The following is a 115,343-nucleotide window of genomic DNA, read 5'->3' as shown; positions in this document are numbered from 1 at the left end:
CCCTATAGAAAATCCCGTATTCTTAATACCATCTCCAAAAAATTTGAGTCTTGCAGACACATCCAAAAACGATTTAAAGCATTTAAAAAAGCTAATTTTAGATGAATTTCCAAATACAAAAATATACAAAGAAAGTAACAATATTTCATCAGAAGATACAGTAGTGTACTTTGTATTGGATAAAGTAGAAAGGCTAAACGCAAAAAGGGTAATATACGTATTTTTGAGAAATAAAATAAAAAACATCAATGAATACATCTCTTTAAACTCTTCAAAATTAATCTCTATATACCATGCTCTTAAACTTTTAAAAGGGGAGGGATTGTTATGAAAAAGCTTTTTGTCATCTTTTTTGCTTTGATTGTTGTATTTAGTTTTGCAAAAACCAAGCTTACATTTTGGGGATTTATGATGAACGATGAACATGCAAAGATGATTTTGAACAAATTCATGGAGGAAAACCCAGATATTGAAGTAGAATACGTACAACTTTCTTGGGCAAATGGTTTTGACAAAATAGTTACAGCAATTGCAGGAGGAGAATCACTAGATGTAGTAGAATTGGGAAACACTTGGGTTGCAAACTTTGCAGAAAGAAATGCACTTGAAAACATGGATTTATTCTTCAATCAATATGGAAAAAACTACGTAGGTTGGGATACGGTAAAATACCACGGAAAATACTGGGCAGTTCCTTGGCTTCTTGGAACAAGGGCACTCTTTTACAACATGGAACTTTTCGAAAAAGCAGGTTTAAATCCAGATATTCCACCTGAAACTTGGGAAGACCTATACAGAGCAGCCAAAAAAATTGACGCGCTAGGTGATGAAATATACGGATTTGGTATGCCAGCAGGTGAAAGCTACAGTCCATGGCAACAATGGTTCTTACCTGCAGTATGGGGAACTGGAGGAGATATAATCTCCGAAGATGGAAAAAGGGCACTTTTAACATCGTGTAAAGTAGAAGAAACAGCACAATTTTACAAAGCACTTTCCAAATATTCTCTTAAGACGAAACAAGCAGATCTTGCCAAAGCATTCGGAGAAGGAAAGATTGGTATGTACGTAAGTGGCGCATGGGATATTGACTACCTTGAAACAAATTATCCTGAAACACCTTTTAACGTTGTATTTATACCAAAGCCCGCCTCATGGTACGGTACACATGCATCCTTTGCAGGAGCAGAAGTTCTTGCAATAATGAAACATTCAAAGAATAAAGAAGCCGCACAAAAATTGGTAAAATTTTTAATTAGACCTGATATTGCCATGGAAGTTGCCATGATTTGGCCAGCAATATTCCCATCACATGTTGAAGCGGGAAAAGATCCATGGTTTAACGATCATCCCATGCATAAGGTTTTCTACGAGCAAAACACATACGCAAAACCTGTACCTTCTATTCCAGCATGGCCAAAAGTTCAAGCGGTATTAACAGAGGCAATTGAAAAAATAATACTAGAAAATGCTGATATTGATTCTACACTCTTTGAGTATAACCTAAAGATTCAAAAAATATTAGATGGTGAATAAAAAATTCCCCTGCCTCAATGGCAGGGGATTCTGGGGTGATTGGATTGAAGAAAAAAGCAAAATACAAAATTGAAACGTTCTTTTTATTATCTCCTTTTTTAATATTATTTGCAATATTTGGGTTATTTCCCATATTACACTCTTTCTTCATGAGTTTTACAAATTATTCCGCTTTAAGTCCGGATTTTGATTTTGTTGGTCTAAAAAATTACATTCGCGCTTTTCACGATGAAATATTCTTAAAAGCCCTTAAGAATACCGTTATATTTGTAGTTGGTACAATTCCATTTACAACAATATTTTCATTACTGCTTGCAGTTTTAATAAACAGTAAATTTCTACCTTTAAAAGATTTATTTAAAGCAGGATTTTTCCTTCCATCTGTAATTTCCATGGTAGTTATATCAACTACATGGATGTACCTTTACAGTGCTGATGGCTTTTTCAATAAAATGCTTGAATTATTTGGAAGTTCTCCCATTCCCACAAGCTGGCTTGCACACACCAAAACAGCACTTTTATCTATAATGATCATGGATATTTGGGCGGCTATTGGATATTATACCATACTATTTCTTGCAGGTCTTCAAAGTATTCCCGAGCAGTTATACGAAGCAGCAGAAATAGACGGCGCAAGTAAAAGCAAAATGTTTTTTAAAATAACGCTCCCACTTTTAAAGCCCACTTTATACTTTGTCATAGCGTTAAATACTATACGTTCCTTTCAAATCTTCTCGGAAATATTCACAATGACTGGGGGAGGCCCGATGAATGCCACACAAACAATAGTACATTATCTCTACATAGTGGGATTTAGAAACTTTGAAATGGGGTATGCATCTGCAATAGCATATATCTTAGTGCTTATAATACTTACTATTACTCTAATACAAGGTAGATTACTCAGGAGTGAAAACATATGAAAAAAGTTATACTTCTTACAACAATGTTTGTACTTTTGTTTATTTCTTTATTTCCCATGCTATCAATGTTCTACACTGCAGTTATACCTAGTGGCAACCTTACAAAGATAATAAAAGAAAGGTATATAAACGATTTTGAGATAAAATACAAAAGTTATTTAAGGAGAAAATTAAACGGTCAATTCACATTAGTTAATGACTCACCTCAAAGTACAAAATCAATATTAGCAAATGGAACAATAGTTCTATTAACAAATAAACTCGACATGCGCGTTGCAAAACAACTAGAATTCTGGGCAAAAGGAAAGGAAAATTTTTCCCTAGAAATATTCGATGCTTTTGGAAAAAGTATAAAAAAAGAATTTTCTGGAAGTAAAGATTGGAAAAAATATACTTTAACTAACTTTGGTGAAATTAACTTAAAATACGTATCTAAAATAGTTTTTCATTTTTCGGACAAACATTACCTTGATGATGTAAAACTCATTTACAAATTTCCCACATTACTGAATTTTGTAAATGTATTAAAAGAAGATATGTTTACAAGATACATATTAAATAGTCTTATTGTCTCAACAGTTGTAGTAATAGGAAATATTATATTTTCAACAATGGTTGCATACGCTTTTGCAAGGAGAAACTTTTTTGGAAAAAATTTACTTTTTTCAATAATTTTAATGACAATGATGATACCACCACAAATTACAATAATCCCCATATTCATACTCATGAAAAATATTGGATGGATAGATACATATTTTGCACTCACTGTACCTATGCTTGTTACACCATTTAGCGTGTTTTTATTAAAACAATACATAGAACAACTACCAATTGAACTTGAACAAGCTGCATACGTAGATGGAGCAAATACATTTCAAATACTCTTCAAAATAGTATTTCCCCTATCAAAACCTGCAATTGCAGTAATGGCTATTAACACATTTATTTCAAGTTGGAACGCACTTTTCTATCCACTAGTTATGACAAACTCTCGCGAAATGAGAACCGTTCAAGTAGGTCTTGCGCTGTATCAAAAACTAAACCAAATAGATTGGCCAAGACTTATGGCTGCTTCTTCCATAATCGGAATACCAGTTATAATCATCTTTTTAGCTTTTCAAAAACATATAATCTCTGGTATCACAAAGGGGGCTCTAAAGGGATGAATTACACATATAATGAAATAATGCGCACACCTGAACTTTTGAAAAAAATAGAAAATTATTCTATCGAATTTTCAAGCAACAAAAAATACGTATTTGTAGGCTGTGGTTCGTCGTATAATCTTGCCTTTACCGCCTCAAAAATACTCAAAGTTAATTCGGAAACTCTAACTGGCGGTAAAATTCTCGCGTTGGATTACACACCAAAATGCGATATTGGAATATTTATCTCTCGAACAGGAGAGTCAACAGAAACAGTACTTTCTGCAGAAAAGTTTAAGAAAAACGGCATACTTACAATAGGTATAACTTGCGAAAAAAATTCCTCACTTGAAAAAGTATGTGATCAAACTTTTACTTTTGATTTTCTTCACGAGGAAAGTATAGTAATGACTGGCGCATTTACAGCAATTTTACACTTTTTGATAAAAAATGGAGAAATCTCAAACGTGGCAAAGAAAATAATCAAGAAAAGTAACGATTATCTTGAAAAAATAGATTTAAAAAAATACAATCACTTTGTATTTCTAGGATTTGACGAAGAATACGGTATTTCAAAAGAGGGAGCATTAAAAATACAAGAAATGGCAAAACAATTTGTAGAATTTCACGAACCTTTAGAATATAGACATGGACCTATATCCAAATTAACCGACAAAACATTAGTGATCATTAATTCAAAAGACACAAAATACGAACACACATTAAAGAAAGATTTGGAAAAATACACCAAAGTTATATACTTAGGAAAAGATGGAGATATAGATATTAAATACAATAGCGGATTTGAAACTCCGTTGAGAGTTATTTTCTTACAAATACTAGCCTACAAAAAGGCTATATCAGAAGGGCTAAATCCAGATAGACCTGAAAATTTATCGAAAAGTGTGAAAATATAGGAGGTATTATATGATAATAGAAAAAGCACTCATAGTTGATCCAATTGAAGGAGAATTTACAGGAGATATAGAATTTGATAAAAAGATAATAAATGTAAAAAAATACGATTGTACCCCCAAACTTTTATTAATGCCAGGATTTGTGGATACACACACCCACGGATATATGGGAATAGATTGTATGACTGCAACAGATAAAGATTTTAACATTTGGGGGAATAAGGTCCTATCTAACGGTGTTACATATCTTTTTCCCACTACCGTTTCTCATTCTTTTGAAGTACTAAATAATGTAACACAAAATTTTTCAAATGCCACGCACCCTTCCCTTATGGGATTGCACTTTGAAGGCCCTTTTTTAAATAAAAAGAAAGCGGGAGCTCAAAACAAAGCATATATACAATCTTTTAACGATGCACTTCCACAACTTAAAAATGTAAAAATTTTAAGTTTTGCACCAGAACTTCCCAATTCAAAGGATCTACTGGAAAAATTAAGAAAAAACAATATTGTTCCTTCAATTGGACATTCAAATGCAAATTACAAGATTTTTAAAGAGTTCTTTGACCTTGATGTTAAAAGAATTACACACTTTCCCAATGCCCTATCTACGTTACATCACAGAGAAGTTGGCATTGTAGGTGGTGTTTTTTTACACAAACCGTACGTTGAGATAATTGCAGATTTTGTACATTCATCTCCTGAATTTTTAAAATTAGTATACCAAACACTAGGTGCAAAAAAAATTATCCTTATTACAGATAGTATATCAGCCACAGGACTTGGCGATGGCATTTACACACTGGGAAATCTTCTTGTAAAGGTAAAAGATAATATAGCAAGGCTTGAAGATGGAACCCTTGCAGGAAGCACACTAAAATTCATAGATGGGCTCAAAAATTTCAAAAAGGCCACCAATTGCTCTCTAAAAGAACTCTCATGGGTATCTTCTTTTAACACACTTAAAAATTTAAAAATAGACACAGGACGGATCAAAATAGGATATGATGCTAAGTTTGTGTTACTAAATCAAGACCTAAATATTATAGATACTGTGGTATAATTTTAGAGAAAATTTATACTAAAAACATCCAAGAAAAGGGAACACCGGTGAAAATCCGGGGCTGCCCAGCAACCGTAACCGGGGACGAAATCTGCAAATACCACTGGGGGAAACCTGGGAAGGTGTAGAAAGTAGGATGATCCGGGAGCCGGGAAACCTATCTTGGATGTATAAATTCCACAAAAGCTCAGGGCTTTTTGTGGAAGTTTTTGTTTGTAGGAGGGGATAAAATGACACTTAGGGAGAAAGTCATCAACAGACTAAACAACCTCACAAAGCCTGTAGGAAGTCTTGGATACTTGGAAGAAATAGCATTAAAAATTTCTCTTATCCAAGAAAAAGAACTTCCAGAACTTTTTAACGACAAAAGGGTTTATGTATTTGCAGGAGATCATGGGGTGGTAGAAGAGAAAGTTTCGGCATATCCAAAAGAAGTAACATTTCAAATGGTCCTTAACTTCTTAAACCAAGGAGCGGCAATTAACGTTTTTTCAAAACACGTGGGGGCAAAAGTCTATGTTGTTGATGCAGGAGTTGACTATGATTTTGATCAACATCCATCTTTAATAGTAAAGAAAGTGGGATATGGTACAAAAAATTTCACAAAAGGTCCTGCTATGTCAAAAGATGATGCGTTAAAATCCGTAGAGTATGGACAAAAAATTGCAAAAGATGCAATTAATGAAGGTGCAGACTTACTGGCTATAGGTGATATGGGAATAGGAAACACTACCACTGCAACTGCAATTGCAGCTGCTTTTGGATTTAATCTAGATGAAATACTAGATATAGGTACTCCTATAGACAACGAAAAACTAAAAAGAAAAAAACAAGTTGTGGAAAAGGCGATAAAAGTAAACAATCCCAATCCATCAGATTCCATAGACGTCCTTTCAAAAGTGGGGAGCTATTGCATAGGAGAAATGGCAGGATTTATACTCCAAGCAGTTGAAGAAAAAATACCAGTAGTTATAGATGGTTTTCCCACTACAGCGGGATTTCTCATAGCATATCATATAGATAAAAAGGTAAAAGATTACGTCCTCTTTGGTCATAAGTCCAAAGTAAAAGGACATAAAGTAATACTAGATTCAATAAACGAAAGACCTATTTTGGATTTAGATATGCGTCTTGGAGAAGGTACAGGTGCGGTACTTTCTATGTACCTGATCGAAGCTGCGATAAAAATGATAAGGGAAATGGCTACATTCGAATCTGCAAATGTTTCAAAAGGAAGCGATCAATAAAATGGGAAAAGTATTTTGTTCATGGAGTGGAGGAAAAGATTCCACACTTGCCTTGTACTACGGTCTTAAAAAATTTACAACGATTGATTATCTATTTACAATGTTATCAGAAGATAAGATTCATTCAAGGGCCCACGGCCTACCAAAACACATATTGGAACAACAAGCAAAAAGCTTGGGGCTACCACTTATAACTAAAAGTAGTAGCTGGGAAAACTATGAAAAAAACTTTCTTAAATTCCTAGAAGAATACGCATACAGTGGTATTGGAATATTTGGAGATATTGATTTACAAGCACACTTAGATTGGGTAAAAAACGTATGTTCAAAGAAAAACGTAAAAGTATTTGAACCCCTTTGGCAACGTAAAAGAAAAGACATAGTTAAAGAGTTTCTCTTGCTTGGATTCAAAGCAAAAATAATATCCATCAAAAAAGAACTCAAAAATTTTCTAGGTAGAGACTTGTCATTAGATTTAATAGAAGAATTTGAAAAAATGGGAATAGATGTATGTGGTGAAAATGGAGAATACCACACCTTTGTATATGATGGACCTATCTTTAAATTTCCAATTAAATTTAAAGTAAAGTCCACTATTGAAAAATCTGGTAAATTCATACTTGAAATAGTATAACACCCAAGCGGGGTGTTATACTACTCCCATTCTATAGTTGCAGGTGGTTTTGAGGTAATATCGTAAACTACTCTATTTACTCCTTCAACCTCATTTATTATTCTTTTTGCAACTTTATTTAAAAATTCATGTGGTAGTTTTGACCAATCTGCAGTCATACCATCAAAACTATTTACCGCCCTTAATGCTATTACATTTTCATACGTTCTATAATCTCCCATAACCCCTACAGATTTTATGGGAAGAAATACGGCAAATGCCTGCCAAACTTTCTCATACAAACCATTTTTCTTCAATTCTTCTATAAATATGTAATCTGCTTGTTGTAGTATTTCAACAGCTCTTTTTGTGATTTTTCCTACTATTCTTACGGCAAGTCCTGGTCCAGGGAATGGATGTCTATTAATCATATCATCTGGTAAACCCAATATCTTTCCCAATTTTCTTACTTCGTCTTTGAAAAGATACCTCAAAGGTTCTATTATTTTAAAAGGTAATTTCTCAGGGAGCCCCCCTACATTGTGATGTGTCTTTATCTTTGCCGCAGATTTTCTTTCGCTTACTTTACTTTCAATAATATCGGGGTATAACGTCCCTTGTGCCAAATATTTAATATTTCCATGCTCTTTAAGTAAATTCATAGAAGTTTCATAAAAAATATCTATGAAAGTATGACCAATTATCTTTCTTTTTTCTTCAGGATCTTCCATTCCTTCCAAAGCACTCAAAAACCTTTCTTTTGCATCTACAACGAATATCTCTATTCCTAAATTTTTAAATTTTTCTTCCACCTCTTCTCTTTCATTTAACCTCAAAAGTCCCGTATCAACAAAAATTGGAATGGAATTTTTCCCAATTGCTTTATGCAAAAGCATTGCAACTACAGACGAATCTACTCCACCAGACAAACCAAGTATAACTTTATCATTTCCCACAATTTGTCTTATTTCTCTTATCTTATCTTTTACAAAGTCACTCATCTGCCAATTTTTAGGCATCTTTGCTATTTTTGAGACAAAATTTTCCAAAATCTTACTTCCAAATTGCGTATGTGTCACTTCCGGGTGAAATTGCACCCCATAAATAGTTCCCTCTTTGTTTCTCACAGCGGCAAAAGGTGAATTTTCACTTTCACCAATGACGTAGAAACCTTCTGGAAGTTTTTCAACTCTATCTGAGTGACTCATCCAAACATCAAACTTTTCGGGTAATTCTTCAAATAAAGGATCTTTTTTCACCTTTAAAACTGCATGCCCAAATTCCCTTTTTTCTGATTTTTCCACCTTTCCTCCAAACTTGTAAACTAATGCCTGAAGGCCATAACAAATCCCCAATATGGGCACTTTCAAATTTAAAATGAAATCTGGAACATAAGGTGCATCTTTTTCATATACACTCGATGGTCCACCGGAAAGTATAACAGAAAAAGGATTCAAAGATTTTATTTCTTCTTCTGTTGCATCCCAAGGCAAAAGTTCTGCATAATAACCTTTTTCCCTGATTCTTCTGACAATAAGTTGTGTGTACTGTGAACCATAATCTAAAACAACCACCGTTTTCAAAAGGACACCCCCCACACTCTTTTTTTAAATATCTACATTTGGAACTTCCCTTTCCACTTCTTCAATCTTAAAAAATGATGCCTCTTTAAAATTAAACATCTTTGCAACTATATTTGTTGGAAAGACTGAGATTCTTGTGTTGTATTTCATAACTATATCGTTGTAAAATTGCCTTGCATATGCTATTTTATCCTCTGTTTTTTTTAGTTCCTCCATTAATTGCTTTACATTTTCATTTGCCTTTAACTCGGGATAATTTTCCACAAGTGCAAAAAGTCTTGATAGAAGACCTGTAATTTCATTCTCACTTTTTATCTTTTCATTCATATCTTTGCTAGAAATAGCAGCGGCTCTAGCTTTCATAACTTTTTCCAACGTCTCCTGTTCAAATTTCATATACCCCTTTACAGAATTGACAAGATTTGGTATCAAATCGTGTCTCCTTTTTAATTGTACATCGATTTGACTCCAGGCATTTTCCACTAACTTTTTCAATTTAACTAAATCGTTGTATAACACAACAATAAATGCAACAATCAAAATTACCCAAATCAAAATCTCCACCTCCATTTTTTAAAATGCTCCGCCGCCTCCGCCACCGGAGCCACCACCTACACCTCCTGCTCCACCACTAAACGTATTAGACGAAGATGCTGAAACGGCACTCGTTGCAACTGTAGACATAACCACAAATTGTCTACCAAAGCCCATATACGGATAATAGTATAACCGACTTTCTTCAAATTCCTTTGGTGCTACTTTTTTCAAATGTTTTTCTACTTTGTCTGCTATACCAAGTGCTGTTGCATAAACTAAATAATCTTCCCACAAAATAACTGATTCTGGCGGATACATGGAAAGTGCTGAATAATCTTCCAAAAATTTCATAAAATTGATCCACTTTAGATAATATTCCCTACCTTCTTTAGACCAACTTCCAAAAACATCTCTAGGCAATATAAAGGTAATACCACCTGCTAAAAACAACAACCCTGAAAAAATAAATTGATAGAGAAAGTTTTGCTTAAAAAACACAAGAAAGTAAAGAAAAGAAGCTATAACGGAAGTGATCCCTATTACGTATGAAATATATGTTCCCTTCACCGAAAGGTAATTTCTCGACCTTGCTTCATCCAAAACAAGTGTTTTATATACCTTAAAATCGTCCAAAAATTCTTTTGCAAGTTTTTTGTCTCTTGATAGAGCTTTTTTTAAATCAGAAAATGAAAATATTCCATCTCTGGAATATTTTTTCAAAAATTGATAAAAATACCCCTCTGTTGAGTTTAAATTACCTTCTTTTTCCAAAACTTCAATATATCCTTTCTTATCAAGATTTAAAAATCCTTTTCTGTATAAATCCATGATAACTGCGTTAATTCCATTTTCATCTATTTTTCCTAGTTGATTGATAACTATTGCATTTACTATATCGGGTGTATCTGGATACGGTATTTCCCTTTCATATACACCTTGATACGACACTTTCTTTTCTTTTCCAAAAAAATTAAATACCAAAAATAACAAAACAACCACCACTGCAAAAGTTATAGGCGGTAAAAATATCGAAAATACATATTTTTTTGTAAAATCATTTTCAATTTCTTCCGCCGACTTTAAAGTTAACATAGGATTTTCATACTGGTATTTAACGGGAATTTTCTCCATCAAAAATCGGGCTTCTAAAAACGTATTAGGAGGGATATTTTTGGCACTAAATATATATTCATTTCCTTTTTTTTGTACATTTAATTTGGGATGTGAATAAACTTTTAAGAGTCTTACATTTTTCGGAAAGATAAATCGTGCTACTAAATTTTCTACAGGTGAATTCCAATCTTCTCCCCAAAATTTCCTAAATACTTGAGAAACATCTTTTCCTTTTTCGTACACATATTTTGCATCGTATTTGACATGCAAAACTACACGTTTCATTTTCTCAGGTGAAATAGGTGCTTTTGAAATCCAAACCCTTGCTTTAAATCCTTTTGAATTTTTTTCTAAAAATTCTACCCATTCACCTTCAAAATTTTCAATCCAAAGCTTTACATTTTCTATATTTACCGCCCTACTCTGAGGTACTTCTCTATACACTCCCCTAAATGGTTCTTTCATCTCAAAGGTTATTATTTCATGTACGTGAAATACCCCATCTTTATCCATTTTTTGCTCTATATTTGCAAATTCTATTTTATACATTCCACTAAAAAACCATTTAGCATATCCACTTACCAAAAAAACAAAAACAAAATACCCAAAGATTAATGCAACCACACCAAAAATTATCCTCTTCATGTAATCCCCCCCTTTTTGTCAATTATACATTAAAAAAATACAATGGGAAAGTCTTTTAATTACATTAGAAATGATTCTCATTACATGTTATAATATTATTTAGGAGGATGGCAAATGAGATTTACGTTAAAAAACTTTATTCTTCTTTTTAAAGAAATAGGTTATAACGAATATAGAGATTTTGTTTTACACTCAATACATGTTGCAAAGTTTTCTTATCTTCTTGCAAAGGAACTTGGAATACCAAATTATGATGATGTTTTCATCGTTGGTCTTTTTCATGACATAGGATTTATCACACTAAACGAATTATTAAAATTAATAAATTCGTTAAATTATGGAGATCTCACAAAAATAGAACATTTAGAAAACATAGATACACATCCAAAAATTTCATATTACCTAATTAAAAACATTACATTTCTTGAAAAAGACGCAGTTGAAGCAGTAAAATATCATCACAGCGAATTTTCTGATAAAACTAAAGAAAGATTTATAGGTAGTATTATTAAATTATCTGATATTATTTCTTGGTACTTTTTCAAAATTAAAAACTTTGAAGATTACGCTGAAGTTATTCCTAGTCTATGGCAAAAAATTGAAAAGATAAAAATGCCTGAAAACATCAAGAAAGTTTCCATAAATATACTTAAAAATTACAAGATAATTGACAAATTAATAGATAATAAACTGCATTTTGAAACATTTAAAGATTTTTCAGTAAATCTATCGTTAAGAGAAAGCATAAATTTTACCAAAATAATAGCATTACTCCAAGAAATAAGAAGCCCAACAACAAAAGATCATGTCTTCTTTGTTTCAAAAGTTTCTCAAAAATTAGGTGAATACATTTTGGGAAAAGCAGACGGTATGATTTTAAAAATGGGTGGTTATTTACATGATCTTGGTAAATTAAAAACCCCCCTTAAAATCTTGCACAAGCCTGGTCCTTTGTCAGAAATAGAGCAACTAATCATGAAAAAACACATCATTGATACCATTAATATGCTAAATAATTCCAATTTTGAAAATTTAGCCATATTATGTGGGGCTCACCATGAAAGATTGGACGGCTCAGGCTATCCTTTTGGATTAACCGATGAATATTTAAATGTCTACAACCGGATAATAGCTATAGCAGATTATTATTCTGCATTGGTTGAACCTAGACCATATAGAGAGGCTTTACCATACAAAAAAGCACTTTTGATTTTAAAAAAGGAAGTTGATAATGGTAAACTTGATAACAAAATCTTCTATAACCTTAAAAACCTTGCTGAATCCGATAAAAGTTTGCAAAAAATTTCTTACATAGATGTCTTGGAAGATATTTTTGGGGATAATTTAAAAAATATTTTTAGTATAACTAAAAAGTTTTTCGATTAATCTGGATAAAAATTATATTGTTACTACTGCTTGTGATTTTTTTAACAACAATTCAATATATATATTTATTAACTGCAACAAAAAAATTACTATTCATTCATTTCTTCACTATAGATAAGTATTATAATCAATACAGGAGGTGATAATATGGCATTTGTAAAATTTGGAGTTTCAGCAGAAAGTGAAAATTTTACCAAAACACTAGTAACTGCAAGGAATTTTAAAATGACAATTGATGAACCTGAAAACCTTGGGGGAAAAGATGAAGGTCCAAATCCCGTTGAGTATCTTCTAGCAGCTTTTGCAGGCTGTTTAAATGTTGTAGGTCATTTGGTTGCAAAAGAAATGGGCTTTGAATTAAAAAAAATAAAAATAGATATCGAAGGAGATTTAAATCCAAATAAATTTTTAGGAAAACCTTCAGAAGATAGAACGGGATTTACCCAAATTAATGTTTCTCTTTCCCTTGAAACAAACGCTTCAGAAGAAACATTAAATGAATGGTTAAAAAAAGTCGAGCAAAGATGCCCTGTTTCAGACAACTTAGCAAATCCTACACCCATAAAGTTTTCATTAAGTAAATTTTAAGTGCATAACGTAAGAAATAACCTGGGTAATATAACATACGCCCAGGTTTTTTGTTATTCGTTATATGTTATATACATGTTATACTTCTAATTCCCTTAAAATTCAAACACTTTAACTATTTTAGATGAAAAGCTATTTATCACTCCAAAAAGAAAAATAGCAAATTTATATTTCTTTAGAAAACTTCCGATAATGAAATAAACGTTTACTTAATTAAAAGTGTATTTTCTTATCAAAAAAGCACTTACAACGTTATGTTTGTATCCTATCTATAGGAATTCGATTTTTTTGATGTTTAGTTTTTTCAATTTTAGTTTCTCCACCACATATGTGTAAATGGTAAAATAAAAATGGTAGCCTTCCAATAGAAGAAAAAATCAAATAACAATAAGGAGATAGTGAAAAATAATGGAAAATTACTTTGTGCTTGGATTAGTGTTAGGCTTAATTTTTGGAATATTTCTAGCAAATCACATACCACAAAATTTCCATCAAGTTCCAATTACAAATGCCGACAAAGAAAAATGGTTTAAAACTTTACCTTCATTAGAAGGAATACCATATCATTGGGGTGGGCAAAATCCTAAAAATGGATTTGATTGTTCTGGATTAATTGTTTATCTTTATAATCAACTTGGTGTCAAACACTTTGTCTATCAGGGAAAACTTGTATATGACGTTAGCGCAGATGCCTTGTTTAAATACAACGTCATATTAGAAGATGCAAGCAGCGCCAAACAGGGAGATTTAATCTTTTTCGATGTAAATGGTGATAGCATCATGGATCACGTTGCAATACTTGATAAAATTGACAAAAACGGAAAAGTATGGATTTGGGATGCTACAGACATTGTTGACGGAATTAACATAAATAAAGTTTCTCATAGAGTTCTTTCCAATATATGGAATAAAAATCCTATTTTTGGAAAACCTTTAAAAGTGATTTTTAAATAAAAAATAATAAAACATGTTTACGTGTATAAATTCACGTCAAATTTGTTTGAATCATACGTTAAATTCACGCAAAAAATATGTTAAAATATATTCAGAATAATTAAAAGGAGGGATTATATGAGGCAACATATAATACTAAAGCTAATAGTTCCAATGATTATTTTGGCATTTCTAATCGTTACAATCTTTATAAGTACTCATGTAATAACAAATTCTCAAAAATTTGACTCTTTAATTGTTAATTTGGCAGGAAGGCAAAGAATGTTAACACAAAAAATATCCAAAGAATCTTTAATAATCTCGCACGGTGACATGAGTTACAAAGAAAAACTCTCAAAGACTATGAAACTTTTCGAAACAACTTTATACGCATTAAAAGATGGAGGAAAAACATATACAGATCTTGCCATGAAAAATCCCGTAGAAATCCCACCTGCAGGAACCAACGAAATCAAAAACCAATTAATTGTTGTAGAAAAACTTTTCTTACCATTCAAAAACGCAATTCAAAAAGTTATAAACAGTAACGGAAAAGATAAAGATGCAATTAAATACATAATAGACAACAACGAAAAACTTCTTTCTGAAATGAACACCGCAGTTTCTCTGTTTCAAAAATTTGCCGAACGAAAAGTTTCTTGGATGAAACAGATACAAATTTGGTTAACTATATTAGGCTTTTCCATTGTTGCACTCTTCATTTTCATCTATTTAAACACCATTTACAAACCTCTAAAACATCTCCTTAAAACGCTTAAACAACTTGAATCAGGAGAAGCTGATCTTACAAAACAGATACCAGTTGTTACAAATGATGAATTGGGAAAAATTGCCAAAAGCTTCAATGCTTTTATTGAAATTGTTAAGAACATAGCAACATCAATTATTAAAAATACAAAAGAAGTATCCTCTTCCGTAAATAATCTAAAAGAATTTCTCAATAATGTAGGAGTTAAATCAGAAAATATCATGAAAGTAACAGATATATTCACAAACAACCTTCAAGAAATTGAAGAAAGTGTAGGTCAAATAGACTCTGATGTTCAGGAAGTTGCAAATTCCGCTGTATCTGTTGCTGAAACTGCAACAGAATTATCCTACAACATGAACGAAATCCTAGATGAAGCAAAAAATGGAATGGAAATCATTGACGAAATAAACAAAGATATAGAAGTAGTTAGCTTTGAATCAAATGAAATGCTAGAAAAATCTGAAATTCTCGAAAAATCTGCAAATGCGGTAAGTGATATATTGGGAGTTATAAGCGGAATAGCAGAACAAACAAACCTTTTAGCACTTAATGCGGCAATTGAAGCGGCAAGAGCAGGTGAAGCTGGAAAGGGATTTGCAGTAGTTGCCGATGAAATTAGAAATCTTGCCGAAGAAGCTAAAAAATCCACACAGGAAATTTCCATAAAACTTGGAAATATTAAGGAAGAATCAAAAGAAACAGCTGATTCAAGCCGCAAAATGGTAGCATCTATAAATGAAATAATTGAAAAGATGAAAAAGATGAACGAAAAATTTATCGTTATAAGAAAAAACGTAGAAAATACTTCAAGAAAGTCAGAAGACCTCGCTGCGGTATCTCAAGAACAAAGTGCATCCGCTGAAGAAATGGCAAGTAATATTAAAGAGATATCAAAGCTAATAGATGAAATAACACAAAATATGATAGAAATTAATCAAACAATCAATGAACAAGGTGAAGAAATCATTTCTGCAAAAGATAAAGCCAATGATATTTCAGAAATTGTACAAAAACTTAAAAAAAGTGTGGAAGGTTTTAAAGTTTAAAATCAAAAATGAGGGGAATTTCCCCTCATTTTTAATATTTTTCTTTTTTAAAACTCATATTCGCATTCTAATATAGGTATAGGCCTACTAACCTTACTTGCCGCACTTATTGGCAATGAAATATTTTCAGATAACAAAAAATTAATTTTTCCATTATTAAAAGGTATCCCATAGCCTATCCCAGCACCAAAGAGATATAACTGCTTTTGTTGATACGGAAACACAACTATCGTTCGAAAATTAGCTTGTATAAAAAATTGTTTAAAAGGAAAGTATGATATACTAACTTTCGGTGATAATAAAAAATCGTAAAATTCATTCTTTTTATCTTCTACAAACGTCATTCCTATCGAACAACCAATAGATATTTCTTCCAAATTATACTTTACTTCAAAATAAGGAAAAACAGTACCAGTAATCACAACTCCGAGTATATAACTAAATCCATTTGCCAAAATCACTCCACTAAAAAACAACAGCAATAATATATATCTTTTCATATTTTCTCCTCCTTTCTCACAGACTGAACACTCAAAAATAACAAAACAGTTCCAAGTAAAGAATATACAAGTACTTTCCCTACATTTAAAGTACCTCTAAAGATATAAAAACTAAATACTAAAAAATATCCAAAGAACATTACACCGCCAACCCATCTGTAGTATATTGAAACCCATGTAGAAATTAATATTAACAAAGGCACAACACACTCAAACAAACTCTCTTTTGTAAAACCATGAGATAACAGTATAAAAATTGATAACATTATAAACAGTGTATATCCGGTAACTTTTATCACTCTTTTTCTTCTATAAAAATATCCTATATACAATAGGCTTCTCAAAAGTAAAGGAAACAATATGTAAAAATAATAAATATCCCTTGTTGGAAATAATCCCAACAACAAAAATGTCACAGACATACAAATAACAATATATAACACAATATTAGACGTTTTATACCTTACCAACCTTTCGAATTCATCAACCTCTTTAGAAAACATATCTTTATATAACTCAAAAAATATAGGTAAAAGATAAAAAATAGAAAACCATCTGTTAATTGAAATCATAAATGTGATTATAAAGAGCAATACTATTTCAAAAAAAGACAAAATTTTTCTAATTTTAATCACCTTCTTCTAAAATAAATACCTCTTCAACTTGACAATTAAACACTCTAGCTATTTTCAACGCAAGTAATACCGATGGCACATATTTTCCTCTTTCTATATAATTTATAGTTTGCCTTGAAACTCCTACTTTTTTTGCAAGTTCTTCTTGGGTTATATTATTTAAAGCCCTAAAAAACTTTATCTTATTTTTCATTACACTTTACCTCCAATAATTATTGTAAAATATATTTTACATTTTGTCAAGTATAATTGACAAAAACAACTTGTTGGTACAATGCTTTTTAAAGTTTTTCATTTATTATATCCTTTATTTTATTTAAGGCATCTATTGCATTTTTTCCATAAATAACTCCAAACTCTTTTGCTATCTCCTCGTTCATAGAAGCTCCTCCTGCAATTATTGGGATATTAATTTTCTCTTTTTCAAGTAATTCTTTTACTTCTTTTATCTTTTTAATTGTAGTAGTCATCATAGTGGAAAGCCCCAATATATCAGGTGTGTATTCTTTAACCTTTTTCAAAATAACATCTGACGGTACATTTTCGCCTAAATCTATTACATGAAACCCCACACTCTTTAAAACAACTTTAACTATCTTTTTTCCTATATCATGTACATCTCCCTCAACAGTTGCAAGTAATACCGTCTTTCCTTTCTCCTCATTTGGAATCAAACTATTTAAATAATCAAAAATAGGAACAATCGTTTCCATAGATATCATAAATTGCGGTAAAAAAATTTTTCCATTTGAATATAAATCACCTATACGTGTTATTGCTTTTGATAATATATCTTGCATTATTTGAAAAGGTGTATATGTTTTAAGAAGTTTATCTATTTCTTTCCTTAAACCTTCTTCATCATTTTTTAAAATCATCTCTACTATGGGATCCTCTTTTATTTCTAATTTTTCAAGTTTTATTCCTCTTAAAAAAAGATTGCCATACACCACGTTCATAGTACATGATTCAGATGTGTTTAATATCGCCGCATTTAACCCTTTTTCCATTGCAAGTGAAAGAAACGCAGAATTAACCGCTTCTCTCTTTAAAATCCCAAAACTCAAATTAGAAAGTCCTATACTTGTCAATATTCCTCTTTTAGCTAAAAGTTTTATTGTCTTTAACGTAATATTTGGGTTATTTCCTGTACTTAGTGGCAACACTAATGGATCTACAAAAATTCTTTCTTTTGGAATACCATTTTTTTCCAAATAAGATATAGCTTCCAAAGAAATATTAAACCTTTCTTCTGCACTTTGTGGTATTTTATCCTTCATTGCAAGAAGAATTAACATCCCACCATATCTTTTTAAAAGATATATTGCCTTATCTAAACTTTCTAAATCCGCTTTAGCCGAATTTACAATAGGTCTTCCCACATATTCTTTTAGTGCAACTTTCATAAACTCAAATTCTTGTATATCCAAAGACAACGGTAGAGCCCCTATTTTATCAAGAACAAGTACCACCTTTTTAAAGTGGTCTCTACTTAAGAGTTTTTCAATTCCCAAGTTAACATCTAAAACATGTGCGCCATCTTGCTCTTGAAGTCTAGCAAGTTTTACAACCCTTTCAAAATTTTTCACTTTTATATTTTCTTGAAATTTTTTCCTTCCAAAAGCATTAATTTTTTCACCTATAACTAAAAAGGGGGATACTTTCCTTAACCTTGTTCTATTTGAAATATACTGTGACAACACCATTCTTCTTTTCTTTGGACTTTTCCTTCCAACAAAATTTATCATGTACCTTATATGCTCAGGCGATGTTCCACAACACCCACCTACAATATTTGCACCAAACTCAACAAATTCCACCATATAACGTGCAAATTCTCCAGGGGTCACTTGGTAAATCAACTCTTTATTTTTTAATTTTGGCTTTCCTGCATTTGGCTCAACACTTAAAGGTTTCTGCGAAAAACTTGCAAGTTTTTTAAAAACAAAAAGCAATTTTACCGGATCTAATGTACAATTTACTCCAATCACATCTACATCTAAATCGTTTAAAAGTGTTGCAAATATCTCAACACTCGTCCCCGTAATTGAAACACCATTTTCCTCAAAACTCATCTGTGCAATTATTGGCACATCATTAGAAAGGTCTCTTAGGGCAAACACAGCTGCTTTCAATTCCTTTAAATCGGTCATAGTTTCAATTATAAATCCATCTACACCGGAGTTTAAAAGTATTTCTCCCTGCTCTTTAAAAACACTGTAGACTTCATCAAAGGTTGTTTTTCCAAAAGGCTCTATTAACACCCCAGTAGATGAAATATCACCTAAGACATATACATTGTCTCCTGCAGCTTTTTTTGCTATTTTCACTGCACTGTGATTTATATCTCTTAAATCATATCTGACACCTAAAGATTTTAATTTAAACCTATTTGCACTAAATGTATTTGTAAGAAGAAAATCAACACCTGCTTCTACATATGACTTTTGAAGGTCATATATCTTTTCTTGAGAAACTATATTCAAAATTTCCACAGGCCCTTTAAAGCCCTTTTTAAAAAATTCCGTGCCATATGCTCCATCAAGAAATAAAACTCTTTGATTCAAAAGTTCTAAAAAACTATTTCTATTCAAAATGGCTACCATCCCCCTTATTTAAAACTATTCTACCACCAAAAAAACAGGGAAGGTAAAACCTTCCCTGTATTACAATTTAAAGTATTCAATTTTTCTTTGAAGATGTTGCGCAATCGATGCTAATGACTGTATCGACGCACTCATTTCTTCTACTGCACCATTTGATTCTTGCAACGCGGCATTTGCATCTTCAGTTACTTCTGCGGTAGTACTTAACAGTGTATTTAATCTAGTAACTGCAGCTGACATCTCTTCTATACCTGTACTTTGTTCTTGTGTATTAGATGCAACAATATCAACTTTTTCACGTACTTCTTTCAACATCTCTTTTATACTTTCAAATATATGCATTATTTTTTCTGAAGATACGGCAACATCATTTATAGAATGTGTTGTTTTTTCAACAAAATCAGAAGAATTTACTATTCCCGTACTTATACTCTCTAATATCTGAACAATCTGTTGTGTTGCATTTTTGCTCTCTTCCGCAAGTTTTCTTATCTCATCTGCAACTATTGCAAAGCCTTTACCCGCTTCACCGGCACGTGCAGCCTCTATTGCAGCATTTAATGCAAGTAAATTTGTCTGCTCTGATATAGCATTTATTGTGTTTACTATAGTATTTATATTGCCCGCCATTTGTAGTAGTTTTTCTAAACTTCTTTTTGTTATATCGCTAAGCTCCTTTGTATTTTTTATTTTATCTACAATTTCGCTTACTTTTTTTGTACTTTTATCTGATAAATTATGCAATTCATTTGTTTTTTCAAGCATATCCTGTGCTGCTTTTGCGTTGACATCTGCAGATGCTGCAAATTCCTCAATACTTGCAGTTATTTCCTGAAGAGCTGCAGAATTATCTTGAGCTTCCTTACTTAACTTATCAATACCCTCAGAAACACTATTTAAGTTCGTAGATATTTCTTCTGACACAGCTGATAACTCTTCACTATTTGCACTCAACTCACTAGATGAATTATTTATTCCCTCTATAACATCAAATAACTTTTCCCTTAGCTTTTCAACAGATTGAGCCATACGTCCTATTTCATCTTTACTCTTTATTTTTTCTATTTCAACATTTAAAACACCATTACTTAAATTTTCAACAAGCACAGATGCTTTTTTTAAAGGAGTTATCAACCCCCTTGTTATTAACAAAACAATTATTATAACTATACTACCTACAACCACTAAAACAAAAATTGTACTTAGAATTAAATTCTTCATCGCATTTGATGTATTCTCTTTTAGTAAATCCACTAGCTCAAGTAGTAATTTTCGAACTTGAAACTGAATGTGCACAAAGTTTTGAAAAGTTTTTTGATCAATATTTTGGATATCTATATTTTTAACACTTTCTATCAATTTTTTTAATGATATAATACTACTTTCAAAAAGCTCTCTTTGCCTATTATTAAAATTTCCTCTCACTTTTTCCATTTCTTCTAATTTTCTTTCAAAATGTTCTATAGTATCTTTTAATAAGTTAAAATCTTTAGTTTGCACCGCTACAAGAAAATCATTTTCGTAAATTCCAAGCTCAACTATTTGACTATTAACAGTAAAGGTAACTTTTTCTCTCATGTAAATCTTATCCACGTTAAACCAAAATATAAATCCAAATATAACCATACCAGCAAAAACAACGCCCACAATGAAAAACATCTTGGATGATATACTTCTAATAAAAATCCCTCCTTTAAATTTTAAGACATTCAAACAAACTCTGTAAATTATTATAAACATCTAATTTATATCATTTCAACTCATATTTACGTTAATATCCTTTTAAACGATTTATACAAAATCAAAATTTAAATCAAAAAAACGAAACTTTAATATAAAAATGTTATAATTTAGAAGGTGTCTAAAGTCAAAGGAGGTGGTACATATGAAAAAATTTCTAGTTATAATATCTTTATTATTCATATTATTTGGATGTGTTAACTTCAACGAAATTCCAACAAATTCAGAAATTTCAAATTTATCGAGTGATGAAACATCCTACATTGCTTCCGTGGTCATTGACGATGAAACCCAAAACTTTATTGCAGAGCTTTCAGAAATCATTGCCCCAAAATCAACAACAGAAATGCATACCTTTTCAACTGAAGAAGAGCAAATGGAAGACATAATAGAGAACATATTAGAACTTATTGAAGAACATCCGAATTTGATCGAAAAATTTAAGAAGATATTAGAAACAACAAATAAAATTAGAGAAAAAGAGGACAGATTAGATTTCAAAGTCGTGTTTAAAAAAGAGGCAAGGGAAAAGATTTTGAATGCATTTAACATTGAAACAGACAAAGAAATAGCTATGGATTACAGAGATGTCGTTATACTACACACCTTTACAACATACATTGTAAAAACATATGAAAAAAGAGAAAGGATAAGAAATTATGTAAAAAGTGTAAAAAATGCAAAAATGGGAAAAATTGATACATTTTTGACATCCCAAGCAAGTAACCTTATCTCAAATACTTCATTTGCAGAACCAAACACACAGGAATTTTGGACAACGCTAAAAGATTTGGGATATCAACTTTCCGAAATATCGGAAGATAAAGACATTCTTGATATGAAAGATTTATTTACAGAAACACTGTTTAAAATTCCTGGAATAAAAGAGGAAATAAAAATTGCCAAAACCATATTAGACAGTGCTATTGAGCTGTACAATTTTGAAAAAACAAAGACAAACGAAAAGGGATGGACAAATTGGTACAGTTTTTTTGAACTCTTTGCATTAAAATTTGGTGCAACGGAAGACTCTGATATACGCATTGGAAAAGAACTAGATGAAAAAATAGATACGGAAAACACAGACATAAAAATAAATGGAACACAGATTAATAATAAGGCATATATTGACATATTAAAAGAACTAAATCATTCGCTAGATTCAAAACTTGTAATAGAAGCAAGTCAAACCACATTTTCTGCAACACTTACAATAGATTTCAAAAATCTACCTGATCCAATTGATTTAAGGGATAACAACCTTGGAATCAAAAAAAGCTTCTTTGACAGTCTTTTGGAACAAAAAATATGGAACTACTGGGGAACAGAAGAATCTTTATATATATTACTAAATTCACTATTAAATAATACAACATTTACAACTTTCAGCGACGAAAGTATACAAATAACAATCAAAGGGTTAAATAACGCTTTGAAAATAGATGCAATATTAAAGCTATACTAACAAATTCCAAACTCCCCTTCAATTCGAAGGGGAGTTTTGTTATAATTATTTGGAACCGATACCACAAAGGAGGGTTTATATGAAAAAAGTTATCTTTTCTGTTTTGATAGTACTACTTCTTCTTTTTTCGTGTACCACTCCCTTAAAAATGTCTTTGAGTATATCATTAAAAGGGGCAATAGAAAGTGCTCCGAAGATCTCCGCGCAAAGTTTTGAAAAAGACGTAAAAATAGAAAAATACACACTAAAGATATTCCAAGGCTCAAAATTAGTGTTAAAAAGGGATCTAAAGGACTCTCTTTTTACAAACCTAGAAGGACTTACCCCGGGTAAATACAAAATAAGGGTAGAAGGATACAACAAAGCACTTGTAGCTTACGGTGAAAAAGAAACCACCCTTTCATACGGTGAAAACAAAATAACTATACAAACTATTTTCACAAACGGCACTTTGGTTATTACTTTAAAGGCAAAAGGTACAGAAATCAAAGAATCGACAATTAAAGGTACATTAACTGCATCGCCTGTACATAACTTTATAGAAAACAACATATCTTTTGAAAAAGAGGTTTATCCGGGGGTCTGGGAAATAAGTATTAATGCAACTACAACTCAAGAAAAAAACGTAAAAATTAACACCATAGCTCAAGTATTTCCCGCATCAAAAACCACATTAAATTTTGAAATAAAAGAAGAAAATATAGTTCTAGAACCTATTCTTCCATACCTTGAAGAAATAAAAGATGCAACAGCAGAAATAACAAATAACGGTATTAAGCTTTCTTGGAAATACACCCTTCCAGCAACCTTTTACATATACAAAGGTTCAAATGAACTTGACATAGACTTTCTTGGGAAAACAACAAACACAGAATTTGTCGATACAAATCCAACAAAAGAAAAATACATCTATTACATAAATGCCATCTATGATGGAAAGGAAAGTGGTCTAACAAAAATAGACGCAAAAGAATTACTTAATGAAATATTCTCTTCAAATATTATGTACCTTTTGTTTGTAAGATCATTCTTTGATGGAAATAACGATGGAATAGGTGACCTACAGGGAATAACACGAAAAATAGATTACCTAAAAAAACTTGGAATAAGCACCATATGGCTTATGCCTATATTTAAATCTACATCATACCACGGATATGATGTGGTAGATTACTACAAAATAAACCCAGAATATGGTAATATTAATGATTTTATCGAACTTTTAAAGAAAGCACATGAAAATAATATAAAAATAATACTTGATATTCCACTAAATCACTCTTCAGACAAAAACCCATGGTTTTTAGATGCCATAGAAAATACGACAAACTCAAAATATTGGAACTATTATATTATGAGTCTTGAAGAAAAGAATCTTCCCCACTGGCATTACAAAGTAAATTCAAAGGGTAAAAAAATTTATTACTTTGGAATATTTGGGCCGTCCATGCCAGATTTTAACCTTGATAATCCAGAAGTCAAAGAATTACACAGGGATATTTTAAATTACTGGATTTTACAAGGTGTAGATGGGTTTAGATTTGACGCCGTAAAACATTTCTATGGAAATGATTGGGATGATGGAATAGAAAAATCCACCGAGTACTCCAAAGAACTTGCAAGGTATGTAAAATCGATAAAAGAAGATATAATTGTTGTAGGTGAAGCATACGATGGAAATATAGATATCTTAAAAAAATTTGCACCTATGCCCGTCTTTGATTTTAATTTTATGTTTAACACAAGGGAAAATTACGAAGGCAAAGACAACTTAATTTCCACCTGGTACAAAGACGTAGACTACGAAGGGATCTTTCCAAATTATTTTCCGTTTTTAGATAACCATGACCTTAATAGATTTATCTCGGTTCTATGCGATGAAAAATATCATAATAATTCATATGGAACTTCACAATATGCAGTTCTAAATACTTTATTGGTATTTTTAGAAGGTCTTCCAACTATATATTACGGTAATGAAATAGGACTTAAAGGATTTAAATGGAATGGACCTGTGTATGATGAACCTGTTAGAGAACCCATGCAGTGGTATGCTTCACAATCTGGCGAAGGACAAACAAATTGGACTAAAAAAATATATCAATTAAAAAACATAACATTTGGAAATGCAAATCTAGATGGAGCTATATACGATGATCCATACGATGGCGTTTCGGTGGAAGAAGAAGAAGAAAATGAAAAATCATTACTAAATTATTTCAAAACTATATTCAATCTAAAAAAAGACTACTATGCACTTTCGCATGGAAATGTAAATATCGAAAAAAATTGGAAAAACCTTATTGTACTGAAAAAGTCGTATTTCAACCAAGAAGCCTTAGTACTTATCAACCCCGATCCCATTTATCAAAACAAATTTACAATTCCAAAGGGATATACCCGCATACTATACGCCGATTTAAATAATTTTACATGGGATACACAAAAGACATACATTGACACAGACGTTGAATATACAATTAATCCAAGACAAGTTTACATCTTCATACTCAACCATTGACAATTAAAAAAGTGCGCAAATGCGCACTTTTTTTATCTTTCAATTAATTCTCTTAACTTTTCAAGTACCTCTTTTGCATGTCCTTTTGCCTTTACTTTCTCCCACACATATTCTATTTTTCCATCTGGATCAACTAATACAGTAGTTCTTACAACCCCGTAATACTCTCTTCCGTACATCTTTTTCAACTGCCAAACTCCCAACTTTTCCAGTACAGCTTTATTTTCATCACTTAAAAACTTTACTTTTAAGTTATGTTTTGCTATGAATTTTTTATGACTTTCAACTTTATCTGGACTTACACCTATTACTTCTGCATTTAATTTTTTGAATTCGTCTATAAGCCCTGAAAATTCCAATGCTTCTGTTGTGCAACCTTTGGTATTATCCTTTGGATAAAAATACAAAACAACCCATTTTCCCTTTGGAAGTTTTACTTTCTTACCTTCAAGATTTGTAAACTCTACATCTAAGATGTCACCTATGTCAAATTTAAAATACTTCATATCTATCACCTCACAATTTTTGATAGATAAGCTTTTTTAATCTTTTAATATACACAAATGAAAGTAATACACTAAACACAATTGAAGATATAAATATCAAATATAACCACCACGGTGCACTTTCACTTCTAATTATAACAAAATATGGCATAATAATTCCAAAAGCCAGGCCCATAGTTATTGTTTCTATTATAAAAGTTGCGGAAACTGTAAATATCCTATTCATATTATTTGACTTAACGTTAGGTGATTTTATAGCATAATATGCTCCCAAAACTCCGCTCATAAAGAATAAAATTAAAGAAAATATAAGTATTAAAAAGATAAAAATACTAAAAGGTGCAAAAAATAAGGAAATAAAAAACACCAATAAAAGTATGAGAAAATTCAATCCTAAAGGAAGTACAATTTTTGGCATCATAAGTGTTGAAAAACGTATGGGATACATTGAACTAACCTCTATTTTTGATACCTCAGAAAACGTTAATATGCCTGTTTCAAGCGCAATATAAAATGTAAAAATTGGAATAGTATAAAATATTGAATGTAAAAAATCGCTTCTGTTTATAAACATCATAAATATCCCAAAACCCAATGGATAAAGTATAAAATACAAAAACTGTTCATATCTTAAAGCAGCCTTCATATCTTTTTTGAAAACCGCTTTTATTGGAGAACCTGCACTAGATATTTTATACCCCCTCTTTCTCTTTGACTGAACAGGTTCAAACCCAACTTTCCTAGATATACCAACAAATGAAAATGTAAGCAAAACGGTAGAAACAAGTGAATAAAAAAATGTTTTTTCAGAAATAAAACTCCACGCAAGGAAATTGTATTCTTTTGAGGAAAAAATAAACAATTTTGCCATATTTTGAAGTTTTGAAACATCTACATCCATCATTGCAATTATAAAAAAGTAGAAAAACATAGATAAAAGTAACACTATCATGTAAAACCTTCTTGTGAAAGATTTTGAAGTTTTTCCACCTATCAATACAGCAACTACAGAAGAAAAAACAATCAAAAAGAAAATATGTAAAATTATCTGCAAAATTCCCAATAATATATTCTGCTTTACGGATATAATGTAAGATAGGGAAACAAACACAAAAAATGAAAGAGTATATAACTGCGACAATGTTGCAGAAAATATTTGAAAAGCAGTTAACACAGTCCTTGAAATAGGCATAGTTAGTAATAATTCCATTTCATCGTTTCTTGAAAGTGAATACATGGCAAGCCCGATAAATCCCACCACAAAAAACAAAGAAAGTATGGAATTCCACATTAAAAACATATACTTTGCAGCCATTTGATCTACTTTGTACAATTCCACAAAGATTTTTTTTGAAAAGAAAAATACCATTACTCCTAATGGAATAGCACCCATCATATATGCCAACAATTGCCTGAGAAAATTACCTTTAACCGATGATTTTTTCTTCCCGTATAAATGGGGATTACTCAGATATTTGAGTAATATAACAAATTCTCTCATATAACCACCCCCTTAAAGTGAATCCACAATATTTTTTATATCTTCTTCTTGTGCAGTTAACTCCAAAAAGAGGTCTTCAAGCGATTTGTTTTCTCCTTGTTTTAAAGTTTCAATATCCCCCTGTGCTATTATCTCTCCTTTATTTATAATAGCTATTTCATCACACATCTTCTCTGCTATCTCTAATATATGAGTTGTTAGAAAAATTGTAACTCCTTGATTTGCATATTTTCTCAAAAGCTCTTTTAAAATCTTTGCACTCTTTGCATCTAATCCTACAGTTGGTTCATCTAAAAATATAACTTCTGGCTTTCTCATCAAAACGCTTATTACCATCAATTTTTGTTTCATACCATGCGACATATCGGAAATTTGCTTGTCAAGATAATCAACCCCAAATGCCTCGGATAGTTCTTCTATCCTCTTTTTAACTTCCTTAGTATTTTGCCTGTAAATGTCCATTATAAACTCTAGATATTCATATCCCCTCAAATGATCGTAAATTCTAGGTTCATCTGGTACAACTCCTATTCTTCTTTTTATCTCTAATTCATGTGTTTTCATATCAAGCCCAAAAATTTCCACTTTACCACTTGTAGGTCTTAAAGACCCAGTTAACATGCGAATTGTTGTTGTTTTTCCCGCACCATTTGGACCCAAAAATCCAAAAATTTTTCCCTTTTCAATATACAAATCAATACCATTTACCGCAACAAAATTCCCAAATTTTCTAGTTAACTTTTCCGCTTTTATCATCCAACCACCCCCTAATGACTTTCGACATTTTTTCACAAAATTCGTATAGATTTGGCTCACCTAACGCTCTATGAGTATTTCTCGTTATTCTAAACACCATTTTATCATTCAAAACATTAACTATTATTCCCCTTCCATTTATTATTACTCTTTTCCCAAAATCACCAAAAATCACCACGGGCTTTCTAGAATAACCACCTTTTTTACATTTATTTGCTATATTTTCAGCCTCACTTGAAACGTAAATCCAATTGTACATTGGTATTAACTTCATACGAATAAATTGAATTAAAACAAAAAAGGATGAAACCCAAATGTATTTAGGAAACAGAAAACAGATAATAATTGCCAAATTTAGAATAAAACTAACAAATGTTATTCTATACGTAAAAAAGTAAAATATGTTAAATACTAATCCAAATACAATTACAAAGTAAAAAACATAAGAAGAAAAATTAACACTTAAAAAAAGGATTAAAATTAAAATAAAGAAATTCCAATAATCATATCTTAATAATTTGCTTTTCTCTCCACCAAAATATTTGAACAGCACATACCTTAAAATAAAATAAAAAATCACAAAAAACAATATTATATTCACTTTACCACCTCTACAATATCCATTAAAACAAGGTTATTAATTGCAAATAAAATATCAAATTCCGGAAAGTTTAACTTTTCAACAATTTTAGAAATTAAAATTCCCGTACTATCTATTGGAGGTACTAAAAATAACACCCTTCCTTCTACATCAGAAAGCTTTATAATTTTCCCATTTTTAACAACACCGTTTATAGTCTCTTTCTTTAAGTCATAGTTATACCTTGCCTTACTTTCTCTTTCACGTATCTTTTTTGATTTTAATTCAAAGACTTTTAAAATCTCGTCAAAATCTATTGTTACCTTACCGCCACAATATCTATATTTTTTTGAAGGTCTTCCTATTTTTCTTTCAACTTTTGAGGATACGATTCCAAATTTTTCCAATATCTCTAAATATCTTTGAACCGTAAACGTATGGAATCCCAATTCCTTTGCAATAGAACTTGGGTTTTTGTTGGAATGATCTTTCAAAAAATTTAAAACTTCAAAAAGCTGTGGTGAAGACAAAATTTTTAAAAGTTCATTCATTTTCTCACCTTTTTTTCATTTCTATTGAAATTATAAATCATATGAAATTAAAAGTCAAGATTTTCAAAATAAAATACCTTCACTTTTATGTTATTTTCCATATCAAATTCGACAAATTTGATTTCATTTTCAATTTTCACCCCATTTTCTGATACATAAACATAAGATAATTGAGGATGTAGACTAGGTAGGGAAATTAGAAATAAATCCTCGGCATGAAGTTTGGAAAGTTCTATTTGCAAGATTTTATTGTACATTGCCCTTTGGCTTTCTATGGTAAAAAAAATAGCAGTTACAGCTATAAGTGTAACAACTATAGCTATAACTGCTTCGATATAACTCACTACTTTTCAATCCACTCTTTTGTGGTTCCAACTATGTAGTCTCTTTCTATCTCTATTTGCTCACCTGTTTCCATATTCCTTAAAATAACAATATTTCTCTCCAATTCATTCTCACCAACAATTATACAAAGTTTACACTTTAATCTTGCAGCATGTTTTAATTGCGCGCTCAATCCCCTTTCCATGGTGTTAAATACAACCGAAATATCACTATCTCTTAGTTCCTCAGATATCTTTATTGCTTCAACTCTTGCTCTTTCCCCAAGGTGAGCTACATACACTTCGTTATTTTTTACATCATCTACTGGTATATTTTCTTCCTTTATCGCTATTATTAATCTTTCAATCCCCATTGCAAATCCCAAAGATGGGGTTTTTGGACCACCTAATTCCTTTATCAGATTATCGTATCTACCCCCACCACCTACTGCACTTTGAGCTCCAAGTTTTCCGTGATGTATTTCAAATACCACTCTATTGTAGTAATCAAGACCTCTTACAAGTAATGGATCTTCTTCATATTTTATTTCCAAATCATCTAAAATCTCTTTAGTTTCAAGATAGTGACTTTTACAATCATCACATAAATAATCCGTTATCTTTGGTGCCCCTTTTACATATTCAACGTCTACTTTACAATCAAGAAGCCTTAATACATTTGTTTCATACCGTCTTTTGCAATCATCACAAACTTTATCCAACTTATTCTCATAATATTTCTTAAGTGCTTTTTTATATTCACCCCTACATTTCTCACAACCAATTGAATTTATCTTTATAGTATAATCTACTAATCCCAAATTTTTTAGAAATCGGTCTGCAAGCACAATAGCTTCTGCATCTGCAAGGGATGAAGGAGAACCTATAAGTTCTACCCCAAATTGATGAAATTGCCTCTGTCTTCCAGATTGTGGCCTTTCGTATCTAAACATAGGACCAATGTAGAATAACCTTTTTGGAAGACCTGTTGCCAACATCGAATTTTCAACAAATGCCCTTATAGTAGGTGCTGTTCCTTCCGGTCTAAGGGTAATACTCCTATTTCCCTTATCTTCAAATGTGTACATCTCCTTTTGTACAATATCTGTATCTTCCCCTACACCCCTTACAAAAAGTTCCGTCCTCTCAAATATAGGTGTTCTAATTTCGGAATATCCATACAACCTTGCCGTTTCCCTTGCAACGTCTTCTACAAAGTACCAATATTTCATATCCTCTCCATAAATATCGTCTGTTCCTTTTACCCGCTTGTACACTTTCTTTCCACCTCCAACAACCTTTCACTTGCCTCTCTTTTTGCCTCTTCATTTATATAACTCCAAATTTCAAGCCCATTTAACTTCAATGCTTTCTCATACATCTCTTTTGCGCGTTTACAATCATGTACCTTTTCGTAATATTTTCCCAATTCAACATACGTATATATATGATTTTTATTCAGTTGCAGCGCTTTTAAGAGGTGATCTTTTGCAACATTTAAATCACCAAATGGTGTTTCAAGGTGAAGTATTCCATATAAAAGATGGGCAAGATATTGATCTTGCCCGTATTCCACGGCTTTTTTTGCAAAATCAAACACTTTTTTATAGTAAATCAACGCTAAAAAATAATTTTTTTGAACGTAGTGTCCATATACTAAAGCCGCTGCATAGTATACTTTCCAGTAGTTTGTCTCTAAAAGTGCATCTACGTATTTTTTTGCTAAATCTTGGTATCTTTTTACATCTCCATGTCCCCAAAAATACAAGTCGGTACATGCTAGTATTACCTCACACTTAAAATCAATTTGGAGAGCATCATAATCTATTGAATTTAAAATCTTTAAAACCTCTTGTTGTTCTCGCTTTCCAACTGCAAGCTGTAAATCATATATAGTATACGAAAAAACATTCACAAGAAAAAAAACACTAAAGAACAAACTTTTCCACCGCAAAACCTACTCCTCCATCGTTATTAGAAAGCGTAATAAACTTTGCTACCTTCTTAACTTCTTCAACTGCATTTTCCATTGCAACTGGAAAACCCACTAATTTCATAATACCAATATCGTTATAATTATCACCTAAGAACATTGTTTCATTTTCCGAGACTTTAAAATAATTAAGCAAAAATCTTAACGCATTCTCTTTAGATGCCCCTTTGCCGAAAAATTCAAAAAACGCCCAACCATCCACCACGTTATTCTTTATAGCACTAAATTGACCTGTATATTTTTTACCAACAAATTCTATTATCCTTCTAATTTTTGCTTCATTTCCCATAAGTACTACTTCTGCAACTTTGTCTTTTGTTATAAATTTAATTACATCATCAACTTTGTTAATCCGCCAACTATTTTGTTCTAAATATTTTACATATCCACCTTTATGTTCTTTGTCCATATACATATCTTTTTCATCTAGAAAATCTGAAAAGAGAATGTAATCTACTTTCTCTTTTCTGGCATAATCTATTAATTCTTTTGCAATTTTAGATGGCAAGGGAGATTCATACAATACTTTATTTTCAAATGGCATATAAATGAACGCCCCATTTTGAAATACAACTGGCACATCCAATCCCAACTCTTCCACATATCTTTTTGCAGAATAATAATTTCTTCCAGTTGCAATACTAATGTGAATTCCCTTCTCCATAGCCCTTTTTAACGCAATTATATTCCGCTCTGGTACGTGTTTTTCATCATTTAAAAGTGTTCCATCTAAATCCGTTAAGATAAGCTTAATCAAAAATATCACCTCACTATTTCCACTTTTCCCATGTCTCCAATTACAAACTTCATTGCCTTTGGTTTTCTTTCATTGTTAACAATTTGTACGTTTTTACCTATTAAAGAAGAATCTATGGGATATGGCAAGTTGAGCAATTTTACATGATCCATTAAAATACTATTTTCAAGTTCACAATTTTCAACTAAAACGTTATCCCCAATAGAGGTATAAGGACCAATATAGGAATCCTTAATAACACAATTTGCCCCTATAACAACAGGTCCCCTTATAGTAGAATTAATTATTTCACTATTTTCCCCAATATACACCCTACCTTGTATATCCGACAAAGTATCCACAATTCCTTTGTTTTCCAACTTAAAATGGTTATCATCCAATATCTTTCTATTTGCTTCTATCAAATCTTCGGGTTTTCCCGTATCTTTCCACCAACCATAGACAACATGTCCTTTTACATTGTATCCCTTCTCTATCAAATATCCTATTGCATCTGTAATTTCAAGTTCTCCTCTCCATGAAGGTTTTATGTTATCTATTCCTTCAAATATTGTACTCCTAAACAAATACATTCCAATAATTGCAAGATTTGAAATAGGGTCTTTTGGTTTTTCCACGACCTTTACTATCTTTTCTCCTTTTACAACTGCAACACCAAACCTTGAAGGATCTTTTACAGGAGAAAGTAATATAGAAGCTTTCAGTTCCTCTTCTTTTCTAAATTCATTTACAAATTTTGAGATATCATCTAATATAAGGTTATCACCCAAATACATTAAAAAATCGTCATTTCCAATAAAATCCCTTGCAATAGAGACGGCATGCGCTAGACCTTTTGGTTCATTTTGCAATATGTATTCTATACTTAACCCAAATTTTTCTCCATCTCCCAAAAAATTTTTAAAATCGTTTATGTTTTCATTGTTTACAATAAGACCAACTTGATCAATCCCAATACTCTTTATTTTTTCCAAGCTATAGTAAATAACCGGTTTATTTGCAATGGGAATAAGATGTTTGGCTATTGTAAAAGTTAAAGGTCTTAGTCTTGTACCCTTTCCAGCACAAAGTATAATCGCTTTCATTTTATCCCTCCTCAAATCAGATTATATCATAGCTTTTACTTTTTCTATTATCCTTTCTGGGGCAATTTTACTCACCTTTGCCATATTAAAATTCGTATATTCTTCAAAATCTTCTACAGAGTGTTTTAAACCAAACATTTCTTCGTATTTTTCAAAATCCTCATTTGTTTCTATTTCTGCAAGATACTTTATTTTTAGTGGAAAATCAAGGAAAATAAATTCATCAATCGAAACTTCTGCAGGAGAAAACATCAGAAAATACCTAATTTTTGCAATTACTGGGTATTTCTTTAAAAAATCTATACTCTTTAAATCTACATCGTACTCATCTTCCAACCTTTGAAAGTCTCCAAAAACCTTTGACTTAAACGCAACAACCCATTTTTCGCTAAAATCACCATCAACTGTATACCTCAATCTACATCTTTGTGCCTTTACAAAAACACACCTTTCCAGATACCACTGGATAACACCCACTTTATATTTTGCCTTTCGAATAAGTTTTTTAAACAAATATTCATCCAAAAGATACTTTTTTTCACGTTCTATTTTCATATTTCATATTATATCATCAAAGTTTTCATTTTCAAAAAAATCAAAAAACAAACATCATCAATAAAATATGTATATAAAAATAATATATTTTCAGCTCATAATTTTGATTATAATTTTGATTAACTCTACAAAACAGACATTTATATTATTAATATAATTAACTCAAATAATTATAAGTTACAATGTAAATTATGTAAATGTAATACTATAGTTCGCATAAACAAAATAATTAAAAATCAAAATACAAAAGTTAACAATAACATTATCATTAATCAACATAAATATTATATAATTACTTATGGCCTAAAATAAAATAACCATATTTTTAACATAGGAGGTGTAAAGTATGAAGAGCATAAAAACAAAAATGGTTGTATTTATATCCTTGCCCATAGCTATATTGCTTCTCATAGCAGGAATAATAATATTAAAAATTTCTACTAACGAAATCACTCAAATTTCATTTGATTTTTCGCAAAGCATTCTCAAAGAAACAAATAACGCTTTTGTTGAATATTTCAACAGATTTGTAGATTTTGTAAAATACACATCAAAAATGGATAAAATCAAGTCCTTAGATGAAAATGCTACAATTTTTTTAAAAAAGCAAATAAAAGATTTTCCAGAAGTTGATGATTTTTTCATTTCAGATATAAAAGGAAATTTTCATGCAACAAGTGGCGCCAGGGGCACTATAAAAGATAGAACATATTTTAACGAAATAATAAAAGGAAAAGATATATCAATCAGCGATGTGGTTTTTTCCAAAGCTTCTGGAAAACCTGTTTTTGTAATAGCAAGTGCTATAAAAAAAGATGGAAAAACAATAGGACTTTTGGGATCCGCAATATACGTTGATGTCCTTACCAAGCAAATAAAGACCATAAAAATTGGGAAAACAGGATATGCAACCTTAATAAATTCTTCAGGACTTACCATTGCACATCCAAATAAAGATTATATTTTGAAACTCAACATTCTCAAAGCAGAAGGATTTAAAGGTCTAAAAGAAGCTGGTGAAAAAATGATAAAAGGTGAAACAGGATTTTCAAAAATTATTGATCCAAATAATGAAGAAAAATATATCTTTTACTCTCCGCTTAAAGGAACTCCTGGATGGTCACTTGCAGTTATAGTACCAAAAAAAGAAATTCTCTCAGGTGTGTTCTTCATTTCCAATACCATACTTATTTCGTTTTTCATCATAATTTTAATATCAATCATTCCAATCCTTATAGTATCCAAATACATTTCAAAAAGTGTCCAAAAACTATCGAAAAAGCCTTAGATTTTGGAGGAGGAAATTTGAAAGTAAGTTTCGAAGTAAAAGGAAACGATGAAATAGCGCAAATTGGAAATACACTAAATAAAATGGCACAAAACCTAAAAGATGTTTTATTTAAAATCAAAAATACTGCAGATACACTTGCCGATACTTCAAAAACATTTTTCAACAAATCTATTGATTTAGAGAAGATAGGAAATAATGTATTTGAAAGTATATCACACCTTAATTCTTCTGCACAAAACATTTCCGCCACTATGGAGGAACTTACAAGCAGTGTAGAAGAAATAGCATCAGCTGCACAAAATGTATCAAATGCCGCACAAAATCTTTCAGAAAGCGCACAAAAGGTTAACAACAATGCAAAAGAAGGGGAAATTGCCATTAATACAATTGTAGATGTTATCGAAAAAACAAAAGAAAAGGCAACTTCTACCAATGAAATAGTCGAAACTCTATCACAAAATGCACAAAATATAGGGGAAATAGTTAAAACAATAAATTCTATTGCAGAACAAACGAATCTACTTGCACTAAATGCTGCGATCGAGGCTGCACGTGCAGGTGAAGCAGGTAAAGGTTTTGCAGTAGTTGCAGATGAGATAAGAAAACTTGCAGAAGAAAGTAAAAATGCAACACAAAAAATCAACGAAATACTTGTATCCATTAAAAATGCTTCAGAAGACGCTTCAAATGCTACAAAAGAAACCGTTGATGAAATATTAAACACCAAAGAAAAGGCATTATATGCAAAAGATGCAGTAATAGATATACTAAGTCAAATTGAAAACATATCACAAATGATAGAATCTCTTGCATCAAGTGCACAAGAGCAAAGTGCATCGACACAAGAAATTAGCAGTGCAATTGAAGCGGCAACACAGGAAATAACCGATGTTTCAAATACATTGGATAACACAAGTAAAATAACAAAAGAGCAATTTGAATTAATTAAAATCATAAAAAATGAAAGTGAGACTCTATCATCACTTTCCATAAATTTGGACAACGAAGTTAATAAATTTAAATTTTAAGTTACAAAGCCCCTTAAGGGGCTTTTATTTTCCTTAATTAGATGTATAATTTTAATACAACGAAACTTTGTGGAGGGATTAAATGATCTTAGCTGTGTTAACAATAAACATTGTTTTTGTTATATATCTACTTGAAAGGAGACTATACAGACTATCTAAAGTTTTTATTCACGTAGTTTCTATATTATTCATTCTAACATTTTTAGAAGCTTTGAATTTCAAAACAAATAACCTTTACATACAATATTTAGAAGATATCATAGGCCTCACGCTAATTCCCGCTTTTTATGTCTTTTCAAAAGATATAAACGGAGAAAAAACAAATATAAAAGAAAGAATTCTTATTTCTATTCCAATCTTCTTGCTAAACATTCCAAATTTATTTCTATTCGGTAAATCAGATATTTTACTTGAAAATAGAATATTTTCTATGTTATTAGTAATCTACGGCGCAATTATTCTTTTTCTCTCTTTTTCAAATATTTTAAAAGCAAATATAAAGAAAAGTATAAAACATAGTATTATTCTCATATCTTCAACACTGTTATTTTATATCTCCCTTGAAATATTGTTTTTTTCTAAAAATACGCTAAGAATCTTGTTTTCTGTCTCTTTATCTTTTTTCATTACTATGTTTATATTGATAAGAAGATCTTGGCTTAATATCTTAGATGAATTAAAAGACGAACTCTTAATGTCCTTTTCCGATGGAATAATAGTACTAGATAACCAAGGATACGTCTTAGACTTAAATAAAACAGCAAGCAAGATTTTAAATCTTAATTTCAACAATATAATAAATAAAAAACTAGAAGAAAATTTTAACAACGATGAAGTAATATTCAAAAACAACACATACTATATCGTCAAAAAACTATCGTTTAAAAATGGAATTGTATACCTATTTAGAAATATTACCAAAGAAATGGAATACTCAAAGAAACACACTATAGCGGACAAACTTTTTTCTACGCTCTTTAAAAACATACCTGATGCTGTTGCAATAATCACTCCAAAAGGAAAGATAATAGAATGCAACAGACAATTTACCAACCTTTTCAAACTTAAAAGACTTGAAAATATAGAAAGTATCGTACCATCATATTTAAAATCAGAATCAAAACTCATTATACTTGAAGTCTTAAAAAATGGATATGCAACATATGAAACTATAAGAAAGTCAAAAGATGGAAAAAGCGTTTTCGTAAAAATTCGTGCGGTAAAATTTGAAATTGACGATAAAGTATTTCTTTATACGATATATACTGATATTTCCAAAGAAAAGATGCTTTCATCAAAACTTTCAAATCTACTGGAAAAAGACCCTTTAACGGACACATTTAACAAAACATACATTGTAAAACAAATGGGAAATTTATCCTCTCTTCTCTATCATTCGCTAATATTAATAGATATAAAAGGCTTTAAATGGATAAATTCCATAAAAGGACATAAGTTTGGTGATCAACTTCTAAGAGAAGTTTCAAACACGTTAAAAGAATTCACAAAAAAAGAAGGTCTTGATGTGATAATCTCAAGAGCACAAAATGACGAATTTTGGTTTTTAATAAAGGATTTGGATATAGATCCAATAAATGCGCTTGAGAAAACCAAAGAAATTATCGCAAAGCTAAAAAAAGACCTTTCAACACTAGAACAAAATTTCTTTATAGGATCTTACGTATTTAAAAATTCCGAAGATCTAGAAGAAATAATCAGAAAAGCAACCCTTTCACTTTCAAAGGCAAAAGAAAGTAATAAAGAAGTCATATATTCTAAAGAAATTGAAGACCAAATCCAAAAAGAAATAAAAAAGGAAAATCTCATAAAAATAGCAATTAGAAACCAAGAATTTATTCCTTTCCTGCAACCTATATCCACCGAAGATAGAAAGATAATTGGTGCCGAAGTATTAATAAGATGGAAAAAAGATGGAAAAATCATTCCACCTAGTGAATTTCTTAATTTTCTGGAAAAATCCAGAAAGATAACAGATGTTTCTCTACAGATTTTTGAAAAAGTTATGGATTTTTTGAAAAAAAATCCAAAACTCAAGTTTATAGATATAAATATAAGTCCCGTTCAAATTAAAGAACCAGACTTTCCAATTAATTACTTAAAGATAATGGAAAAATACAATATTCCATCCCAAAAAATCGTCTTTGAAATAACAGAAAACTTATTCTTAAGCTACGATAACACAGTAAAAGAAAATATTTCTAGATTAAAAGCAGAAGGTATAAAACTGTGTCTTGATGATTTTGGAACAGGGTATTCCTCTCTAAGTTACCTTAGAAATTTACCTTTCGACATACTAAAAATTGACAGAGAATTTGTTAAAAACATTGATGATGAAAAAAACATCAACCTTCTAAAAGCAATCTACAGTATTTGCGAAACTTTTAATCTAATAGCAATTCCTGAAGGTGTGGAAAACGCTCGACAACTTGAAATTCTTTCTATGATAGGGTTTAAACTTTTTCAAGGATATTATTTTGGCAAGCCACAATCTTTAAGCGAGTTTTCAAAATTGATAAATTAACTTTACTATAAACAGTTATCGTTACTCTATATAAAATTCCGATTTTTCCGTTTCTATACATAATCTAAAGCTTACATCCCCTATATTTGTACCAATTGCTTTTATTTCATACCCTTTTGCTCCTATATTCTTTACAAAAATCTTGCCTCCACGTAATTTCAACGCTGCTTTAAAAAGATAATTCTCCAAATTTCCTTTTAGACTATCTGACAAAAATAACATATTATTTAAAATTCCTACAGTCATGAAAAACAACTTTTTTTGGGTGGTACTTATATTATTTCCAAGGGAAAAATCTGGCGCATTCCACCACCATCTACCGTTCATAAAATATCTTGTTATAACATCCCTTAGTGCACCATATAGACCTTTTTCTGACATATTCGTTATCTTCATTCCATCCACATAGCCTATAGAAGGTAAAAGAGGAGCCCTTACTCCAACTATAAATTCACCAAGTAAGTCTCTAATTAATTTTAACCCTTTTCTGTATGATTGTATTGGTGTTACACTTTCCTTTCTCTTTCCTTTGACAATACCAGCAAAAAGAAAATCTAACTTAAAGTATTCAAATCCCGCATTTTTAATTCTTAAAAAAATATTCCTTATATGCTCTTCCACTTCATTATTTGTTAAATCGAGCGCGTATAATCCTTTTCCATTTATATTGTATATCTTCTTTGGATTCCCTTTTTCATTTTTTACAAACCAATTCTTTTTTTCTTTAAAAATATCTGATCCTTCCAAAACTACAAAAGGGGCTATCCAGATCCCAGGTTTCATCCCATAACTTTTGATTTCTTCTGCTATTTCTTCAAACGATGAAAACTTAGGTTCCCAATCTCCTATATTTTTATACCAAAAATCTATTTGAAAAACTTCAAATGGATATTTTTTTGCATAGTCTAAGCTCTCTTTGAAATTAGTAAGACAATTCCATTTACATGACCACCCCACTGGATTCCAATTGGAAAATGAAGTTTCTAAATTTTTTTTAACCATATCAGAATATACGTTCACCAACATATCCACGTTTCCATGCAAAATAACCAATGGTTCTATTTCTACATAATCGTCAAATTCCGTGTCGTAATAATCTATATAGCATTCCACTATATCATCTTTTACCACGAAAAATGGATGCCCAATTTTCGAAGATAAATAACCAAAAAAACTTTTTTCCGTTGCAAAAAAATAATCAATTTTTTTGTTATCATCCCATCCCTTTAAAACAATATCCCCTTGAAGTCTAGCTTCATATATCTTAACTTTTCCCAATTTTCCTTTAACTTTTCCCGTAATTATTTCTCCGTTTTTTATTTCTTCTTTTTCTATCAACAACTCCATATAAACAGCTCCCATGTTGTTATTCAACTATATTATATACAAAATTCATCCCTTTAGTCCACTACTTACCAAACTCTTAACAAATAAGTTTTGTATTAAAAAGAAAATCAACAATGTAGGAGCAAGTGCTATCATAGTACCTGCCATAATAGTTCCCCAATTGTTTGCCGCTTCCGCATCAATAAGCATTTTAACACCTATTTGTACTGTTTTCATTTTATCATCCATTGTTATAACAAGTGGCCAAAGATACATATTCCAGGCATATACAAAGTTTATAAGTGCTGCACCTCCAATCATAGACTTTGACAGTGGTAATAATACCTTCAAAAGATATTGCATGGGAGTTGCTCCATCTATTCTTGCAGCATCACTTAATTCCAAAGGTATAGTTCTAAAATGTTGCCTCATAAGGAATGTATTTGTTGCACTTGCGGTAAACGGAATTATCAACGCATAGTATGTATTTACCCAACCAAGAGATTTCATCAGCAAAAACATTGGAACTATCATTACAGTTTCAGCTGGTAAAAATAACGTTACAAATAACGTAGAAAAGGCGATTTTTTTACCTTTGAAATTAAAATTGGAAAATGCATACCCAGCTAAAACACCCGTTATCAACTTTCCGACAGTTATAAATACCGAAACAATTAAAGAATTAACCAACATTCTTCCCAAAGGAACCAATTTTAATGCCTCTTTATAATTTTGCCAATAAAAACTACTTGGAATAACCTTCGGTGGAAACCTAAAAACTTCTGAAGGTTTCATAAAACTCATGAAAAAGGCGAGTAAAATAGGTGCAAACATTACCAATCCCACAAATATTAAAAGTATTTCAAAGATAATAAAGGTCCATCTATTCTTTATCTTCATATTTTCACCTCACTGATAGTGAACTTTTCCTTCGACAAATTTAAAGTAAAGATAAGTAATTATCGACATTATACCAAACATGACCACCGATTGAGCTGATGCAAGCCCGTTATCCTGAAACGCAAAACCATCTAAATAAAGTCTGTATATCATGTTAGTTGTACTATTTAAAGGTCCTCCGCGAGTCATAATATCGATAATTCCAAATGATGAAAACATCGTAGTTGTAAAATTCATAATAAACAAATAAAACGTTATAGGTGTAACTAGTGGGAATTTTATCCTCCACATTCTAATCCACCCATTTGCTCCATCCATTAAAGAAGATTCCAAAATGGAATCTGGTATATTTTGAAGAGCTGCTATGTAGAAAATTAAATCAAACGGCAACATCTTCCAAACCGTTGCAGCTATAATTGCAATCATTGCATATGGCTTGGTTGTTAACCACTTAACATCTAAGTTGAATGTAATCTGAAATAAATAACTAAACAACCCTGCAGTTGGTGTAAACAACATAGCCCACAAAGTTGCAGAAATAGCAGGCGAAACTGCATATGGTGAAAAAATCAAAGTTCTAACAACTTTTGTACCTGGTAAATCCAATATTAGTAGCTGTGAAATCAAAAAAGATAAAAATATAGTAAGTCCTACACTTACAAATGAATAAATAAAAGTATTTTTCAAAACGTCATAATACTCATTGTCACTAAACAAATCTATGTAGTTGTCAAACCCCACAAATACTTTTTTATCTCCAAAATAAGTTTCTTGAAAAAAACTCATTTTAAATGAGTTAAAAGCAGGCGTATATATAAATAGTATTATAATAACAAAAGTGGGAATTAAAAGAAAATAAGGCGTTAATTTTCTCAATATTACACCTCCCAAGAAAGTGCCCCAAACGGGGCACAATTTTACTTGTACAACCTGTTATATTTTTTCAGTGCCTTTGTTACTTCTCCAGCAGCCCAATTAAGTGCTTGTTCTACAGTCATTTGACCATTTATCACTTTTTCATATGCTGTTTCAATAATTTCCCTTGTTTCCGGGAATACACCTATTATTGCACCATTTGTATTTGGTGTTTGTTTTGACAACAACAATTGGAAAATAGCGGTCAAATAATTCGGTTTTTCTGCATAGAATCCTTCCATTAACAGTTGTTCTACGGCATCTTTTCTTACTGGGAAATAACCTGTTTCATTGTGCCATCTTATCTGTTGTTTTGGTTCTGTCATCCATTTTACAAATTCCCATGCTGCATCTATCTCTTTCTTTGGATGATTCTTCAAGATCCAGAGAGAGCCTCCACCAATTACAACTCCACCTTGTATAGAAAGAGATGGCTTTGGAAGGAATGCTGTTCCTACTTCCCAACCATTTTTCTTTGCAGTTTCCGTTATAAACTTTACATCAGACGTAGAATACAGTAACATTGCAGCTTTTCCAGATAAAAAGATTTGCCTTGCTCCACTCCAATCTTCTCTCTTTGTATTTATTAACAATCCTTCTTTTGTCATCTGTGCAAGAAGTTCAAAAATTCTCTTTCCAGCTTCGCTGTTAAAAACTGCTTTATCTGGTCTTTTACTCCCCCTACCATTGTCGTTATTAACAAGTGGTGCATCTTGAACAGCCATTAATTGTTCAAAGAACCAAGAGTGTGTAGGCCAAGTAAGTCCATACCTTATTATATTTCCCTTTTCATCTTTCTTTACTAATTTTCTACTGTATTCTATTAATTCATCAAATGTCCTTGGTGGTCTTTTTGGGTCAAGACCTGCTTCTTTAAATGCAGTTTTATTGTAAAATAAAATGGCATTTGAAGAGTTAAATGGCATAGAATATAACTTTCCATCCACTGTATAGTAATTTAAAACTTGTGGCAAAAATGCTCCCAAATCAATTGTAGGATCCTCTTCAATTAAATTTCCTATTGGAACGGTAATATTTCCATCTATCATAGCCCTTGTACCTATATCGTAAATCTGAACAACATGTGGAGGATTTCCAGCCTTTACAGCCGCTATCGTTTTGTTAAATGTATCTCTATATGATCCCGTATACTGAACCTTAATTTCTATGTTTGGATGAGTTGCCATAAATTCCTTTGCCATGTTTTCTAATAGTTCTATCCTCCATCCACTCATAGCATGCCAAAATTCTATAGTAACCTTTGAAAAACTCAAAACACTTAAAATAACAAGAGCAAAAATTAACACTTTTTTCATAGCTCTCCACCTCCTGTTTTTTGGTTTAATTTATTATAAAAAAAAATAATTAAGATAAAAAAGGGCGAAATATAAAAAAAATGCAAAATATTCAAATATATATACATCAAATACATGTATATAGCCATTTTTTACACTTTTTATTTTATATTTACATTTTTAAGTAAATATGAAGAATTTTTAAGGAAGGAAAAAATCCCCATCCGATTGGATGGGGATTTTCTTTATGCGAGTAATGTTTTTAAATCTTCTTCAACTGTTGTGATAGGGGCAATATTGAATTTCTCAACTAACACTTTTAACACATTTTCAGAAACAAATGCCGGTAAAACTGGCCCCAATCTTATTCCTTTTATTCCCAAGTACAATAGCGCCAATAACACTGCAACTGCTTTTTGTTCGTACCACGCTATATTATACGCAATTGGTAATTCGTTTATATCGTTTAACCCTAGGGCTTCTTTTAATTTTAAAGCAATCACGGCAAGCGAATAAGAATCGTTACATTGACCTGCATCCAAAATTCTTGGAATACCGTCTATATCACCCAAATCAAGGTGGTTATACCTATACTTTGCACAACCTGCAGTTAAAATAACCGTATCTTTTGGGAGTTTCTTTGCAAACTCCGTGTAATATTCTCTTCCAGGATGTCTTCCGTCACAACCACCCATAACTACAAACTTTTTAATTGCTCCTGATTTTACCGCGTCAATTACTTTATCTGCAAGTTTTAAGACCTGGTTATGTGCAAAACCAATCACAAGCTTTTTACCTTTTCTCTCAGGAATTGGTCCTAACTCGAGAGCCTTCTTAATCACAGGTGAAAAATCCTTTGGTTTTCCATCTGTTCTATTTGGAATATGTGTTAGCTTATCAAATCCTACAAGTCCAGTTGTAAAGACCCTGTCTTTGTAAGAACCTTTTGGTGGGACTAAACAATTTGTAGTCATCAATATTGCTCCACCAAATTCTTCAAATTCCTGTGTTTGTTTCCACCATGCACTTCCAAAGTTTCCCGCAAGGTGTTTGTATTTTTTTAACTTTGGATAGGCATGTGCCGGAAGCATTTCTCCGTGCGTATAAACCATTATTCCCGTTCCTTCTGTCTGTTTTAACAATTCTTCAAGATCCAACAAGTCGTGCCCACTAACCAATATCGCAGGTGTATTGTAAGTCCCCGTATACACTTCTGTAATCTCTGGATTTCCAAATTCTGTGGTATTTGCCTTATCAAGTAATGCCATTGCATCTACCGCAAATTTTCCAGCTTCTAGTACCAAGGATACTAATTCATCTGCTGTTATATCATCTCTCAATGTTTCAACAAGTCCTCTTTGAATAAAGTATAAAATATCATCATTTGTGTGCTTCAAAATATACGCATGATCTGTATATGCAGCTATACCCTTTAACCCGTAAATCAACAGTTGTTTTAGAGATCTAATATCCTCATCTTTATCCGAAAGCACTCCTACTTCCATTCCCTTTAATTCGTATAGATCAGCCCCGCCTTTTTTATACCATTCTGCAGCTTCTGGAACCTTTTCGTCAAATGGTTTTCCCTCTTTTTGTGCATATACGTCTAAAAATTTATGCTTTATTCTATCCCTTAATTCAAATGCCCTCTCAATAAATTCAACCATTCTTTCAACCGAAAAATTCACATTTGTAATAGTCGCAAACAACATTTCCGCAACAAACAAATTAACTTCTTCATCCTTTACACCGTACTCTTTTGCTTTTAAAGACCAATAAGATATTCCCTTTACAAGCCAAATAATTAAATCTTGAAGATGTGCTACTTCTGGCGTTTTACCACACACTCCAACGGTTGTACAACCTACACCTTTTGATGCCTCTGAACATTGATAACAAAACATTCCAACACCTCCTCATTTATCATCGTAAATTCTCTTTTCTCCCGAAATCTCCTGAATAGGCTTTATATCCTGTGTAACCTCAAGGGTTCCCAAGTATTCTCCTTTTTCATTGCGTACTGCAAAATATCTAATGTATACATACCTTTCTCCAAGTTTTAACCAAAAATCCGCATGATCTCTTTTTCCAGACTTAAAATCTTCCAATATTTTATTAACAATATCTATACTCTTTTCCGGATGACAGTTCTGCACCTTTCTTCCAATAATTGCCCTACTTCTTACAAATATTCTATCTTTCGTCTCGCTAAAATATTTAACTTCATCATTTTTATCAACAAATGTTATATCTACCGGTAATGTATTTAAAACATATTTTAATTCCTCTAATGTAAACTCTCCACTTGGAAGTTTTATATTTTCATCGTAAACTCTTTCCTCAATCTTTACTCTTTTTTCCACACTCACAGGGGTTATCCCTATATATCCTATTTCATCAAATTGTTCCCTTATATCTAACCACTCCTCATCACTTATCAACTTCAATGCAGTTGGAAACAAAACAGAATGTTCTTTGTGCACATGGTTTAAAAATAATTCAAGTAATCCCATTGAAATTTCATACAATTTATTCTTTGCTAACTCCAAATCCCTTTTTTCTTTAATACCTATAAGTTCTTTTCTTAAAAGTCTTACCTGATCATGCTCTTTCCACATCACCGCAGGGGGTTTTGTAATACCATGTTTTTCTATATACGGGAATAAAACGTTTTCTTCCTTTTGAAAATATTTTTCCGCTTCGTTTAAATCATCTATATACCTTTGAAGATTTAAAAGTATGGGCAAAGCAGATGGAACATCACTCTTTTTAAGTAATTTATCAGATAATTCCTTTAGCCCTTCTAGACTTTTGATTATATATTCATGTTCTTTCATTAATATATAAATGGGATGCCACTCTTCCACATCTATCTTTTCAGAATCAATGTACTCTTTAAAAAGTTCCAGGTGTACATCGCAGACTGATTGAATCTTCTCAATTGACAATCCTTCTTCTTCCATTAATTCTTGTTCAACTTTTGCAATCTCTTCTGCGGATAATTCCTTTATAGTTTCTTTTAGTTCTCTTTTTAATTTTTCATCATCTCTTTGAGATACTCTCAAAATTAAATTTTTTAAATACTCTTTTTTATTGAATAACTCACTCATATTTTCAACTCCTCTCAACTTGATTATACAAATCCTATACCATTTTGTCTGTAACATATGTTACACGTAAAAATCTATTACATCTTTATCCAATATGTATATTTTATTTCCCTCTTTTCTAATTATTCCTTCACTTTCAAGCGACGAAAATGCCCTAGAAAGTGCAGGTCTTGTTGAACCAAAAAGCTGTGAAAGCTGTTCTATTGACTTATCCAAAACCACAATCTCACCACCACTGTACTTTGATGCAAGATATATCAATATTTTTTCCTTTAGACTATTTAAAGTTATAAACCAAAGTTTTTGAGATATAAAATAAAACTTTGATCCCAAAAATTCCACCAAAGCTTTTAAAAAATCTATATTTTCACTTGCAAGCTCAAATATTTTTTCCTTTTTCAAATACGCAACTTCACACCTTTCCTCGGAAATTATATCCACAGGTAATATTGCTTCTCTGGAAAAAGAAATATTAACAGCCAAAAAATTGGGGGCTTTTATTTCTTCAACCACGAGATTTTTCCCGTTAAAATCGTTCATCTCACCACGTACCTTACCACTCATTAAAACCATTACTTCATTTATTTTTTCTCCTCTTCCCTTTATTAATTCACCTCTTTCATATCTTCTAAAAATGATCTCCCTATTTTTTACTAATCTTTCTATCTGTGATATTTTCAATTTTTTAAACACTTCTATCTTTGAAAACGTTTCAATTAGCGGATGCATACCTATCACCTCGAAAATAAAAGCCTGGGAATCCCCAGGCTTCATATTTTTTCAATTATTTTCCTAAATTCAGATTCAATCAATTCTAACTTTTTTTCAGATTCATCACGTGTCCTTGCAAATGAGTAAATATACACTTTAAGTTTGGGCTCCGTACCAGAAGGCCTAATTGCATACCAACTACCATCATCAAAGAAAAATCTCAACACATTTGAAGATGGTATTCTCTCTACCTTTCCAATTACATTTCCATCTATATCGTAAATATTCCCATCTAAATAATCTATATAACTTTTGACTTTTAAATTTCCAATTTCTTTTGGAAAACTCTTTCTGTAAAATTCCATAATTTTTGAAATTTTTTCCATACCTTCTATACCTTCGTATATAAGCGAAAAATTATTTTCCAGGTAATAACCGTACTTTTCGTATAACTCATTTAAGACATCTACCAATGTTCTTCCAAATTTTTTGTAATATCCCGCTGCTTCTGAAAGCATCATTGCAGATATTACACCATCTTTATCCCTTACAAAATTTCCCGTGACAAAACCTATACTTTCTTCATACCCAAATTCAAATTGATACCCCTCTTTTTCCAATTCATTTTCAAGTCCACATATATTTTTAAATCCTGTAAGTGTTTCAAATGTTTCTACGTTGTACTCTTTTGCAATTAACTTTCCCAAATTACCGGTAACAATGGATTTTATTATAACGCTTTTATCTGAAAGAAGTTGCTTTTCTTTTCTTTGAGATAAAAGATATTGAATCAAAATAGCACCCGTTTGGTTTCCATTTAATGCCACGTATTGATCATTGTACTTTACCATAACGGCAAGTCTATCACAATCTGGATCAGTTGCAATTATTAAATCTGCATCCTTTTCCCTTGCAAGCTTAAGTGCCAACTCAAACGCCTTTATATCTTCTGGATTTGGATACCCAACTGTCGTAAAATCTGGATCAGGCAATTCTTGTTCTTTCACCACAAAAACATTTTTGAAACCTCTTTCTTTTAATACATGACGCACCGGTATATTACCTGTACCGTTTAGTGGTGTGTAAACTATTTTTATATCTTTATCTATATCTTCGTTTAGAGCAAGTGATAACACTTTTTTGTAGTACTCTTCATCCACTTCTTTTCCGATTATATGGATCAATTTGTTTAATCCTTCTTCAAAAGGTATTCTCTTTATCATTCCAAAATTTTTTAATGCCTTTATATTGTTTTGAACTGGTATTGCAACATCATCTAAAATTTGTGAACCTTTATCCCAATACACTTTGTAACCATTATATTCTGGAGGATTGTGACTTGCGGTGATAACTATACCCGCAGTTGCATTTAAATATCTAACTGCAAAAGAAAGTTCTGGTGTAGGTCTTATATCATCAAAAATGTACACTTTAATTCCGTTTCCAGCAAGTACACTTGCTGCTTCCCTTGCAAATTCTTTCGAGTAATGTCTTACATCGTAGGCAATGACAACTCCCCTTTTTGCCCTATCTTCACCTTTAGAGTTTATAAAGTTTGCAAGACCTTGTGTGGCTCTTGCAATAACGTACTTATTCATTCTATTAGTTCCTGCTCCTATTTTTCCCCTTAAACCTGCTGTTCCAAATTCTAAATCCTTGAAAAACCTCTCTTTTATCTCCTCCTCGTTGTCTTTTATCTCATAAAGTTCTTTTTTTGTTTCCTCATCAATATACGGACTTTCAAGCCACCTTTTGTATTCTTCCATGTAATGCACAATCTCACCTCCTAGTCTCAACCATTATACATCTTTCACGTACTACCTCTACACCACTTTGCTTTAAAATTTCTTCAATTTCACTAGAATACGCTCCCGGTTGGTACCAAAGATTTTTAAACCCACGTTCTAAAACCTCTCTAGTAACAACAGCTCCTACCTTAGGGGGCACAACAAAAACTATTAAATCCACATCTTCTTCCAATTCTTTAATTGTTTTTGCAACTTTTATTCCTTCTATTTCTTCATATTTTGGTGTTACAGGTATAACTTCAAACCCTTTACTTATTAGATCTTTTAAAATAATATAACCAAACTTTTCTTTATTTGTAGTTGCACCAACTAGAGCTATTTTTTTCACCTTGTTTAAATCTACCATATCTACCCCTCCTGGATATATTATACCACTTTTGCTTTTTAATTAAATTTGTAGTATAATAGTTATGTACTAAGTCTAAACTAACTCAAGAGGTGATTTTTATGTTAAAAAAAGGTGATATGTATGTTGATTTTGAACTTGTAGATACAAATTTAAATAGGGTAAAGCTTTCAAATGAAATAGGAGAAAAAATAGTGCTTGTATTTTATCCAGGTGCTTTCACAAGTGTTTGTGAAAAAGAGCTTTGCTCATTTAGAGACATAATAGCAAAGTTTAATAATTTAAATGCAAAAGTATTTGGAATAAGTGTAGATACCCCATTTTCAAACAAGGCATTTGCGGAAAAAAATAGGTTAAACTTCACACTTCTTTCGGATTTTGGTGGAAAAGTATCTGAAAAATATGGAGGCGTACACAAAAACTTTATAGATATCGAAAATTACACAGTTTCTAAAAGAGCTGTATATATCATCGACGAAAGTGGTAAAATTATTTACGATTGGGTTTCTGATGATCCCGGAAAAGAACCCCCATACGAGGAAATCGAAAAGATATTGACGAGGTGATACTTTGAATTTTTTCATAGTTGATGCATTTACAAATGAACCTTTTAAGGGTAATCCCGCAGGTGTGGTCCTACTAGATAAAGAAATTCCAAAAAAACTCAAACAAAATATAGCAAAAGAAATAGGTTTTTCTGAAACTTCGTTTGTTTTGAAAAAAGGAAAAGAATTTTTTATTGAATATTTTACACCTGTAAGTGAAATTGATCTCTGTGGACATGCCACAATTGCAACTTTTTACGTTTTACATCACTTAAAACTTTTAGAATCAAAGAAAGTTTTACTGCATACAAAGGCAGGAAAATTAAATATCTACATTTCTGAGGAAAAAATATTCATGGAACAAGCTCAGCCAAAATTAGGAGAAACTATTGAAAAAGAAAAGATTTCCAAAGTTTTAAACATATCTGTTGATGATTTTGATACGCTTCCAGTACAAAAAGCATTCACAGGTCTTTGGGATCTTATAGTACCTGTAAAATCAAAGAAAATTTTGTTAAATATTAACCCAGATTTGGAATATATGAAACGATTTAATGATGTTGCAAGCTTTCACGTCTTTACATTAGATGAAAGTAATGGACTTTGCAATACGAGGAATTTTGCTCCACTTTATGGAATAAACGAAGAGGCCGCCACAGGCACTGCAAATGGCGCCCTTTTTTATTATCTTTATAAACACAATATAGTTAAGAAAGATAAGGTGTATAAAATAATCCAAGGTGAATCTTTAAACAGAAAATCAGAAATATTTGTAACTTTCGATGGAAAAATTAAAGTTGGTGGAACAGCCAAGATAATCTTTAAAGGACAACTTTTAGACTTTTAATAGCACAGTACAAGGCCTTTGCAATATCATCAATGGACATACTTGGCACGTTTTTCTTTTCTATTACTTGTTCGTGTGCATATGGTACATGTATAAATCCACCTTTTATATGTGGATATTTTTTATTTATAAGGTACAATAATCCATATAAAATGTGGTTGCATACATAAGTTCCAGCGGAATTACTTATATCTGCGGGAATATTGCATTTTTTTATACTCTCTATCATGTGCTTAATAGGTAAATTTGAAAAATAGGCATTTTCTCCATCTTCAAAAATTTTTTCATCTTCTGGTTTATTTCCCATATTGTCTGGAATATTTGCATCATCAATGTTGATTGCAACACGTTCTATTGTAATTTTGCTTCTTCCACCCGCCTGCCCAACACAAATTACAATATCTGGCTTTTCTCTAATAATTAATCGCTCAATTTCTTCTATACTCTTTCTAAAAACCGTTGGAACTTGTGCCTTTACAACCTTTATACCTTCTATTTCTTCGGGTAATTTCTTTAACGCCTCATATGAAGGATTTATCTTTTCTTTGTTGAATGGTTCAAATCCTGTGATTAGTACTTTCACAACCTTTCCCTCCTAACTCTCACATACAAATTATTATTAATTGGAATTTCTCGATTTTCACCAACAATTGCAAGTGTATTAGATATACCATTTTTTACATTGTAGTTTTAGCATTTTCATATGATACTACAAGAAAAGAATTAAATCCCACAAATTCCAATACTTCTATATCATGTATTTTCACAGATTATCCAACTACATCCATATCAATACTTTTTTACAAAGTTACTTAACAAAAACAACAGCAAGCTTTTCCATGCAAGGTACAGTCAAAGAATATATTACCATTTCACCTTTTTAAACATATTATAACATCAAATTAGTTAGTAAAACAAATTATTTTCGCTTTTTGATCCTCCAAAATTTAATCAGTCCATTTCAAAAATCTCAAATTTATGATAAAACAAAATAAATAGATAAAACGCAAAAAAATTCATCTCAAAACAAAAATAAACTCTATCTGACTTGGATCTTTTTTTATCATTTTTTCCTCTTTATCACTTCCTTCATTCCTTTTGATCATGTGTATTTATCTAACCATATAACATCGTATTTGTATGTTATAAATTTCCTACCTTTCATTTTTGTCTTTCAACAATAATTTTTTCATTATTTTTAATTATATTAAGTTTCATTTTCTATGATTAATTATGTGTTTTATTTACGTGAAGAATGTTTAGTTAAATTATTATAATATCATAATTATATTATTTTATATTAAACACTGTATTTTCTTTTATTGAATAGAAAATATCATTCGTTATGAACAAAACATAAAATTACGTAATATAAAATAAAATAATATTTAATATAATTTGTTAATTATAAACAAATTAAAATAAATTAACTAATAGGTTTTCCGTTTACATAAATTCATACAAAATACATTGTTTAATAAAATATCAATTGTAACCAATTGTAACGTTTGGGTTAACACAAAAAATATAAGGAATATTCGATGACCTTTTCCGTTAACAAAAAAGCTTGTATATGGCTTAAAATAATGTGTTTACTTTCAGGTAACTTCTAGTTAATCAAAACGAAAATAATGTGGTTTATAATAATTTATGAGATTTTTAATTGGTTTAGAACATACCTATGAGGAATGGAAACTTATTTCTAAAAACAGACTTAATTTTTAAGTTCGTTTAGAACATACCTATGAGGAATGGAAACATGAAAACATCTGATAAATTTTCATCCAACCATTTCCAGTTTAGAACATACCTATGAGGAATGGAAACCAATTCTTCCTGTCGCGCATATAATCGACTTAATAGTTTAGAACATACCTATGAGGAATGGAAACTAAAATCTTCAAATGTTTCTAAAAATTCTCTTTTTCGTTTAGAACATACCTATGAGGAATGGAAACTCTGTAAATTTTAAATCAGCTGCTATATACAATGTTTAGAACATACCTATGAGGAATGGAAACGTGTGTGGTGTTAAATTAATAAATTTTGCCATAATATCATGTTTAGAACATACCTATGAGGAATGGAAACTTCATTGTGTGTGTGTACAAAAATCAAAGAAAATTATTAAAAAATCAAGTACAGAATAGAACAGATAATAGGAATAGTGAAAAACATATTCGGAGATAGAACTTTTTTATTTAAAATACCAAAACTGCGTGTATATGTAAGAATTATATTGTACAACTTGATAGAGTTATTCTAAATAATTTTTTATTTAATTTTGTGCAAGATACTTTATTATTCGAATGTATTTAGTTCATAGCTCTATATGCCTATTTGTTTTATATCTCTTTGTTTTTTGAACAGAATCTGAAATTAATTGACAATATCGCTTCTTTATATTAAAATAATAGAAAGAAAAAATTAACAGTTGGTGATATTATGAAAAAATTATCGACAAAAGAATATTTTACCTATTTTAAAAGTGAAAACTTTGTTTGGTGGTGGAACAGTGGCGATTGTCCACCACCTTTGTTGTGGTAAAAATATACTTGAGAGGACAATTGCCGGGCATTATCTGCCCGGCATTTTTTATATTAAGGAGGGATAGAAATGAGAGAATATGTACATCTTCAGAAAGTTCCAAAAAGTTGGTACAACGTACTTGCAGATTTACCGTTTAAGCTTGATCCACCTCTTGATCCAGAGACAAACAAACCAATGACTCCAGAAAAACTATTAAAAACATTCCCACAACCGTTATTGGAACAAGAAGTTTCAGATAAGAGATTTATTGAAATCCCAGAAGAAGTATTAAATGAATACTATGTTTTTAGACCAACTCCATTAATCAGAGCAACTTTTCTCGAAAGATATTTAGAGACTCCTGCAAAGATTTACTACAAATACGAAGGAGCAAGTCCTACAGGTAGTCACAAGACAAATACCGCACTTGCACAAGCATATTACAACAAGATTTCTGGCACTAAAACCCTTTATACAGAAACGGGTGCCGGTCAATGGGGGAGCGCACTTTCATATGCAGGATTAAAATTTGGATTAAAAATAAAAGTTTTCATGGTAAGAGTAAGCTATATGCAAAAACCTGCCAGAAAACAGTTAATGAATCTCTTTAATGGAGAAGTTGTTCCATCCCCAAGTAATCTAACGGCATCTGGAAAAAAATACGGAGAAGATCATCCTGGAACTCTTGGAATTGCAATTAGTGAAGCTATGGAAAAAGTTTTAGAACAAAAAAACTCAAAATATGCGCTAGGCAGCGTATTAAACCACGTGCTTTTGCATCAAACGATAATTGGACTTGAAATAAAAAAACAACTTGAAAAATTAGGTTTAATTCCCAATGTTTTAATAGGTTGTCATGGTGGAGGTTCAAATTTTGGAGGTACAATATTACCGTTTATACCGGAAAAACTCTCCGGAAAAAACATAAAATTTTTGGCTTGCGAGCCAAAAAGTTGTCCAACTTTGACCAAGGGAGAATACAAATACGATTTTGGAGACAGTGTAGGATTTACACCTCTTTTAAAAATGTTCACACTTGGAAAAGACTTTGTTCCACCTAAAATACACGCAGGTGGATTAAGATACCATGGAGCTGCTCCTATCGTTTCAGCTCTTTTGAAAAACAAATTAATCGAGGCAGAAGCATTTGATCAAAACGAAACCTTTCAAGCTGCAAAAATTTTTGCTAAAGTTGAAGGAATAATACCAGCACCTGAATCTGCTCACGCAATAGCAGGAGCTATAAAAGAAGCACTGAAAGCAAAAGAAGAAAAAATAGAAAAAACAATTGTATTTACACTTTCAGGTCACGGATTATTTGATTTAGCAGCATACGTGTAAAAAGGCCACCTCCAGGTGGCCTTTTTTATTTTTTTATAATGTAAACGGTTACATATAGATACTTAAAGAAAAAACTAGATAAATTAAAGAAAAATCTATATTTTTACACATAATTTTCAAATGAAATGCATATCTAGATTTTGAAAATATCTTTTAAAGTGTTAAGCTATTTAATACACTATAAAACCGCTTACAAAAAAGGAGGATTTTTTGTGGTAACAATAGATGATGTTGCAAGAAAAGCTGGGGTTTCTATTGCAACCGTATCACGTGTGTTAAATAATTTAGAAAATGTCTCAGAAAAAACCAAGATGAAAGTTTTAAAAGCAATCGAAGAATTAAATTACAAACCAAAGATTCTTGCTTCTGCACTTGCAAGGCACAAAAAAAAGTTTAAAGTGGGAATTTGTGAAAGTGACAGATTGAAAAAAATGGAAAGTGAAAATACATCTCCAGAATTTTATTCTGTTATATTAACATTTTTGGAAAAAATTGGTGGGGAATACGGTATTGAATTTTGTAAAACAAACTTACTTACCCCTATAGAATGTGATGGGTACATACTTGTGGGTGGTGACACTACAAAAGAAGTAATAGAGCAATATAAAGTTACTAAAAAACCTTTTTTACTTTTGGATCATTACATTCCAGGAGAAAAGATTAACTGTATTGTCACAAATGGATACGATGGAGCATATTATGCAACTAATTATCTAATAAAGAAGGGATTTAGAAAAATATTTCACATACACGGTCCATTGAATTCATACGGTTTTAAGGGAAGATTTGAAGGGTATACCACAGCTATGCATCAAGCAAATCTACTTCCAAAGTATTATGAATACGATGATGTAAAAGATAACATGGAAGATGTAATAGAATTTATGCTAAAAAAAGACGGTATTCCAGAAGCTATCTTTGCTTCAAATGATATCACCGCAATGAGAGTGATTAGAGAATTAAAAAAAAGGAATTTTAAAATACCAGAAGATGTATCAATAATAGGTTTTGACGATATACTCAGTGCAAAAGAGTTTGAACCACCTTTAACTACTTTAAAGGTTTTCAAAGATGAGATGGGATCTTTAACCGCAAAGAGAATGTATGAACTTCTTATTGGGCATGATACTCATCCTGTTATGATATCTTTATTTACTAAATTTATCAAGAGAAAAAGTTCTATATAGAAAGGAGCGAAATACATGGAACTAAAACTCGAAAGACATTTCAAAAATCCTTTATTTGGTCCCAATCCAAATCATATATGGGAAAGTAGATTTGTTTTTAATCCCGCAGTGGTATTTGATGGAGAATTATTCCATATGCTCTATAGAGCACAAGGAGAAGATATGGTATCAAGATTAGGCTATGCCGTTAGCACAGACGGTATACACTGGAATAGACTTGAAAAATACGTATTTGGTCCATCAACACAAGAAGAATTATACGGAGTTGAAGATCCAAGAATTACTTTCTTAGAAGGATACTATTATATAAACTACACTGCATATTCTCCAACGGGTATTAAAGTTGCAATGGCAAGAACAAAGAATTTCATCACGTATGAAAGATTTGGAACAATACTCCCTGAAAGTCCTAACAAAGATGCTACCCTTTTTCCAGAAAAAATAAACGGAAAATATGTACTTATTCACAGAATCGAACCTGATATTTATCTTGCATTTTCAGATGACTTAATACACTGGGAAAATTATGTAAAAATAGCATCTCCAAGAAAAAATTACTGGGATAACCTTAAGATTGGGGCAGGTGCACCTCCAATTAAGACCAAATATGGCTGGCTTCTTTTGTACCACGGCGTACAAAAAGCTCCAAGAAATATATACAGATTGGGATTTATGCTTCTTGATTTAAACGATCCAACTAAAATAATTAAAAGATCACAAGAACCTATTTTAGAACCCAAAGAAGAATGGGAGATTTTTGGAGGAGTTCCAAATGTCGTCTTCTCAGATGCAATGGTAAGATACAAAGATAAATATTACATTTATTACGGAGGAGCAGATAATTACATAGCACTTGCAACCATAGATACGGAAAAAGTGGAAAAATGGATAAAAGAATAAAAACAAATGATACAATATAATTAATATCCCAAAAAAAGGAGTGAGTTTTTGAAAAAAATTGCATTCATCTCAGATATCCATTCAAATCTTGAAGCACTTGAAAGTGTGCTATTTGATATTGAAAATGAAAAAGTTGATCAAATATATTGTTTAGGAGATTTAGTAGGATACGGTCCAAATCCAAATAAGGTAATTGAATTAATTAAAGAAAAAGGTATTATCTCTGTTATGGGAAATTACGACGATGCAGTGGGAAATGAAAAAAACAGTTGTGGTTGTTCATATAATCCTGGCAGAGAGACAGAAATAGGTGATATATCTCTTTCATGGACAATAAGGAATACCAGTGACAAAAATAAAGAATTTTTGAAAAACCTTCCACAGAAGCTTTCTTTAGAAGTAGAAAATGTAAAAATTTTGCTAGTACACGGAAGTCCGCTAAATTATCTTTTAGAATACGTAAAACCAGATATTTCCCCAGAAAGGCTAAAGCTAATTACACAATCTACAAATGAGGATATAATAATCACAGGTCATACACATATTACAATGGCAAAATATCTTTGTGGAAAAATTATTTTAAACCCGGGAAGTGTGGGAAGAACAAAGGATGGAAAACCAGGTGCTACGTACTTAATTTTGGAAATAGAAAATGGAGTGGTAAGTTACAAATTTAAGTTTGTAGAGTACAACATAAAAACAGTGGTTGAAAAAATAGTCAAAAAAGGACTTCCCGTTGAATTAGGAGTAGTACTTGCACTTGGTAAAACTTTTGATATGGGAGAAGCTAAATCCTCTCAAAATAACTATCAAGTTCGTGAAAAGTTAATTTTAAAAAAAGAGGTCTTCCATGGGGACAAGTAGTCAGTCCCCTTTTTAAAACTTCCTCAACTAGTTTTTTTGCCTCACTTTCAGTAATATCATATCCTGTTTTTACCGCACTCTTACACGCTTTGTCTGCAATAATGTGTTTCATATTTTTGGGACTATCCCCAGGTAATCTAAATTCATCCAATATTTCCCTTAATACTTCTTCAACATTTGAAGGTTTAATAAACGACGGAACAGAAAGGATCTTTATACTATCATCTTCTATTTTTATATCAAATCCAAACTTTTCAAAATCATTTTTCCTCTCGCTTGCAATACTTAAAAAACTCTTTCCAAATTTTACTTCAATAGGTATCATTAAATCCAACACATCTACTTTTTCATTTAACTTTTTTAATATATCTTCATACAATATTCTCTCATGCGCTGCGTGAAAATCCATTATATAGATACCATCTTCAGATTCAAACAAGACATATCTTTTCCTTAAAATAATAACATCTCTTTTTACTTCCAAATTCCTTCTCTCTATATCAAACAAAGTCTGAAAAATTTGATTTTTTGGAATTTCATTTTCTACCTTTTGCCTATTAATGTAGTTAAGATGCCTTTCTTTAACTTCAAATTTTTTATCACTTACAAATATTTTCTTTGATATAAATTTTTTCAGTGCATTCCTAACAGTTCTTATTATATCCGAATAAATCGCGTTGGGATCTGAAAACTTTACCTCAAGTTTTTGTGGGTGTACGTTTACATCTACATACTTTGGTGGTAAATCTATAAACAACACACCATATGGGTGATTTACCAAGGACTCTCCATATCCATTTTCAAATACATGATAAAGCATTTTATCTACTACATATCTTTTTTGTACAAAAAAGATCTGTCCTGTACGATTTTTTCTGTAATAGTTGGGAGATGAGATAATACCATTTACAAATTTCCCGTTAATATTTGTAAATTCTCTTACCTCTGGAAATATCAACTTAAATCTTTCTTCCAAACTGGAAGATTCTGCATTGTACAAAACATCACCATCGGACTTTAGAGTAAAGGAAACTTCAGGATTGCTCAGCAAAAACTTTTCCACAAATTCTATAACACGCCTTTTTTCAACAGCTGCGGATTTTAAAAATTTTCTCCTTGCAGGTACATTAAAAAACAAATCAAGAACCTCAACAGTTGTTCCTCGCTCAATAGTGGGAAATTCCTCTATCTTCTTTATTTTCCCTCCTATAACTTCAAGTCTATGAGATTCTTCTCCATTATTTGAAGTAATTACAACTCTACTTACCTTTGATATAGAAGATAGTGCCTCACCTCTAAATCCAAATGAATACAAGGTGTATATATCTTCAAAATCTTTTATTTTGCTAGTTGTGTGTTCTTCAACAGAAAGGAGAAGGTCGTCTTTTGACATACCTTCTCCATTATCTTTTACCTTTATATAACTTTTTCCACCGTTTTGGATCTCTACTTCTATCTTTTTTGCACGGGCATCTAGTGCATTTTCCACGAGTTCTTTTACAACTGAAAAGGGTCCTGCTACAACTTCTCCCGCTGCTATTTTGGAAATTACATTTTTGTCAAGTTTCTTTATCTTTGCCATTAAAGCACCTTCGATTCAAATGGTTTTAGGTGAATTCCCTCAAAATGCTCTTCGTGCCCTGCTATATTGTGATATATTCTAAAGGACTTTTCTCCATTTGTAATGGTATACGCTACAACAAACTCACTTGTTTTTAAATCCACTATCCACGAATTCACCATCCAAGTATTTTCCTTTCTAAACCTTATCCATTGTTTTACGGTGTTAAGTAAACTATCTTCTCTCTTTAATTGCTCCTCAACGGAAACACCTGTAAATGCATAATTAAAACCTATAGATTTCCATAAAGTTTGTCCTTCACCTGAAAGTGAAGCATACCAAGGCATAGGTTCTATTACGTTTTCTGTAAAGTATGGATCAAAAACGCCTTTCATTCCCAATTCATCACCATAGTAAATAAATGGTATACCAGGTGTCGTTAAAAGCATCGCAAAGAACACCTTTCTTTGTTCTTCTGATTTTACAACAGATGCAAGTCGTGTTATATCGTGATTTCCGGAAAAATTTGAAGGGATATACAACCCTCTATTATCCATTAAAGTCCTTGAAAAACAATCCCATATTTTATGTGTATTTCCATTTGTCATAGATTCCTTTAGAGCCTCTGTAAAGTAAAAATTAAATGAACATCCTATTGTCTTTGCATATTCCATAACTATTTCCGGAGAATCCCATACTTCAGTTACGGCAAATACATCACTTTTTATTCCCCTTGCTTTATCCATTATTTTCTTCCAAAAAGCAATATTTTTTTCATGGTTGTAGTGAAATCTCTTGTTTACAGTATCATAATCGTAAATATGCTTTGCCGCATCAAATCTAAAACCATCTACTCCCACTTTCAACCAAAACTCCACAATTTTTAGCGCCTCTTCTACAACTTCTTCATTTTCATAGTTTAAATCGGGTGATGCTCCCCCAAATACTCCATAATACCACTTTCCTTTATATGGATGCCAAATCACCTCATTATCCCAAGGCCTTTTTTCGCTTAAATCTACATCTTCATCTGCCCAAAGAAAATAATTTTTGTATTTTGGATCATCTTCAAGTGCTGCTTTAAACCAAGGATGCCTTGAAGAAACGTGATTTAAAGGTAAATCAATGACAACTCTTATACCATTTTCATGTAAAACATCTACCATTTTTTTGAATTCTTCTAGTGTTCCATACGAAATATTTGTATCAAAAAAATTAATTATATCATATCCATGATAACTTGGTGCTCTAAAATGCGGCATTATCCAAACAAGGTCTACACCTAAATCCTTTAAATAAGATACCTTTTGTGAAAGTCCTTTGAAATCTCCAATACCATCGCTGTTGTAATCGTAAAAAGAGCGGATATAAATTTCATAACCAATCATCCTTAATCCTCCTTAAATACTTCAAATTTTAACGTATCACCAATCTCCATTATACCGTATGTTTCCATTGCTGTCCCGGGATTTATGAAACGCTTTCCACGAAAAATTCTATCTTCAGGTACATGGCTGTGTCCAAATAATATTACATCCACATCGTCATCAAACCAATTTACTATTCTTTCTGGAATCCTTATATGTGAACCGCTTCCATGTGTAAGCCCAATAACATATCTTCCTATCTTTACCACTCTTTGTGCGGGAAGATAATCTTTTACGTCATAATCATCCATGTTGCCAAACACTGCGTAAAAATTTCTATTTAAAGATTGCAAATACAAAACTGTATTTAAATCAACAAAATCACCCAATGCAAAAACTCCATCCAACTCTTTGGAAAGCTCAACAATCTTTGGGTGTATTTCCCTATTTCTAGTGGGAATATGTAAATCGGAAATTACCAAAAACTTCACACACTCCCCCCCTTAAATGGTTATACCATTTATAAACTGATCAATGTTTTTTTGCACATCTGAAATATATGGAATATTTTTAAAATCCATATCTTTTTTCAACACTTCGTTTAAAACATCCACAGCTTCAACAGACAATGTACCTTTTTTTGCCGTCTCATAGGTTATTTCAAAAGCCTTTTCAGCACTAAAACCTTCCCTATATGGTCTATCTTCAAGCAATGCAGAAAAATAATCTGCTACCTGAAGTATTTTATCTTCAAATTCCATATTATCAGAAATTAATCTAAGCGGATATCCCGTTCCATCACACCTCTCCTGATGTCTTACAGCGGGTAAATACCAACTTTCATTCAAATAATCGTGTAGGATAATCATAGAATAATACACGTGTTTTTTCATTATCTTTATCTCGCTTTCTGTTAACTTTCCTTTTTTTTCTAAAATACTTATAGGTGTTGTTATCTTTCCAATATCATGGTACAATCCCGCTAAAAACATGGAGTCTTTATCCAATGAAGCTACACTTGCCATTTCACGTGCTACCGTTGCAACTCTCCATGAGTGATCTTTTGTAAATTTGCTCTTTACATCTACTATAAATGAAATTAAAATCCCCAACTCAACTAAGAAATCTTGGTCTTTTCTTATATCTATAAATTCTTGGATTAGCTTTTCCTTTAATATGTTACGTTTTATATCATCCAATATCCACATCACGTACTCTTTTTTTATGCATTCTACAGCCGCATCAAAAACTTCTTTAAAAAATCTATTTTTTATGGATAAAATCGGAAAAAAGAGATCGTCGTAATCCACATCATCGTTAATAAAATGGTACTTTGATATTTCTTCAGATATTGAAATAACATTCGCATAGATATCATCTTTAAATTTTTCATCCAAAAACTTTGGAACAGCATGGTGCTTTAGGATGATATCCGAATATTCTTTTAGTGAATTTATCTGGCTTATTATAAAACTTCCTATTATAGTATGCATTCTTGTAAGCTCATTAAGACTTGATACATCATGGAGTAAAAGATACGATGAGTTGATATCATCCAAAACAAAACCTTCATGGGGAATTAAAACTCCAATATCATGTATATATCCTGTTATAAATGCCTTTTTATAATCAAGGGAAAGCAATTTTGAAATCTCAGATGATAGAAAGGCTACTTGAAGAGAATGTACACCAAAATTTGGAACTAGATTTATCGTATTAAAAAGAATCTTCATCTTTTACTCCTTTTTTTTTTCTTCATACATTCTAAGATCAGCAATATGTAGTATTTCCCAAAGATCCGTTCCATCATCTGGAAAGATTGCATATCCACAAGAAATTCCCAAATTCACTTTCTTCCCATCGATAATTATATCATATTTTTTAATTATATTCTTAATCCTATTTATTATTACATGTATTTTATCCACATTTTTTGTTATGATTATAAATTCATCTCCTCCGTATCTTACCACTTGATCAGTGGATTTTAATACATTTTTTAATCTCTTTGCCACGACCTTTATAACTTCATCGCCAAATCTATGTCCATATGTATCGTTTATAGATTTAAATTTATTTAAATCACAAAAAATTAATCCAACCCTTTCTTTATTACTTTCGAAAAATTCTTCTATAAAATGCCTGTTTTTTAAACTTGTAAGTTGATCAATATACTTTTGATAGAATAGTTCCTTAAGCTGTCTAAAATCAGATGCAATTTTGGAAAAATTTCTTTGAAAATTATCCAAAAATAGCTTTTCCTTTAGTCCAAGTCTTTTTATCTTAAAATAATCTAAACTTAAAACACCATATACTTTAGAATCAAAAAGCAATGGAATCCCTATCCAAGAAGAAATTCTATTATTTGGTACCCAAGCCCTTGTCTTTGAAACGTCTTTTATATATTTCCACCTCTTGGTATTTAAAACTACATTATACAACGCAAAATCTTGAAAAGAAAGTTTTTTTTCAATTTTTTCAACATCAAACCTTTGGTAAAAATCAGATACAGCAACAAACTTTACCCTTTCTTTATCCTCCACTTCCAAAACAGACCATGCGTCAAATTTTAAAATGGGTAATGATTTATCCGCTAACTTATGGAAAAACTTATCTACACTTTCATCTTTTAAAACTTCCACAGTTGTTTCCAGTAAAATTTTAGATGTCAAAAGGTCAAAATACGATTTAATCAACTTGTCCCTCCAATACTTTCCATAAAGGCTGGTTGAAAAATTTTTCTTTTAACATTTGTGCAGTTGATTTTCCTATACCCGGAATTTTTGTAAGCTCATTAATTGAGTAATCGCCTACTTTTCTTTCCATTTCAATTGCCGTAATAGACCTTCTTCCATGATCCACCACATAAACATCTGATTTTCCTTCGAAAATTCCTATAACACCTATTAGAATAGGGTAAGTACCAAGAGGTCTTGCAAACGTTATATTTCCCTCTTTAAATTCAGAAATTACATTTCGAATGATAGTTCCTTTTGGAAATACTTTTCTTAGCATAGGGGAATCTATTTCTCTTCTAATTAGATATTTATAGTGGTTAAATAACTTTTTATTTACCTTAAGATGCTTTCTCTTGCTCAAATACCAAATAGGTGTATTTGGGACCAAATAAAGCTGCCTTAAATTTATCCTTCTTATCAATACATTATCATTTAAATATTCTTTTAATTTTTTGTACAATATATCATATGACTTTCTTGTTTCACCGTATAAACCAAATATAAAGTTTAATCCAGGTAAAAGCTTTGGTACGCCTTCCACCCTTTTTCCACCAACCTCGTTTACAAGTCTTATTGCAAAATCTATATCATCTACACTTCCTTGGATATTATTCTTTTTTCTTACATCTTCATCAAAACTCTCCACTCCAAATGAAAAGATATCACCAGGCGTGTTGTATTTTACAATTACCTCTATTGCCTTGGCACTTTCTGGATAATATTTTGCTATAAATCCCGGGTTTGCATTGTCTGTATGCAATACTTCCAACTCAGGTGCTACATCTCTAATTCCATTGTACAACTCATTTATTAATAAAATATTAATTTTTGATGAATTTTTGTCAAATCCATACGCAAGTATATTTGCACTTCTTCCTAGTCTAAAAGCCCTTACTCCGCACTTATAAAGGGCTTCGACTTCATCTACTATATCTTTTACAGGTCTTGATGAAAAAATTGGGTGTAAAATTGGCTCACTGCAAAAAGTACAATACGTTCTTCTTTCACACCCCAATGAAACTTCAATTTCGCAGATAACGTCTGGATATCTCGGATGTTGTTTTACAATCTGTGCACCTTCTATAGAAACTTTCCTAATTATTTCGTAGCTTACATTTTCAAATGCATACTTTAAAAAATCTTCAGCTACATCATCTGCTTTTGTACTTTTAAAAAAATTCACAATTGCACCTGTTAAAATTCTAAAAGGCTTTTTGTTTAGCTCAAATAGCTTTTCGATTTCATCTATCGTTATTGGTGTTCCACCGATGTACTTTCCAGGAACTGTAACGGAGGATAAAATAACCATAACATCGTAATCGTTGAAAATTTGCCAATTATCTTTTTCTCTTATTTGGTCTATAGTAGTATATGTTACTTCAAAGCCTTTTAGCAACAAAGTGCCCGCTATATAGCGGGCGTATGTGCTTATATATGGTGGAACTCCTAAAACAGCGGGTTCATCCACATATCCATCAATTAACACGGCTGATTTCATTTTTTATTTCCTCTCTTGTCTCCTTACTTGATTTTTTTATAGTTAAATAAAATGAATCTATCTTAAATTCCCCGTATTTCTTCGAGATTTCAAGGATAACTTCTTCTCCATTTTTGTCTATTGCGTAAATCTCAAGGTTATCTTTTGAAATCTTTGGTGTAAACCACAAAAATTTATTTAAAATACTGTATATCTTATAAGGTAAATCACTTTCATCAGATAATTTTAAAGAAGATAAAATATCCTCAAATGTCTTTGTAGTTGGAAGATAAATAAAGTGCATCTCAGTTAAAATATTACTAAATTTTCTAACAATTTTCGTAAGCATTCCATTTGTTTTTACTGCTTTTATTGTAAACAATTTTTCTGCAATTGTAATTTCTCCATTAAAATCCTTTGAAAGTTTATGTGTATCAAGATACTTATAAAACACATCCTCCAAGTCATTTATAGGTGGTGAAAGTTTTAACTTTTCAGTTCCAATGTAAAATTTTCCATTTAACTTTACCCACGTTATCTTTTTTGGAACTTTTACAAAAACTATTTTGTTACCATCTTTGCAGAAAACTTCCTCATACCTTACCATTTGAAGTTGATCTTTGTAGTATTCAAATATCAATCTAAATGCATGATAAGATTGTGGGAAAATGTATACAGAAATAAATATCGAGAAAAAAAGAAAAAATCTTTTCACTATTTCACCTCTCAAAATCCATCGCTTACCAATGTTATATCATAAATTGGTTCAAATTCCTCCATAACAGGTGCGGTGTTTTTTTGCGTAAAAACCTCATTTTTGGGTTTGTCAATTCCCACGTAAATTAACGAGATTATACTAATTCCCGCTATCAAAATTATCGATTTGTACAACGTAGAAAATCTCTTCTTTTTTTTGATATTATTAATTACCTTTTCTTCCAAAATATCTCCCGGTCTATAGCAAGTGGTTTGTTTTAATAGTTCTATAACTTTTCCGTATCTTTCCTCGGTCATACTATACCTTCCTCCTTAAGAAGATTTTTAAATTTTTTCCTGGCATTGTGAAGTCTGCTCTTTACAGTGCCTTCAGGTATGCTTAGGATATCCGCTATTTCAAGGTAAGACATTTCATCTATATCCCTAAGTTTTATTAATATTCTCTCATTTTCCGGGAGCTTTTCTAGCACTTTATTGATTTTTTCGTATAATAATTCCGATTCCACTTCTTTTTGCACATCTTTTTCTTTATCCGGAATATCTGTTTCTATATCTTCTTCATCGTTTTCCACACTAAAAACTTTCTCACTTTTCTTTTTGAATTTTTCGTAATACGTGTTGCACACATTTAACGTTATTTTATATATCCAAGTAGAAAGTGAAGAGTTTCCCTTAAATTTCTTTATTCCTTTAAATATCCTTAACATAACTTCCTGTACTATGTCATCTACATCATCTGTTCCAAAATACGTTTTGGCAAATGAACCGATCTTTGGCGCATATTCTCTGTACAACCTTCTATATGCCCATTCTTCTCCACTTTTTAGGGCATCTATAAACTTTTTTTCACCTTCCCAACTAATTTGACTATTGTCTTTTTCTTTGTGTTCAAAAAATTTCAAGTTTTCCACCACCAATTATTTCCCTAAATTCCACTGCATTTAAAAGTGCGTATCCACGATAACAGTTATTAAAGTAAATATACTTTTCCCCTTCAAAATCCTTTATTTTTTCATAAATTTCCAAAAGTTCTTTTCTTTTGTAATTGTAATTATACCTTGTTTTAACATCTCCTTCAAACCACTTTTTATTTTTTCCATGGAGTCTAACGTATAATTTCTCATTTGCATTTATCTTAAATGGATAGAAATCCTTTAACTGTGGTTGATCAATTGTTATTATTTCAAAGTCTTTTGTTTTAAAATCTAACCAAGATATATGTCTAAACTCAACAAACAAATTTTTTATCTTTTTTGAAAGTTTATACAAATATCTTTCACTTTCTGGAGTTTTTTTAAATGAAAACGGAAATTGTGCAAGATAACCTATCAATCTATTTTCGTTTTCCATTTCACAGGTTTCTTGCAAGAATTTATCCACAAGTTCTAAATTTTTTTCGTGTGTTATTCCACCGTGTAGTTTTATTGAAAATACAAAATTTCTTGGAGTTTTTCTTAAAAGAGATACAATACCTTTGTATTTTGGCATTCTATAATACGTGTAGTTTAATTCAACTGTATTAAATGTGTACTTTCCAACGTAATAATTTAACATCTGTGCCTTTTTAATGTCTTTTGGATATACTGTACCTATCCAATCATCAAATTGAAAACCACTTGTTCCTATGTATATCATTTTTCAACTCCATATTCAAGGTGTTCAACAAGGTGAAAGGGTATCTCGTCTATAAAGCTCTTTCCACGTCTTATTAGATAATCATTTCCGTAGAATATTCTAGATGAACCACCTATACTGTGGATTATGTATAGATAATCTTTTGCACGTGTTATTGCAACATAAAATAACCTTTCTTCTTCATCTATGTTATTTTCGCGTAGACTCATTATATGTGGAAAATCACCGGGGTTAACACTTAAAATAAAAACTACTTTCCATTCAAGCCCTTTTGCCTGGTGGATAGTAGTAAGTGTTACCTTTTCTTTTTCGTTGTCTTCATTTCTCATTTCATAGCTTTCACTTATTAATATATCACCAATAAAGTTTTCGGTGTTTTTGTAAAATGACGCCATTTCTATAAGGCGCTCTATATCCTCTCTTCTATCTTTGTAATCTTCAAATTTTTCCTCCATTTTTTTGTGATAAAAGTCTATGTAAAATATCTTTATTCTTTCACCTGGATTTTCTACAGTTAGTGTATTTTTAATAGTTTCCCTTAGTTTTTTAAAATCGGAACTTTTTTCCTTTATTTTGTCTAATGCGCTATATCCTATTTTTGAAATTTCTTCTGCATAGTTGTTTGCCTTTATATTTCCTATGCCATTTACAAGTTTTAGGAGCCGTATCCATGAAATCTTTTCTTCAGGATTTACCGTGGTCTTTAGAAATGCCATGCAATCTTTTACATGTGCTGTTTCGGTAAATCGTAAACCAGAGTATAACTTAAAAGGAATGTTATGTTTTGAAAGTTCAAGTTGAAGTTCAAGGGAATGTGCGTGTGCTCTGTATAGCACTGCAATGTCATTTAAGGATATTCCGTTATGTTGAAAGTTTACAATTTCATTTGCTACAAAATCTGCTTCATCGTAATGGTCAAATACTTGTACTAAAAATGGTTTTATACCTGTATTTCTTTTTGCGCATAATGTTTTCTTTATAGATTTTTTTGGGAGCATTTCGTTTATAAAATTGACTATTTCTTGTGAACTTCTGTAATTTGTTTGGATTTTGAATGTTTCTGCTTCTTTTTGGAAATCGAGTACATTTTCAAACCTTGCACCTCTAAATGAATAAATGCTTTGTGCATCGTCTCCAACAACTATTAGGTTCTTATGTACAGTTGATAGTAGTTCTACTATTTTAAATTGTACTATATTGGTGTCTTGAAATTCATCAACGAGTATCCACTTGTATCTTTCCGATTCTCTTAATCTGATGCTTTTGCTTGTTGAAAGTATGTGGAGTGTATGGATTAAAAGGTCATCATAATCTACAGAATTTTGAGCTTGTTTTTCTTGTTGGTATTTTATTAATATTTGTTCTATTGTATGTTCTTGTTCTATGAATCTTGGATTGTATCTTGTTATTGCTTCTTTTAGCGATGAAAGTGTATTGTTCATATATGAATATATTGAGAGCAGTTGCTTTGCAGTTGGTACTGTTTTTCTTTCAGACTTTGGTATTAATTGACTTCTAATGCTTTCCATTAAATCTTTTGCATCCTCACTATCTAGGATGGTAAAGTTTGGTTTTAGTCCAATTGTACTTCCATATCTTCTAAGAAATAGGTTACATACATGATGGAACGTACCTGCCGTAATACCTTCTAGATTTGATTTTGAAACTATTTTAGCCCTTTGTAGCATTTCTTTTGCAGCTGCTTTTGTAAATGTAACAAGCATTATCTCCTGTGGTTTTACACCGGAGTTTATAAGGTATGCTATTTTGTATGTAATTACCCTTGTTTTACCACTGCCAGGTCCTGCTATTACTAATGTTTTCCCTTGTGATTTTGTTACCGCTTCATATTGTTCTTCATCAAGTTCTTTTTCAAACATTTTTTCATCCTTTCTTTATATTTTCTTATTAATAATAATAATATAAGGGTGAAAATTGGAAAGTTATTTTGAAAAAAGGCTTGTAAATTGTTGCTATTTCTTAATTTGTAACTTTCCAATTTTCTAAATGGTAAGTTACCAGTCTTTGGTAAGAAGAAGATAAATACTTATAAAATAAGGTTTTTGGTGGTAAGTTTTTGTTTTTCTTATTATATACGATAAAAGACGATTGTTCGTGATTTTTTAGTGGTAAGAAATTCTACAAATTGGAAAGTAAATTTCTTACCATGTGGTTAGAAATCAATATATAGTGTATAAATCTTTCCAAAGAACTATATGTAGTATATAAACTTTCCAAAATACTTACCGAAGTAGTATTATATTTTGTTCTATATATGCCTTTGCGAGTATGAGCATCTGTCCCCATCCAAATGCACAACCGTATCTAATGTCTATTTCTTCCATGCTTTTAACAATGGTATTATCCGTTATACTTATCCAAGTTCCACTGTCTAAGTTCTTTTGAAACTTTATAGTAACTTTTGATCTAAATCCGTCTTCGTATTCATACCACCAGAATTCCCATAACTTGTTTGGAATTATTTCAATAGTGTATCCCCTATCAATAACCTCTTCACCTGTTAATCTTTCCCATCTAAAGAATATCTTTCCACCGTCTTTTAATTCCATTTTCATGCCATCTGTAAACCATGGATCCCATCCGTTTTCATTTACAAACGTTTTGTATACCTTTTCAACAGGTGCATCTATAAAATCTGTAAAATGCATGGGTTTCAATTTAAGCACAGTATTACCCCTTTCGTATGGATAACAACACTCCCAGTGCAATAGAGAGCATTGCAGCTGTTAATACCCTGTATTCTGCTGGTAGTAAGAATGTAATAGTATGGGCTGGAATCCAAAAAAACGGTATAGTTTTTAGAACAACAAAACCAAAAAATTTATTCCAGTCAATTGTATTTATAACATCACTAAATTTTACGGAAAATATTTCTTTTATTCTTCCTTTTCCCAAGTCTATGTAGGTATCGGTTATTCTATGAAATGCCATAAAAGTTGGAGCAAATATAAGGTTCATCAGTGTGCTGGTAAAAAATGCGTGAAGGAATTTATTTTTTCCTGGAAGAAGTCCTTTTTCCATAACAATATACGTGCCACTTGAAAATAATTCAAATACAAGTACAAAACACATACCTAGAAATCCCCATATAATAAATCTGTATATTAATCCGTATGGTTTTGTATATCTTTTTCTTTGTAATCTCAAAGATAGTACTTCTCCCATAGTTGCAAGTATGGATACCTTTAAAAATCCCATAAAGTATGGATGGGATCTATTTAAAGCTATATAATAGTCATGGAGAAAGATTAAAAGAAAAATTATTAGAAGAAATGTAAATATCCAAATAAAATCACCTTTTTTCATAATATTCCTCCTTATGTATTTCTTTCTATTAATTCAGGTTTAAAGGCAACTGTTTGTCTTTTTCTGCTATATCCCTTTATTTTTCTTAATAACATTTCACCTGCAGTTTTTCCCATTTTCTTTATAGGTTGTTTTATGGTGGTAATATTTAATATGCTGGATAAAGTAAGATTATCAAATCCACAGAGAAAAAAGTCTTCTTTAGGTTCAAGTCCTTTTATCCTTGCAAATTCTATTACCGGGAATGCAAAGTAATCTGTTGTTGCAAATATAAGGGGTTTTTTTGAAATGGAAAAAACAGCTTTTGCAACTTTAATTGCTTCAAGCCAATCGAGATCTATTTTAAATATTTTTGCTACTTTTCTTCCTTTTCTTTCTATTGATTCGATAAATCCACTTACCCTTTCTTCAAAGACGGTACTTTCTAATTTTGTTTTTCTATCGTGTGTTACTATAAATAAATCACCTTCAAAATTAGATAGATAGTCTCCTGCTATCATTCCACCGTAGAAATTATCCAATATTACAGAATCGTACTTTTGCGAATCAAATTCCACCGAAACAACGGGTACATTTTTTGGGATATACTGTTTTAAGAGCTTGTCAACATTTAGCGCATCAATTATTACTCCGTCGGTACCAAGCACAAAATCAGAGCTTTCCCTTACAAATTTATATCTATTTTCACTGTAAAGTGGATATACAAAGGAAGTATATCCTTCTTTTTCAAATACTTCATCTATTCCAGAAAGCAAAAGTTGGTGAAATTCACCAACCATCTGTGGAAAGATAGTGGTTATTATCTTTGTGTGTCCACTTGAAAGCCTTCTTGCATGAGGATTTGGCATGTAACCCATTTCCTGTATAATTTTTAATACATGTTCTTTAGTTCTTGGGTTAACGTGCGGACTGTTATTTATAACCCGCGAAACAGTTCCCACACCAACACCTGCTTTTTTTGCCACATCTTTTATGGTAATATTTTTCTTTTTCATTCTATAATCCTCCTTAGTAGATTTAATGCGTAGAGTGAAGATTTTTCCCTTATTATTTGTCTATTTCCCCTAAAGAGAAAATTTTTTGTAAGATAAACATCTTTTTGTCTATCGTAGGCACAAATCCAAACAGTCCCTACGGGTTTTTCCTTGGTACCACCTGTGGGTCCTGCTATACCAGATACCGAGACGGAATAATCGCTATTTAGAATCTTACATACCCCTTTTGCCATTTCAGTTACGCATTCTTTACTTACAGCTCCAAAAGTTTTAAGGGTATTTTTACTTACATTTAAAACAATTTCCTTTACTTCATTTGAATATGCTACAATTGCGCCTTTAAATACTTTTGAAACACCAGGTAGACTAACAAACTTTGAGGAAATCAATCCACCTGTACAAGATTCTGCAAAGGAGACAGTTTTATCTCCCAATTTTTCAAAGACCACTTCTTCTATTGTTTTGTCGTCAAATGCGTAAATATAATCGGATAATTTTTCCTTAAGTAAATTTACTATTTCATCTACTTTTTTTCTTTCACCGGTAAACCTTAATTCCACACCTGTGATATGACTTGCCATTGTTGCAACGTTGATATCGTGTTTGTATATTATATCTTTGTATTTTTCTACCAATACGGCCTCTGGAATACCCAAAAATTTAACCCTTCTTTGATATATTTTTTCACCTTTTTTTATATGGTTTAACGCTTCTTCGAAAATAGGTTTCATTTCAACAGGGGGGCCTGGAAGAATAATTATATTATCAATTATTTGTCCAGGTGCTGTTCCGACGGGATTTTCTATTACCTTTGCACTTTCTATTACCCATGCTTGTTTTTTTACATTTTCTGGCACTTCTCTGTGAAATTTTTTTACCTTTTCTAATATGCTTTTGTATATTTTATCTGAAAATACGAGCTTTTTTCCAATGGCTTTGGAAACTGCCTCTCTTGTTAGATCATCTTCTGTAGGACCTAAACCTCCAGTTGTTATTAATAAATCTGCTTTTTTTAAGGAACTTTTAATTTCTTCTACCAATATTTTCATGTCATCTGGAAGTGTTTTTATAGCTATAGTTTTGTATCCAAAATCTAATAACTTTCTTGATATATATTTTGAGTTTGTATCTAGTATTATTCCCTCGACTAGTTCATTTCCTATTGCCAAAATTATGGATTTTTTCATATGAATTCACCTCTTTTCGTGTTTGGAACGTTTCCAAATATATGATACCACAAAAAAAGAAAAGCTGTAACTTTAAAGAAACACGAAATATAACAAAAAATAGTAAAATTTTACTAAAAGGAGGGATAATATGCCTCAAAAATTTATTGTGGTTACTGGTGGTGTATTAAGTGGAATAGGAAAGGGAATTTTTTCCGCATCTCTTGCCAGGATTTTAAAAGATAGTGGTATAGATGTTAATATATTAAAGATAGATCCTTACTTAAATGTAGATGCGGGGACTATGAATCCAAATCAGCACGGTGAAGTATTTGTTACAGACGATGGTTATGAGGCAGACCTTGATTTGGGACATTATGAAAGATTTTTGGGAATAAACGTTTCAAGAAAAAATAATATTACGGCGGGGCAGATATACTTTTCCGTTATCCAACGTGAAAGGGATGGAAGGTATTTGGGTTCCACCGTTCAAATAGTACCTCATGTCACATCTGAAATTAAAGATAGAATTAAGTTAATGGATGGAGAACTCTTGGTAATAGAAATAGGGGGAACAGTTGGAGATATAGAGGGTGAAGTGTTTTTAGAAGCGGTAAGAGAACTTGCCTTTGAAGTGGGAAGGGAAAATTTCCACTTCGTACATGTAACGTATGTTCCGTATCTTAGAACCACAAATGAGTTTAAGACCAAACCCACTCAGCAATCTGTTCAGCTTTTAAGGAAAATAGGTATTCACCCTGACACTATAATAGTTAGGACGGAAATGCCCATTGATGCAAATAGTTTATTTAAAGTAGCTCTGTTTAGTGGTGTACCAAAAAATAGGGTGATAAATCTCCCAGATGTATCAAATGTATACGAGGTACCAGTGGTACTTCACTCGTTAAATTTACATAATCTTATTTCTGAAAAATTGGACTTGGATATTAAAGATAATTTTTCTTGGAGTTATCCAAAATCATTTGAGCTTTTAAAAATAGGAATTGTAGGAAAATACCTTGGTACAGATGATGCATACAAAAGTATAATTGAATCTGTATACCTTTCTGGTGCTCAAAAACCCGTGATTGTAGATGCACAAGAACTTGAAGATATGACAGATGAACAGGTAAAAGATTACCTTGATGGTTTTGATGCGTTAATTATACCAGGAGGGTTTGGAAGAAGGGGAATAGAAGGTAAAATAAAGGCGATAAAGTATGCGCGTGAGAATAAAAAACCCATTCTTGGAATATGCCTTGGTATGCAACTTATGGCAATTGAATTTGCAAGAAACGTCGGAGGATACGAAGGGGCAAATTCCACAGAATTTGATCCAAATACACCGTATCCCGTGGTTAATATGATGGAATCTCAAAAAGAAATTTTAAAACTAGGTGGTACTATGAGGCTTGGAGCTCAAAAGACAAATGTTTTAGAAAACACACTTTTGAGCAAAATATACGGCAACCAATTAGTAATATACGAAAGACATAGACACAGATACGAAGTTGATGCCGAATCATTTTCAGATATATTTAAATTACCTGGTAATGAGGGTTATAAATTAACGATTTCTGCAAAATCAGATTTTGTTGAGGCTGTGGAATTGGAAGATCATCCATTTTTCTTGGGAGTACAGTACCATCCAGAATACAAATCAAAGGTTGGAACACCTCATCCAATTTTTAAGTGGTTAGTAAATATTGCAGGTGGAAAGAAATGATAGATTACCATTTACACAGTAACTTTTCCGCAGATTCCACATCTTCTATAGATGATATACTAAGTATGGCTGGAAATTTGAGTATAATAATAACGGATCACTATGAAGCAGTGGATGGTGAGGAAAGTTTTAAATTTGATGTGGAAGTGTATAAAAGAGAGATGAGAAAAAGGAATTTACCAATAGGTGTGGAATTTGGATGGGACGGAAAAGGAAAGATTGATATAGATTTAAAGGAATTTGATTTTGTTATTCTCTCAAATCATAAGAGATATGATGAAAAAGATAGACAAAAGGTATATGAGAAGTATCTTTTGGATTTATACACATTTGTAAAGAAAATAGACGATTTTCACGTACTAGGGCATCTTGATTTTCCAAGGAGGTTTTCTGAGGGTTTTGAACCTTTTTCTAAAAAGCTTTATCCAATTATTGAAGATGTGTTAAGACTTGTACTTGAAAAGGGAAAAACAATCGAAGTTAATACTGCTGGTATTTTTAGATATGGTGAGCCAAATCCTTCAATTGATATTTTAAAACTCTTTAAGAAACTTGGTGGAAAATATGTTACAATAGGTTCCGATGCCCATAAAGTAGAACATGTGGGAAGGGGAATAGAAAAGGTGTATGAAATTTTAGAAGAGGTAGGTATAAAGTATTTGATGGTATATGAGAATGGGTGGAAAATATCTTCTAAAAATATATAAAGGAGGAGAAAGTATGATTAGTGCAAAACTTGTTAAGGAGCTTAGAGATAGAACGGGTGCTGGAATGATGGAATGTAAAAAGGCACTAGAAGAGTCAAACGGAGATATAGAAAAGGCCATAGAGGTCTTAAGAAAAAGGGGTATTGCAAAGGCTGCAAAAAAGGCATCAAGGGAAACAGGAGAAGGTATAATTGCATCTTATGTACATTTTAACAAAAGAATAGGAGTTTTGGTGGAATTAAATTGTGAAACAGACTTTGTTGCAAGAACAGAAGAATTCCAAGAACTTGGAAACAAAATAGCAATGCACATTGCTGCAATGTCACCAAGATGGGTAAAAAGAGAAGAAGTACCACAAGAGGTTATCGAAAAAGAAAAGGATATCTACAGAGAACAACTCAAAGATTCTGGAAAACCAGAAAATGTTATTGAAAGAATAATTGAAGGAAAATTAAACAAATTCTTTGAGGAAAATTGTCTTTACGAACAAAAATTTGCATTTGATGAAGAAAAGACAGTTGAGGATATGATAAAAGAAGCAATTGCAAAGATAGGAGAAAATATCAAAGTTTCAAGATTTGTTAAATTTACAGTAGGTGAATAATTATTAAAAGTCCAGTTCCACTTGGAACTGGACTTATGCTATTTTTTTTGCGTTTTTTCTGATAACACAATCATCAATTGTAACTTCTTTATTTAAAACTCCTTTTGCAAAAGCTTTGCAATTTGCATATCCGCAGGCACCGCAATCCATGTTTGGTAAATCGTGTAATACTTCCTTTATGTTTTTATACGTGTAATTGTTGTTTGAGATTTCATTTAAAATGTCTTCTCTTTTAACTAATTTTTCCATAATGTATCCCATCAGTAAAATAGCCGGTATTGTTAATATATATCTTGTTAGTGCAAAAGATAGTCCAAGAAAGCTTGATTCGACCATAAACATTACGATTTTAACTACTGCCCATGAACTAATAATTATCACTAAATTTGCAATACTTGCCCCTTTGAAAAATAGAGCTTGTGCAATGGGAAAAGCCGCGTATATTGGACCTGCCGATATTGCACCTGTAAATATTGATAAGAGTTTACCCTTTATCCCAGATTTTTTTCCAAAGTGTTTCATTATAATTTCTGAAGGTACCCATACTGTTATTAGTGAAGATATTATAAGAATGGGTGGCATAACTTCTAGCATTTCTATAAGAAATCCTTTTGTCATTTCCAAACCTTTGTAAAATATCGATGGTTTTACAAAAAATGCTATAGTATAGAGAAATATACTAATAAATATTAATTTATTGTTTTTTATTAATTTAATCACAATATCACCGCCATACCTGAGGCTATTAATATTGCAGCAACAAAACTTAACCATAACCTATGTAGTGTAAATTTTTTTCCAAAATACTTTGTTTCTATTGGCATAGTTGCAAAACCTACCATTGTTAGTGTGGTTATGAATGCAGCAATTGCAGTTAAGTTAGCACCACTTTGATAAAGTGATTTGGATAGTGGAAAGGCTATAAAAGCGGGTATTATAGTTAAGGCCCCTATAATTGCTCCATAAAGCGTGCTTAAAAATTCATTTGAATTTCCAAGTAGTTGCTTTATGAGTTCTGGTGGTAATATTGCCAAAACTAGACCAACTAATGCCATAACTCCTATTATTTCGATAAATGTCTTTATAAGGAGATTTTTTGATAAGATAAGGCTTTCTTTTGTTTTTTCTTTACTTTTAAATATTGACCAAGTTAAAAATAGTATTGCTATGACGATTAAAATTATAGTGTTCATTAAATCACTCCTTTTATAAATTTTTCTAATTTCATTATATTTTACACAAGAAAATAAAACCGTGATTTCAATCACGGTTTTATTCAAAAAGCCTTTTATTTATGATTTTAATGTGATTTTTATCTATTATCTTTATTATCCCCTCTTTTTCTAGTTCTTTAATCTTTTTTGAAACAACTTCTCTTACGCTACCGATATCATTTGCTATTTTTTGTTTTGACTTAAAAAATATTACATCACTGTTTTGAGTTTTATGTAGTAGTGAGAAGTACTTTATTATCCGTTCTTTTACAGATTTAATAATGAGTATATCTATTACATTTGATAAATTTACCATTTTTCTTGATATTTCATTCAAATAAGTAATAAGGAATTCTTCGTTATTTTTTAACAAAAATAAAATTCCTTCCTTAGAGATTTCCATTATTTCTGATTTCTTTTCGGAGATTATAAAGGATGGATAAAATTCACCAGCAAATATTAGCCCTTCACCAAAGCTTTCCATTTCACTTATATATTTTACAACTTGTTCATTTCCTTCTGATGTAAATTTTACAACTTTTAGTCTTCCCTTTAAAACAACACTTATTTGTTCCAATTTTTCATGTGGTGAGTGTAATACTTCATTTTTTTCTATATGGAAAATTTTACAATGTTCTTTGATATTTTCTTTTAAAGATAAAATTTCTTTTGTAATGTTTTTTTTACTAATCAATTTTACTCCTCAAATGTCTCATACTTTTCTTTTGTAAAGTATTATTTGGATTCTATCTGAGACATCTTCTGAAGTATCGGATATGTCAGCTATTCTGTGTACTAGCTTTTTTAATTGTATTTTTTCCGCAAGTGATATATCAAGATTAAATATCTTTCTTATTGTTTCCCTTTCTATATCATCTGTTTTATGTTCGAACTTTTCCGTTTCTATTATCATCTCACTTGCTTTATCAAAATCTTTAAACATCTTTTTTGCGGCTTTTTTTAAGGCTTTATAGGTTTCAAGAGATGTTTCAACGAGATCTATAATATTTTCTCTAATTTCTTGTGGGATTACTAGATTTTGTAGATCTATCTCATCGGCTACTGATTCTGCTTTGTTTGCAATTCTATCTAGTGCTTCAATGGTACCCAAAAGGTCTCCCCTAAAGTTTGGAAGAAATGCACCGGAGTACATTTCAAGTTCTGCTTTTCTTCTAATTTGATCTGTCTGTGATTCTATTTTTCTAACTTCCTCGGCAAGCTCCTTTCTTTTTTCTATATCATTTTCCTTTACAAGTTCTACCAATTTTTTTATGGTATCTTCTACGGAATCCAAATGACTTTCAAATAACTCAATTACTAGTTGCTCTTTTTTACCAAAAAATAGACTCATATTATTTTCCTCCTTTTATACCAGTCTCATTAAATAGTATATCAGAAAAGTTATAGCCCCTGCAATTACAGGGGTATTAATCCAAGCACTAACTATTTTGAAAATAATTTTTTTACTTGAAATTCTCGAGCCCTTTGCATATCCTGCACCTATAACTGCCCCTACTATTGCTTGCGATGTTGAGACGGGTATACCAAGCAGCGCGTAGATCCATACGGTAATAGATTCGCCTAATACCGCAATTGCAGAGGAATAATAATCAAGCTCTATTATTTGTGTACCCACTGTGTACATTACCTTGTAACTATACGTTAAAACACCCAATGCTATACTTATTCCACCTAACAATGCGGCATTTTTAATTCCAATGGCATTTGCAAATACCCCTGTGATATTTGCAACGTTATTTGCACCAAGTGAGTATGCACCATATGCCCCTATTATTAATGTTGCAAAAAATATAACTTTTTCCTTTACATAAATAGATTTTATTTTATTAAATGGCCTTGCAAAGATTTTATACGATATATAACTAAAAAAGATACCACCAATTGGTGTAAAAAACCACGCAAGAAAAAGTTTTGAGAGTATGCCCCATTTTACTGTACCTTCTATTAAAGAAGTTGCAATTATTGAACCTACTATTGCCTGGGAAGAAGAAACAGGGACACCTATATAAGTCATGGTGGTCATTGTAATAGCAGACGAAAGTACGGATATTGCAGCAAGTTTTAAGTCGCTTGCGGAAATACTGCTAATAGTTAAAATACCTTTTTCTCCACCAATAATTGCACCGATTATTATAAATATTGCAGAAATTACTGTTGCAGTTCGATATTTAATAATTCTATTTGACACTGCGGTTCCAAATATATTCGCCGCATCATTTGCTCCAAGAGACCAGCCAAAAAAAACAGCTGGAAGTAGGTATATAAATATTTACACCACCTCCCAATTTCTTATTTATTTTAACAATTACTATATAGTAACATATTTTATTTTTTGATGAAAATTTAAAAAATGGAAATTTTAAGAAGATAATTTAGAATAATTGAGATAAACGCCGAAAAAGTGGGTGTAAGAATCCAAGTGAGGAATATTTGGATAATTACTTTTTTGTTTGTTATCTTTGATCCCTTTGCGTATCCTGCACCTATGACTGCGCCAACAATGGCCTGGGAGACGGATACGGGTATTCCAACAAGTGAGTATATCCACACAGTTATAGCTTGACCAAGTGAAGATACAGCAGAGGAAAAATAATCTAATTCCATTATTTTTTTACTTATAGTGTACATAACCTTTTTATTTGAAAGTAGCGCCCCAATTGCCATACTTACGCCGCCTACAAACGTTGCATTTTTAGTACCAATATTGTTGGCAAAGACCCCAGTAATGTTTGCAACGTTATTTGCGCCGAGAGAATACGCGCCATATGAACCTATGATTAATGTTGAAAGTATTATAATTTTCTCCCTTGTTTGTATCGATTTTATCTTATTAAACAGTGGAGATAAAGTTTTATATAATAAGTATGTAAAGATTATCCCACCAATGGGTGTAAAAATCCAGGCAAGAAAGAGTTTTAAAAGAAGTTTTGTATTTAGATTATTGGTTAATAAGTTTATACCAATTATTGCTCCAACAATAGATTGTGAAGAAGACGAAGGAATGCCAATTTTTGAGAGTATAAACATGGTAATTGCGGCTGAAATAACGGAAATTGTTGCACTGTAAATATCAATATTTGAAAAGGTGCTTATAGTTCTTATTCCATTTTCTCCACCGATTATTGCACCTAAAAAGGTAAAAATAGCCGCAATTATGGTAACTTTTCTGTATTTTAATATTCCCATTTCTACAGAAGGACCAAATATATTTGCGGAATCATTTGAACCCAGTAGTATACCAAAGATTATAGAAGAAAGTAAATACATTTATTCTCTCCTTTCATTTTACATTTTGCTTTATATTTTAACTTAGAAAGCAAAAAAGAACAACCCCCTGCAAAAGATGCAAGGGGTTTTATACTCATTTTTTGTTATTTTATAACATTTCTTTTGCTTTGCTTAACCCCAATTCAAATGCCTTTATATTTAAATCTACAGCTTTTGGTGGAACACTAACTTTAATTACTTCCTTTATTGTTTGGGAAGAGAGTGGAAAGTCTGGTGTTGATGTTAAAGCGCCAATTAATACCACATTTGTTGTAATTATATTTCCCGCCTCTTTTGCAAGGCTTTCTGCATCAAAACTTAAATATTTTGCGTTAAAATTTTTTTCTACGATATCTTTAATTTCTTCATGTGAAGGGTATTTTGCAAGTCCCATTGATACTTGTACAGGTTGAATGGGTCTGGAATTTGTAAATACAAGACCACCTTCTTTTAAGTAATTGATATATCTTAATGCTTCTACTGGTTCAAATGATATTATCACATCTGCCTTTCCTTCTGGTACCATTGCACCGTAGACATTTTCGCCAAACCTTACATAAGATATAACGCTACCGAATCTTTGGCTCATTCCGTGTACTTCTCCTACTCTAACTTTGTAGCCTTCTTTTAGTGCGGCCCATCCAAGTAGGTTTGCAGCTGTTAGTATTCCCTGTCCTCCTACACCTGTAATAACTATATTGTATTCTTTAACCATTATTTCGCCTCCTTTACAAGTTCAAAGGCTCCAAATGGACATATTTGTGCGCAGCTTCCACAACCCCAACACATGGTAGGATCAATTTTTGCCTTGTTATTTTCACTATCCCAGAATATTGCAGGGCATCCAAATGTGGTGACACATACTTTACAACCTGTACATTTATCTGGATTAACCCTAAATGTGGGTAATTTTTGTTTTTTCTTTCTTGCTTGACTTACCCTATGTAAAGCACACACTTGTCTTGATACAACAACACTAACACCGTCTACATCCAATGCTTTTTTGATTACTTCGGTTGTTTTCTTTATGTTGTACGGATTTACTACTTCGACGAAATCTGCCCCCATAGCCTTTACCACATCTTCAATGGGGATTCTTTTTCCAGGTCCATGTGGGGTATCTCCAGTACCTGGATTTGGTTGATCACCAGTCATAGCTGTAATTTCGTTGTCTACAATTACCACCAGTATGTTTGATCTATTGTATATGGCATTTGCTATTGCGGGAAGTCCCGTATGATAAAAGGTAGAATCTCCTATTGTTGCAACAATTACTTCTTTTTTATTGTATATTTCTTCATTTGTTGCACCATTTAGTGATACGCTAAGTCCATGTGCTATCCCAATTGATCCACCCATTGCAACTGTTGTGTCAACGGCACTAAGAGGTGGCAATACACCTAAGGTATAACATCCTATATCACTTGGAAAAATTGCATTTTTTCTTGTAGCTTTGTTAATTGCAAAAAACGAATTTCTGTGTGGACATGCGGGACACAATGAAGGTGGTCTTGGTGGAAGCATTGAGCTTATTTCTTTGTATTTTTCTTCTAGTGCGTTAAAATCAATGGGCGTGTCGATGTTTAAAAATTTCGAAATAGCTTTTACTGCACGTTTTGTATCCATTTCGTATGTTCTTGGTACAATATTTTTGCCATATATAGGAATGGTGGAACCTTTATCATATGCCCACAATTTTATCTGTTCTTCGACAACTGGTTCAAGCTCTTCAACTATTAATACTTTTTCAAGTCCTTCTAAGAACTTTTCCACAAGTCCAAATGGAACGGGATATGGAGTTGAAAGTTTAAGAACTTTTACGTTGTTTATTCCCAGCCAGGAGATAGCTTCTTTTACATATGCATATGAAAGACCTGATGTAATGATTCCTACCTTTCCATCACCTTCTATTCTGTTGAATGGACAGTTGTTAAATTCTTCTCTAATTTTTTCTATGTTTTCAAGAATTTTTGGATGAAACGTTCTAGAATGTGCGGGTATATCGACAAACCTTTTTGGATCTTTTTCAAATTTTCCAACTCTTCTTATTTTGTTTACTATTTCATCAGGTAGCTTATCTAATACTACATCTCCCCTCATGTGTGAAGACCTAGTTGTTGTTCTGAGAATTACCATGTGTTTGTACTTTTCACTAATTTCAAAACCGTATTTTGTAAGATCTTTTGCTTCTTGAACACTACAGGGTTCCAATACTGGAACATTTGCAAATTTCCCAAAAACCCTTGTATCTTGCTCATTTTGTGAGGACCACATGCTTGGATCATCTGCAACCATTATAACAAATCCACCTTCTACTCCCATTCCTACGGCACTCATAAATGAATCTGCAGCAACGTTTAACCCCACATGTTTCATAGCAGTCATCGCGCGAAGACCACTCCATGCAGCAGATAAAGCCGTTTCGAATGCCACTTTTTCGTTTGTAGAGTATTCCATATAAACGCCTGCATCTTTTGCTACCGCTGCCATTGTATCCGTTAGTTCGGAACTAGGAGTTCCAGGGTATGCAGCAAAGAGCGCTATGCCTGCTTCAAGTGCTCCTCTTGCTATTGCATGGTTACCTAAAAGGAGTATCTTTTCACCGGGTTTGTTCAACAAGACCATATTAGAAACTTTTGCCATTTTATCACCCCTTTTTAGTTTCTTCATTTTTATTTTCTAATATAAGTAATGATTTTGCAAACCGTAATATTTTCCATTTTAGGTGATAAGATTTGGAATATTTAATATATTGATTTTTTTCACAAATGTTAATAGAAAAGGAAAAAAAGAAAAGAAGTTAAAATATAAATTTATATAATTTTTAACAAGAAAGTGTAAAAATTAGAGTTATAATAAAAAATGTGATAGGGAGGTGGACTTGTGGAAAAGGTATTTGCATTATCTATTGTAATAATTGCATATGGGTATATTATTTTCGGTAAAAAGTATAAGGCGCCTATAGTTTTTGGGTTGGCGATTTTAGTTTCCGCACTTAAGCTTATTGAGGGATTAGAACCGGAGAATATTAGTAGAGTAGTAGATTTTAACACATTAGGTCTTCTTGCGGGAATGACCGTTATAGTGGAGTTTTTGAAAAAAACGGGTCTTTTTCAGTTTTTGGCTATACGTGTGGTAAAAATAGGTGGCAAGAGGTTTTTTTTGACCATAACTGGGTTGATGATTTTAGTAGCTGTATCTTCTGCTTTTTTGGATAACCTTGTTACGATAATCCTTATAGCCCCTATGATCTTTCTTATTACAGATTCACTTGGCTTAAATCCCATTCCGTTTTTAATGCTAACCATCTTTATAGACAATATTGGTGGAATGTCTACATTGATTGGTAGCCCTTTAAACCTTGTGCTTGGTTCAGTAAGCGGTTTAGGTTTTAATGATTTTATTAAAAACATGGGATTGATTACCATAATCTCATTTGCTATTACTATGCTTTTGTTTAAAAAATATACAGTAGTTGATAAAGATGTTGAAGAAAAACTTGAAAAGCTTTCAGATATTGATGAAACAATGGCTATTACGGATAAAAAGTCTTTGAGATTTACACTATTAGTTTTTCTTATAGTACTTTCCCTTTTTGGTCTTCATCAAGTAGTAGAGGTTGATCTTTCATTTGTTGCATTACTTGGAGCGGTAGCTGTGATACTGTTTCACAAGAAGAATTTTAATGATATAAGTAATGAGATAGATTGGGATACTTTATTTTTCTATGCAGGGCTTTACATTTTGTCATATGCACTTGAAGAAGTGGGTATTACACGCCTACTTGCAAATATGTTTTTACCACTTTCTGGACATCTATTTTACTCGCTTCTTGCAATATTTGCCTTTACTTCAATTGCAATTCCTTGGCTTAGTGCTGTTCCAGGAACTTTGATTATTGCACCTGTTATAAAGATTTTGGTGAATGCCGGTTTTTCACCTTCTTTTTGGTGGATATATGCGGTAAGCGCAAATCTTGCCACTAACCTTACGCCACTTGGTGCCGTTCAGAATATTGTGGGGGTTAATTTACTTTCAAAACAAATAGGTAGAGAATTTTCATTTGGTGAATATATAAAGTGGGCGTTTAAACCTTATCTTTTGACTAGTTTAGTTGGATTTACATTTGTTATGGTAAAGCTTTATATAGGAGGTTAACGATGAAGTGTAGAGGTTGTGGAGTTGAATTGCAATTTAAAGATCCAAAAAAACCTGGATATATACCAGAACATGTGCTGTTGGAAGAAAAAGAACCGCTCTGCCAGCGCTGTTATAAAATGATCCATTATGGAAAGTTGAGTGTACCGGTTGAAGAGGAAATATTTTTGGATAAATTAGATGAAATTTTAAAGGATTTTAAAAAGGTAATATACGTTGTTGATATAACGGATTTTGAAGGTACTTTTCGAAAGGAAATAATGAAAAAATTAAACGGAAAAGAAGTATATTTTGCCGTTACAAAGTTTGACCTTTTGCCAAAATCACTTTCATCTATTGAAGCTCAAGAATGGTTAAAAAACAAGTTTGGTTGCTCTTCTGAGCGTATATTTTTGTTAAGTAGTAAAAATAAATTTGGGTTGAGAAAGTTTGAAAAATTTTTAAGAAGTCTAAGGGAAGATATCTTAATTTTGGGTGTTACAAATGTTGGAAAGTCATCGTTACTTTCGCATTTTACAGAAGCAAAACCAACTATTTCCCCATTTCCGGGTACGACTTTGGGGATAATAAAAAGAAAAGTCTTTGATGTAAATTTATTTGACACACCTGGAATATTAACAAACGATAGAGTAACAGATTTACTTTCTGTAGAATGTCAGGCAAAAATTTTAAATACAAAGTCTTTTACAAGAAAAACCTTTAAAATAGACGAAAGTAGAGCAGTGTTGGTAAGTGCATTTTGTAAAATAGAGGTGGAATTTAAAACGAAAAAAAAGCCTATTTTCCAGATTTTCGCACCTGAGAAGGTAACTTTTCATGAAACAAAGAAAGAAAAGGCAGATGAGTTAATGAAAAAGAGGGCAGGGGATCTTCTAATTCCGCCGTGTAAAAAGCAAGATATAGATGAAAATTTTGTAACACACATATTTGAAGTAGATGAGGAGAAAGAGGTAGTAATAGCTGGTTTGGGCTTTTTGAACATTAAAAGGGGACCATTTACAATAAAAGTTACAGTTCCAGAAAAAATTAAGGTAGTTGTTAGGGATAGATTGCTTAAGCCGAAAAGAGGAGGGATAAAATGAATTTAAAACAACCTGGAATTGTAGCAGGTGTTAGTAACAGACATGTGCACCTTTCAAGGGAAGATGTGAAAATACTCTTTGGTAAAGATTACAAACTTACACCTATTAAAGACCTAGGGCAACCCGGCCAATTTGCATGTCAAGAAACGGTAATTATTGTAGGACCAAAAGGTGCAATTGAGAAGGTAAGAGTACTTGGCCCCGAAAGAAAAGAAACACAAGTTGAAATTTCCCTTACAGATGCGTTTAAAATAGGAGTTAGACCACCTGTAAGAGATTCTGGAGATTTAGAAGGAACTCCAGGAATAGTTATAGTGGGACCAAAAGGTAGTGTTATAAAAGAAAAAGGGGTAATAATTGCAAAAAGACACATACACATGCACACAAGTGATGCTGAAAAATACGGTGTAAAAGATAAAGATATTGTAAAAGTGTTAGTCGAAAAAGAAGGAAGAAGATTAATTTTTGATGATGTGCTTATAAGGGTTAGTGAGAAATACGCTTTGGAATTTCACGTAGATACAGATGAAGCAAATGCGGCACTTTTAAAAACAGGAGATTTAGTCTATATAATAGAAGAATAAGAGGAATAAGCGGCTGTATAGCCGCTTTTTTTATGATATAATTATCAATGTATAAAATAAAAAGGAGGGTCAAAACGATGAAAGAATACATTGAAAGAGTAAATCAAGCGGTAGCTTTTTTGAAGGAACACATTGATTCTATACCACAGATTGCCATAATCCTTGGTTCTGGTTTACATGGGATAGCGGATAGTATTGAAAATCCAAAGAAATTTTCATACAAGGATATTCCGGGTTTTCCCATATCAACTGCGCCAGGACACAAGGGTGAACTTATATTTGGAAAACTCAATGGTAAAGATGTTATGTTAATGAATGGAAGATTCCATTATTATGAAGGATACGATATGAAGACCGTAACCTTCCCAATAAGGGTTATGCAACTTTTGGGTGTAGAAGTATTGATAGTAACAAATGCGGCAGGTGGAATGAATCCAGAATTTGAGATTGGAAGACCTATGTTTATTACCGATCACATAAACATGATGGGAGATAATCCGTTGATTGGTCCTAACGTAGAAGAATGGGGTCCAAGATTTCCAGATATGTCAAATGCATACGATAAAGATTTGAGAAAAAAGGCTATTGAGATTGCACAAAAACTTAATATACCATTCTACGAAGGTGTATATGTTGCAGTATCGGGGCCAAATTTTGAGACTCCCGCTGAATTAAAGATGTTGAGATGGATGGGTGCAGATGCCGTAGGTATGTCAACTGTTCCAGAAGTTATTGTTGCAAATCACGGCGGTTTAAAGGTTCTTGGTGTATCCGCTATTACAGATAAAGCGGTACATGATGATTTAAAACCACTTACAGCAGAAGAAGTATTAGAAGTTGCAAATAAAACAGGAGGAATGATTGTAAGAATAATTTCTGAACTTGTTAAAGAAATTTAAGGAGTGAAAATATGTCTTTTAGGGTAAAAATAGTTTTGTTTGCAATAATTTTGGTAACGGTTCCAGTATTCTTGGTTACGTATTTCAATATCAGAGGGGTAAATTCTCAGATCGAAAATTTGCAAAAAGACATATCTTTATACGTTGAAAAAAACGTTATTTCAAAATATGAATCGTACATTGATAGTTTCAAAGATGAACTTTTGAAACAATCAGAGGAATATACGAAAAGATTAAGTGAAACGGTGAGAGAACAAGAAAAAAAGATACAAAAATCTTTTAATGAAGTTTACGAAAAGGCGCTTGAAAATCAAGTGAATTTCACATTTGATACGGTTGTAAATTTAATAAAGGAAAGGACAGAACAACTTTTAACAGGTGCACAAATTGCGGCATCTTTAAAGGAGACTGTAAATGCCGCAAATGACAAAGATTTGTCGTTAACTGAAAGAAAATCCCTTTTATTTCCCTTTATAGAAAAATTTTCTGTTGAATATGCTGCACTTTGGACAATAGATGAAAAAAAGCCAAAGATTAAAAGTAGATTGTATACAAAATACAATGGAAAATACATAGTAGAATATGCAAAATCCGTTTCATCAGGTGCAAATGTAAGTTTTTACAAAAAACCGCCATACATTAGGGAACTTGAAGAAAATTTTTCAAGTATAATTTCTGCAAAGTCTGTTTTTTATCGTTCTTTGATTTTTCCGTATGATAATTTTTTGTATTCAATTGTCATTGTTCCCGTAATGCACCCCATACTTGGTAACACGGTAAATGGTTTTGTTGTATTTGTTGATAAGATGGACAATAAATTTTTAGATGAAATAAAATCCGTTTCAAATGCAGAGATCACGTTGTATGTAAATGGTAAAGCGCTTATAACCACAAAGGTAGGGGAAGATGGTAAAAGACTTGTAGGAGAGCCTTTAAGAAAGTTAAAAGGTAATATAATTGAAATTTTGAAAGATACCTATTTTGCAAAAGTAGGTGAATTTAAATACCTTGGAAAGAAGATAGGTGAAATAGAAGTTGCTATTCCATTTAAGGCTATTGATACAAGTGTTGAATTGCCAAAACCCAAACCATTTGTTGTTCCAAAACTTGAAAAACCAAATGTTTCGATTAATTTAAAGATTGACAATTCTATTATTGTGAAAAAAACAATTTTATTGGTTGTTGTTGTTCTTGTTATAAGTGTGATTTTGATATTTGTTATAACAGATCAGCTTTCAAAAGCACTTGAACATTCAAAGACGGTTATTGAAAGATTATCCGAGGGAAGATTTGAAAGCTTTGACGGTGTGAAGGTTTCTGGAGAATTTAAAGTTATGATGGACTCTTTAAAAAATCTTTCTGAAAGGTTTAAAGATTTTGCACAAAATCTTCTTTCAAATTCAAATAGGCTTGTTTCTCGTGTAGATGGCTTAGAAGAATTGAGCAATATATTGGAAAAGACCTCCAGGGAGTTTTCAAGTACTATAGAGGTTTTCTCTAAAAATACCACTGATATTTTAGATGAGTTTGATAACCTAAAAAGTACAACAGAAGGTGCAAAACAATCTATAGAAAATGTAGAAAATACATTAGAAGAGTTGGTTAATGATATAATAGATACGGAGGAAAGGCTAGATGATAATACAAAACTTGTAAAGGAAATGGATAACAGTATAACAAGGTCGCTAGATGCCATGGAAAAATTTAACAGTTATATTAACCAAACTATAGGGCAATTTAACAGGGTTACTAGCGAGATATCAAAGATACAAAATGTTGCAAATCAGACAAATTTACTTGCACTTAATGCCGCAATAGAAGCGGCAAGGGCCGGAGAAGCGGGAAAGGGTTTTGCGGTAGTTGCAGATGAGATTATGAAGTTATCTATAGAGATAAACGATATTTCAAAAAAACTTGTAAAGGATATGGAAGAATACACACAAAATCTCAGTGGTTTAAACAAGGTATATGAAGATTCAAAGAATAATTTTTCAGCCCTTTCAAAGACAAAAGAAGAATTTTCTCAAGGTTTCCAAATTGTAATTGAGCGTATCCAAAAACTTGCGGGAACCACAAAGACGGTATCGGAAGTTTTAGAGCAAGCAAAAGAAGTATTTAACGAGATGGTATATATCTCAGAAAGATCTACAAATACGGTTTCAGAAGCGGTGAATAAATTAGCGATGGTTAACGAGAATATGTCAAAATTAGAGGAATTTTCCCAAAGATTACACGAAACAGTTAAAGCTATTGATTTGGTCTCTGAACAATTGAAAAGTATAGCAAATTGGTTTAAAATAGGAGGATAATGGATTTATATCAATTTGTAGAGACTCAATTTTTAAATTGGGGAATGCTAATAAGTAGAATAACTGGGATTTTTGTAATTTCGCCTTTACTGTCAGGAAGGTTTATTCCTTCCACAGTAAAGGCTTTTCTTGTGCTTGCATTTTCATATTCACTGCTTCCACAGGAAAGTGTTATAGCACTAGATACTCCTGTTCTTCATATAGTACTTTCCCTTTTAAATAACTTCATTGTGGGTTTTGCGATTGGATTACTGGCATATATGATTTTTGGAGCATTTGCCGTTGCAGGGGAATTGTTGGGTATAGAGTCTGGTTTTGGGCTTGCTACTTCTATGGATCCAACTATGGAAGAAAGTCCCATAATAGGGCAACTTATATTTCTTCTTGCAATTTTTGTGTTTATCTCTTTAAATGGGCATTTGTTAATATACGAAGCGGTTGTGGACTCTATTAAAGTGTTTCCACTTAACTTGGATTTTTTGGATTTTGGTTTTGTTAAGTTTATAACGTCAAAATTTATAGAATTATTTTTTGTGGCATTAAAGATAGGACTCCCAGTTATAGGCTATATGTTTATAGTAAACGTGCTTTTGGGGATTCTTTCAAGGTTGGTACCGCAAATGAATGTATTTATGGTGGGAATACCACTAAAAAGCATATTGGTTTTTTTAATATTTTTGGGGATGGTGCCGTTATGGGCGGAGACTTCTGCAAAGTTGACAGTTCTTTTAGAAAAAACCCTGCAGCATTTTCTTTCAGGATAGATATACAGCTATTTGCCGATTCAGATAAGACGGAAAAGGCAACTCCAAGAAGGCGACAAAAGGCAAGAGAAGAAGGCCAAGTTCCAGTTTCAAGGGAACTTACCTCTGGTTTTACATTCTTGGCGGCGGTGATTGGTTTTGCATTTTTAGGCAGGGGAATTATACTGGGATTAGAATCTGCTATATCCTTTTTTGCACAATTACCCTCCTATGATACGTTGACTATCAACGATTTGGGAATATACACATTTGATGCGTTTAAAGGGTTAATTGTTGATTTGATAATCTTTGTTGCAATAGTAATGGTAACGGGAATTTTTGTTGGAAGTTTACAAACAAGGTTTTTATTTACGTTCAAATCTTTAAAACTTGATTTTTCAAAGATAAATCCCATCAGTGGTTTGAAGAGGATGTTTTCATTGCGTTCGTTATTTGAACTTTTAAAGTCCATTTTAAAGTTGGTTATAGTGGGATATGTAGGATTTTTGGTAGTGAAAGTCAATTGGAATAAGTTGTTGCTTGCAACAGATACGAGTGTTTTAGAGGGCGTGCTACTTATTTGGAATATAACGTTTGAGCTTTTGATAAAGTGTGGTATAGCACTCTTTATTGTATCAGTAGCCGATTATTTTTATTCAAGGTACGAATATGAAAAGAATATAAGAATGACAAAACAAGAGGTTAAAGAGGAATTCAAAGAAGTTGAAGGAAATCCAGAAGTAAAAAGAAAGCAAAGGGAGATTATGATGCAATATTCTATGCATAGAATGATGCAAGAAGTTCCCGAGGCTACTGTGGTGGTCACCAATCCTACACACTATGCCGTTGCGATAAAATATGAAGTAGATGAAATGGAGATACCAATTGTTGTTGCAAAAGGTGTGGATAATATAGCAGAAAAGATAAAAAAAATTGCACGGGAAAATAACATACCTGTCTTTAGAAATCCAAAACTTGCAAGGGAGTTGTATTTTAACGTAGAGGTGGGAGACGAAATTCCAGAGAAATTCTACAGAGCAGTTGCAGAAGTACTAGCATATGTGTACAGCTTAAAAGGAGACTAAGATTTTTTTTATTTTAAACTTAAGAGGCTCTTTTGGAAGTACAAACCTTCCCCTGTAAGTTTGGATGTATACTATAGTTGCGGCGTTTTTAAATGAAAGAGTCGTTTTAAATGGACCAAGGTAGTTTCCCAGACCTTGTACTTCCCTTTTTAAAAACATACCGTCTTTTGTATCCAAAACCTTATATTTTACCAATTTTACATCGCCATTTTTCAATTTTTCTGTAAAGGATATGCATTTTTCATTTTCAAAATTTACACCAGATATACCACGAGTATAAAAATCGTGACGTATGTAATTTACCACGTAAAACGTTTCGAGAGATTTAATATAGTCCGTTTTCAAAAATATATACCATTCAATGGTTGAATCAAGAATAAGATAACACGCGTAGATTACGTATATTGAAATAAGCAGAGAAATGATGACCTCGGAAAAAGAAATTTTCCCCCCACCTTAGATTTCAAACTTTTCTTTTGGTGCCTCCTCTTTTGCTATTTTATCCAATACACCATTTACAAACTTTCCACTGTTTTCCGTACCGTAGGCTTTTCCCAGTTCTATCATTTCATCTAGTGTAACTTCTATGGGTATATCATCTATGTATAATAACTCAAAAGTTCCAAGCCTAAGTATATTTCTATCGGTAACAGATAGCCTATCTAGCGTCCAGTTTTTTAGATACTTGGATATAATTTCGTCTATCTTTAATATATTTTCCCTTATCCCCCTCACGTATTTTTTCGCAAGTTCTTGCAAAGAATCATCTAATACGCTAATGTGTTCTTTGGATATGTCTTCTAGATTTTCATCTTTGTTGAAATCCCACTGGAAGAGAGCTTTAAAAATAGCTTCTCTCATTTTGTGCCGACTCTTTATCAATTACTCTTCCTCCTCCGTTGTTTCAATCTTTTCAACAACATCAGTTATTGTAACATTAACAGCGGAAACTTGAAGTTCTGTCATTCTTTGTATATTTTCCGATATGTTTTTCATAATTTTTTTACCGAATTCTACAAGGCTTTGTCCATATGGTGCAACAGTCCTTACATATACTATTACGTTGTCGTCCGGTGTTCTTTCGATTTCGATACTTTTCTTTAGTTTTTTTACATCTTTTTCATCTGGTGCAAGTACTTCGATAAAACTTCTAAAGGCTATTTCTTTTAAAACATCATCGCTTATGTTTATACTTCCTTGCTCAAAATCCATATTTATCCCTCCTTTAGGCTCTTTCTATGTATTCGCCTGTCCTTGTGTCTACTTTAACTTTCTGACCTTTCTCCACAAAGAAAGGAACTGTAATTTTTAAACCAGTTTCCAGAATTGCTGGTTTACCTCCCCCTGAAACCGTATCGCCTTTAAAACCTGGTTCAGTTTCCACTACTTCAAGTACAACACTTGTTGGAAGTTGTATACCTAGTGGTTTTCCATCATGCATTATTAAATCCACTTCGGTGTTTTCCACTAAGTAATTTTTTTCATCTTCAATATCGGATTCTGGAATACCGTATTGTTCAAATGTTTCATTGTCCATGAAGTAATACATTTCACCGTCGTTGTATATGTAAGATGCCTTTCTAAAATTAACCTCTGCTTCTTCCACCTTTTCACCACTGTTAAAATTAACGTCTCTCATTAATCCCGTGGAAAGATTTTTTAGTTTTGTTCTAATTAACCCAGAACCCCTTGCTCTAAAGTGCTTGTTAACGTCTACCACTCTGTAAATATCTCCGTCGTACTTTATGTACATACCTTTACTTAATGCACCTACATCTATCATTTAACTACCTCCTATCCTAAGTATTTTATCGCCAAAATTGTCATATCATCGTGCTGTAGTGCACCTTGTGAAAATCTAAAGACATCTTTTTCAACACTATCGACTATATCTTTTGCAGGTAAAATGTGAATCTTACTTAGTAATCTTTCCAATCTTTCAAAATCATATTCTTCGTTGTTTATATTTCTTGCCTCTGGGATACCATCTGTGTATGCAAAAATAAGTGTATTTTCGGAAAGTTGTGTACGTTGCATTTCAAATTCCATGAATTCAAACATACCTATAGGAATGCTTGTGGAGTTTATCTTTGTAATTTTATCTTTTACTATATAGAGTGGATCATGTCCCGCGTTTATCACTTCCAGTGCTCCATCCCTATTTAATTTCACAAATACAGCGGTTACGAATTTGTCATCTCCAACGTCGTATGAGAGCATGTTGTTTAAACTTGTCACTGTTTTTAATAGATCGCCATTTGTACTTTCTATTAGCGATTTAAAAGCACTTCTAAGAGAAGACATAATCAAAGATGCGGGAAGCCCCTTTCCAGATACATCGGCTACTATACCGTAGAGACTATTATTTTTCAAGAACACATCAAAGTAATCTCCACCAACGTGTATAGCGGGGATGCTTTCGCCAAATGAATCAAAATTTTCATCTTGAGGGAATGCCTTCGGGAAAAAGTTAAATTGAATACTTCTTGCAATTTCAATTTGTTGGTTTAACTTTTCCCTTTCTATTTCTTCTCTTAAAGCTATTTCGCGTTCTATACTACTTGCAATCTGCTGTGCTGCAGATTCTATAATCTTTTTATCACCTGCTGTAAATATAGTGCCGGATTCCTTTCCAACAACAAGGATATACCCCATTCTTTTATTTGACGCGGTGGATATAGATTTGTATATTATACTTCTATTATTTAATTTCTTACAGGTTTCTTTGAATACAATGTCTGCATTTTCGTCTAAATTATCTTTTAATACCTCTTCAATGTTATTGGGACATTCTCCAATAGTTTCGGAAAATTTCCCATCAAAGTTTATACTAATTATTCCACATGAAAAATTAATTGCCTTTTTCAAAGTAATTAACACGGGCATTAGAATCTGCTTTGTTTCTATGTTGGATGCTACAATTTTACTTATTTCAAAAAGTGTTGAAATTTCTTCATACAGTCTTGAAATTTCTTCAAGTTGACTTTCAATAAGTATTGTAGATGATTCCAATTCCTGCTTGTAAGATAGAAATTCACTTGTAATTATATTAATTTCTTCTTCTACCAATGCCCAAAGTTCCTCTTCAGATGAGTATGATTTCTGTGGGTTTTTTGAAATTTCAAGTAATTTTAGGTATAGTTTTTCCAATTTTTCAATCATCGGAAATCAGCCTCTTTACCTCTTCGATTAATTTTGATGGGCTAAATGGTTTGGTCATGACTATTTGTGCTCCTAAGCTTTTGGCTACTTTTTCGTCTTCTGCTCCACCTTTTGCGGTGAGTATAATTACGGGGATGTTTTTTATTTCCTCTATGTTTTTCTTTTCTTTTAAAACACCAAACCCGTCGAGTCTTGGCATCATTATATCTAATATTATGAGATCAGGTTTTATGTCTTTCATCTTTTCGAGGCCATCTACCCCATCAAAGGCCTCGTACACTTCGTATCCCGCTTTTTTTAAGTTAAAAGACGTGATTTTTCGCAAAACTTCAGAATCATCCACTACGAGGATTTTTTTCATCTAATACACTCCCTTCAAAAAGAAAAGAAGGATAACATTCCTTTCTTATAGCTAAGAACACGGCATCTGAAATGATATACGGATTAAATGTATTTTCCTTTTCAATTATATAGTTTATCACAATATAGTCCTTTTTTTCAATAATTTTGAGATTTTCCAAAGAAGATATGGGGATTTCTCTAAAACCCCTTTTTGTCTTTTTTACTATTTTTTCCGGAAGATTAAAGTTTTTTCTTGCTATAATTTGAAATTCATATGAATGTATTTTTGAAAGGTTGACATCTTTTTTTAAAACTTTATCTACTACAAAATGCGGAGGTTGTACCCTTTTTATTTCCTCTTTTACAAAGGATGTGTTATAATCTTCCAAAAGTTCAATTGTAAGATAAAAAGCCCAATCTATTACCCCAGTTGCAACTGGATCAACATAAGTAAACTTGGGCTTTGGATGAAACCCTTCTGTAAATTGCATTTTAAGATTTGTTCTTCTAAATGTTCTCTCTATCATGGATATGGTATCAAGCCCCGAAATGAATCTGTACATTCCAAGTTTTTTAAATTTAATCAGATATTTATTCATTTTCCACCTTAAATACGTAAATTTTTCCCTCTTTCATATCTGGTACGTAAAGATTTCCATTTGAGTAGTATATATCAGCGGGAGATGAAAATCCATTCTTTTCACCAATCTTTTTCCAAGAAGAATTGTAAATTACCACGTTTTTTGAAGTATAACCCGATATGAAAAACATATTATCTGCATACACTATACCATCTCCACCTTTTACCTCGTTTAAGGTATATGTTTCAATGACTTTGTTTTCGTCACATTTGTAGACGACAGCTGGAGAAGTAAAGGATATAATGTATAAATATTCTCCATCTGTTGTAATACCATTTGGTCTTTTTAAATTGTATGTAACTTCTAATTTTTCATCGTTTAATTTGTATACTGTATTTCCATATGTATCTGTAACGTAATATTTTTCTTTGTATTTTACTATATCGTTTAAATACTTAGGAGAAGATGCAAAAAAGTTTTTGTACTTTCCCGTTGAAAGATCAAGCCTTACCAGCCTATCAAAATCTACAATCCAGAGGTATTTACCTTCTTTGAACATTCCCCGTGGATCTACCATTTTTAAAAGCATTTCGTTTTTTTCCTTTGACATATAAAGTACACTACCATCTTCAACGTATAGCTTTCCCATTTGAGAAATAAAGTAATCACCGTTTTTTACAACAATACTTTCTGGAGCGAAAAGCCCCCAAATTGAAAATAAAAAAGTTAAGATAACCTTCATGCTATCCCCCCAAATACACTTTTTTGACAATTTCATCGTTTAAGACAACGCTTGGTTCCCCACTTGCAATTATACCACCTTTGTGTATTACGTATAACCTATCCACAATATCTTTTAGTGCATCTACACTGTGGTCTGTTATAATTATCCCCAATCCCATTTTTTTCAATTCTAGTACCATCTTTTGAATTTCCTTTACCGTCTTTGGATCTATACCCACAAATGGTTCATCAAGGAGTAAGAATTTTGGAGAGAGTGTCATCATACGTGCCAGTTCAAGCCTTCTTTTCTCCCCACCAGATAGACTAAATGCCATTTGGTTTTTCAAATCAAGTAATCCAAAATTTTTGAGAAGCGTGTCTATCTTACCAAAATCTTTGTCGTAATGTTCTATAACGAGTTTTAAATTTTTTTCCACAGTAAGTTGTCTAAAGACAGATGTTTCCTGTTGAAGGTACGTTATTCCCAACCTTGCCCTTTTGTGTATTGGTACCTTTGTAATATCTTTTTCATTTAAAAAAACTTTACCGCTGCTTGGAATTACTACACCTAGTATAATATTAAATAAAGTAGTCTTGCCGGAACCGTTTGGTCCCAGCAAGCCCACTATTTCATTTGTGTTTACGATTAAATCTACACCGTTTAAAACTTGTTTTTTTCCAAATCTTTTTTTTATATTTTTACATACTATTTTCATTGTGCGGATTTCAAGTATTCAATAAATTTATCCGTTATATCGTATTTTGGAGAGCCATACGCCATTGATTTGCTGTTAAACACAAAGTCGTATCCCATAATTTCTGCGTATTCTGCTATTTTTTGGAGTATCTCCTGTTCAAGCTGTGAAAATTTTGGTTGATATTCGTTATTTAAAAGTTGTGAATATTGTTGTTGTTTTTGTGTGTATTCTGCTAACTTTTTATTTAACTCTTGTTCGCTTGCACCATCTTTTTTCATTTGATTTATTTCTGCTGCAAGTTCGTTGAGTTTTTTCTGATAAAATTGTGCATCTTCTTGATACTTGGATTGGAGTGTTATAAATTTATCGTACGATTGTAGTACTTTGTTTGAATCAATGTATGCAATTTTTGGACTTTGGTTTGTGTCTCCCCCTGCAAAGAGCAGTACAAATGAGAGTAAAATAGCTATAGATACGACTAGAAAACCCACTTTTTTCATACTTTTCCCTCCTAGTTTCTTTCTTTTGCTTTGGATATTAAGGATCTTCTCCCACGTTTTTTAAAGATTGATAGTATTATTTCCGCTTCTTTGTATGGAACGGTTATAAATGAAAATTTGTCCAAAACAAGTACATCACTTATTACTTTTGGATTTATGTTGGTTTTTTCAACGATAAATTTAACTAGATCTTTTTTGGTAAGACCAGCTTGTTTTCCTTTCGCTATAAACAACCTTACAACTTCTTTTGCTTTTGAAGTAGGTGATACTTTTTTGTAATTTTCCGGATTTAAAGATTTAAAAGCAGTACTTAAAAGCTTTGCTACAACTTCTCTTGGTTCTGCTTTTTCAAGGAGTTCATCAGCAAGGTTGTAGTATACTTTCTGTATATTTTTATTATGATTTAAAATATCTTTTTTTATTTTTTCCGATCTTGCCTTTATTATTTGTTCCACTGAAGGGATTTTACCTTCTTTGATCTTTGCCTTTGAAAATTTCTTTATTCTAAAGAGTTGTCTGTATTCTTTTGGGGTAACAAACGTTATGGCGATACCTTCTTTTCCAGCCCTTCCCGTTCTACCTATTCTATGCACGTAGTGTTCAGGGTTAAGTGGAATGGAGTAATTTATTACGTGAGATAAACCGGTAATATCTATTCCACGTGCTGCAACATCAGTTGCGACAAGTATATTTATCTTCTTTTCTTTAAATTTTTTCAATACCCTCTCACGTTGGTATTGTGAAAAATCTCCATGTAGTGCTTCTGCGTCGTATCCCCTTTCAATGAGTTTTGAAGATACAGTATCTACTTCTACTTTTGTTCTACAGAATACCATACCGTAGAAATCATCTTCCACGTCTATTATTCTGCAAAGTGCTTCAAATTTATCGCTTTCGTTTAATTCTATGTATATTTGTTCTGTAAGGTTTGTGGTGAGTTGTTTATCAAGTATCTTTATAACTTCATAGTTTTTGATGTATTTTTTTGCAAGGTCTATGATTCTCTTTGGGATCGTTGCAGAAAACATCAAAAAGAATTTTTCACCATTTGTATTTTTCAGTATTTTTTCCACGTCGTCTATAAAGCCCATATCAAGCATTTCATCTGCTTCATCTAAGATAAAGTACTCTACTTTTGAAAGGTCTATCGTCTTTCTTTCTAGATGGTCAAGGATCCTTCCCGGTGTACCAACTACTATATCAACACCTCTTTTTAGATGGTCTATTTGCCTCTTTATAGACTGTCCTCCGTATATGGGAAGTATCTTCAGCCTCTTCCTTTTTAAAGAGTTTATCTCCTCTGAAACTTGCAGTGCCAGTTCACGTGTAGGGGTGAGTATAATCGCTTGGACATACCCCTTGTTTTCCAAAAGTTCTATGAGTGGTATTCCAAATGCCGCAGTCTTTCCCGTGCCTGTCTTTGCCTGTACAATTAAATTCTTTTCCTTTTTTAGCAGTATAGGTATTACCTTTTCTTGCACAGGTGTTGGTGTTTCAAATCCTTTCTCGTAAATTGCGCGAAGCGTCTTTTCACTTAAGTTAAAATCTTCAAAGTTCACTTTGTTTCCTCCAATCTCATCCTCATTATTTTGGAAAGCTCAGGAGAAAGTCGTCTTTTTACAGTGGTTGGAAGGTGATCGATAAATAATATACCATCAAGGTGATCTCTTTCGTGTTGTACTATTCTTGCACTGTATCCTTCAAACAACTTTGTCTGAACTTTTCCATATTCGTCTTGAAATTTCAATTTAACCCATTTATACCTTTCAACATCGGCAAAAATGCCCGGAAGACTTAGACATCCTTCTTCTCCAATTTCTTTTTCAGTTGAATGTTCCAGTATTTCGGGGTTTACAACAAAAAGTGGTCCATTTCCATCATCCATAACAAAAAATCTTAAAGAAATACCCACTTGCGGCGCGGCAAGTCCCACACCATCTTCTATGTACATAGTTTTTAACATATCATCTTTTATACTTTGTAAGTATTCAAAATCTTCAACTTTTTTTGCCTTTTTCCTAAGAATTGGATCACCGTATAGCCTTATCTTCATACCTTTCCTCCAATCGCTTTAGATATTCTTCGTTTGTCAAAAATACACTAATTGGAGTTACCGATACGAAATTTTGGGTTAGTACTTTGTAATCTGCTTTTGGATCTGGGTCATTTTCTATTATGTTTCCCATCATCCAGTAATAATTTCCACCGGATGGGTCTTTTCGTTCTTCAAAGTAGTCTTCATACATTCTCTTGCTTTGTTTTGTTAGTTTCCAACCTTTAAGTTTTTCGTAAGGGATGGAAGGTACGTTTATGTTTAATGCGGTAAATTGCGGTATGGAATTAATATCAAATTCTTCTAGAAAATCTAGTATAAACTTTGCCGCTGTTTCATATATGGGATTTTCAAAACTAAAACTTGATACGGCTATGGCTGGAATTCCCGCTATAGCACCTTCTAGCGCGCCACTTACCGTTCCAGAATACACCACATCCGTTCCCAAGTTGTTTCCCCTGTTTATTCCACTGATTAGTAAATCTGGTTTTTCCTTTAATACGACATCTATACCTATCTTTACACAATCTGCTGGAGTACCAGAAACTGCGTAAATTTCAAAATCTTCGTTTATATCTATTTTTCTAAGCCACAAAGGAAGCCTCAACGTTATTGCATGTCCTACAGCGCTTTGTTCCGTTTCAGGCGCAACTACGGTTACTTTGTGTTTTTTGCTTAAATGTCTTGCAAGACACAATATGCCGTTTGCCGTTACCCCATCGTCATTTGTTACCAAGATGTTCATGTTTTTCCTCCTCATTTATACAAGTCTAATATTAAACCGTTTATTTCATCAACTTTGGCGGCAAAGTTGATGGTTCCACCTTCTGAAGTTATAAGCTTTTCAGCAAGGTTTTTTAGTTTTTCATCTATATCCTCTACAATTACGTGTAATCTCGGTGAATTAGTTGAATAATCCATCTTACCGGATAATTTGTACATTTTCTTTTCAATGAGTTTTAGAAATTTTTTAATTTTTTCCTTGTACTTTTTCAAAGTATCAGGTGTAGGGGATCTAATAAAATCATTTCCCGCATCCAATATTTCATTTACAATCTTTTCAAGTTCTACGTTTATCTTTTCTTCTTCTACATCCATTAATACATCGAAAAAGCCGGGAGTTTCGTTTGTGAAATTCACTTTTTTACCTTTTGAACCTTTTTTCTTTTTTATTTTTTCATTTTTTATTTTCGGGTCGCCTGTAGGTTCTATCCTCAAAATTACTCACCTCTAATTTTCGACTTTCCAGTTAAGAAAAAGGTTCTTCGTATGATTATATCATAAAACATTGAATTATGGAAAGAAAAACCCCCAGATTTGGGGGTTATTCTACTATCTGTGCAATTTTTTCCACTATTTTTCTAAATGCTTCTTCGACTTCTGTTTCCCTCATATACAGGGTTATAGGTTTTCCTTCGTCTGCAAGTTGAGCGGCTTTTGGATCAAGTGGTATTTGTCCCAAGAGTTCAACGTTGTATTCTTTTGCAATTATGTTCCCGCCGCCACTACCAAATATTTCTATTTTTTCGCCGCATTTTGGACATTTTACATAAGACATATTTTCAACTATACCTATGAGTTTTTTGTTCATAGAATGTACGAAATCAATTGCACGACGTACATCGTCTAACGCCACTTTTTGTGGGGTAGTTACCATTACTACACCATCTAAATCTGGGAGTGTTTGGAACAAACTTAATGCTTCGTCCCCAGTACCAGGTGGAAGGTCAAAGATTAAAAAGTCCAACTCTCCCCATTTTGTGTCACCCAAAAATTGCTTAATTGCAGAATGTTTAAGTGGACCTCTCCAAATAACTGCTTTGCCACTCTCAACAAGCATTCCTATTGAAAGTGCCTTTAAATTTGGTAAAATCTCTGCGGGAACAATTTCTTCTCCATCTACAGATGGATTTTTTTCACCAAGCATCCTTACAATATTTGGACCGTGCATGTCAAGGTCTAAAAGCCCTACTTTGTATCCACTTTCCGCTAGTGCAGTGGAAATATTCACTGCAACGGTTGTCTTTCCAACTCCACCCTTACCACTTAAGACCGCTATTTTGTGTTTTACTTTTGACATTTTTTCTTTTATCTTTGTATCGCCATTGTTTAGATTAAACTGTGGATTTGGCATTATATCACCTCCAAAATTTATCCACTTTAATTATATCACAGTAGAACTATTCAAATGTGAATAATTCTTGAATTTATCGTTGAGTTTGATGGTATAATGATACTTGGGAGGTGATTTATATGAAAAAATTTTTTTTGTATTTTTTTTCTTTTCTCACCCTAATCCCCTTTGTTGCGCCTATAATATTTTCATTTGTAGCGTTTTTTAGTGTAGGACATTTTCTTTACGATTATTTAATGCCCGTTGAATTAGTGATATTTACTTTGATTGGTGGGATTGGTACTATGTTTTTTGCCTTTAATCATCAAAGAAAGATGATAATAATATTTATAGGCATAGAACTTCTAACTATACTTTTTGCACAACTTTATTCAAAGTTCACGGGTCTTTCACAAGGGAGTACAAGTTTTACAGGTGTTCATGTATTTGTAATATCGATTTGTATTGTATTGTGGCACATATTCTCCATACTTGTTTCAATTGAGTCTTTTAAAGTAGTTATGGGAGGTAAAAAGGTTGATAGCGTTAAATAACGTCTCAATACACTTTCCTGGAAAAGAGCTTTTAAACAATGTAACGTTAAATATTGCAGATGGTGAAAGGGTTGCGTTAATTGGGAAAAACGGAAGTGGAAAAACAACCCTTTTAAAAGCAATAATTGGTGAATTTAAAGACTATGCAGGACAGATAAATACCACAGGTAAAGCGGTATACCTTGATCAATACCGAACATTTAACAGTAGGACACCATATGAGTATTATCTGGAGGTTGCAGATACCCCCGAAAAGCAACGACTTGTTAGGAGTATTCTAAAAGGTTTGGGGTTTGCAGAAGAAGATTGGCACAGGGATATTAACACATTTAGTGGAGGGGAAAAAACACGTCTTCACATTGGAAGAATTTTTCTAGAAGATGCAGATTTTATCCTCTTGGATGAACCTACGAATTTTTTGGATATACCAGGTATACACTTTTTAAAAAATCTTTTAAAGAATTTTCGTGGAGGATACATAATTATATCCCACGATAGAAGTTTTTTGAGAGATACCTGTGAAAGATTTTTGGAGATAAACAATTCAAAAATTTGGGACTTTAGGATGAATTTTGACAACTATTTGAGAGAAAGGGAAACTTTAATTTTAAATCAAAAACGCTCAATGAAAAACAAACAACGTGAAATAGAAAGGTTAAAAAAGATAATTGAAAGGTACAGGAAATGGGGAAGGGAAAAGTTTATAAAGCAGGCAAAAAGTAAAGAAAAAATGCTTCAAAGGATGTTAGGGGAATTACAATCTGAGGTAACATTTGAAGAAGATGTGGAAAAAGAAGTTTCCATACCAATCCCCGAACCATCTGGATATGTTGTTTTAAGTGTAGATAATTTAAAATTTTTGGATATTTTAGAAGATGTGTCATTTAAAGTATATACGGGGGAAAAGGTGGCAATTCTTGGGCCAAATGGCTCGGGAAAGAGCACCATTTTAAAATTGTTGGCTGGAAGGTTAAAAGGTGAAGGAGTGGTGGAATTTGGTCATAACGTAAAGGTGGAGTTTTTAGACCAGTTTGTGGAAAACTTGGATGAGGAAAACACAGTTTTTGAAGAGCTTTCCGATGAAATGTCATTTCAACCTGATTATATAATCAGGGCTTATGCGGGAAAATTTGGTTTTAAAGGTGAAGATGTGTTTAAGAATGTATTTGAATTAAGTGGAGGAGAAAGACAAATTCTTGCACTTGCAAAAGTACTATTAAAAAGACCAAATCTTTTAGTGTTAGATGAACCTACAAATCATATGGATTTAGAAACAGTTGAGGCACTTGAAAAGGCGTTGAAGGAGTATAAAGGAAGTCTTATTCTTGTGTCTCACGATGAGGAATTGATTAAAAATGTTTGTAGTAGATATTATATGATAAAAAATAGAAGACTTGTTGAGGTTTCATCTGATTTTGAAATTAGTGTAGAAAAAAAAGTGGAGAAAAAATCACCCAACTTTGAATATGAACAGAAGAAAAAGATAAAAAATCAATTAAAAAAGGCAAAAGAAGAAATAAAAAAACTAAGGGGCATGGAGGAAAAGCTTTTAAAAAAGCTTGAACTTGTGGAAATAGAGCTTTTTGGGGTAGGTGCAGACTATGTAAAAGCTATGGAATTAACGGAGAAGAAGGAGAGTTTAGAAAATGAAATAATGGAAATTTTGGAAAAAATAGAAACACTCGAGGAAGAAATTAAATATTTTCAACAACATTTCTAATCCACCTTTTACTTTTGTATCGTAATAAAAGTATTAGAAATTTTGCAAGTTCATCTGTCATTGTAAGGAGTAATACAATTGGAAAACTTAGTTTTAATACAAGTCCTCCAAATGCGGCAAGAGGAACACCTAAAAACCAAAGAGTGGAGGCCTCTACTGCAAAGGAAAACCTGGTATCTCCACCTGCGCGTAAGAATCCTACGACGTTTAATCCATTGAAAATTTTCACAGGGACAAATCCCATGGATATAGCCATGGCTATTATTACCAATCTTTTAACTTCTTGAGAGACGTTAAATAAGTTTACCGCGTATATGGTTAATATGTATGTGACAAGTGCCGAAATAATAGCTACTATTTCCGTGAGCGTTATTATTTTTTTTGATATTTTGTATGCGTCATTGTATTTTTTCGCACCTAGGTAATTTCCAACAATAACGGAAGCGGCATTTGCAAGGGAAAATGAAAAAGCCCAGGCAAATCCTTCAATTGTACCTACTATATTTCGTGCGGCAATTACTTTAGTGCTCATATGTGCGTATATAACAGAATACATGGTAAATCCCAAGGACCACGCAAATTCGTTTGCAACTGTGGGGAGTGTGTAGTGAAAAAATTTTTTTATAAAGCCTTTGTTCAAGAGTTTTATGTGAGTTATAGAAAACATACCTGGAAGATTCTTTATTTTTATTATTGCAATTAGAACTATCAAACCTACTAATCTTGATATAACAGTTGCGATAGATGCACCTATTACACCAAGCCTTGGAAAACCAAAATTACCGAATATAAGTATGTAATTAAAAAGTACGTTTGTAGATAATTCTACAATTGTTGTATACATAGGAATATGTGCTTTGTGTATGCTGCGAAGCATAAAAGAAAATACCATTGAAACGGCAAATATTGGAAATGAAATGGATAATATTTTTAAGTATTTTATCCCTAAATCGATTACCAGTGGATCAGGTGAAAAAAATGTCATAACAAATTTTGGGGAAAATAGTGTAAGTAGAAAGAATGGAATGGAAATAAAAAGAGAAGATATGGTGGTAAGTGCCGTTGATTTAGATAGCCCTTCTAGATCCCCTTTTCCCCAGAACTGCGCAAAAAATATGGCACCACCTGATACAAGTCCAAAAATCACTAAATTGTAAAAGAAGAAAAATTGATTTGCAAGTCCAACAGCAGCGATGGAGTTTTCGCCAAGTTTTCCTATCATCAACGTGTCTAAAAAGTTCACACTACTGAATAAAAATTGTTGTAGTGCAATGGGGATAGCAATTTTGAAGAGCTTTCTGTATATGTGCATATATTCCCTCCTTTTGTTTGTTAGGATTACTAACATTTTAGCAGAAAATTTTAACATTAAATTGACAAAAATAATAAGAGTTGGTTATAATAGACAAGAGGTGAAAAAATGGAAGAGTTGGTTAAAAAGGCAAATATCCTAAAGGCAATGGGACATCCCACAAGGTTGAAAATATTATATTTACTCAGCAAAAAAGAAATGTGTGTATGTGAGCTGCTTCCAAAACTAGGTGTTAATCAGCCAAACCTTTCACAACACTTAGCACTCCTTAGAAATTTAGGGATTGTAAAGGACGAAAGAAAAGGAAATACAGTTTATTATTCCCTTAAAGATGAGTTTGTAAAAAAAGTTATACAGCTTGTAGATTAATTTTTTTGTTGACTATATTAGAATTTTCTTATATACTAATTTGTGAAATTATCATCAAAGGAGGTGGGTTTTGTGAAAGAATTTTTGGTGATATTGGGAATATTTTTAATTTTCTATTTTGTACCTTTTAATTTGGATGTAGTGAAAGATAGTTTGTTGAATGGTTTTTTTATGCTCCATGAATATGCAAGGGAGCATGTACTTTTATGTCTTGTTCCTGCGTTTTTTATTGCAGGTGCAATTTCTGTTATGCTTAACAAAGGTGCAATATTAAAACTTTTAGGACCAAAGGCAAAAAAGATAGTTTCATATCCTGTTGCGGCTATATCTGGAGGTATTTTAGCCGTGTGCTCTTGTACCATACTTCCACTTTTTGGTGGTATTTACAAGAAAGGAGCGGGAATAGGTCCTGCTACAACGTTTTTATTTAGCGGACCTGCGATAAATATTGCGGCTATATTTTTAACTGCAAAGGTTTTAGGTTGGGATTTGGGATTTGCAAGGCTTGTTTCTACTATCACCGCGGCAATTTTCATAGGACTTATTATGGAATTTATTTATCAAGAAAAGGGAGAAGGAGGTTTGGTAGTTGATGATGGGAAAAATTTTGGTAGAAAGCAACTAGTTTTTTTTCTACTTTTGCTTTCTTTTCTAATTGTTAGTGGTTTGAAGATAAGATTTAAGTATTATGTATTATTTGGAATTTTCCTTTCCATAACTTTTATGGTACTCTTTTTGTTTGAGAGAGAAGAAATAAAAGCTTGGTTACTGGAAACATGGGATTTTACAAAGAAAATTTTACCTTATTTATTTTTTGGTGTCTTTCTTGCGGGGATATTGACAAAACTTCTTCCACAAGAGGTAGTTACAAAACTTCTTGGAAGTAACGGCATTTTTTCAAACCTTTTGGCATCGGTTATAGGTATGTTTATGTACTTTGCAACACTTACCGAAGTACCTATTGTGCAGGCTTTATTAAAACTAGGTATGGCAAAAGGTCCAACACTTGCATTGCTAATGGCGGGTAATTCCTTGAGTTTACCCAGTATGATAGTTATTACAAAGCTATTTGGAAGGAAAAAGGCATTTACGTATTTTATGCTTGTTATTGTTTTTTCAACTATGTTTGGGATGATTTACGGACATATTTAAAGGAGGGATAATATGAAAATAGAAATTTTTGGAAGTGGATGTCCAAAGTGTAAACAAACGGAGAAGGTTGTAAAAATGGTTGTTAATGAAAAGGGACTTGACGCAGTTGTTGAAAAGGTGCAAGATATAAACGAAATTGTATCAAGAGGAATCTTTGCAACGCCTGCTGTTGCAATAGATGGAAAGATTGTTATTTCTGGAAAAGTTCCCACAGTGGATGAAGTAAGGGAATTTTTAAAGGGGGATTAGGTGAGAATTTATAAAATTGATGGAACAGAACCTGCGGTTTTTTTGAAAAGGGTAAATAAATTTGTAGGTGTGGTGCACTTACAGAAAGAAGAATATGTACATATCCATGATCCAGGTAGATTGAAAGAATTATTATACGAAAAAAATAAAGTGTTAATTAAGATGGAAGATAAAAAGGGGAGGAAAACAAAGTACGATTTAATTGCTGCGTGGAGCGGGAAGGAATTTGTACTTTTAAACTCCAAGTATCATCGATATATAGCAGAGAAGATTTTAAGAAAAAAGTATAAAATAGTAAAGCCAGAGGTAAAAGTGGGTAATAGCAGAATAGATTTTTTTGTTGATGGTAATAAATTTATAGAGGTAAAAGGTTGTACGCTGTCAAAAGATGGCGTGGCAATGTTTCCAGATGCCCCTACTAAAAGGGGTATTCGTCATATAGAAGAATTAATTATGTTAAAGAAAATGGGATATTGTGCGGAAATATACTTTTTAGTTTTTTCAGATGCAAAATATTTTTCACCAAACTACAAAGTTGATCCTGTATTTTCAAAGAGGTTAAAAGAGGCTCATAGAGCAGGTGTTGAAATAGTTCCGTTATTGTTTTCCTTTAAGGATGGATGGGTGATATTTAAAAAAGAAATTCCTTTAAAGTTTGATTGACTCTTTTTTTTAAAAATATATAATTTAGTTGAAGACCTTTTAAGGGAGGGGAGAGTATGTATGATGTGGTAATTTTAGGAGGGGGACCAGGGGGATATGTAGCGGCAATCAGGCTTTCACAGCTTGGAAAGAAAGTAGCGGTTGTAGAAAAGGAAGAATTGGGAGGTACTTGTACAAACAAAGGATGTATTCCCACAAAGGCCATGCTTACAAGTGCGCATTTGTATAGAGACATAAGGGAAAAAGCCAAAAAGTTTGGTATAAAGGTGGAAGGTGTAAGTTTTGAACTTTCTTCTATAATGAAACATATGCAAAAGTCTGTAACTATGTCAAGGAAAGGTATAGAGTTTTTGATGAAAAAGAATAAAATAGATGTATTTAAAGATGAAGGTGTGTTAAAAGGTAATGAGACGGTGCTTTTAAAAAAGAGTGGGGAGGAAATTAAGGGAAGACATTTAATCCTTGCTCAAGGTTCTGTTCCTGTGATCTTTCCACCATTTGATGGCGTACCTGGAATTTGGACTAGTGATGATGTATTTAAAATGGATAAACTTCCAGAGAGTATATTGATAATAGGTGGAGGAGTTATTGGAATTGAATTTGCAACGTTTTTTTCCACATTTGATGTAGATGTGACAATTGTAGAACTTGCAGAGCATATTTTACCATTTGAAGATATTGATGTAGCAGAGGAGATAAAGAAGGAGTTGAAAAAGAAAAAAGTTAAGGTGATAGAAGGAGAAAAAGTTGAAGAGGTAATAAAGGGAGAAAAGGGCTATGTGGTGAAGTTGAAAGATAAAGAATTTGAAGTGGAAAAGGTATTACTTGCAGTTGGTAGAAGACCAAATATTACAGAAGATGTGATCAATTTAGGAATAAATGTAGATAAAGGAATAGTTACAGATAACCATATGAGAACTAATATTGAAAATATTTATGCAATTGGAGATATAAGGGGGCAGATAATGCTTGCTCACGTTGCCATGTACGAAGGAATAGTTGCGGCACACAATATTGCGGGAGAGAAAAAGGAAATGGATTACTCTGCAGTACCCTCTATTATCTTTTCAAATCCTGAGATTGCGTCAGTTGGTATAAAGGAAGGGGATGTGAATAAGGAAAGTATAAATGTTTGGAAATTTCCCGTTTCTGCAAATGGAAGGGCAAGAACTATGGAAGAAAAAGTGGGATTTGCAAAGGTTATCGAAGATAAAAAGACGGGAAAGGTATTGGGAGTAACAATTGTTTCACCTAGTGCAACGGATATGATAATGGAAGGAGTTTTAGCGGTAAGATACAAAATGACCGCACATCAAGTGGCAGAGGCCATACATCCCCATCCCACGTTGACAGAAACACTACTAGGTGCATTTGAAGGAAAATGGTCGATTCACATATAATTCTGGGGAATATCCCCAGAATTTTTTTGTGGTATAATTTATTAAAAATTAAGGAGGCTTGATATGTTTTTTGAAAGGCCAAAAGATGATAGGGAATTTGAGGTTATAGTGGTTGGTGCAGGACACGCAGGTATTGAGGCAGCGCTTGCACCTGCAAGACTTGGTCTTAGAACGCTTATTTTAACAACTAATCTTGATAGTGTGGGATGGGCTCCTTGTAATCCCGCAATTGGTGGGCCTGCTAAGGGAATTGTGGTAAGGGAAATAGATGTTTTGGGTGGAGAAATGGCAAAGACCACAGATGAGACCATGATAAATGTAAGGATGCTAAATACGGGAAAAGGCCCCGCGGTAAGGGCATTGCGAGCCCAAATAGATAAATATTCCTACTCTCAAACTATGAAAAATAAGTTGCAAACTCAAGAAAATTTGGTTTTAAGATTTGGAGTTGTAGAAGAAATATTGGTGGAAAATGGGAAGGTAAAAGGTGTTGTAGATTCATTTGGAATAGATTATTATGCAAAGGCTGTGATTATTACCACAGGTACTTTCCTCCGTGGAAAGATATTTATAGGAAGAGACACTATGGAAGCTGGTAGAATGGGAGATTTACCCGCAAAGGGTCTTAGTAAAAGTTTAAAATCTTTGGGGTTTAACCTTTCAAGATTTAAAACGGGTACCCCTGCGAGAGTCTTAAAAAGTAGTATAGATTTTTCAAAGATGGTAAGACAAGATACAGACGATGAGCCGCGCGCTTTTTCGTACTTTAGTGAGCCCAAAATACTTTCCAAAACACATCCTTGCTGGTTAACACATACAAACGAGAAAACGCATAAGATAATAAGGGATTATCTTGTGTACTCTCCATTGTATGGGGATGTAAAACTTATACAAAGTGTGGGGCCAAGGTATTGTCCTTCTATCGAGGATAAAGTAGTAAAGTTTAACAGAGATTCACATCAGGTGTTTGTCGAACCAGAGGGAAAAGATTCCCAAGAGTATTATTTAAACGGTTTATCTACAAGCTTGCCGTATGCTGCACAGATAAAAATGCTAAGGACAATACCTGGTCTTGAAAATGTGGTGATAGTAAGACCTGCGTATGCAATAGAATATGACTATATTGATCCATTGCAGTTGTATCAAACACTTGAGTCAAAATTGGTTGAAGGATTGTACTTTGCAGGGCAGATAAACGGTACAAGTGGATACGAAGAGGCAGCTGGTCAAGGATTAATTGCAGGAATAAATGCCGCAATGAAGATTTTAGGTGAAAGACCACTTATTTTAAAACGCTTTGAAAGTTATATAGGGATTTTAATAGATGATTTAACTACCAAAGGGGTAGATGAACCGTATAGACTTCTTACTTCACGAGCAGAGTATAGGCTTCTTTTAAGACATGATAATGCGCATTTAAGACTTACAAAGTATGGGTATAGGGTGGGACTTATACCAAAATGGTTTTACGAAAAAGTTTTGAGTCTGGAAAAAAGTTTAAATGCACAAATTGAAAGGTTGAGAAATGTAAAAGTACCAAAATCAGATAGGGTGAACGATCTTTTGAAAAATTTGGGTACAACACCACTTAAAGAGGGGACAAAGCTTTATAATCTATTAAAAAGACCAGAAATTAGATACGTAGATATAAAGGAATTAGACGATGAAAAAATAGAAAACAAAGAACTTTTGGAGCAGATAGAAATTTATATAAAGTATGAAGGATACATAGAAAAGATGTTGGAAGAGGTAAAGGTTTTTGAAGAATATGAATCCTTTGATATATCAAATATAAATTTTGATAAGGTTCCAAATCTTTCCACAGAGGCACGTGAAAAGTTGAAAAAAGTTTTGCCGCGTTCAATAGGTCAGGCAATGAGAATTCCCGGTGTTACACCTGCAGATATAGCAAATATAATAAGCTATATTGAGAGGTGAAAAAATGAAGAGGATTATCTTTGTTTTTTTGTTATTCTCCGTTATGTTATTTTCAAGAACTTTTATGGAAATTTTAGATTCAAGGGAAATTTTAATTGCAACGAGGAATATTCCAAGTGAAACTATATATTTTCCGGGAAATGAAAAGTATCCTGGATTTTGCTATGAACTTGCAAGTGGGTTTGCAAAATATCTGGGGATTTCTCCAAAAATTTATGTTGTGGAAAAATTTAGTGAATATTTTTCTCCAAATTTTTTTGAAAAAGTGGATATGATAGCAGATATATTAACTGTGACTCCTGAAAGAAAAAAGCTAATGATTATGATCCCTTTCGTTAAAAATAACGAAATATTTATCTCAAGAGAGGATATAAAAGCAACTTCTTTAAAGGATTTTAAAGGAAAAAGGGTAATAACATATGAGGATTTTGCATATTACAAGACTCTTTTGAATTTGCTTGAAGAAAATAATATAGATTACGTTATCAATAAGGTAATATATGAAAATAATAAACTTAAATTTATTACGCACAATCCCGTGGATAAAGATAAAGTTGAAATATTGCTTGTTCCAAAGGGATATAGATATTCGCCGTATTTTGTAATTATTCAACTTTTAGAGAATAACGCGGATATATCCATTTTTGACTCTTTATCTTTTGTTCAAAAGTATTTTAAGGCACAGTTTCTGAGAAATGAAGTAAAGCCACTTTTTTCAGCGTCTAGAGGTTTTCTTGCTTTTGGTTTTAAGGATAAACTTTTAGCAAGGGAATTTAAAAAATACCTTGAAAGTACAGACTTTAACGCGTTGTTTTTTAAGTATTTTGGCATCCACTATGAAGATTATCTAGAGATGATAGGTGATTAAATTGAAGTTAAAGACAAAGTTTTTTAGAACTTTTTTAATTTTTAACATTTTACTTTTATTTTCTTTATTTACTTTCTTTTTTATTACTTTTTTTCTGAGGGGATTGTCCGTTGAAAAGGAAAATTTAGATCTTTTTGCAAGAAGATTTGCAAATTGTGGGTTTATGGGGGCAATTAAAAATTATCAAACTGTAATTTCCCCTATTTTAGATGGAAATGATGTGCATCTTATTTTTGTAAAAAATAGGTTGCTCCAAGGTTTTGTTTACGCAAAATTGGGAGAGTACATTGATAGTGTATTGGTAAAGTTTCCCTTTGTAAAAGCACTAGCTATTGAGAAAGAAGGAGAAATTGTTTATTTTAAAGGGCATTTTAATATTAACGAAAGGATTTCTATAAATGATGGAAGGTTATATTTAGTCTATAAAAGTTCAAGTGTGGGTGTAAATCTTTATTCACTTTTGGATTTTACGGGTATTTTTTCAAGCTTTGTAAAAAAAGAAAGATATGAAGGACAAAGTTTTGCCATTTTTTACAATGGAACATATTATTTGTATAGCAATGGTAATATTAAAAAGGTAAAAGATTTGAAAGACTTTGCAAAATCCAGTGAAGAAAAAGTATTCGATTTTGTCTTTTACGTTGTAAAACCAAAATCAAAATTGTATGAACCATTACGGAAAACTATAGTTTTGATGTTTGGATTTTTACTTATCTTTATTTTGATTTCCTCTTTTGTTTCTAGGTATTTGGCAGATAAAATAACGTATTCTATTAGAAAAGTGAGTGAAAATCTAGAGAATTTTAGAAGAAAAGAATTTAAAAAGATAGACATTAATGATGATTTTGAAGATGAGATAAAGGTGTTTATAAAAAAATACAACCAGATTACAGAAGATTTGGAAAGATATGTAGAAAACACTGAAAGGATAATAGAAGAAAAAACAAAGGAAATAAAGAAAAAGAATAGTAAACTCAGAGAACTCTCCATAAGAGATGAACTTACAGGATTGTACAATAGAAGGTTTTTTAATGAAGTTTTTCCAGAAGATTATAATTTTGCACTAAGGGAAAATATGTATTTAAATTTTGCCATAATGGATTTGGATGATTTTAAGAAGATAAACGATACATATGGTCATCAGGCGGGTGATGAATGTTTAAGAGTGTTTTCAAGTGTATTAAGAAAACATTTTCATCGTAAGTCTGATAAACTTTTTAGATATGGTGGAGAGGAATTTGTAGTTTACTACATTTCAAAAGAAAAAACAGACTTTTTGAGTTTGCTTGAAAAATTTAGGATGGATTTAGAAAATACGCATATATTATATGAGGAAAATACGCTGTTAATTACAGTAAGTATTGGAGCGGTTTCAGAATTACCAAAAAATACAAAGTATCAGAATATAATATCAGAGGCAGATGAAAATCTTTACATGGCAAAGAGACTGGGAAAAAATAGAGTGTATTTTAAAAAGTGCACCTAAATAAGGTGCACTAGTGCTCGTGGAATTTTTCTTTTACCTTATATTCCATATCTTTAATATGACCTGATATGAATGAAGTGACAATTTCTTTGATGCTACCAGATGCACCTCTAATAACCTTGATACCGTATTGCTCAAAAAAACTAATAGCACGTGCTCCTATACCGCGAACTATTAAAACTTTTGCACCGTTTTTGTGAATGTATTCAGGGATCATGCCTGGGCCATGTTCTTCATATGGATTTTTCTCGATCTTTATTTCTTCTATCTTGTTTTCATTTACTTTGATAAAGGCAAAATAAGGTGCATGCCCAAAGTGTTCTGAAATTATGGAGTCTTCTCCTTTATTTTCAATTACTGGTATGGCAATTAGCATACTTTTCCCCCTTTAATGTTTTTTCTCATTTTTATTATAACATATCCCCACACTTAAGTGTGGGGATTTACCAAATTCTGTTAAAACCTCTTCTATATCCGAAATTATTTTTCCATCCAAAGCTTCTTCTGCTAAAACCATACCCTCTTCCACGTCCAAAGCCATATCCTCTTCCATATCCAAAACCTCTTCCATAACCATACATATATCCATTCGCTGTAGCTCTTAAGGTGCAATTTCCCCTTCTCCAACCAATTGGTCCTGTTCCAAATGGGCCCGTTCCATCAAAACCAGGCATGCTTTCACCTCCCTGAATCTAGTTCTTGCAATCTTTTTTCAACGTATTCTAATTCACTTCTTAAATAGTCTCTGTAATCTAAAAGCATTTCTCTTTCATCACGTATGTACATTTCTTCATCTTCCCATCCTCTTCCAAAACCATACCCTCTGCCGTATCCAAAACCTCTACCATACCCTCTTCCATATCCAAATCCTCTACCATAGCCTCTTCCAAAACCTCTGCCAAACCCTCTCATACTTTCACCTCCAAATGTTGTTCTTCTTTCATTATTGATTATATATCATTAGTATAAATTTGTCAATAATTTGTATGATATAATTTGTACGGAGGTGGGATTGAATGAAATTTATTTTGCTTGTTGTAATTTTACAAGTGTTGTGGGAGATAATACTTGAAATTTCCAATGTTTTGTATTCTAAGAAACACACAGATATACCAGATGTTTTAAAGGATAAAATTTCCCAGGAGCATATAAGGCAATCTTTGAGTTATTTAGTGGATAAGGCAAAGGTGAAGATTGCTTCAGATATTGTTAATTTGTTTGTTTTGTTGGTATTTATTTTATATGGTTTTCCATATTTAGAAAAATTAGTTTCTAGTGTGTCTAATTTTCTTATATTACAAGGGATGTTGTTTTTTGGAATATATTGGCTAATAACCTTAATTGTGGGTATACCCATTAATTTTTATTTGAATTTTGTTGTAGAGAAAAAATACGGATTTAATACCATGACCTATAGAACATTTTTTTTGGATGTGCTAAAAAACGCATTGATAACTGTTATCTTTTTTGTTCCTCTTATATATTTAATTATTTACGTAATAAGTGTAGATAACAATTGGTGGTGGAAAGTTTCTTTGATTTTTATTGCATTTCAATCCTTTGTTTTGTTTTTATACCCTCTTGTAATTATTCCCCTTTTTAACAAGTTAACTCCTTTAGAAGATAAAGAATTGAAAGATAAGATTAGAAAACTTTCAACTAAGATAAAAGATGTATATGTAATGGATGCATCAAAAAGAACAAAAAAGCAAAATGCATTTTTAACGGGTATTGGAAAATCGAAAAGATTAGTACTTTTCGATACACTTCTCGAATATCCAAAAGAGGAAATTCTTGCGATAGTTGCACATGAACTTGGACATTACGAAAAAAGACACATTCCAAAACTTCTGGTCATTTCTTCTGTATTTTACACTTTTATTTTTTATATAACAAATGTAGTTTATACTTATGTGCTAAATTACGTTGATAAACCGTATACAGCTTTTATCTATGCTTTTATATTTGTTTCTCATTTAATGTTTTTTGTAATGCCATTTATAAATAAAATACAAAGAAAATTCGAATTTGAGGCAGATGAGTATTCCGTTGAAAAGTTAAAAACATCAAAATATTTAACATCTGCGTTAAAAAGACTTATGAAGGAAAATTTGATAAATTTAAATCCTTGGCCTTTGTACAAAGTTTGGTATTATAACCACCCTTCTGTTGATGAAAGGATAAAGTATTGTGCAAATAGATATTTATAAAGGTTAATTCCCTATAGTCAAATAGGTGGTGGAAGATATGAAAAGATTACCGATAGGGATACAAAGTTTTGTAGTAGTAAGAGAAGAAAAATACGCATATGTAGATAAAACAGGATATATAAAAAAACTGGTAGAAGATGGGAAATATTTTTTTCTATCGCGTCCAAGAAGATTTGGAAAAAGCTTATTTTTAGATACACTAAGGCAAGCATTTCTTGGAAAAAAGGAACTATTTAAAGGGTTATACCTTGAGAACAAT

116 protein-coding genes, 1 pseudogene, 1 CRISPR repeat array and 1 riboswitch (1 of these 119 running past the window's edge) are annotated in these 115,343 nt (G+C 32.1%); of the genes and pseudogenes, 46 read left to right on the top strand and 71 right to left on the bottom strand.

What is annotated here, in order from left to right; all coding sequences use genetic code 11:
- The 8 genes from XO08_RS04755 to XO08_RS04720 form a co-directional block, all read left to right on the top strand.
- On the top strand, positions 1–331 hold the 3' end of the coding sequence (locus XO08_RS04755) for a glycoside hydrolase family 3 N-terminal domain-containing protein (protein ID WP_075665889.1). It extends 1,007 nt beyond the left edge of the window; only the last 331 of its 1,338 coding nucleotides appear in the window; its start codon lies off the left edge, out of view; its stop codon occupies positions 329–331.
- Positions 328–1,536 (top strand): extracellular solute-binding protein, encoded by a 1,209-nt coding sequence (locus XO08_RS04750; protein ID WP_075665888.1) that lies wholly within the window; start codon positions 328–330, stop codon positions 1,534–1,536. Before XO08_RS04755 ends, XO08_RS04750 begins: the two co-directional genes overlap by 4 nt.
- A 35-nt stretch (positions 1,537–1,571) precedes the next feature.
- Positions 1,572–2,459 carry a carbohydrate ABC transporter permease gene (locus XO08_RS04745; protein WP_077287423.1) on the top strand — a complete coding sequence of 296 codons (888 nt, stop codon included), beginning with the start codon at positions 1,572–1,574 and terminating at the stop codon, positions 2,457–2,459.
- The gene (locus tag XO08_RS04740; protein ID WP_075665887.1) at positions 2,456–3,628 is read left to right on the top strand and encodes a carbohydrate ABC transporter permease; all 1,173 of its coding nucleotides are present in this window, start codon (positions 2,456–2,458) and stop codon (positions 3,626–3,628) included. The genes XO08_RS04745 and XO08_RS04740 overlap by 4 nt, the downstream gene beginning before the upstream one ends.
- The gene (locus XO08_RS04735) at positions 3,625–4,524 is read left to right on the top strand and encodes an SIS domain-containing protein (protein ID WP_077287421.1); all 900 of its coding nucleotides are present in this window, start codon (positions 3,625–3,627) and stop codon (positions 4,522–4,524) included. Before XO08_RS04740 ends, XO08_RS04735 begins: the two co-directional genes overlap by 4 nt.
- A gap of 10 nt (positions 4,525–4,534) precedes the next feature.
- Entirely contained in the window at positions 4,535–5,587 is a 1,053-nt protein-coding gene (nagA, locus tag XO08_RS04730; protein ID WP_075665885.1) for an N-acetylglucosamine-6-phosphate deacetylase, read from the top strand.
- Positions 5,580–5,767: riboswitch (cobalamin riboswitch) on the top strand. (Overlaps the previous gene by 8 nt.)
- Positions 5,768–5,817: 50 nt before the next feature.
- Entirely contained in the window at positions 5,818–6,834 is a 1,017-nt protein-coding gene (gene cobT, locus XO08_RS04725) for a nicotinate-nucleotide--dimethylbenzimidazole phosphoribosyltransferase (protein WP_075666709.1), read from the top strand.
- Position 6,835: 1 nt separating this feature from the next.
- Positions 6,836–7,468, top strand: coding sequence for a diphthine--ammonia ligase (locus XO08_RS04720; protein ID WP_075665884.1), 633 nt, complete (start codon positions 6,836–6,838; stop codon positions 7,466–7,468).
- A 20-nt stretch (positions 7,469–7,488) separates the two neighbouring features.
- On the opposite strand, the gene guaA is transcribed toward XO08_RS04720, so the two are convergent.
- Genes guaA through XO08_RS04705 form a run of 3 tightly spaced genes read right to left on the bottom strand, consistent with a single transcriptional unit; the run spans position 7,489 to position 11,325 of the window.
- A complete protein-coding gene (guaA, locus tag XO08_RS04715; RefSeq protein WP_077287419.1) occupies positions 7,489–9,030 on the bottom strand; it encodes a glutamine-hydrolyzing GMP synthase in 1,542 nt (513 codons plus the stop codon).
- Positions 9,031–9,054: 24 nt separating this feature from the next.
- A complete protein-coding gene (locus XO08_RS04710; protein ID WP_232218228.1) occupies positions 9,055–9,594 on the bottom strand; it encodes a LemA family protein in 540 nt (179 codons plus the stop codon).
- Positions 9,595–9,603: 9 nt separating this feature from the next.
- Entirely contained in the window at positions 9,604–11,325 is a 1,722-nt protein-coding gene (locus XO08_RS04705; protein ID WP_077198253.1) for a DUF2207 domain-containing protein, read from the bottom strand.
- Positions 11,326–11,439: 114 nt separating this feature from the next.
- Between XO08_RS04705 and XO08_RS04700 the strand changes: the two genes are divergently transcribed.
- The 4 genes from XO08_RS04700 (at position 11,440) to XO08_RS04685 (ending at position 16,050) form a co-directional block, all read left to right on the top strand.
- Positions 11,440–12,711 carry an HD domain-containing phosphohydrolase gene (locus tag XO08_RS04700; protein ID WP_075665880.1) on the top strand — a complete coding sequence of 424 codons (1,272 nt, stop codon included), beginning with the start codon at positions 11,440–11,442 and terminating at the stop codon, positions 12,709–12,711.
- 147 nt (positions 12,712–12,858) lie between these two features.
- On the top strand, positions 12,859–13,299 hold the full coding sequence (locus XO08_RS04695) for an OsmC family protein (RefSeq protein WP_075665879.1): 441 nt from the start codon (positions 12,859–12,861) through the stop codon (positions 13,297–13,299).
- Positions 13,300–13,707: 408 nt separating this feature from the next.
- On the top strand, positions 13,708–14,253 hold the full coding sequence (locus XO08_RS04690; RefSeq protein ID WP_075665878.1) for a C40 family peptidase: 546 nt from the start codon (positions 13,708–13,710) through the stop codon (positions 14,251–14,253).
- Positions 14,254–14,370: 117 nt separating this feature from the next.
- Positions 14,371–16,050, top strand: coding sequence for a methyl-accepting chemotaxis protein (locus tag XO08_RS04685; RefSeq protein WP_075665877.1), 1,680 nt, complete (start codon positions 14,371–14,373; stop codon positions 16,048–16,050).
- Between the two features lie 47 nt (positions 16,051–16,097).
- On the opposite strand, the gene XO08_RS04680 is transcribed toward XO08_RS04685, so the two are convergent.
- The 5 genes from XO08_RS04680 to XO08_RS04660 all read right to left on the bottom strand — a co-directional run bounded on the left by XO08_RS04680 (position 16,098) and on the right by XO08_RS04660 (position 21,438).
- Complete coding sequence (locus tag XO08_RS04680) at positions 16,098–16,550, bottom strand: hypothetical protein (protein ID WP_075665876.1); 453 nt, start codon at positions 16,548–16,550, stop codon at positions 16,098–16,100.
- Positions 16,547–17,185, bottom strand: coding sequence for a hypothetical protein (locus XO08_RS04675; protein ID WP_075665875.1), 639 nt, complete (start codon positions 17,183–17,185; stop codon positions 16,547–16,549). The genes XO08_RS04680 and XO08_RS04675 overlap by 4 nt, the downstream gene beginning before the upstream one ends.
- A complete protein-coding gene (locus XO08_RS04670; protein WP_075665874.1) occupies positions 17,178–17,378 on the bottom strand; it encodes a helix-turn-helix transcriptional regulator in 201 nt (66 codons plus the stop codon). Before XO08_RS04670 ends, XO08_RS04675 begins: the two co-directional genes overlap by 8 nt.
- 88 nt (positions 17,379–17,466) lie before the next feature.
- The gene (locus tag XO08_RS04665) at positions 17,467–19,791 is read right to left on the bottom strand and encodes a homocysteine S-methyltransferase family protein (protein ID WP_232218159.1); all 2,325 of its coding nucleotides are present in this window, start codon (positions 19,789–19,791) and stop codon (positions 17,467–17,469) included.
- Positions 19,792–19,851: 60 nt separating this feature from the next.
- Positions 19,852–21,438 carry a methyl-accepting chemotaxis protein gene (locus tag XO08_RS04660; RefSeq protein WP_232218158.1) on the bottom strand — a complete coding sequence of 529 codons (1,587 nt, stop codon included), beginning with the start codon at positions 21,436–21,438 and terminating at the stop codon, positions 19,852–19,854.
- Positions 21,439–21,676: 238 nt separating this feature from the next.
- On the opposite strand from XO08_RS04660, the gene XO08_RS04655 reads away from it, so the two are divergent.
- Both XO08_RS04655 and XO08_RS04650 read left to right on the top strand, forming a co-directional pair.
- Positions 21,677–22,996, top strand: coding sequence for a hypothetical protein (locus XO08_RS04655; RefSeq protein WP_075665872.1), 1,320 nt, complete (start codon positions 21,677–21,679; stop codon positions 22,994–22,996).
- A 79-nt stretch (positions 22,997–23,075) separates the two neighbouring features.
- Positions 23,076–25,517 carry an alpha-amylase family glycosyl hydrolase gene (locus XO08_RS04650; protein WP_075665871.1) on the top strand — a complete coding sequence of 814 codons (2,442 nt, stop codon included), beginning with the start codon at positions 23,076–23,078 and terminating at the stop codon, positions 25,515–25,517.
- Between the two features lie 32 nt (positions 25,518–25,549).
- Here the strand turns inward: XO08_RS04650 and XO08_RS04645 are convergent, their stop codons facing one another.
- Genes XO08_RS04645 through XO08_RS04595 form a run of 11 tightly spaced genes read right to left on the bottom strand, consistent with a single transcriptional unit; the run spans position 25,550 to position 34,124 of the window.
- Entirely contained in the window at positions 25,550–26,023 is a 474-nt protein-coding gene (locus XO08_RS04645; protein WP_075665870.1) for a peroxiredoxin, read from the bottom strand.
- Positions 26,024–26,033: 10 nt separating this feature from the next.
- The gene (locus tag XO08_RS04640) at positions 26,034–27,524 is read right to left on the bottom strand and encodes a hypothetical protein (RefSeq protein ID WP_075665869.1); all 1,491 of its coding nucleotides are present in this window, start codon (positions 27,522–27,524) and stop codon (positions 26,034–26,036) included.
- Positions 27,525–27,536: 12 nt separating this feature from the next.
- Positions 27,537–28,280 (bottom strand): ABC transporter ATP-binding protein, encoded by a 744-nt coding sequence (locus XO08_RS04635; RefSeq protein WP_075665868.1) that lies wholly within the window; start codon positions 28,278–28,280, stop codon positions 27,537–27,539.
- Positions 28,255–28,881: a hypothetical protein gene (locus XO08_RS04630; protein WP_075665867.1), complete on the bottom strand. Its 627-nt coding sequence runs from the start codon at positions 28,879–28,881 to the stop codon at positions 28,255–28,257. Before XO08_RS04630 ends, XO08_RS04635 begins: the two co-directional genes overlap by 26 nt.
- Positions 28,878–29,411: a transcriptional regulator gene (locus tag XO08_RS04625; protein WP_075665866.1), complete on the bottom strand. Its 534-nt coding sequence runs from the start codon at positions 29,409–29,411 to the stop codon at positions 28,878–28,880. Before XO08_RS04625 ends, XO08_RS04630 begins: the two co-directional genes overlap by 4 nt.
- A gap of 47 nt (positions 29,412–29,458) precedes the next feature.
- Positions 29,459–29,755, bottom strand: a complete 297-nt coding sequence (locus XO08_RS04620) for a hypothetical protein (protein ID WP_075665865.1) — start codon at positions 29,753–29,755, stop codon at positions 29,459–29,461.
- A complete protein-coding gene (hisS, locus tag XO08_RS04615; protein WP_075665864.1) occupies positions 29,755–31,011 on the bottom strand; it encodes a histidine--tRNA ligase in 1,257 nt (418 codons plus the stop codon). Before hisS ends, XO08_RS04620 begins: the two co-directional genes overlap by 1 nt.
- A complete protein-coding gene (locus tag XO08_RS04610) occupies positions 30,996–31,688 on the bottom strand; it encodes a lipopolysaccharide assembly protein LapB (RefSeq protein WP_077287417.1) in 693 nt (230 codons plus the stop codon). The genes hisS and XO08_RS04610 overlap by 16 nt, the downstream gene beginning before the upstream one ends.
- Entirely contained in the window at positions 31,663–32,493 is an 831-nt protein-coding gene (locus tag XO08_RS04605) for an HAD family hydrolase (RefSeq protein ID WP_232218156.1), read from the bottom strand. The genes XO08_RS04610 and XO08_RS04605 overlap by 26 nt, the downstream gene beginning before the upstream one ends.
- Positions 32,490–33,569 carry a glucose-1-phosphate thymidylyltransferase gene (locus XO08_RS04600; protein ID WP_075665861.1) on the bottom strand — a complete coding sequence of 360 codons (1,080 nt, stop codon included), beginning with the start codon at positions 33,567–33,569 and terminating at the stop codon, positions 32,490–32,492. The genes XO08_RS04605 and XO08_RS04600 overlap by 4 nt, the downstream gene beginning before the upstream one ends.
- Positions 33,570–33,590: 21 nt before the next feature.
- Complete coding sequence (locus tag XO08_RS04595; protein WP_075665860.1) at positions 33,591–34,124, bottom strand: hypothetical protein; 534 nt, start codon at positions 34,122–34,124, stop codon at positions 33,591–33,593.
- Between the two features lie 346 nt (positions 34,125–34,470).
- Between XO08_RS04595 and XO08_RS04590 the strand changes: the two genes are divergently transcribed.
- From XO08_RS04590 to XO08_RS04580, 3 genes are all read left to right on the top strand, one after another.
- On the top strand, positions 34,471–35,412 hold the full coding sequence (locus XO08_RS04590; protein WP_077287415.1) for a cache domain-containing protein: 942 nt from the start codon (positions 34,471–34,473) through the stop codon (positions 35,410–35,412).
- Between the two features lie 17 nt (positions 35,413–35,429).
- Entirely contained in the window at positions 35,430–36,443 is a 1,014-nt protein-coding gene (locus XO08_RS04585) for a methyl-accepting chemotaxis protein (protein WP_158074253.1), read from the top strand.
- Positions 36,444–36,525: 82 nt separating this feature from the next.
- The gene (locus tag XO08_RS04580; protein WP_075665858.1) at positions 36,526–38,985 is read left to right on the top strand and encodes a bifunctional diguanylate cyclase/phosphodiesterase; all 2,460 of its coding nucleotides are present in this window, start codon (positions 36,526–36,528) and stop codon (positions 38,983–38,985) included.
- 21 nt (positions 38,986–39,006) lie between these two features.
- On the opposite strand, the gene XO08_RS04575 is transcribed toward XO08_RS04580, so the two are convergent.
- From XO08_RS04575 to XO08_RS04535, 9 genes are all read right to left on the bottom strand, one after another.
- Positions 39,007–40,332 carry a glycoside hydrolase family 36 protein gene (locus tag XO08_RS04575; RefSeq protein WP_075665857.1) on the bottom strand — a complete coding sequence of 442 codons (1,326 nt, stop codon included), beginning with the start codon at positions 40,330–40,332 and terminating at the stop codon, positions 39,007–39,009.
- A gap of 45 nt (positions 40,333–40,377) precedes the next feature.
- Entirely contained in the window at positions 40,378–41,211 is an 834-nt protein-coding gene (locus XO08_RS04570) for a carbohydrate ABC transporter permease (protein WP_075665856.1), read from the bottom strand.
- A gap of 9 nt (positions 41,212–41,220) precedes the next feature.
- Positions 41,221–42,087, bottom strand: a complete 867-nt coding sequence (locus XO08_RS04565) for a carbohydrate ABC transporter permease (RefSeq protein WP_075665855.1) — start codon at positions 42,085–42,087, stop codon at positions 41,221–41,223.
- 41 nt (positions 42,088–42,128) lie between these two features.
- Positions 42,129–43,442 carry an ABC transporter substrate-binding protein gene (locus XO08_RS04560; protein ID WP_075665854.1) on the bottom strand — a complete coding sequence of 438 codons (1,314 nt, stop codon included), beginning with the start codon at positions 43,440–43,442 and terminating at the stop codon, positions 42,129–42,131.
- 224 nt (positions 43,443–43,666) lie between these two features.
- A complete protein-coding gene (hcp, locus tag XO08_RS04555; protein ID WP_075665853.1) occupies positions 43,667–45,325 on the bottom strand; it encodes a hydroxylamine reductase in 1,659 nt (552 codons plus the stop codon).
- A 12-nt stretch (positions 45,326–45,337) separates the two neighbouring features.
- Positions 45,338–46,531, bottom strand: coding sequence for a DUF438 domain-containing protein (locus tag XO08_RS04550; RefSeq protein WP_075665852.1), 1,194 nt, complete (start codon positions 46,529–46,531; stop codon positions 45,338–45,340).
- A 60-nt stretch (positions 46,532–46,591) separates the two neighbouring features.
- Positions 46,592–47,260 carry a Crp/Fnr family transcriptional regulator gene (locus XO08_RS04545; protein ID WP_075665851.1) on the bottom strand — a complete coding sequence of 223 codons (669 nt, stop codon included), beginning with the start codon at positions 47,258–47,260 and terminating at the stop codon, positions 46,592–46,594.
- A 41-nt stretch (positions 47,261–47,301) separates the two neighbouring features.
- Positions 47,302–49,017 carry a phosphoglucomutase gene (locus XO08_RS04540; protein WP_077287411.1) on the bottom strand — a complete coding sequence of 572 codons (1,716 nt, stop codon included), beginning with the start codon at positions 49,015–49,017 and terminating at the stop codon, positions 47,302–47,304.
- 4 nt (positions 49,018–49,021) lie between these two features.
- The gene (locus XO08_RS04535) at positions 49,022–49,396 is read right to left on the bottom strand and encodes a CoA-binding protein (RefSeq protein ID WP_077287409.1); all 375 of its coding nucleotides are present in this window, start codon (positions 49,394–49,396) and stop codon (positions 49,022–49,024) included.
- Positions 49,397–49,497: 101 nt separating this feature from the next.
- Here XO08_RS04535 and XO08_RS04530 point away from each other — a divergent pair, with 101 nt between their 5' ends.
- Positions 49,498–49,962 (top strand): peroxiredoxin, encoded by a 465-nt coding sequence (locus XO08_RS04530; protein ID WP_077287407.1) that lies wholly within the window; start codon positions 49,498–49,500, stop codon positions 49,960–49,962.
- Between the two features lie 4 nt (positions 49,963–49,966).
- Entirely contained in the window at positions 49,967–50,788 is an 822-nt protein-coding gene (locus tag XO08_RS04525; protein ID WP_077287405.1) for a PhzF family phenazine biosynthesis protein, read from the top strand.
- Here XO08_RS04525 and pcp read toward each other — a convergent pair.
- Positions 50,763–51,371, bottom strand: a complete 609-nt coding sequence (gene pcp, locus XO08_RS04520; protein WP_075665846.1) for a pyroglutamyl-peptidase I — start codon at positions 51,369–51,371, stop codon at positions 50,763–50,765. The genes XO08_RS04525 and pcp overlap by 26 nt on opposite strands.
- A gap of 1,083 nt (positions 51,372–52,454) precedes the next feature.
- Positions 52,455–52,879: direct repeats of the CRISPR family, unit length 30 nt; unit sequence GTTTAGAACATACCTATGAGGAATGGAAAC.
- A gap of 40 nt (positions 52,880–52,919) precedes the next feature.
- On the opposite strand from pcp, the pseudogene XO08_RS09500 reads away from it, so the two are divergent.
- The 5 genes and pseudogenes from XO08_RS09500 to XO08_RS04500 form a co-directional block, all read left to right on the top strand.
- A pseudogene (locus XO08_RS09500) lies at positions 52,920–53,048 on the top strand (IS5/IS1182 family transposase); the annotation flags it as partial.
- A gap of 356 nt (positions 53,049–53,404) precedes the next feature.
- Positions 53,405–54,658 carry a TrpB-like pyridoxal phosphate-dependent enzyme gene (locus XO08_RS04515; protein ID WP_075665845.1) on the top strand — a complete coding sequence of 418 codons (1,254 nt, stop codon included), beginning with the start codon at positions 53,405–53,407 and terminating at the stop codon, positions 54,656–54,658.
- Between the two features lie 212 nt (positions 54,659–54,870).
- Positions 54,871–55,845 carry a LacI family DNA-binding transcriptional regulator gene (locus XO08_RS04510; protein ID WP_075665844.1) on the top strand — a complete coding sequence of 325 codons (975 nt, stop codon included), beginning with the start codon at positions 54,871–54,873 and terminating at the stop codon, positions 55,843–55,845.
- A 15-nt stretch (positions 55,846–55,860) separates the two neighbouring features.
- Positions 55,861–56,745, top strand: a complete 885-nt coding sequence (locus XO08_RS04505; protein ID WP_075665843.1) for a glycosidase — start codon at positions 55,861–55,863, stop codon at positions 56,743–56,745.
- Between the two features lie 48 nt (positions 56,746–56,793).
- Positions 56,794–57,609 carry a metallophosphoesterase gene (locus tag XO08_RS04500; RefSeq protein ID WP_075665842.1) on the top strand — a complete coding sequence of 272 codons (816 nt, stop codon included), beginning with the start codon at positions 56,794–56,796 and terminating at the stop codon, positions 57,607–57,609.
- On the opposite strand, the gene mutL is transcribed toward XO08_RS04500, so the two are convergent.
- From mutL to XO08_RS04425, 15 genes are all read right to left on the bottom strand, one after another.
- Positions 57,533–59,191, bottom strand: coding sequence for a DNA mismatch repair endonuclease MutL (mutL, locus tag XO08_RS04495; protein WP_075665841.1), 1,659 nt, complete (start codon positions 59,189–59,191; stop codon positions 57,533–57,535). The two genes, XO08_RS04500 and mutL, sit on opposite strands and share 77 nt — an antisense overlap.
- Positions 59,191–60,558 (bottom strand): alpha-amylase family glycosyl hydrolase, encoded by a 1,368-nt coding sequence (locus XO08_RS04490; protein WP_075665840.1) that lies wholly within the window; start codon positions 60,556–60,558, stop codon positions 59,191–59,193. The genes mutL and XO08_RS04490 overlap by 1 nt, the downstream gene beginning before the upstream one ends.
- Before the next feature lie 2 nt (positions 60,559–60,560).
- The gene (locus XO08_RS04485) at positions 60,561–61,028 is read right to left on the bottom strand and encodes a metallophosphoesterase family protein (RefSeq protein ID WP_075665839.1); all 468 of its coding nucleotides are present in this window, start codon (positions 61,026–61,028) and stop codon (positions 60,561–60,563) included.
- 12 nt (positions 61,029–61,040) lie between these two features.
- A complete protein-coding gene (locus tag XO08_RS04480; RefSeq protein WP_075665838.1) occupies positions 61,041–62,270 on the bottom strand; it encodes an HD-GYP domain-containing protein in 1,230 nt (409 codons plus the stop codon).
- A 3-nt stretch (positions 62,271–62,273) separates the two neighbouring features.
- Complete coding sequence (locus XO08_RS04475) at positions 62,274–63,233, bottom strand: GGDEF domain-containing protein (RefSeq protein ID WP_232218155.1); 960 nt, start codon at positions 63,231–63,233, stop codon at positions 62,274–62,276.
- Positions 63,226–64,773 carry a radical SAM protein gene (locus tag XO08_RS04470; RefSeq protein WP_075665837.1) on the bottom strand — a complete coding sequence of 516 codons (1,548 nt, stop codon included), beginning with the start codon at positions 64,771–64,773 and terminating at the stop codon, positions 63,226–63,228. Before XO08_RS04470 ends, XO08_RS04475 begins: the two co-directional genes overlap by 8 nt.
- Positions 64,751–65,467 carry a hypothetical protein gene (locus tag XO08_RS04465; protein ID WP_075665836.1) on the bottom strand — a complete coding sequence of 239 codons (717 nt, stop codon included), beginning with the start codon at positions 65,465–65,467 and terminating at the stop codon, positions 64,751–64,753. The genes XO08_RS04470 and XO08_RS04465 overlap by 23 nt, the downstream gene beginning before the upstream one ends.
- A gap of 11 nt (positions 65,468–65,478) precedes the next feature.
- A complete protein-coding gene (locus tag XO08_RS04460; RefSeq protein WP_075665835.1) occupies positions 65,479–65,766 on the bottom strand; it encodes a hypothetical protein in 288 nt (95 codons plus the stop codon).
- On the bottom strand, positions 65,763–66,371 hold the full coding sequence (locus XO08_RS04455) for an RNA polymerase sigma factor (RefSeq protein ID WP_077287403.1): 609 nt from the start codon (positions 66,369–66,371) through the stop codon (positions 65,763–65,765). The genes XO08_RS04460 and XO08_RS04455 overlap by 4 nt, the downstream gene beginning before the upstream one ends.
- Positions 66,358–67,104, bottom strand: a complete 747-nt coding sequence (locus XO08_RS04450; protein ID WP_077287401.1) for a DUF72 domain-containing protein — start codon at positions 67,102–67,104, stop codon at positions 66,358–66,360. The genes XO08_RS04455 and XO08_RS04450 overlap by 14 nt, the downstream gene beginning before the upstream one ends.
- Entirely contained in the window at positions 67,101–68,984 is a 1,884-nt protein-coding gene (locus tag XO08_RS04445) for an ATP-dependent helicase (RefSeq protein WP_077287399.1), read from the bottom strand. Before XO08_RS04445 ends, XO08_RS04450 begins: the two co-directional genes overlap by 4 nt.
- 363 nt (positions 68,985–69,347) lie before the next feature.
- Complete coding sequence (locus XO08_RS04440) at positions 69,348–69,791, bottom strand: SRPBCC domain-containing protein (RefSeq protein ID WP_077287397.1); 444 nt, start codon at positions 69,789–69,791, stop codon at positions 69,348–69,350.
- 4 nt (positions 69,792–69,795) lie between these two features.
- Positions 69,796–70,431, bottom strand: a complete 636-nt coding sequence (locus XO08_RS04435) for a hypothetical protein (protein ID WP_075665830.1) — start codon at positions 70,429–70,431, stop codon at positions 69,796–69,798.
- Positions 70,432–70,442: 11 nt separating this feature from the next.
- Positions 70,443–71,426 (bottom strand): LacI family DNA-binding transcriptional regulator, encoded by a 984-nt coding sequence (locus tag XO08_RS04430; RefSeq protein ID WP_075665829.1) that lies wholly within the window; start codon positions 71,424–71,426, stop codon positions 70,443–70,445.
- Positions 71,423–72,613, bottom strand: a complete 1,191-nt coding sequence (locus XO08_RS04425) for a competence/damage-inducible protein A (protein WP_077287395.1) — start codon at positions 72,611–72,613, stop codon at positions 71,423–71,425. Before XO08_RS04425 ends, XO08_RS04430 begins: the two co-directional genes overlap by 4 nt.
- A gap of 130 nt (positions 72,614–72,743) precedes the next feature.
- Here XO08_RS04425 and XO08_RS04420 point away from each other — a divergent pair, with 130 nt between their 5' ends.
- The 3 genes from XO08_RS04420 to tsf are packed head-to-tail and all read left to right on the top strand — an operon-like array spanning position 72,744 to position 75,629.
- Positions 72,744–74,318, top strand: coding sequence for a CTP synthase (locus tag XO08_RS04420; RefSeq protein WP_077287392.1), 1,575 nt, complete (start codon positions 72,744–72,746; stop codon positions 74,316–74,318).
- On the top strand, positions 74,315–75,025 hold the full coding sequence (locus tag XO08_RS04415) for a PHP domain-containing protein (RefSeq protein ID WP_077287390.1): 711 nt from the start codon (positions 74,315–74,317) through the stop codon (positions 75,023–75,025). The genes XO08_RS04420 and XO08_RS04415 overlap by 4 nt, the downstream gene beginning before the upstream one ends.
- A 13-nt stretch (positions 75,026–75,038) precedes the next feature.
- Complete coding sequence (gene tsf, locus XO08_RS04410; RefSeq protein ID WP_075666706.1) at positions 75,039–75,629, top strand: translation elongation factor Ts; 591 nt, start codon at positions 75,039–75,041, stop codon at positions 75,627–75,629.
- A 33-nt stretch (positions 75,630–75,662) separates the two neighbouring features.
- On the opposite strand, the gene XO08_RS04405 is transcribed toward tsf, so the two are convergent.
- The 8 genes from XO08_RS04405 to iorA form a co-directional block, all read right to left on the bottom strand.
- On the bottom strand, positions 75,663–76,349 hold the full coding sequence (locus tag XO08_RS04405) for a permease (RefSeq protein WP_198022705.1): 687 nt from the start codon (positions 76,347–76,349) through the stop codon (positions 75,663–75,665).
- Entirely contained in the window at positions 76,346–76,822 is a 477-nt protein-coding gene (locus XO08_RS04400; protein ID WP_075665824.1) for a permease, read from the bottom strand. The genes XO08_RS04405 and XO08_RS04400 overlap by 4 nt, the downstream gene beginning before the upstream one ends.
- A 79-nt stretch (positions 76,823–76,901) precedes the next feature.
- Positions 76,902–77,537, bottom strand: coding sequence for a Crp/Fnr family transcriptional regulator (locus XO08_RS04395; RefSeq protein ID WP_198022704.1), 636 nt, complete (start codon positions 77,535–77,537; stop codon positions 76,902–76,904).
- An 18-nt stretch (positions 77,538–77,555) separates the two neighbouring features.
- Complete coding sequence (locus XO08_RS04390; RefSeq protein ID WP_075665823.1) at positions 77,556–78,194, bottom strand: TIGR00153 family protein; 639 nt, start codon at positions 78,192–78,194, stop codon at positions 77,556–77,558.
- 15 nt (positions 78,195–78,209) lie between these two features.
- Positions 78,210–79,127 carry an inorganic phosphate transporter gene (locus XO08_RS04385; RefSeq protein ID WP_077287388.1) on the bottom strand — a complete coding sequence of 306 codons (918 nt, stop codon included), beginning with the start codon at positions 79,125–79,127 and terminating at the stop codon, positions 78,210–78,212.
- 80 nt (positions 79,128–79,207) lie between these two features.
- Entirely contained in the window at positions 79,208–80,131 is a 924-nt protein-coding gene (locus tag XO08_RS04380; protein ID WP_077287386.1) for an inorganic phosphate transporter, read from the bottom strand.
- 109 nt (positions 80,132–80,240) lie between these two features.
- A complete protein-coding gene (locus XO08_RS04375; RefSeq protein ID WP_075665820.1) occupies positions 80,241–80,846 on the bottom strand; it encodes an indolepyruvate oxidoreductase subunit beta in 606 nt (201 codons plus the stop codon).
- A complete protein-coding gene (gene iorA, locus XO08_RS04370) occupies positions 80,846–82,774 on the bottom strand; it encodes an indolepyruvate ferredoxin oxidoreductase subunit alpha (RefSeq protein WP_077287384.1) in 1,929 nt (642 codons plus the stop codon). The genes XO08_RS04375 and iorA overlap by 1 nt, the downstream gene beginning before the upstream one ends.
- Before the next feature lie 240 nt (positions 82,775–83,014).
- Between iorA and XO08_RS04365 the strand changes: the two genes are divergently transcribed.
- From XO08_RS04365 to flhB, 7 genes are all read left to right on the top strand, one after another.
- Entirely contained in the window at positions 83,015–84,289 is a 1,275-nt protein-coding gene (locus tag XO08_RS04365; RefSeq protein ID WP_077287382.1) for an SLC13 family permease, read from the top strand.
- Between the two features lie 2 nt (positions 84,290–84,291).
- Positions 84,292–85,371, top strand: coding sequence for a ribosome biogenesis GTPase YqeH (yqeH, locus tag XO08_RS04360; RefSeq protein WP_075665817.1), 1,080 nt, complete (start codon positions 84,292–84,294; stop codon positions 85,369–85,371).
- On the top strand, positions 85,368–85,955 hold the full coding sequence (gene pduL, locus XO08_RS04355; protein ID WP_075665816.1) for a phosphate propanoyltransferase: 588 nt from the start codon (positions 85,368–85,370) through the stop codon (positions 85,953–85,955). The genes yqeH and pduL overlap by 4 nt, the downstream gene beginning before the upstream one ends.
- A gap of 77 nt (positions 85,956–86,032) precedes the next feature.
- Positions 86,033–86,854, top strand: a complete 822-nt coding sequence (locus tag XO08_RS04350) for a purine-nucleoside phosphorylase (RefSeq protein WP_077287380.1) — start codon at positions 86,033–86,035, stop codon at positions 86,852–86,854.
- 11 nt (positions 86,855–86,865) lie between these two features.
- Positions 86,866–89,163 (top strand): methyl-accepting chemotaxis protein, encoded by a 2,298-nt coding sequence (locus tag XO08_RS04345; protein ID WP_075665814.1) that lies wholly within the window; start codon positions 86,866–86,868, stop codon positions 89,161–89,163.
- A complete protein-coding gene (fliR, locus tag XO08_RS04340) occupies positions 89,163–89,927 on the top strand; it encodes a flagellar biosynthetic protein FliR (protein ID WP_075665813.1) in 765 nt (254 codons plus the stop codon). The genes XO08_RS04345 and fliR overlap by 1 nt, the downstream gene beginning before the upstream one ends.
- On the top strand, positions 89,858–90,991 hold the full coding sequence (gene flhB, locus XO08_RS04335; protein ID WP_075665812.1) for a flagellar biosynthesis protein FlhB: 1,134 nt from the start codon (positions 89,858–89,860) through the stop codon (positions 90,989–90,991). Before fliR ends, flhB begins: the two co-directional genes overlap by 70 nt.
- Here flhB and XO08_RS04330 read toward each other — a convergent pair.
- The 15 genes from XO08_RS04330 to XO08_RS04260 form a co-directional block, all read right to left on the bottom strand.
- Positions 90,977–91,336 carry a hypothetical protein gene (locus tag XO08_RS04330; RefSeq protein ID WP_077287378.1) on the bottom strand — a complete coding sequence of 120 codons (360 nt, stop codon included), beginning with the start codon at positions 91,334–91,336 and terminating at the stop codon, positions 90,977–90,979. The two genes, flhB and XO08_RS04330, sit on opposite strands and share 15 nt — an antisense overlap.
- Positions 91,337–91,447: 111 nt before the next feature.
- Positions 91,448–91,873 carry a transcription antitermination factor NusB gene (gene nusB, locus XO08_RS04325; RefSeq protein WP_075665810.1) on the bottom strand — a complete coding sequence of 142 codons (426 nt, stop codon included), beginning with the start codon at positions 91,871–91,873 and terminating at the stop codon, positions 91,448–91,450.
- Entirely contained in the window at positions 91,874–92,203 is a 330-nt protein-coding gene (locus tag XO08_RS04320; protein ID WP_075665809.1) for an Asp23/Gls24 family envelope stress response protein, read from the bottom strand.
- Between the two features lie 13 nt (positions 92,204–92,216).
- The gene (gene efp / locus XO08_RS04315) at positions 92,217–92,774 is read right to left on the bottom strand and encodes an elongation factor P (RefSeq protein ID WP_075665808.1); all 558 of its coding nucleotides are present in this window, start codon (positions 92,772–92,774) and stop codon (positions 92,217–92,219) included.
- 11 nt (positions 92,775–92,785) lie between these two features.
- Positions 92,786–94,153: a PP2C family protein-serine/threonine phosphatase gene (locus XO08_RS04310; RefSeq protein ID WP_075665807.1), complete on the bottom strand. Its 1,368-nt coding sequence runs from the start codon at positions 94,151–94,153 to the stop codon at positions 92,786–92,788.
- The gene (locus XO08_RS04305; RefSeq protein ID WP_075665806.1) at positions 94,146–94,514 is read right to left on the bottom strand and encodes a response regulator; all 369 of its coding nucleotides are present in this window, start codon (positions 94,512–94,514) and stop codon (positions 94,146–94,148) included. The genes XO08_RS04310 and XO08_RS04305 overlap by 8 nt, the downstream gene beginning before the upstream one ends.
- Positions 94,489–95,094 (bottom strand): TIGR03936 family radical SAM-associated protein, encoded by a 606-nt coding sequence (locus XO08_RS04300; RefSeq protein WP_075665805.1) that lies wholly within the window; start codon positions 95,092–95,094, stop codon positions 94,489–94,491. The genes XO08_RS04305 and XO08_RS04300 overlap by 26 nt, the downstream gene beginning before the upstream one ends.
- Entirely contained in the window at positions 95,087–95,818 is a 732-nt protein-coding gene (locus XO08_RS04295) for a hypothetical protein (RefSeq protein WP_075665804.1), read from the bottom strand. The genes XO08_RS04300 and XO08_RS04295 overlap by 8 nt, the downstream gene beginning before the upstream one ends.
- A 1-nt stretch (position 95,819) precedes the next feature.
- Positions 95,820–96,515 (bottom strand): LPS export ABC transporter ATP-binding protein, encoded by a 696-nt coding sequence (gene lptB / locus XO08_RS04290; protein WP_075665803.1) that lies wholly within the window; start codon positions 96,513–96,515, stop codon positions 95,820–95,822.
- Positions 96,512–96,997 carry an OmpH family outer membrane protein gene (locus tag XO08_RS04285; protein ID WP_075665802.1) on the bottom strand — a complete coding sequence of 162 codons (486 nt, stop codon included), beginning with the start codon at positions 96,995–96,997 and terminating at the stop codon, positions 96,512–96,514. Before XO08_RS04285 ends, lptB begins: the two co-directional genes overlap by 4 nt.
- Positions 96,998–97,008: 11 nt before the next feature.
- Positions 97,009–98,556: a DEAD/DEAH box helicase gene (locus tag XO08_RS04280; protein ID WP_075665801.1), complete on the bottom strand. Its 1,548-nt coding sequence runs from the start codon at positions 98,554–98,556 to the stop codon at positions 97,009–97,011.
- On the bottom strand, positions 98,553–99,050 hold the full coding sequence (gene def, locus XO08_RS04275; RefSeq protein ID WP_075665800.1) for a peptide deformylase: 498 nt from the start codon (positions 99,048–99,050) through the stop codon (positions 98,553–98,555). The genes XO08_RS04280 and def overlap by 4 nt, the downstream gene beginning before the upstream one ends.
- Positions 99,028–99,795, bottom strand: coding sequence for a 5'/3'-nucleotidase SurE (gene surE / locus XO08_RS04270; RefSeq protein ID WP_075665799.1), 768 nt, complete (start codon positions 99,793–99,795; stop codon positions 99,028–99,030). Before surE ends, def begins: the two co-directional genes overlap by 23 nt.
- Positions 99,796–99,806: 11 nt before the next feature.
- The gene (locus tag XO08_RS04265; RefSeq protein ID WP_075665798.1) at positions 99,807–100,268 is read right to left on the bottom strand and encodes a YaaR family protein; all 462 of its coding nucleotides are present in this window, start codon (positions 100,266–100,268) and stop codon (positions 99,807–99,809) included.
- 106 nt (positions 100,269–100,374) lie between these two features.
- A complete protein-coding gene (locus XO08_RS04260; protein WP_077287376.1) occupies positions 100,375–101,184 on the bottom strand; it encodes an Mrp/NBP35 family ATP-binding protein in 810 nt (269 codons plus the stop codon).
- A 119-nt stretch (positions 101,185–101,303) separates the two neighbouring features.
- On the opposite strand from XO08_RS04260, the gene XO08_RS04255 reads away from it, so the two are divergent.
- A complete protein-coding gene (locus XO08_RS04255) occupies positions 101,304–101,717 on the top strand; it encodes a hypothetical protein (protein WP_075665797.1) in 414 nt (137 codons plus the stop codon).
- Positions 101,701–103,437 (top strand): ABC-F family ATP-binding cassette domain-containing protein, encoded by a 1,737-nt coding sequence (locus XO08_RS04250; protein WP_075665796.1) that lies wholly within the window; start codon positions 101,701–101,703, stop codon positions 103,435–103,437. Before XO08_RS04255 ends, XO08_RS04250 begins: the two co-directional genes overlap by 17 nt.
- Here the strand turns inward: XO08_RS04250 and XO08_RS04245 are convergent.
- Positions 103,412–104,749: an MATE family efflux transporter gene (locus tag XO08_RS04245; protein WP_075665795.1), complete on the bottom strand. Its 1,338-nt coding sequence runs from the start codon at positions 104,747–104,749 to the stop codon at positions 103,412–103,414. The genes XO08_RS04250 and XO08_RS04245 overlap by 26 nt on opposite strands.
- Positions 104,750–104,857: 108 nt before the next feature.
- Here XO08_RS04245 and XO08_RS04240 point away from each other — a divergent pair, with 108 nt between their 5' ends.
- The 8 genes from XO08_RS04240 (at position 104,858) to XO08_RS09270 (ending at position 112,874) form a co-directional block, all read left to right on the top strand.
- Positions 104,858–105,118 carry a metalloregulator ArsR/SmtB family transcription factor gene (locus XO08_RS04240; protein WP_075665794.1) on the top strand — a complete coding sequence of 87 codons (261 nt, stop codon included), beginning with the start codon at positions 104,858–104,860 and terminating at the stop codon, positions 105,116–105,118.
- 72 nt (positions 105,119–105,190) lie between these two features.
- The gene (locus XO08_RS04235; RefSeq protein ID WP_077287374.1) at positions 105,191–106,270 is read left to right on the top strand and encodes a permease; all 1,080 of its coding nucleotides are present in this window, start codon (positions 105,191–105,193) and stop codon (positions 106,268–106,270) included.
- A 12-nt stretch (positions 106,271–106,282) separates the two neighbouring features.
- Positions 106,283–106,519 carry a thioredoxin family protein gene (locus XO08_RS04230; protein WP_075665792.1) on the top strand — a complete coding sequence of 79 codons (237 nt, stop codon included), beginning with the start codon at positions 106,283–106,285 and terminating at the stop codon, positions 106,517–106,519.
- Complete coding sequence (sfsA, locus tag XO08_RS04225) at positions 106,520–107,182, top strand: DNA/RNA nuclease SfsA (protein ID WP_077287372.1); 663 nt, start codon at positions 106,520–106,522, stop codon at positions 107,180–107,182.
- Positions 107,183–107,238: 56 nt separating this feature from the next.
- Positions 107,239–108,582: a dihydrolipoyl dehydrogenase gene (lpdA, locus tag XO08_RS04220; protein ID WP_077287370.1), complete on the top strand. Its 1,344-nt coding sequence runs from the start codon at positions 107,239–107,241 to the stop codon at positions 108,580–108,582.
- A gap of 63 nt (positions 108,583–108,645) precedes the next feature.
- Positions 108,646–110,520 (top strand): tRNA uridine-5-carboxymethylaminomethyl(34) synthesis enzyme MnmG, encoded by a 1,875-nt coding sequence (gene mnmG, locus XO08_RS04215; protein ID WP_077287368.1) that lies wholly within the window; start codon positions 108,646–108,648, stop codon positions 110,518–110,520.
- Positions 110,521–110,524: 4 nt separating this feature from the next.
- Complete coding sequence (locus XO08_RS04210; RefSeq protein ID WP_075665788.1) at positions 110,525–111,388, top strand: transporter substrate-binding domain-containing protein; 864 nt, start codon at positions 110,525–110,527, stop codon at positions 111,386–111,388.
- 103 nt (positions 111,389–111,491) lie between these two features.
- Positions 111,492–112,874, top strand: a complete 1,383-nt coding sequence (locus XO08_RS09270; RefSeq protein ID WP_143608992.1) for a GGDEF domain-containing protein — start codon at positions 111,492–111,494, stop codon at positions 112,872–112,874.
- A 10-nt stretch (positions 112,875–112,884) separates the two neighbouring features.
- On the opposite strand, the gene XO08_RS04200 is transcribed toward XO08_RS09270, so the two are convergent.
- From XO08_RS04200 to XO08_RS04190, 3 genes are all read right to left on the bottom strand, one after another.
- On the bottom strand, positions 112,885–113,250 hold the full coding sequence (locus XO08_RS04200; protein ID WP_075665786.1) for a NifB/NifX family molybdenum-iron cluster-binding protein: 366 nt from the start codon (positions 113,248–113,250) through the stop codon (positions 112,885–112,887).
- Positions 113,251–113,317: 67 nt separating this feature from the next.
- Positions 113,318–113,548 (bottom strand): DUF5320 family protein, encoded by a 231-nt coding sequence (locus XO08_RS04195; protein WP_075665785.1) that lies wholly within the window; start codon positions 113,546–113,548, stop codon positions 113,318–113,320.
- Between the two features lie 4 nt (positions 113,549–113,552).
- On the bottom strand, positions 113,553–113,786 hold the full coding sequence (locus XO08_RS04190) for a DUF5320 domain-containing protein (protein ID WP_075665784.1): 234 nt from the start codon (positions 113,784–113,786) through the stop codon (positions 113,553–113,555).
- A 104-nt stretch (positions 113,787–113,890) separates the two neighbouring features.
- Here XO08_RS04190 and XO08_RS04185 point away from each other — a divergent pair, with 104 nt between their 5' ends.
- Together XO08_RS04185 and XO08_RS04180 are read left to right on the top strand one after the other, a co-directional pair.
- Positions 113,891–115,084 carry a M48 family metallopeptidase gene (locus XO08_RS04185; protein ID WP_075665783.1) on the top strand — a complete coding sequence of 398 codons (1,194 nt, stop codon included), beginning with the start codon at positions 113,891–113,893 and terminating at the stop codon, positions 115,082–115,084.
- 37 nt (positions 115,085–115,121) lie between these two features.
- Positions 115,122–115,343 (top strand): AAA family ATPase (locus XO08_RS04180; RefSeq protein WP_158074252.1); only part of this gene is annotated, 222 nt, incomplete at its 3' end.

Origin of the sequence: Thermosipho sp. 1074 (genome assembly GCF_001999655.1) — a bacterium.
Classification (GTDB): domain Bacteria; phylum Thermotogota; class Thermotogae; order Thermotogales; family Fervidobacteriaceae; genus Thermosipho; species Thermosipho affectus.
This window is presented reverse-complemented; position numbering and strand designations above follow the sequence as displayed.

Excerpts from the sequence above, each read along its gene's own strand:
- lptB (WP_075665803.1), bottom strand. The coding sequence starts at position 96,515 with ATGAAAATAGTATGTAAAAATATAAAAAAAAGATTTGGAAAAAAACAA.
- XO08_RS04375 (WP_075665820.1), bottom strand. The coding sequence starts at position 80,846 with ATGGTTAAAGAATACAATATAGTTATTACAGGTGTAGGAGGACAGGGA.
- XO08_RS04680 (WP_075665876.1), bottom strand. The coding sequence starts at position 16,550 with ATGAAAAGATATATATTATTGCTGTTGTTTTTTAGTGGAGTGATTTTG.
- XO08_RS04470 (WP_075665837.1), bottom strand. The coding sequence starts at position 64,773 with ATGAAATCAGCCGTGTTAATTGATGGATATGTGGATGAACCCGCTGTT.
- XO08_RS04380 (WP_077287386.1), bottom strand. The coding sequence starts at position 80,131 with ATGTATTTACTTTCTTCTATAATCTTTGGTATACTACTGGGTTCAAAT.
- XO08_RS04255 (WP_075665797.1), top strand. The coding sequence starts at position 101,304 with ATGAAAAAATTTTTTTTGTATTTTTTTTCTTTTCTCACCCTAATCCCC.
- XO08_RS04695 (WP_075665879.1), top strand. The coding sequence starts at position 12,859 with ATGGCATTTGTAAAATTTGGAGTTTCAGCAGAAAGTGAAAATTTTACC.
- XO08_RS04685 (WP_075665877.1), top strand. The coding sequence starts at position 14,371 with ATGAGGCAACATATAATACTAAAGCTAATAGTTCCAATGATTATTTTG.
- XO08_RS04595 (WP_075665860.1), bottom strand. The coding sequence starts at position 34,124 with ATGAAAATAGAACGTGAAAAAAAGTATCTTTTGGATGAATATTTGTTT.
- XO08_RS04210 (WP_075665788.1), top strand. The coding sequence starts at position 110,525 with ATGAAGAGGATTATCTTTGTTTTTTTGTTATTCTCCGTTATGTTATTT.
- XO08_RS04640 (WP_075665869.1), bottom strand. The coding sequence starts at position 27,524 with ATGAGAGAATTTGTTATATTACTCAAATATCTGAGTAATCCCCATTTA.
- XO08_RS04305 (WP_075665806.1), bottom strand. The coding sequence starts at position 94,514 with ATGAAAAAAATCCTCGTAGTGGATGATTCTGAAGTTTTGCGAAAAATC.
- XO08_RS04185 (WP_075665783.1), top strand. The coding sequence starts at position 113,891 with ATGAAATTTATTTTGCTTGTTGTAATTTTACAAGTGTTGTGGGAGATA.
- XO08_RS04230 (WP_075665792.1), top strand. The coding sequence starts at position 106,283 with ATGAAAATAGAAATTTTTGGAAGTGGATGTCCAAAGTGTAAACAAACG.
- flhB (WP_075665812.1), top strand. The coding sequence starts at position 89,858 with ATGGGCGGAGACTTCTGCAAAGTTGACAGTTCTTTTAGAAAAAACCCT.
- XO08_RS04550 (WP_075665852.1), bottom strand. The coding sequence starts at position 46,531 with ATGAGTGAGTTATTCAATAAAAAAGAGTATTTAAAAAATTTAATTTTG.
- XO08_RS04445 (WP_077287399.1), bottom strand. The coding sequence starts at position 68,984 with ATGTTTGAAAAAGAACTTGATGAAGAACAATATGAAGCGGTAACAAAA.
- XO08_RS04545 (WP_075665851.1), bottom strand. The coding sequence starts at position 47,260 with ATGCATCCGCTAATTGAAACGTTTTCAAAGATAGAAGTGTTTAAAAAA.
- XO08_RS04245 (WP_075665795.1), bottom strand. The coding sequence starts at position 104,749 with ATGCACATATACAGAAAGCTCTTCAAAATTGCTATCCCCATTGCACTA.
- XO08_RS04580 (WP_075665858.1), top strand. The coding sequence starts at position 36,526 with ATGATCTTAGCTGTGTTAACAATAAACATTGTTTTTGTTATATATCTA.
- iorA (WP_077287384.1), bottom strand. The coding sequence starts at position 82,774 with ATGGCAAAAGTTTCTAATATGGTCTTGTTGAACAAACCCGGTGAAAAG.
- XO08_RS04625 (WP_075665866.1), bottom strand. The coding sequence starts at position 29,411 with ATGAATGAACTTTTAAAAATTTTGTCTTCACCACAGCTTTTTGAAGTT.
- XO08_RS04505 (WP_075665843.1), top strand. The coding sequence starts at position 55,861 with ATGGAACTAAAACTCGAAAGACATTTCAAAAATCCTTTATTTGGTCCC.
- XO08_RS04740 (WP_075665887.1), top strand. The coding sequence starts at position 2,456 with ATGAAAAAAGTTATACTTCTTACAACAATGTTTGTACTTTTGTTTATT.
- XO08_RS04400 (WP_075665824.1), bottom strand. The coding sequence starts at position 76,822 with ATGAACACTATAATTTTAATCGTCATAGCAATACTATTTTTAACTTGG.
- pduL (WP_075665816.1), top strand. The coding sequence starts at position 85,368 with ATGAATTTAAAACAACCTGGAATTGTAGCAGGTGTTAGTAACAGACAT.
- XO08_RS04570 (WP_075665856.1), bottom strand. The coding sequence starts at position 41,211 with ATGAAGATAAAGAATAGATGGACCTTTATTATCTTTGAAATACTTTTA.
- XO08_RS04560 (WP_075665854.1), bottom strand. The coding sequence starts at position 43,442 with ATGAAAAAAGTGTTAATTTTTGCTCTTGTTATTTTAAGTGTTTTGAGT.
- XO08_RS04480 (WP_075665838.1), bottom strand. The coding sequence starts at position 62,270 with ATGAAGATTCTTTTTAATACGATAAATCTAGTTCCAAATTTTGGTGTA.
- XO08_RS04425 (WP_077287395.1), bottom strand. The coding sequence starts at position 72,613 with ATGAAAAAATCCATAATTTTGGCAATAGGAAATGAACTAGTCGAGGGA.
- XO08_RS04575 (WP_075665857.1), bottom strand. The coding sequence starts at position 40,332 with ATGGAGTTGTTGATAGAAAAAGAAGAAATAAAAAACGGAGAAATAATT.
- fliR (WP_075665813.1), top strand. The coding sequence starts at position 89,163 with ATGGATTTATATCAATTTGTAGAGACTCAATTTTTAAATTGGGGAATG.
- XO08_RS04460 (WP_075665835.1), bottom strand. The coding sequence starts at position 65,766 with ATGACCGAGGAAAGATACGGAAAAGTTATAGAACTATTAAAACAAACC.
- XO08_RS04530 (WP_077287407.1), top strand. The coding sequence starts at position 49,498 with ATGTTAAAAAAAGGTGATATGTATGTTGATTTTGAACTTGTAGATACA.
- hcp (WP_075665853.1), bottom strand. The coding sequence starts at position 45,325 with ATGTTTTGTTATCAATGTTCAGAGGCATCAAAAGGTGTAGGTTGTACA.
- XO08_RS04600 (WP_075665861.1), bottom strand. The coding sequence starts at position 33,569 with ATGAAAGCGATTATACTTTGTGCTGGAAAGGGTACAAGACTAAGACCT.
- XO08_RS04285 (WP_075665802.1), bottom strand. The coding sequence starts at position 96,997 with ATGAAAAAAGTGGGTTTTCTAGTCGTATCTATAGCTATTTTACTCTCA.
- XO08_RS04700 (WP_075665880.1), top strand. The coding sequence starts at position 11,440 with ATGAGATTTACGTTAAAAAACTTTATTCTTCTTTTTAAAGAAATAGGT.
- XO08_RS04200 (WP_075665786.1), bottom strand. The coding sequence starts at position 113,250 with ATGCTAATTGCCATACCAGTAATTGAAAATAAAGGAGAAGACTCCATA.
- XO08_RS04240 (WP_075665794.1), top strand. The coding sequence starts at position 104,858 with ATGGAAGAGTTGGTTAAAAAGGCAAATATCCTAAAGGCAATGGGACAT.
- mnmG (WP_077287368.1), top strand. The coding sequence starts at position 108,646 with ATGTTTTTTGAAAGGCCAAAAGATGATAGGGAATTTGAGGTTATAGTG.
- XO08_RS04720 (WP_075665884.1), top strand. The coding sequence starts at position 6,836 with ATGGGAAAAGTATTTTGTTCATGGAGTGGAGGAAAAGATTCCACACTT.
- XO08_RS04320 (WP_075665809.1), bottom strand. The coding sequence starts at position 92,203 with ATGGATTTTGAGCAAGGAAGTATAAACATAAGCGATGATGTTTTAAAA.
- nagA (WP_075665885.1), top strand. The coding sequence starts at position 4,535 with ATGATAATAGAAAAAGCACTCATAGTTGATCCAATTGAAGGAGAATTT.
- XO08_RS04430 (WP_075665829.1), bottom strand. The coding sequence starts at position 71,426 with ATGAAAAAGAAAAATATTACCATAAAAGATGTGGCAAAAAAAGCAGGT.
- XO08_RS04735 (WP_077287421.1), top strand. The coding sequence starts at position 3,625 with ATGAATTACACATATAATGAAATAATGCGCACACCTGAACTTTTGAAA.
- XO08_RS04195 (WP_075665785.1), bottom strand. The coding sequence starts at position 113,548 with ATGCCTGGTTTTGATGGAACGGGCCCATTTGGAACAGGACCAATTGGT.
- efp (WP_075665808.1), bottom strand. The coding sequence starts at position 92,774 with ATGATAGATGTAGGTGCATTAAGTAAAGGTATGTACATAAAGTACGAC.
- XO08_RS04450 (WP_077287401.1), bottom strand. The coding sequence starts at position 67,104 with ATGATATACATAGGAACAAGTGGTTTTCAATTTGATGATTGGATAGGT.
- def (WP_075665800.1), bottom strand. The coding sequence starts at position 99,050 with ATGAAGATAAGGCTATACGGTGATCCAATTCTTAGGAAAAAGGCAAAA.
- XO08_RS04310 (WP_075665807.1), bottom strand. The coding sequence starts at position 94,153 with ATGATTGAAAAATTGGAAAAACTATACCTAAAATTACTTGAAATTTCA.
- lpdA (WP_077287370.1), top strand. The coding sequence starts at position 107,239 with ATGTATGATGTGGTAATTTTAGGAGGGGGACCAGGGGGATATGTAGCG.
- XO08_RS04435 (WP_075665830.1), bottom strand. The coding sequence starts at position 70,431 with ATGAAAAAAGGTGATTTTATTTGGATATTTACATTTCTTCTAATAATT.
- XO08_RS04705 (WP_077198253.1), bottom strand. The coding sequence starts at position 11,325 with ATGAAGAGGATAATTTTTGGTGTGGTTGCATTAATCTTTGGGTATTTT.
- mutL (WP_075665841.1), bottom strand. The coding sequence starts at position 59,191 with ATGGCAAAGATAAAGAAACTTGACAAAAATGTAATTTCCAAAATAGCA.
- XO08_RS04650 (WP_075665871.1), top strand. The coding sequence starts at position 23,076 with ATGAAAAAAGTTATCTTTTCTGTTTTGATAGTACTACTTCTTCTTTTT.
- XO08_RS04345 (WP_075665814.1), top strand. The coding sequence starts at position 86,866 with ATGTCTTTTAGGGTAAAAATAGTTTTGTTTGCAATAATTTTGGTAACG.
- XO08_RS04690 (WP_075665878.1), top strand. The coding sequence starts at position 13,708 with ATGGAAAATTACTTTGTGCTTGGATTAGTGTTAGGCTTAATTTTTGGA.
- XO08_RS04535 (WP_077287409.1), bottom strand. The coding sequence starts at position 49,396 with ATGGTAGATTTAAACAAGGTGAAAAAAATAGCTCTAGTTGGTGCAACT.
- XO08_RS04665 (WP_232218159.1), bottom strand. The coding sequence starts at position 19,791 with ATGGTAGCCATTTTGAATAGAAATAGTTTTTTAGAACTTTTGAATCAA.
- XO08_RS04515 (WP_075665845.1), top strand. The coding sequence starts at position 53,405 with ATGAGAGAATATGTACATCTTCAGAAAGTTCCAAAAAGTTGGTACAAC.
- cobT (WP_075666709.1), top strand. The coding sequence starts at position 5,818 with ATGACACTTAGGGAGAAAGTCATCAACAGACTAAACAACCTCACAAAG.
- XO08_RS04260 (WP_077287376.1), bottom strand. The coding sequence starts at position 101,184 with ATGCCAAATCCACAGTTTAATCTAAACAATGGCGATACAAAGATAAAA.
- XO08_RS04390 (WP_075665823.1), bottom strand. The coding sequence starts at position 78,194 with ATGAGTCTATTTTTTGGTAAAAAAGAGCAACTAGTAATTGAGTTATTT.
- XO08_RS04655 (WP_075665872.1), top strand. The coding sequence starts at position 21,677 with ATGAAAAAATTTCTAGTTATAATATCTTTATTATTCATATTATTTGGA.
- surE (WP_075665799.1), bottom strand. The coding sequence starts at position 99,795 with ATGAACATCTTGGTAACAAATGACGATGGGGTAACGGCAAACGGCATA.
- XO08_RS04420 (WP_077287392.1), top strand. The coding sequence starts at position 72,744 with ATGCCTCAAAAATTTATTGTGGTTACTGGTGGTGTATTAAGTGGAATA.
- XO08_RS04295 (WP_075665804.1), bottom strand. The coding sequence starts at position 95,818 with ATGAAGGTTATCTTAACTTTTTTATTTTCAATTTGGGGGCTTTTCGCT.
- XO08_RS04645 (WP_075665870.1), bottom strand. The coding sequence starts at position 26,023 with ATGAAGTATTTTAAATTTGACATAGGTGACATCTTAGATGTAGAGTTT.
- XO08_RS04300 (WP_075665805.1), bottom strand. The coding sequence starts at position 95,094 with ATGAATAAATATCTGATTAAATTTAAAAAACTTGGAATGTACAGATTC.
- XO08_RS04750 (WP_075665888.1), top strand. The coding sequence starts at position 328 with ATGAAAAAGCTTTTTGTCATCTTTTTTGCTTTGATTGTTGTATTTAGT.
- XO08_RS04415 (WP_077287390.1), top strand. The coding sequence starts at position 74,315 with ATGATAGATTACCATTTACACAGTAACTTTTCCGCAGATTCCACATCT.
- XO08_RS04190 (WP_075665784.1), bottom strand. The coding sequence starts at position 113,786 with ATGAGAGGGTTTGGCAGAGGTTTTGGAAGAGGCTATGGTAGAGGATTT.
- tsf (WP_075666706.1), top strand. The coding sequence starts at position 75,039 with ATGATTAGTGCAAAACTTGTTAAGGAGCTTAGAGATAGAACGGGTGCT.
- XO08_RS04635 (WP_075665868.1), bottom strand. The coding sequence starts at position 28,280 with ATGATAAAAGCGGAAAAGTTAACTAGAAAATTTGGGAATTTTGTTGCG.
- XO08_RS04490 (WP_075665840.1), bottom strand. The coding sequence starts at position 60,558 with ATGATTGGTTATGAAATTTATATCCGCTCTTTTTACGATTACAACAGC.
- XO08_RS04590 (WP_077287415.1), top strand. The coding sequence starts at position 34,471 with ATGAAGAGCATAAAAACAAAAATGGTTGTATTTATATCCTTGCCCATA.
- yqeH (WP_075665817.1), top strand. The coding sequence starts at position 84,292 with ATGAAGTGTAGAGGTTGTGGAGTTGAATTGCAATTTAAAGATCCAAAA.
- XO08_RS04350 (WP_077287380.1), top strand. The coding sequence starts at position 86,033 with ATGAAAGAATACATTGAAAGAGTAAATCAAGCGGTAGCTTTTTTGAAG.
- XO08_RS04670 (WP_075665874.1), bottom strand. The coding sequence starts at position 17,378 with ATGAAAAATAAGATAAAGTTTTTTAGGGCTTTAAATAATATAACCCAA.